General features: G+C 73.8%; 74 protein-coding genes, 2 tRNA genes and 6 pseudogenes. 50 read left to right on the forward strand and 32 right to left on the reverse strand.

Translation table 11 applies throughout. The features are described 5' to 3' along the window. Nucleotides 1–760: pseudogene (locus MCBG_RS24330) on the reverse strand (GNAT family N-acetyltransferase); the annotation flags it as partial. A 78-nt stretch (nucleotides 761–838) separates the two neighbouring features. Here MCBG_RS24330 and fdxA point away from each other — a divergent pair. The 5 genes from fdxA to MCBG_RS24355 are packed head-to-tail and all read left to right on the forward strand — an operon-like array spanning nucleotide 839 to nucleotide 4,586. Beyond that, nucleotides 839–1,165, forward strand: coding sequence for a ferredoxin (gene fdxA, locus MCBG_RS24335; RefSeq protein WP_007464872.1), 327 nt, complete (start codon nucleotides 839–841; stop codon nucleotides 1,163–1,165). Next, entirely contained in the window at nucleotides 1,162–2,271 is a 1,110-nt protein-coding gene (gene dapC / locus MCBG_RS24340) for a succinyldiaminopimelate transaminase (protein WP_043330946.1), read from the forward strand. The genes fdxA and dapC overlap by 4 nt, the downstream gene beginning before the upstream one ends. A gap of 1 nt (nucleotide 2,272) precedes the next feature. Further along, nucleotides 2,273–3,289 (forward strand): prephenate dehydrogenase, encoded by a 1,017-nt coding sequence (locus MCBG_RS24345; protein WP_043328437.1) that lies wholly within the window; start codon nucleotides 2,273–2,275, stop codon nucleotides 3,287–3,289. Between the two features lie 5 nt (nucleotides 3,290–3,294). After that, nucleotides 3,295–3,939 (forward strand): SIMPL domain-containing protein, encoded by a 645-nt coding sequence (locus tag MCBG_RS24350; RefSeq protein ID WP_043328438.1) that lies wholly within the window; start codon nucleotides 3,295–3,297, stop codon nucleotides 3,937–3,939. After that, nucleotides 3,939–4,586 carry a nucleoside/nucleotide kinase family protein gene (locus MCBG_RS24355; RefSeq protein WP_043328439.1) on the forward strand — a complete coding sequence of 216 codons (648 nt, stop codon included), beginning with the start codon at nucleotides 3,939–3,941 and terminating at the stop codon, nucleotides 4,584–4,586. The genes MCBG_RS24350 and MCBG_RS24355 overlap by 1 nt, the downstream gene beginning before the upstream one ends. 42 nt (nucleotides 4,587–4,628) lie before the next feature. Here MCBG_RS24355 and MCBG_RS24360 read toward each other — a convergent pair whose 3' ends face one another. Together MCBG_RS24360 and MCBG_RS24365 are read right to left on the reverse strand one after the other, a co-directional pair. Beyond that, a complete protein-coding gene (locus MCBG_RS24360) occupies nucleotides 4,629–7,214 on the reverse strand; it encodes a hypothetical protein (protein WP_043328440.1) in 2,586 nt (861 codons plus the stop codon). 83 nt (nucleotides 7,215–7,297) lie between these two features. Further along, nucleotides 7,298–7,864: a sugar O-acetyltransferase gene (locus tag MCBG_RS24365; protein WP_043328441.1), complete on the reverse strand. Its 567-nt coding sequence runs from the start codon at nucleotides 7,862–7,864 to the stop codon at nucleotides 7,298–7,300. 140 nt (nucleotides 7,865–8,004) lie between these two features. Between MCBG_RS24365 and MCBG_RS34955 the strand changes: the two are divergent. Continuing rightward, nucleotides 8,005–11,345 (forward strand): annotated as a pseudogene (locus MCBG_RS34955) (S8 family serine peptidase). Nucleotides 11,346–11,396: 51 nt separating this feature from the next. Here MCBG_RS34955 and dapD read toward each other — a convergent pair. Beyond that, nucleotides 11,397–12,356: a 2,3,4,5-tetrahydropyridine-2,6-dicarboxylate N-succinyltransferase gene (gene dapD, locus MCBG_RS24375; RefSeq protein WP_043330947.1), complete on the reverse strand. Its 960-nt coding sequence runs from the start codon at nucleotides 12,354–12,356 to the stop codon at nucleotides 11,397–11,399. Nucleotides 12,357–12,461: 105 nt separating this feature from the next. Between dapD and dapE the strand changes: the two genes are divergently transcribed. After that, entirely contained in the window at nucleotides 12,462–13,535 is a 1,074-nt protein-coding gene (gene dapE / locus MCBG_RS24380; protein WP_043328442.1) for a succinyl-diaminopimelate desuccinylase, read from the forward strand. Between the two features lie 46 nt (nucleotides 13,536–13,581). Here the strand turns inward: dapE and MCBG_RS33185 are convergent, their stop codons facing one another. Continuing rightward, entirely contained in the window at nucleotides 13,582–13,743 is a 162-nt protein-coding gene (locus tag MCBG_RS33185) for a hypothetical protein (RefSeq protein ID WP_166457212.1), read from the reverse strand. Nucleotides 13,744–13,897: 154 nt separating this feature from the next. Between MCBG_RS33185 and MCBG_RS24385 the strand changes: the two genes are divergently transcribed. The 7 genes and pseudogenes from MCBG_RS24385 to MCBG_RS24415 all read left to right on the forward strand — a co-directional run bounded on the left by MCBG_RS24385 (nucleotide 13,898) and on the right by MCBG_RS24415 (nucleotide 24,737). Continuing rightward, nucleotides 13,898–14,779 (forward strand): LOG family protein, encoded by an 882-nt coding sequence (locus MCBG_RS24385; protein WP_043328443.1) that lies wholly within the window; start codon nucleotides 13,898–13,900, stop codon nucleotides 14,777–14,779. Nucleotides 14,780–14,781: 2 nt separating this feature from the next. Further along, on the forward strand, nucleotides 14,782–15,327 hold the full coding sequence (locus MCBG_RS24390; RefSeq protein WP_043328444.1) for an LOG family protein: 546 nt from the start codon (nucleotides 14,782–14,784) through the stop codon (nucleotides 15,325–15,327). A 514-nt stretch (nucleotides 15,328–15,841) separates the two neighbouring features. Further along, nucleotides 15,842–19,042: pseudogene (locus tag MCBG_RS24395) on the forward strand (ATP-dependent helicase); the annotation flags it as partial. Between the two features lie 26 nt (nucleotides 19,043–19,068). Next, a complete protein-coding gene (locus MCBG_RS24400; protein ID WP_223201314.1) occupies nucleotides 19,069–22,548 on the forward strand; it encodes an ATP-dependent helicase in 3,480 nt (1,159 codons plus the stop codon). 204 nt (nucleotides 22,549–22,752) lie between these two features. After that, nucleotides 22,753–22,956: a transcription antiterminator/RNA stability regulator CspE gene (locus MCBG_RS24405; protein ID WP_013288421.1), complete on the forward strand. Its 204-nt coding sequence runs from the start codon at nucleotides 22,753–22,755 to the stop codon at nucleotides 22,954–22,956. Between the two features lie 178 nt (nucleotides 22,957–23,134). Then, a complete protein-coding gene (locus tag MCBG_RS24410) occupies nucleotides 23,135–24,388 on the forward strand; it encodes a DEAD/DEAH box helicase (protein WP_030503654.1) in 1,254 nt (417 codons plus the stop codon). A 163-nt stretch (nucleotides 24,389–24,551) separates the two neighbouring features. Next, the gene (locus MCBG_RS24415; RefSeq protein WP_043328445.1) at nucleotides 24,552–24,737 is read left to right on the forward strand and encodes a hypothetical protein; all 186 of its coding nucleotides are present in this window, start codon (nucleotides 24,552–24,554) and stop codon (nucleotides 24,735–24,737) included. Between the two features lie 150 nt (nucleotides 24,738–24,887). Here MCBG_RS24415 and MCBG_RS24420 read toward each other — a convergent pair whose 3' ends face one another. From MCBG_RS24420 to MCBG_RS24435, 4 genes are read right to left on the reverse strand one after another with little or no spacing between them, the layout of a single operon-like run. Next, complete coding sequence (locus tag MCBG_RS24420) at nucleotides 24,888–25,331, reverse strand: RrF2 family transcriptional regulator (protein ID WP_043328446.1); 444 nt, start codon at nucleotides 25,329–25,331, stop codon at nucleotides 24,888–24,890. 4 nt (nucleotides 25,332–25,335) lie between these two features. After that, on the reverse strand, nucleotides 25,336–26,220 hold the full coding sequence (locus MCBG_RS24425; protein ID WP_030503657.1) for an ABC transporter permease: 885 nt from the start codon (nucleotides 26,218–26,220) through the stop codon (nucleotides 25,336–25,338). Next, a complete protein-coding gene (locus tag MCBG_RS24430; protein ID WP_030503658.1) occupies nucleotides 26,210–26,989 on the reverse strand; it encodes an ABC transporter ATP-binding protein in 780 nt (259 codons plus the stop codon). Before MCBG_RS24430 ends, MCBG_RS24425 begins: the two co-directional genes overlap by 11 nt. After that, nucleotides 26,986–28,047, reverse strand: a complete 1,062-nt coding sequence (locus MCBG_RS24435; RefSeq protein WP_043328448.1) for an ABC transporter substrate-binding protein — start codon at nucleotides 28,045–28,047, stop codon at nucleotides 26,986–26,988. The genes MCBG_RS24430 and MCBG_RS24435 overlap by 4 nt, the downstream gene beginning before the upstream one ends. Nucleotides 28,048–28,195: 148 nt before the next feature. On the opposite strand from MCBG_RS24435, the gene MCBG_RS24440 reads away from it, so the two are divergent. The 3 genes from MCBG_RS24440 to nudC are packed head-to-tail and all read left to right on the forward strand — an operon-like array spanning nucleotide 28,196 to nucleotide 31,790. Beyond that, on the forward strand, nucleotides 28,196–29,506 hold the full coding sequence (locus MCBG_RS24440; protein WP_043328449.1) for a M16 family metallopeptidase: 1,311 nt from the start codon (nucleotides 28,196–28,198) through the stop codon (nucleotides 29,504–29,506). Continuing rightward, nucleotides 29,503–30,846, forward strand: a complete 1,344-nt coding sequence (locus MCBG_RS24445; RefSeq protein WP_043328450.1) for a M16 family metallopeptidase — start codon at nucleotides 29,503–29,505, stop codon at nucleotides 30,844–30,846. The genes MCBG_RS24440 and MCBG_RS24445 overlap by 4 nt, the downstream gene beginning before the upstream one ends. After that, nucleotides 30,843–31,790 carry an NAD(+) diphosphatase gene (nudC, locus tag MCBG_RS24450; protein ID WP_043328451.1) on the forward strand — a complete coding sequence of 316 codons (948 nt, stop codon included), beginning with the start codon at nucleotides 30,843–30,845 and terminating at the stop codon, nucleotides 31,788–31,790. Before MCBG_RS24445 ends, nudC begins: the two co-directional genes overlap by 4 nt. A gap of 184 nt (nucleotides 31,791–31,974) precedes the next feature. On the opposite strand, the gene MCBG_RS24455 is transcribed toward nudC, so the two are convergent. The 3 genes from MCBG_RS24455 to MCBG_RS24465 all read right to left on the reverse strand — a co-directional run bounded on the left by MCBG_RS24455 (nucleotide 31,975) and on the right by MCBG_RS24465 (nucleotide 33,733). After that, on the reverse strand, nucleotides 31,975–32,244 hold the full coding sequence (locus MCBG_RS24455; RefSeq protein ID WP_043328453.1) for a hypothetical protein: 270 nt from the start codon (nucleotides 32,242–32,244) through the stop codon (nucleotides 31,975–31,977). 197 nt (nucleotides 32,245–32,441) lie between these two features. Then, complete coding sequence (locus tag MCBG_RS24460; RefSeq protein ID WP_043328454.1) at nucleotides 32,442–32,681, reverse strand: DUF397 domain-containing protein; 240 nt, start codon at nucleotides 32,679–32,681, stop codon at nucleotides 32,442–32,444. Nucleotides 32,682–32,752: 71 nt separating this feature from the next. Continuing rightward, nucleotides 32,753–33,733: a helix-turn-helix domain-containing protein gene (locus tag MCBG_RS24465; RefSeq protein ID WP_030503665.1), complete on the reverse strand. Its 981-nt coding sequence runs from the start codon at nucleotides 33,731–33,733 to the stop codon at nucleotides 32,753–32,755. A gap of 205 nt (nucleotides 33,734–33,938) precedes the next feature. On the opposite strand from MCBG_RS24465, the gene MCBG_RS24470 reads away from it, so the two are divergent. Next, nucleotides 33,939–35,192, forward strand: a complete 1,254-nt coding sequence (locus MCBG_RS24470; protein WP_043328456.1) for an MFS transporter — start codon at nucleotides 33,939–33,941, stop codon at nucleotides 35,190–35,192. A gap of 57 nt (nucleotides 35,193–35,249) precedes the next feature. On the opposite strand, the gene MCBG_RS24475 is transcribed toward MCBG_RS24470, so the two are convergent. Beyond that, nucleotides 35,250–35,492, reverse strand: a complete 243-nt coding sequence (locus MCBG_RS24475) for a mycoredoxin (protein ID WP_043328458.1) — start codon at nucleotides 35,490–35,492, stop codon at nucleotides 35,250–35,252. Between the two features lie 91 nt (nucleotides 35,493–35,583). Between MCBG_RS24475 and MCBG_RS24480 the strand changes: the two genes are divergently transcribed. The 3 genes from MCBG_RS24480 (at nucleotide 35,584) to MCBG_RS24485 (ending at nucleotide 38,588) form a co-directional block, all read left to right on the forward strand. After that, the gene (locus MCBG_RS24480) at nucleotides 35,584–37,707 is read left to right on the forward strand and encodes an ATP-dependent DNA helicase UvrD2 (protein WP_043328460.1); all 2,124 of its coding nucleotides are present in this window, start codon (nucleotides 35,584–35,586) and stop codon (nucleotides 37,705–37,707) included. Nucleotides 37,708–37,836: 129 nt separating this feature from the next. Then, complete coding sequence (locus tag MCBG_RS32030) at nucleotides 37,837–38,091, forward strand: hypothetical protein (protein WP_082931090.1); 255 nt, start codon at nucleotides 37,837–37,839, stop codon at nucleotides 38,089–38,091. Between the two features lie 131 nt (nucleotides 38,092–38,222). Then, complete coding sequence (locus MCBG_RS24485; RefSeq protein WP_030503670.1) at nucleotides 38,223–38,588, forward strand: WhiB family transcriptional regulator; 366 nt, start codon at nucleotides 38,223–38,225, stop codon at nucleotides 38,586–38,588. 317 nt (nucleotides 38,589–38,905) lie between these two features. On the opposite strand, the gene MCBG_RS24490 is transcribed toward MCBG_RS24485, so the two are convergent. From MCBG_RS24490 to MCBG_RS34350, 3 genes are all read right to left on the reverse strand, one after another. Beyond that, complete coding sequence (locus MCBG_RS24490; RefSeq protein WP_030503671.1) at nucleotides 38,906–40,252, reverse strand: ABC1 kinase family protein; 1,347 nt, start codon at nucleotides 40,250–40,252, stop codon at nucleotides 38,906–38,908. Nucleotides 40,253–40,262: 10 nt separating this feature from the next. Continuing rightward, complete coding sequence (locus tag MCBG_RS24495) at nucleotides 40,263–41,375, reverse strand: TOMM precursor leader peptide-binding protein (protein WP_140946507.1); 1,113 nt, start codon at nucleotides 41,373–41,375, stop codon at nucleotides 40,263–40,265. Between the two features lie 169 nt (nucleotides 41,376–41,544). Further along, nucleotides 41,545–41,712 carry a DUF5679 domain-containing protein gene (locus MCBG_RS34350; RefSeq protein WP_007464795.1) on the reverse strand — a complete coding sequence of 56 codons (168 nt, stop codon included), beginning with the start codon at nucleotides 41,710–41,712 and terminating at the stop codon, nucleotides 41,545–41,547. Between the two features lie 471 nt (nucleotides 41,713–42,183). Between MCBG_RS34350 and MCBG_RS24500 the strand changes: the two genes are divergently transcribed. Continuing rightward, on the forward strand, nucleotides 42,184–42,705 hold the full coding sequence (locus tag MCBG_RS24500) for a M48 metallopeptidase family protein (RefSeq protein WP_043328464.1): 522 nt from the start codon (nucleotides 42,184–42,186) through the stop codon (nucleotides 42,703–42,705). A gap of 115 nt (nucleotides 42,706–42,820) precedes the next feature. Beyond that, a pseudogene (locus tag MCBG_RS24505) lies at nucleotides 42,821–43,431 on the forward strand (hypothetical protein). A 173-nt stretch (nucleotides 43,432–43,604) separates the two neighbouring features. On the opposite strand, the gene MCBG_RS24510 reads toward MCBG_RS24505, so the two are convergent. Further along, nucleotides 43,605–44,876 carry a zinc-dependent metalloprotease gene (locus MCBG_RS24510; RefSeq protein ID WP_082931089.1) on the reverse strand — a complete coding sequence of 424 codons (1,272 nt, stop codon included), beginning with the start codon at nucleotides 44,874–44,876 and terminating at the stop codon, nucleotides 43,605–43,607. Nucleotides 44,877–44,991: 115 nt separating this feature from the next. Between MCBG_RS24510 and MCBG_RS24515 the strand changes: the two genes are divergently transcribed. From MCBG_RS24515 to MCBG_RS24545, 7 genes are all read left to right on the forward strand, one after another. Beyond that, a complete protein-coding gene (locus MCBG_RS24515; protein WP_181373802.1) occupies nucleotides 44,992–46,005 on the forward strand; it encodes a YlbL family protein in 1,014 nt (337 codons plus the stop codon). A 127-nt stretch (nucleotides 46,006–46,132) separates the two neighbouring features. Then, the gene (locus MCBG_RS24520; protein ID WP_222949565.1) at nucleotides 46,133–49,129 is read left to right on the forward strand and encodes a UPF0182 family membrane protein; all 2,997 of its coding nucleotides are present in this window, start codon (nucleotides 46,133–46,135) and stop codon (nucleotides 49,127–49,129) included. Between the two features lie 148 nt (nucleotides 49,130–49,277). After that, nucleotides 49,278–49,787: an RNA polymerase sigma factor gene (locus MCBG_RS24525; protein ID WP_043328470.1), complete on the forward strand. Its 510-nt coding sequence runs from the start codon at nucleotides 49,278–49,280 to the stop codon at nucleotides 49,785–49,787. Beyond that, nucleotides 49,777–50,706, forward strand: a complete 930-nt coding sequence (locus tag MCBG_RS24530; RefSeq protein WP_043328472.1) for a hypothetical protein — start codon at nucleotides 49,777–49,779, stop codon at nucleotides 50,704–50,706. The genes MCBG_RS24525 and MCBG_RS24530 overlap by 11 nt, the downstream gene beginning before the upstream one ends. A gap of 50 nt (nucleotides 50,707–50,756) precedes the next feature. Next, nucleotides 50,757–50,830, forward strand: a tRNA-Met gene (locus tag MCBG_RS24535). Nucleotides 50,831–50,966: 136 nt separating this feature from the next. Continuing rightward, nucleotides 50,967–51,040, forward strand: a tRNA-Met gene (locus MCBG_RS24540). A 108-nt stretch (nucleotides 51,041–51,148) separates the two neighbouring features. Further along, nucleotides 51,149–51,397 (forward strand): hypothetical protein, encoded by a 249-nt coding sequence (locus MCBG_RS24545; RefSeq protein WP_043328474.1) that lies wholly within the window; start codon nucleotides 51,149–51,151, stop codon nucleotides 51,395–51,397. A gap of 115 nt (nucleotides 51,398–51,512) precedes the next feature. Here the strand turns inward: MCBG_RS24545 and MCBG_RS24550 are convergent, their stop codons facing one another. Further along, nucleotides 51,513–52,838, reverse strand: a complete 1,326-nt coding sequence (locus MCBG_RS24550; protein WP_043328476.1) for an ABC transporter substrate-binding protein — start codon at nucleotides 52,836–52,838, stop codon at nucleotides 51,513–51,515. 124 nt (nucleotides 52,839–52,962) lie between these two features. Between MCBG_RS24550 and MCBG_RS24555 the strand changes: the two genes are divergently transcribed. Continuing rightward, nucleotides 52,963–53,796: a phosphoribosylaminoimidazolesuccinocarboxamide synthase gene (locus MCBG_RS24555; protein WP_043328477.1), complete on the forward strand. Its 834-nt coding sequence runs from the start codon at nucleotides 52,963–52,965 to the stop codon at nucleotides 53,794–53,796. Between the two features lie 3 nt (nucleotides 53,797–53,799). Here MCBG_RS24555 and glpK read toward each other — a convergent pair whose 3' ends face one another. Continuing rightward, entirely contained in the window at nucleotides 53,800–55,284 is a 1,485-nt protein-coding gene (glpK, locus tag MCBG_RS24560; protein WP_198033316.1) for a glycerol kinase GlpK, read from the reverse strand. Between the two features lie 64 nt (nucleotides 55,285–55,348). Between glpK and MCBG_RS24565 the strand changes: the two genes are divergently transcribed. After that, nucleotides 55,349–56,287, forward strand: coding sequence for a ribose-phosphate diphosphokinase (locus MCBG_RS24565; RefSeq protein ID WP_043328479.1), 939 nt, complete (start codon nucleotides 55,349–55,351; stop codon nucleotides 56,285–56,287). Here the strand turns inward: MCBG_RS24565 and MCBG_RS24570 are convergent. Continuing rightward, nucleotides 56,268–56,723, reverse strand: coding sequence for an ATP-binding protein (locus MCBG_RS24570; protein WP_043328481.1), 456 nt, complete (start codon nucleotides 56,721–56,723; stop codon nucleotides 56,268–56,270). The two genes, MCBG_RS24565 and MCBG_RS24570, sit on opposite strands and share 20 nt — an antisense overlap. A 115-nt stretch (nucleotides 56,724–56,838) precedes the next feature. On the opposite strand from MCBG_RS24570, the gene MCBG_RS35330 reads away from it, so the two are divergent. Genes MCBG_RS35330 through MCBG_RS24580 form a run of 3 tightly spaced genes read left to right on the forward strand, consistent with a single transcriptional unit; the run spans nucleotide 56,839 to nucleotide 58,603 of the window. Beyond that, on the forward strand, nucleotides 56,839–57,276 hold the full coding sequence (locus tag MCBG_RS35330) for a DUF5931 domain-containing protein (protein WP_369799325.1): 438 nt from the start codon (nucleotides 56,839–56,841) through the stop codon (nucleotides 57,274–57,276). After that, a complete protein-coding gene (gene macS, locus MCBG_RS24575) occupies nucleotides 57,210–57,959 on the forward strand; it encodes a MacS family sensor histidine kinase (RefSeq protein WP_369799326.1) in 750 nt (249 codons plus the stop codon). Before MCBG_RS35330 ends, macS begins: the two co-directional genes overlap by 67 nt. 11 nt (nucleotides 57,960–57,970) lie before the next feature. Further along, nucleotides 57,971–58,603: a response regulator gene (locus MCBG_RS24580; RefSeq protein WP_176722742.1), complete on the forward strand. Its 633-nt coding sequence runs from the start codon at nucleotides 57,971–57,973 to the stop codon at nucleotides 58,601–58,603. Here MCBG_RS24580 and MCBG_RS24585 read toward each other — a convergent pair whose 3' ends face one another. From MCBG_RS24585 to MCBG_RS24595, 3 genes are all read right to left on the reverse strand, one after another. Next, a complete protein-coding gene (locus tag MCBG_RS24585; RefSeq protein WP_043328485.1) occupies nucleotides 58,604–59,176 on the reverse strand; it encodes a DUF5709 domain-containing protein in 573 nt (190 codons plus the stop codon). It lies immediately after the preceding gene. 80 nt (nucleotides 59,177–59,256) lie between these two features. Beyond that, nucleotides 59,257–59,928 carry an ATP-binding protein gene (locus tag MCBG_RS24590; RefSeq protein ID WP_051611585.1) on the reverse strand — a complete coding sequence of 224 codons (672 nt, stop codon included), beginning with the start codon at nucleotides 59,926–59,928 and terminating at the stop codon, nucleotides 59,257–59,259. A gap of 56 nt (nucleotides 59,929–59,984) precedes the next feature. Next, a complete protein-coding gene (locus tag MCBG_RS24595) occupies nucleotides 59,985–60,983 on the reverse strand; it encodes an SDR family oxidoreductase (protein ID WP_043328486.1) in 999 nt (332 codons plus the stop codon). Between the two features lie 194 nt (nucleotides 60,984–61,177). On the opposite strand from MCBG_RS24595, the gene MCBG_RS24600 reads away from it, so the two are divergent. Continuing rightward, a complete protein-coding gene (locus tag MCBG_RS24600) occupies nucleotides 61,178–62,446 on the forward strand; it encodes a glycosyltransferase (protein WP_064447891.1) in 1,269 nt (422 codons plus the stop codon). Here the strand turns inward: MCBG_RS24600 and MCBG_RS24605 are convergent. From MCBG_RS24605 to aroA, 5 genes and pseudogenes are all read right to left on the reverse strand, one after another. Continuing rightward, complete coding sequence (locus MCBG_RS24605; RefSeq protein ID WP_176722743.1) at nucleotides 62,329–63,294, reverse strand: hypothetical protein; 966 nt, start codon at nucleotides 63,292–63,294, stop codon at nucleotides 62,329–62,331. The genes MCBG_RS24600 and MCBG_RS24605 overlap by 118 nt on opposite strands. A 60-nt stretch (nucleotides 63,295–63,354) precedes the next feature. Then, nucleotides 63,355–64,173 carry a histidinol-phosphatase gene (gene hisN / locus MCBG_RS24610; RefSeq protein ID WP_043328490.1) on the reverse strand — a complete coding sequence of 273 codons (819 nt, stop codon included), beginning with the start codon at nucleotides 64,171–64,173 and terminating at the stop codon, nucleotides 63,355–63,357. Nucleotides 64,174–64,241: 68 nt separating this feature from the next. Beyond that, nucleotides 64,242–64,934 carry a DUF6348 family protein gene (locus tag MCBG_RS24615; RefSeq protein WP_043328492.1) on the reverse strand — a complete coding sequence of 231 codons (693 nt, stop codon included), beginning with the start codon at nucleotides 64,932–64,934 and terminating at the stop codon, nucleotides 64,242–64,244. A gap of 55 nt (nucleotides 64,935–64,989) precedes the next feature. Beyond that, nucleotides 64,990–66,120, reverse strand: a complete 1,131-nt coding sequence (rsgA, locus tag MCBG_RS24620; protein WP_043328494.1) for a ribosome small subunit-dependent GTPase A — start codon at nucleotides 66,118–66,120, stop codon at nucleotides 64,990–64,992. Next, nucleotides 66,090–67,390 (reverse strand): annotated as a pseudogene (gene aroA, locus MCBG_RS24625) (3-phosphoshikimate 1-carboxyvinyltransferase). The gene rsgA and the pseudogene aroA overlap by 31 nt, the downstream one beginning before the upstream one ends. Before the next feature lie 102 nt (nucleotides 67,391–67,492). On the opposite strand from aroA, the gene MCBG_RS24630 reads away from it, so the two are divergent. The 5 genes and pseudogenes from MCBG_RS24630 (at nucleotide 67,493) to rsrA (ending at nucleotide 70,892) form a co-directional block, all read left to right on the forward strand. Beyond that, nucleotides 67,493–68,200 carry an SOS response-associated peptidase gene (locus tag MCBG_RS24630; RefSeq protein ID WP_043328496.1) on the forward strand — a complete coding sequence of 236 codons (708 nt, stop codon included), beginning with the start codon at nucleotides 67,493–67,495 and terminating at the stop codon, nucleotides 68,198–68,200. Between the two features lie 212 nt (nucleotides 68,201–68,412). Beyond that, nucleotides 68,413–68,805 (forward strand): WhiB family transcriptional regulator, encoded by a 393-nt coding sequence (locus tag MCBG_RS24635; RefSeq protein ID WP_030503699.1) that lies wholly within the window; start codon nucleotides 68,413–68,415, stop codon nucleotides 68,803–68,805. A gap of 96 nt (nucleotides 68,806–68,901) precedes the next feature. Further along, a pseudogene (locus MCBG_RS32035) lies at nucleotides 68,902–69,567 on the forward strand (alpha/beta family hydrolase). Nucleotides 69,568–69,795: 228 nt separating this feature from the next. Beyond that, complete coding sequence (locus MCBG_RS24640) at nucleotides 69,796–70,602, forward strand: sigma-70 family RNA polymerase sigma factor (RefSeq protein ID WP_043328498.1); 807 nt, start codon at nucleotides 69,796–69,798, stop codon at nucleotides 70,600–70,602. 2 nt (nucleotides 70,603–70,604) lie between these two features. Then, nucleotides 70,605–70,892: a mycothiol system anti-sigma-R factor gene (rsrA, locus tag MCBG_RS24645; protein ID WP_043330951.1), complete on the forward strand. Its 288-nt coding sequence runs from the start codon at nucleotides 70,605–70,607 to the stop codon at nucleotides 70,890–70,892. A gap of 83 nt (nucleotides 70,893–70,975) precedes the next feature. On the opposite strand, the gene MCBG_RS35335 is transcribed toward rsrA, so the two are convergent. Continuing rightward, nucleotides 70,976–71,050 (reverse strand): 50S ribosomal protein bL37, encoded by a 75-nt coding sequence (locus MCBG_RS35335; protein WP_369752275.1) that lies wholly within the window; start codon nucleotides 71,048–71,050, stop codon nucleotides 70,976–70,978. 238 nt (nucleotides 71,051–71,288) lie between these two features. Here MCBG_RS35335 and MCBG_RS24650 point away from each other — a divergent pair, with 238 nt between their 5' ends. Then, the gene (locus MCBG_RS24650; protein ID WP_043328500.1) at nucleotides 71,289–71,504 is read left to right on the forward strand and encodes a biotin/lipoyl-binding carrier protein; all 216 of its coding nucleotides are present in this window, start codon (nucleotides 71,289–71,291) and stop codon (nucleotides 71,502–71,504) included. After that, nucleotides 71,501–72,013 (forward strand): GNAT family N-acetyltransferase, encoded by a 513-nt coding sequence (locus tag MCBG_RS24655; RefSeq protein ID WP_043328502.1) that lies wholly within the window; start codon nucleotides 71,501–71,503, stop codon nucleotides 72,011–72,013. Before MCBG_RS24650 ends, MCBG_RS24655 begins: the two co-directional genes overlap by 4 nt. Before the next feature lie 6 nt (nucleotides 72,014–72,019). On the opposite strand, the gene MCBG_RS24660 is transcribed toward MCBG_RS24655, so the two are convergent. Further along, nucleotides 72,020–72,595, reverse strand: coding sequence for a TetR/AcrR family transcriptional regulator (locus MCBG_RS24660; RefSeq protein ID WP_043328504.1), 576 nt, complete (start codon nucleotides 72,593–72,595; stop codon nucleotides 72,020–72,022). 119 nt (nucleotides 72,596–72,714) lie between these two features. Here MCBG_RS24660 and MCBG_RS24665 point away from each other — a divergent pair, with 119 nt between their 5' ends. Then, nucleotides 72,715–74,307 carry an MDR family MFS transporter gene (locus tag MCBG_RS24665; protein ID WP_043328506.1) on the forward strand — a complete coding sequence of 531 codons (1,593 nt, stop codon included), beginning with the start codon at nucleotides 72,715–72,717 and terminating at the stop codon, nucleotides 74,305–74,307. Nucleotides 74,308–74,531: 224 nt separating this feature from the next. On the opposite strand, the gene MCBG_RS24670 is transcribed toward MCBG_RS24665, so the two are convergent. Beyond that, nucleotides 74,532–76,130, reverse strand: a complete 1,599-nt coding sequence (locus tag MCBG_RS24670) for a tetratricopeptide repeat protein (RefSeq protein WP_043328508.1) — start codon at nucleotides 76,128–76,130, stop codon at nucleotides 74,532–74,534. A gap of 184 nt (nucleotides 76,131–76,314) precedes the next feature. On the opposite strand from MCBG_RS24670, the gene MCBG_RS24675 reads away from it, so the two are divergent. Together MCBG_RS24675 and MCBG_RS24680 are read left to right on the forward strand one after the other, a co-directional pair. Next, on the forward strand, nucleotides 76,315–77,343 hold the full coding sequence (locus MCBG_RS24675; RefSeq protein WP_043328510.1) for an SIS domain-containing protein: 1,029 nt from the start codon (nucleotides 76,315–76,317) through the stop codon (nucleotides 77,341–77,343). Between the two features lie 25 nt (nucleotides 77,344–77,368). Then, a complete protein-coding gene (locus tag MCBG_RS24680; RefSeq protein ID WP_043328512.1) occupies nucleotides 77,369–78,958 on the forward strand; it encodes a PAS domain-containing sensor histidine kinase in 1,590 nt (529 codons plus the stop codon). Here the strand turns inward: MCBG_RS24680 and MCBG_RS24685 are convergent. Next, entirely contained in the window at nucleotides 78,933–80,798 is a 1,866-nt protein-coding gene (locus MCBG_RS24685; RefSeq protein WP_043328514.1) for a glycosyltransferase family 39 protein, read from the reverse strand. The two genes, MCBG_RS24680 and MCBG_RS24685, sit on opposite strands and share 26 nt — an antisense overlap. A 591-nt stretch (nucleotides 80,799–81,389) precedes the next feature. Here MCBG_RS24685 and MCBG_RS24690 point away from each other — a divergent pair. The 4 genes from MCBG_RS24690 to MCBG_RS24700 all read left to right on the forward strand — a co-directional run. Further along, the gene (locus MCBG_RS24690; RefSeq protein WP_043330952.1) at nucleotides 81,390–83,099 is read left to right on the forward strand and encodes a nitrite/sulfite reductase; all 1,710 of its coding nucleotides are present in this window, start codon (nucleotides 81,390–81,392) and stop codon (nucleotides 83,097–83,099) included. Beyond that, nucleotides 83,096–83,254, forward strand: a complete 159-nt coding sequence (locus MCBG_RS33190) for a hypothetical protein (protein ID WP_013288361.1) — start codon at nucleotides 83,096–83,098, stop codon at nucleotides 83,252–83,254. Before MCBG_RS24690 ends, MCBG_RS33190 begins: the two co-directional genes overlap by 4 nt. After that, nucleotides 83,251–84,000: a phosphoadenylyl-sulfate reductase gene (locus MCBG_RS24695; protein WP_043328516.1), complete on the forward strand. Its 750-nt coding sequence runs from the start codon at nucleotides 83,251–83,253 to the stop codon at nucleotides 83,998–84,000. The genes MCBG_RS33190 and MCBG_RS24695 overlap by 4 nt, the downstream gene beginning before the upstream one ends. Beyond that, on the forward strand, nucleotides 83,982–84,484 hold a 503-nt coding region (locus tag MCBG_RS24700; RefSeq protein WP_198033351.1), incomplete at its 3' end, for a sirohydrochlorin chelatase. The genes MCBG_RS24695 and MCBG_RS24700, both read left to right, overlap by 19 nt.

Genomic DNA, 84,484 nt, shown 5'->3' on the forward strand with positions numbered 1-84,484 from the left:
CAGCTCCGCGAAGCGGACCCGGTCGACGGCCGTGAGCACGTGCCGCGCGGCGTCCGGCAGGCCTCCCTTGCGACCCGCGGCGATCGCCAGCCAGTCGTCGGCGGGCGCGCCGGCCAGCGTCACCGGCGGCGTGCCGTCCGGACCGGCGAGCGGCGGCGTGCCGTCCGGGCCGGCGGTCGGCGTGTCGGCATCCGGCGGCGTGTCGGCGAGCCCGGCGTCCGGCGGCGCGTCCAGGGCGCGCAGCGGCACGTTCTGCACCAGCACCGGGGGCCGGGCCGTCCAGCCGCGCGCGTCCAGTTCGGCGCCGACCGGGGCGGCCAGCGGCAGCGGGGTGTTCACCAGCGCGGTGCCGCCCCCGCTCGGCGTACCAGCGCTGCACCGCGTCCAGCGCGGCGGGCAGGGGCCGGTCCGGGTCGCCGACCGGCAGCGCGCTGTTGGCCCGGCCGGTCCAGCCGTCGGCCCAGCGCAGCCGCCAGTCGCCGAGCCGTCCGCGTACCGGTGCGGGCCACGCCTCGTCGGCGGCCAGCTCCAGCGCGACCACGGCGGCGGCGGTGGGGCGGCGGGCCGGCGGCACCCGCTTGGCCCGGTGCACCTCGGCGACCGGTACGCGCAGCGGGCCGGCGTCGGTGGCGAGGGTGATGTGGGTCTCGCTCAGCTCGACGAGTTCGCCGAGCGCGTCGGAGAACAGCGTGCGGCCCTCACGAATCCCCACAATCCGGCGGACCACGATCCGGTGTCCCACGTCCTGCTGTCGGAGCACGATCGACCCCCTCCCCGGCGAGATACTAGGCTCTTACCGTTGCGGGTGATCGCGACGAGTCTGCGGAGGAGAAGACCGGTGACCTACATCATCGCCGAGCCGTGCGTGGATGTGCTCGACAAGGCATGCATCGAGGAGTGCCCGGTCGACTGCATCTACGAGGGCAACCGGATGCTCTACATCCACCCCGACGAGTGCGTCGACTGTGGTGCCTGCGAGCCGGTCTGCCCGGTAGAAGCGATCTTCTACGAGGACGACGTCCCGGAGCAGTGGAAGGACTACACCGGGGCCAACTACGAGTTCTTCGAGGACCTGGGCTCGCCCGGTGGCGCCTCGAAGATCGGCAAGGTGGAGAAGGACGCCACCTTCGTCGCCGCGCAGCCGCCGCGCGGCGAGGGCCACTGAACCGGCGCTCGCCGGTCTCGGCACGGCTGCCCGACTTCACCTGGGACACCCTGGACGCCGCGGCCGCCACGGCCGCGGCGCATCCGGACGGTCTCATCAATCTGTCGATGGGCACGCCGGTCGACCCGGTGCCACAGCTGATCCGGCAGGCGCTGGCCGACGCGTCGAACGCGCCGGGCTACCCGCTGACCGCCGGCACCGCAGCGCTGCGGGACGCGATCGCGGCGTGGGTCGCCCGGGCCTGCGGCGCGGGCGTCGACGGGCTGGGCGTGCTGCCCACGATCGGCTCCAAGGAGCTGGTGGCGTGGCTGCCCACGCTGCTCGGGCTCGGCCCCGGTGACGTGGTGGTGGTGCCGTCGGTGGCCTACCCGACGTACGAGGACGGGGCGCGGCTGGTCGGCGCGACCACCGTACGCACCGACTCGCTGACCGCGCTCGGCCCGGATCCCCGGGTCCGGCTGGTCTGGGTCAACTCGCCGGGCAACCCGACCGGCCGGGTGCTGCCCGCCGCCCACCTGCGCAAGGTGGTCGAGTGGGCGCGCGAGCGCGGGGCCGTGGTGGCCAGCGACGAGTGCTACCTGCCGCTGGGCTGGGACGCCGAGCCCGTCTCGGTGCTCTCGCCCGAGGTGTGCGGCGGCTCGTACGACGGCGTGCTGGCGGTGCACTCGCTGTCCAAGCGCTCGAACCTGGCCGGGTACCGGGCCGGTTTCGTCGCCGGTGACCCGGCGCTGGTGGCCGAGCTGCTCAAGATCCGCAAGCACGCGGGTCTGATCGTGCCCGCCCCGGTGCAGGCCGCGATGGTGGCCGCGCTCGGCGACCAGGAGCACGCCGACGCCCAGCGGGAGCGCTACCGCGTCCGGCGGGAGAAGCTGCGTGCGGCGTTCACCGGGGCCGGCTTCACGGTCGAGCACTCGGAGGCCGGCCTCTACCTCTGGCTGACCCGCGACGAGGACTGCTGGGACACGGTGGACTGGCTGGCCCGCCGGGGCATCCTGGTCGCGGCCGGGATCTTCTACGGCCCGGCCGGCGCCCGGCACGTCCGGGTGGCGCTCACCGAGTCCGACGAGCGTGTCGACGCGGTGGCCGGGCGGCTCGCCGGGTCCTGACATGGCGGGCGAGCTGGCACGGGCGGCGGTGGTCGGCACCGGGCTGATCGGCGGTTCGCTGCTGCTCCGGTTGCGCGACGCCGGGCTCGACGTGACCGGCTGGGACCCGGACCCGGATACCCGCGGGCGGGTACGCGAGCGGGGCGTCGTGGTGGCCGACACGGTCGAGGACGCGGTGGCCGGCCGGGACGTGGTGTTCCTCTGCGGCCCCCTGCCGACGTTGCCGGCGACGTTGGCCCGGGTCGCCGCCGTCACCGACGACAGGTGCGTGCTCACCGACGTCGGCAGCGTCAAGGCCGAGGTGAGCACCGTCGCCACCGTGCAGGGGCTCGGGCACCGGTTCGTGCCGGGCCACCCGATGGCCGGGGCCGACCGGGCCGGACCGGACGCGGCCGAGCCGGGCCTGCTCGACGGCGCCGCCTGGGTGCTCTGCCCGGGGCCGACCGGGCTGGACGCCTTCCGGCGGCTGGCCTCGCTGCTCGTGGACGTCTTCCACGCCCGGGTGGTGCCGATGTCCGCCCCGGAGCACGACGGAGCGGCCGCGCTCGCCTCGCACGTGCCGCACGTGCTCGCCGGGGCGCTGGCCGGCACCGTGCACCGGTCGGCGCTGCGGGACGCGGTTCTGACGCTCGCCGCCGGGAGCTTCTCCGACGGCACCCGGGTCGCCGGCGGGCCGCCCGAACGGACCGCGAACATGCTGCTCGGGAACCGCGACCGCGTCCTCGCCGAGCTGGACGCGCTCGGCGTCTTCCTGGGCGAGCTGACCGAGGCGCTGCGCGCCGGCGACGCCGACGCGCTGGCCGAGCGCCTCGCCGAGGGGCGGCAGACCCGGTCCACGCTGCGGGCGCGCGAGTTCACCGCGCACCGGCGGGAGTTCCCGTGCGCCGCCGACCACGTCGGCGAGCTGGCGTACCTGCGGGAGCTGGGCGCCGCGGGCGGTCACCTGACCGGGGTACGCGAGGCGGGCGGCGCGGTCACCTACACGGGGCACCTGCCGGCCACGCCGCCGTTAGGCTGAGCGGCATGGCGGACGCACCGGTCGTGGCGGTACGCGGTGAGGCGTACCGGGAGGTGGCGCCCGAGCTGGCGCGGTTCACGGTGACGGCGACGGCCCGGGACCGGGATCGCGAGACCACGCTGACCCGGCTGGCCGAACGGGCCGCCGCGGTGCGGGCGCTGCTCGACGCGGCCGAGCCGGCGGTGGAGCGGCGGGAGACCGGCCAGGTGCACGTCTGGCCGGTGACGAGGCGTTCCGGCGACCGCGTGGTGGCCTACCAGGGCAGCGTGAGCACCACTGTCACGACGAGCGACTTCACCGCGCTGGGCGAGCTGATGCTCCGCCTGGCCGACCAGGAGCAGGTCGAGGTGGCCGGCCCGGTGTGGTCGCTGCGGCCGGACAGCCCGGCCTACCGGGAGGCGCGGCAGGCGGCGATCGCGGACGCGCTGGTCCGGGCCCGGGAGTACGCCGAGGCGCTCGGCGCCCGGGTGACGGCGCTGCGGGAGCTGTCCGACACCGGGCTGAGCGCGTCCCCGCCGATGATGGTCAAGGCGGCGTACGCGCGCTCCGGCGAGCAGCCGGAGCTGGAGTTGGAGCTGGACCCGGCGCCGCAGCCGGTGCAGGCGGCGGTCGAGGCGCGGTTCACCATCAGCGAGCCGGTGCTGGACTGATGCCGGCGGCGGAGGTGCTCGGGCTCGACGACCTGGTCGCCCGGGCGCGCGCGCTGGCCGAGGCCGGCCCGCGTCAGCTGCTCGGCATCGCCGGGGCACCCGGTGCGGGCAAGTCCACCCTGGCGGAAGGGATCGTGGCCGCGCTCGGCCCGGTCGCCCGGCTGGTCCCGATGGACGGCTTCCACCTGGCCGGGACGGCGTTGGAGCGGCTCGGCCGGTCGGGGCGCAAGGGCGCGCCGGACACGTTCGACGTCAACGGGTTCGCCTCGATGCTGCGCCGGTTGCGCCGGCTGGAGCCGACGTCGGTGTGGGCGCCGGAGTTCCGCCGTGACCTGGAGGAGCCGGTCGCCGGGGCGATCGAGGTCCCGCCCGAGGTGCGCCTGGTGGTCACCGAGGGCAACTACCTGCTGCTGCGGGACGACCCGTGGGAGGAGGTGCGGACGCTCCTGCACGAGGCATGGTTCCTCGACCTGGACGCGGAGGTGCGGGTGCGCCGGCTCACCGCGCGGCACGAGGCGTACGGGAAGTCGCCGGAGCAGGCCCGGGCCTGGGCGCTGGGCAGCGACGAGGAGAACGCCCGGCTGGTCGCGGGCACGGCCGTGCACGCCGACCTGGTGGTCCGCCTGGCCGACCCGCCGCCGGCGTGACGCCGGGCGCTGCCGCAGACCCGCCGCCGCACCGGCGCACGGTCAGCCGGCCCGTTGCCGGGGCGACGGCACGGTGCGGCGCAGCAACCGGGCCACCACGGCGCGCTCGCGGGTGAACTCCGCCGCCTCCGGGTAGCCGCTGTGGCTGCGGATGGGCGGGTCGGCCACCTCGCCGCCGGTCGGGTGCAGCGCCTCCGGGTCCGCCACCGGCACGTCCCGCTGCCCGGCGCTGACCTGCCAGCCGAGCGGATCCGTGTCCCGCCAGAAGTTCGTCCAGGCCACGTGGCCGCCGGGCCAGGTGAGCGCGCCGGCCAGCGTACGCAGCCGCTCCGGGCCGAAGTAGGACGGGAAGACCCGCCCGTAGAGCCGGGTGAGCTGGCAGCCGTAGGAGAAGAACCAGGTACGCAGCCGCCACCGGCGGGGCAGTTGCAGAAGCACTGCGGCGCAGATGACGGTGCCCTGGCTGTGCCCGGAGAGGATGACGCCGTCCATCCGGTCGCTGTGGTGCGGCGGTAGCGCCAGCAGGCCCGCGACCCGGGTCTGGAGTTCCGGTACGGCGCGCTCGGCGTAGCTGGGCGGGGCGAGCGGGTGCGCGGCCCGGGGCCAGAACGTGCACACGTCCCAGATCACGCCGACCGAGCGGCGTACCGAGTCGGTGCGGTAGACCAGCAGCCCGAGCGCCGCCATCACCACCGGCAGCCAGCCGAGGATGGCGTCTCCCCGTTCGGCGGTCCAGTGGATGGCGGTCTGCCAGCCGGAGGGGGACAGCGGGCTCGGCCGTTCGCCGGAGAGCGCGGCGGCGCAGCAGAGCGTGACCAGGACCGCGCAGAACGCGGCGTAGCAGCCCATCAGCCGGACCGCGTGCTCGCCGACCAGCCGGTGCAGCGCCCGGTACGTGCTGACGTCGCGGCAGCGTCGCCGGTCGTGCGCGGACAGGCCGGGGGCAGCGGTGAGCCGGGCGTACTCCACCCGGCGCAGGCGGTGCAGCAGGACCGCGACCCGGACCAGCAGCCCGATCAGCGCGAGCAGGCCGACCGCGCAGGCCAGCCCGGCCCAGAAGACGGCGAGCGGAGGTATCACCCGGCTCGGGCCGCTCGGCTCGGCCGACGCGTCCAGCCGGTCGCTGACCCAGTAGAGCAGTCCGGCGCAGTAGGCCGCCGCCATCATCCAGCCGAAACCGGCGATGACCGCCGGGGCGCAGCCCCGCCAGGCCAGATCGGTGTACGCGCCGAGCGGCTGGGTCGGCACCGCCGGGCGCAGGCGGGGCAGGAGCAGTCCGATGCCGGCCAGCACACCGGCCGGGCCGACGAGCATCCAGGTGCGCAGCGCGTCCGGCGCGTCGGGCAGGCCGGGCAGCCCGCGTTCGATCCAGGTCGCGCCCAGCGGCAGCAGCAGCGCCCCGGCGGCCGGACCGGCCAGTGCCCGCCGGCCGGAGCGGTTCGCCGCGGCGATGGCCACCAGCAGCAGCACCTGGTAGGCGACGAGCCAGGCGATGGCGGTGTCGTACCCGGGCAGTGACCGGTCGGCATGGCAGCCGGCGATCTCCGGCTGCGCCGCGCACCCGAGCGGCGGCCGGTACGCCGACAGCGGCTGGCCGGCTGGGCCCTCGGCAGCAGCAGCAGGGACGAACGTGCCGACCAGACCGAGCGCGGTGAGCGCCGCGACGGCGATGCTCCACCGGCCGAGCGGGGTGGCGCCCTGGCGCCGGCTCAACCAGGGCCGGGCCACCGCGATCACGGCGATCGTCACCACGGCGGCGAGCAGCGCGACGGTCGGCCAGGCGACAGCGGCCCGCAGGCCGCGCGGCGGATCCATGATGAGAACCGCGGTGACGGGTACGGCGGCGGCGGTGACCGCGCCCGTGCACAGGTGCAGCACGGCGGCGCGGCGCAGTTGCCCTTCCCCGTTCCAGAACGTCGGATCCTGGAGCGGGTTCTGCGGCGGCTCGCGCGGCTCCGGTGGTTCGACCGGCTCACCGTCTTCCTGGACGGGCGCATGGTGGTGCGGGTCGGCGGGCATCTGCGCCTCGTACTGGTAGGTGCGGAAGGCGACGAGTCCGATCGCGGCCAGCACGAGCAGCGGCAGCAGCAGTCCGAGCGCGAGCGCCCGGGTGCCCTGCCGCCACCAGGAGTCGCCGAGGAACTGCCACGGCCCGGGGAGCCGGCCGAGGCAGTCCGCCTCCACGCACTGCCAGCCGATCAGGTCCACGCCGACGCCGGTCACGGTCATGACGAGCGTGCAGGTCAGGCTCAGGCAGAACAGGCGGATGAGCCAGGCGGTGATGCCGGACCGGCTGGCCCAGCGCTCCTGGTCCGGGTCGGGCGGGATGCCCGCGCGGGCGTGCAGCGCGACGTTCGCCAGGGCGAAAGGGAGCAGCAGCGTCCACAGCGCCCGTTCCACGTCCCGCCGGGTCCGCGCGCCGGAGGTCAACTGCCCCCAGCTGTACGCCTCGACGGTGATCGGGTCGTCCCGGCCGGCTGTGGTGGACCGGTAGAAGCCGGTCACCTGACCGCCGGCGACGAGTGCTGGTTGCCCACCGTCACCGTTCGCGCCTGCTTTCAGGCCGAGCAGCTGATCCGGCGGGGTGTTCGACACCCCGTGCACCCGTAGTTCGAGGACCCGCTCCATAGTGCCTCCCGGTGAACGCCCTACTACTCAGAGTGCACGCCGGGGCTGGAGTCCGCATCCGCTGGAGCGGTTGTTCCCGCAGCTCAGGATGGCTGAGTCAGGCTTCTGATCGGACGAGCGGGGTTACCCACCGCCACCACATTGGCCGGCAGGTCGCGGGTCACGACAGCGCCGGCGCCGACCACCGTGTTCTCGCCGATGGTCACCCCGGCCAGGACGATCACTCCGCCGCCGAGCCAGACGTTGTCACCGATGGTGATCGGCTGTGCGGATTCCCACTTGGCCCGGCGCGCCTCCGGTTCGACCGGGTGGGTGGCGGTGAGCAACTGCACGTTCGGTCCGATCTGGACGTCCGCGCCGATGGTGATGCGGGCGACGTCGAGGAGGACCGCGTTGAAGTTGACGAACGTGCGCGGGCCGATGTGCGTCTGGTGTCCGTAGTCGCAGTGCAGTGGCGGCTGGACCCAGGCGTCCTCGCCGAGTGAGCCGAGCAGTTCGCGCAGCGCGGCGAGGCGGCCCGCCGGATCGTCGGCGGAGCTGCGGTTGAAGCGTTCGCTGAGCCGGGCCGCGCGCTCCAGGTCGGCGATGATCGCGGGATCGTCGGCGATGTACTGCTCGCCGGCCAGCATCCGGTCCTTCATGGAGGTCATCGCTCGATCGTCCCGGCCGGTTCGGGAGTGTGGTGGCGGTTCCGTCGGATCGGCGACTTCCCGATGCATACGCGGTATGCAATGCTGATACCCACATCGATGTGTCCCTCATCGATGAAACGTTCGACGAAGGAGGAAGGTTGCTCCGGAATCGCAGAAAACTGGGCGCGCTGGGCATGGCCCTGGCGCTGGCGCTCGGTCTGCCGGTGCCCGCGCGGGCTGCCGCGCCCACCGGCCCGACCGCGCCCACCGGCCCGTCCGAACAGGCCGGCAACCGCACGGCCACCGTCACCCTGATCACCGGGGACCGGGTCACCGTCACCGGCGGCCACGCCGCGGTACGCCCCGGCGCCGGGCGTACCGGCATCGAGTTCCTGGTCCGCCGCGAGCGCGACCGCCTCACCGTGCTGCCGCAGGACGCGCTCCCGCTGGTCCGCGCCGGCAAACTCGACCGGCGGCTGTTCGACGTCACCGGGCTGATCGAGGCCGGCTACGACGACGCGCGGCGCGACACCGTACCGCTGCTCGTGACGTACCGGCCGGGGGTGGCCCGGCGCGCGGCGGCTCCGCTCGCCGGCGCCCGGGTGACCCGCGACCTGCCGGCGATCACCGGCGCGGCGGTCGTCGCGTCCAAGAGCGACACCGGCGCGCTCTGGAACGCGGTCAGCGCCGACAGTTCCGGTGCCCGGCTCGACGCGGCGGGGGGTGTCGAGCGGATCTGGCTCGACGGCCGGCGGCGGGTGACGCTCGACCACAGCGTGCCGCAGATCGGCGCGCCGACCGCCTGGGCCGCCGGATACACCGGCAAGGGCGTCCGGGTCGCGGTGCTCGACACCGGCGTCGACCTCACCCACCCGGACCTGGCGGGCAAGGTCGCCGAGTCGCGCAACTTCACCGAGGAGACCAACCCGGACGACATCGTCGGGCACGGCACCCACGTGGCCTCGACCATCGCCGGCAGCGGGGCCGCCTCCGGCGGGAAGTACCGGGGCGTCGCGCCGGACGCCACGCTGCTGTCCGGGAAGGTCTGCGAGGTCTACGGCTGCACCGAGTCGGCCATCCTGGCCGGCATGCAGTGGGCCGCCGCCGAACAGCACGCCACTGTGGTCAACATGAGTCTCGGCGGCGGCGACACGCCGGAGGTGGACCCGCTGGAGGAGGCGGTGGGGACGCTCACCGAGCAGCACGGGACGCTCTTCGTGATCGCCGCCGGCAACGACGGCGCCGACGGCTCGGTCGGGTCGCCGGCCAGCGCCGACGCCGCGCTGGCGGTCGGCGCCGTGGACCGCGACGACGCGCTCGCCGACTTCTCCAGCCGTGGCCCCCGGGCCGGCGACGGAGCGATCAAGCCGGACATCACCGCTTCCGGCGTGTTTTATCGTGGCCGCCCGGGCCTTATTTTTTCTAGATCGGCGACCCGGTGGGCGACAAGTACGCCGCACTGTCCGGCACGTCGATGGCCACGCCGCACGTGGCCGGCGCGGTCGCGCTCCTCGCCCAGCAGCACCCCGGCTGGACGCCCGCCAGCTACAAGGCGACGTTGATGGCCTCGGCGAAGCCGCACCCGGAGCAGACCGCGTACCAGCAGGGCGCGGGCCGGGTCGACCTCGCCCGCGCGATCACCCAGCAGGTGACCAGCGACCCGCCGTCCGTCTCGTTCGGCGTGGCGACCTGGCCGCACACCGACGACCAGCCGATCAGCCGGACCGTCACCTACCGCAACGGCGGGACCGCCCCGGTCACGCTGGACCTGAGCACCGAGTTCACCGGGCCGGGCGGACGGTCCGCACCGGCCGGCATGCTCACCCTCAGCGCCTCCCGGCTCACCGTCCCGGCGGGCGGCAGCGCCCAGGTGACGGTGGTCGTGGACACCCGGCTCGGCGGCGCCGACGGCTACTGGACCGGCCGCCTGGTCGCCCGTGCCGGCGACGCGGTGGCGGTGACCCCGCTCGCGGTCGACCGCGAGGTGGAGAGCTACGACCTGACGGTGACGCACCGCAACCGCTCCGGCGCTCTGACCGGTGACTACTTCACCAGCCTGCTCGGGCTCGACGACGCCAGCTACCGCGACGTGTACGACGCCGACGGCGAGGCCCGGCTGCGGGTGCCAAAGGGCCGTTACGGCGTGCAGAGCCTGATCTTCGCAGCCGGCGACGAGGGCTGGTCGGAGGTCTCCTTCCTCGCCCAGCCGGAGCTGGTGGTGACCGGCAACCAGCGGCTCGTGCTGGACGCGCGGGCGGCGAAGCCGGTCCGTACCACGGTGCCGCAGCGCGGCGCGGCACCGCTGCTGATCGACCTCACCGCGGCCTGGAAGCTCGACGACTTCCAAGCCAGCTTCGGGCTCTGGGCCGACAAGTTCGACGGTCTCTACTCGGCCCAGGTCGGCCGCAACGTCTCCGCCGACCTCTTCGTCGGCGCGGTCGCCAGCCAGTGGACCGAAGCGAAGGCGCCCGAGCGCAGCCCGTACTTCTACGGCCTGAACGAGCAGTTCCCGGGCCGGTTCCCGACCGGTTTCGTCAGGCACTACCGGCCCGCCGACTTCGCCACCGTCACGAGCCGGTTCGCCGCCGGCTACACCGGGATGGACAACGAACGGGTCGTGTTCCCGGAGTCCGACTACGACATCGGCGGCTCGGCGATCGTCCTGCCGGTCCAGGTGCCCGGCAAGCGGATCGAGCACCTCTCCACCGCCAAGACCCGCTGGAGCGCCGAGCTGGACTTCGGTGAGCGGGGCGAGGACGGCTGGCTGGAGGCGCGGGCGGTGCTGCAGTCCGTGCCCACCCGCTACCGGGCCGGGCGCACCTACACCGAGGAGTGGAACAAGGGCCCCTTCGGCCCGTCGTTCCCGCAGCCGCGCTGGCCGGAGGAGAGCATCACCCGCATCGGCGACAGCATCGTGGTCGCGCTGCCGGTGCACAGCGACGCGGCCGGGCATCCGGGCGGTTCGCTGAACGACACCGAGCACACGCGGCTGTTCCGCAACGGCAAGCTGGTCGGCGAGTCGCCCTACCCGGGGTACGGCGAGTTCACGGTGCCGCCGGGCGCGGCGAACTACCGGCTGGAGACCGTGGCGAAGCGGGGCTTCACCGACCTGAGCACCGAGGTCTCGGCGAGCTGGACGTTCCGCTCCAAGCGGGTTCCGGGTGACGTGCCGGCCCGGCTGCCGGCCATGGCGGTCCGGTTCACCCCGCCGCTGGCGGTGGACAGCTCGGCACCGGCGGGCCGGACGTTCACCGTGCCGGTGGCGGTGCAGCGCCAGCCCGGCGCGCCGTCCGGCCGGGTCGTCGCGCTCACCGTCGACGTCTCCTACGACGGCGGGAAGACCTGGCGCAAGGCGACAGTGAAGAAGCAGGGCGGGGCGTGGACGGCCACCGTCCGGCACCCGGCCGGCCCGGGGTACGCGTCGCTGCGGGCCACCGCCCGTGACGACGCCGGCAACACCGTGACCCAGCGGATCATCCAGGCGTACCGCCTGCGGTGAGCCGGCCGTCCGGGTCCGCGCGGTGGGCGCGGACCCGGACGGGGGTACGGCTCAGTCGTTGGCGTGCAGCGCGGCGTTCAGTTTGATGCCCTGCCCGGTGCGGGGCTTCGCCTCCAGCGCGCCGGTCACCGAGTTGCGCCAGAACAGCAGCCCGTCGACGCCGGACAGCTCGCGGGCCTTGACCGTCCGGCCGTCCGGAAGGGTGATCTTCGAGGCGGCGGTGATGTAGCAGCCGGCCTCCACCACGCAGTCGTCGCCGAGCGTGATGCCGACACCGGCGTTCGCGCCGATCAGGCTGCGCTCACCGATGCGCACCCTCTCCGTGCCGCCGCCGGAGAGCGTGCCCATGATCGAGGCGCCGCCGCCGACGTCGGAGCCGTCGCCGACCACCACGCCCTGCACGATGCGGCCCTCGACCATCGAGGTGCCCAGCGTGCCCGCGTTGAAGTTGACGAAGCCCTCGTGCATCACGGTGGTGCCGGAGGACAGGTACGCGCCCAGCCGGACCCGGTCCGCGTCGGCGATCCGCACCCCGGACGGCACCACGTAGTCGGTCATCCGGGGGAACTTGTCGACCCCGTACACGGCCAGGTGGCGGCCCGCCGCCCGCTCGATGACACGCAGCTCGTCCACCCGCTCCGGCGGGCACGGCCCGGCCGACGTCCAGGCCACGTTCGCCAGCTTGCCGAAGATGCCGTCGAGGTTCAGCTCGTTCGGCCGCACCAGGCGGTGGGAGAGCAGGTGCAACCGAAGGTACGCGTCGGCCGCGTCCTTGATCGGGTCGTCCAGCGAACCGATCACCGTGGTCACCTCGACCGTGCGCAGACCGGGCAGCGCACGCGCGCCGATCGCGCCCGGCGGCAGGTCGAGCACGTCGGCCTGGTCCTCGCCGGGCACCAGCGGCAGCTCGCCCAGGCCCAGCTTGCCGGTCGGGTACCAGGTGTCGAGCACCTGGTCCTCGGCGGTGACGGTGGCCAGGCCGATGCCCCAGGCAGATGGTGCGGACGTCACGATGTCACCCTTCTCCTCCGGCAACGGCGTCCGCCGCTGCTCGCGGCCGCGGGCCTCGCCGAACGTGTTCCCTGGCCCGCCGAGGTTGACGGTACCGTGCGAGACATGCAGAACCCGTTGACCCCCGAGGTCCTGGCCGATCCGGTGGCGCTGACCCGCGCCCTGGTCGACATCGAGTCGGTCTCCCTCAACGAGAAGGCGATCGCCGACTGCGTCGAGGAGGTGCTGCGCCGTGTGCCGCACCTGACCACGTACCGGCACCAGAACACCGTCATGGCCCGTACCGACCTGGGCCGGGCCCAGCGCGTGGTGCTCGCCGGCCACCTGGACACCGTCCCGCTCAACGGCAACTTCCCCTCGACCATGCGCGGCGACCTGATGTACGGCTGCGGCACCTCCGACATGAAGTCCGGCGTGGCGTTCGCCCTGCACCTGGCGGTCACGCTGCCCGACCCGCGCTACGACGTCACGTACTTCTTCTACGAGGCCGAGGAGATCGAGTCGAAGTACAACGGCCTCACCCTGGTCGCGCAGACCCACCCGGAGTGGCTGGAGGCCGACTTCGCGGTGCTGCTGGAGCCGACGTACGGCATCGTCGAGGCGGGCTGCCAGGGCACCATGCGCGCGGTGATCACCACGCACGGGGAGCGGGCCCACGCGGCGCGTTCCTGGCACGGGGTGAACGCCATCCACGGCGCGAGCGAGGTGCTGCGGCGGCTGACCACGTACGAGGCGCGCCGGGTGACGATCGAGGGCTGCGACTACCGCGAGGGCCTCAACGCGGTACGGATCACCGGCGGGGTGGCCGGCAACGTCATCCCCGACCGGTGCGAGATCGAGATCAACTACCGGTACGCCCCGGACCGCGACCCGGCGGGCGCCGAGGCGCACCTGCGCGAGGTCTTCGCCGGCTTCGACCTGGCGGTCACCGACGCGGCGGCCGGCGCGCCACCCGGGCTGGACAACCCGGCGGCGCAGGAGTTCCTGGCGGCGGTGGGCGCCGCCCCGATCGGCAAGCTGGGCTGGACGGACGTGGCGCGGTTCGCGGCCATGGGCATCCCGGCGCTGAACTTCGGGCCCGGCGACCCGAACCTGGCGCACCACAAGGACGAGCACGTCGAACTGACCAAGATCCGGGACGGCGCGGCCACCCTGCACCGCTGGCTGGCCCCGGCCTGACGCGCCGCGATCCGGGGCCCGCGCCCGCCTGGCGGGCCCCGGATCGTCAGACGCTGGTCGTCAGGGGCGCGTCCGCCTCGCCGGTCTCGCCGGTGAGGTCGGTGCGGTGGGTCTCCATCATCCGGGCGCGGCGGCGCTCGGCCACCACGTCGCGGATCCGCCGCTGCATCTGACGGCGAATCCGGATCATCTCGCTGTTACTGATCAACGCTGGCTCCTCCCCCGAAGGCGCGTCGCCCGGGGTATACCGGGTATGTGAATAGTAAGACGTACGAGCCAGCGATTTAGTTGCCCGTATCCCAGATTTTCTTCGGCTCCCGGGCCAGCGCGTCCCGCCGGATCCGCTCCATTACGGTGACCACATGGGCGAGAGCAGCGGGAAGACGGCTGGGCAGGGGCAGCGGGGGGAGACGCGTCGGGCGGAACGGCACCGCGGTGCGGTGACGCTGCGCAACCGGGCGATTCCGACGAGTACCGCTGATCAGCGACTGCTCGACTCCCGGGGACGCAGCGACTGGAAGACCAAGGACGCCTGGCGGGCCCTGCGGATCCTGTCCGAGTTCGTCGAGGGCTTCGACACCCTCGCCGACCTGCCCCCGGCGGTGAGCGTCTTCGGCTCCGCCCGCAGCAAGCCGGACAGCCCGGAGTGCCGGATGGCCGAGGAAGTGGGCGCGGCACTGGCCCGGGCCGGCTACGCGGTGATCACCGGGGGCGGCCCCGGCGTGATGGAGGCCGCCAACCGTGGCGCCGGCGAAGCCGGCGGCCTCTCCGTCGGGCTCGGCATCGAGCTGCCGTTCGAGCAGGGCCTCAACGACTGGGTCGACCTGGCCATCGACTTCCGCTACTTCTTCGCCCGCAAGACCATGTTCGTCAAGTACGCCCAGGCGTTCGTGGTGCTGCCCGGCGGCTTCGGCACCCTGGACGAGCTGTTCGAGGCGCTCACCCTGGTGCAGACCGGCAAGGTGACCCGGTTCCCGGTGGTGCTGATGGGCACCGACTACTGGCGCGGACTGCTCGACTGGCTGCGTACGACGATGGCCGCCGAGGGCAAGATCGGCCCGGCCGACCTCGACCTGATCCGGCTCACCGACGACGTCAACGAAGCGGTCCGGCACATCGTGGAGGCCGAGGCGGTGCTCTCCGCCGAGCAGGAGGCGGTACGCGAGGAGGCGGTCGCCCGGGTCGCCGCCGACCAGCGCGCCGCCGCCGAGGCCGCCCCCGAGGGCCCGGCCGGACGGAGCTGAACGTGGCGAACGTCTGTGTCTTCTGCGCGTCCTCCCGTACTCTCGACGACCGCTGGCTCGCGCTGGCCACCGAGACCGGCGAGGAACTCGCCCGGCGCGGTCACACGCTGGTGAGCGGCGGCGGCTGCGTCGGCATGATGGGCGCCGTGGTGGAGGGCGCGCGGGCGGCCGGCGGCCGCACCATCGGCGTCATCCCGCAGTCCCTGGTCGACCTGGAGGTCGCCGACCTGGACTCCGACGAGCTGCTGGTGACCGACAGCCTGGCCGACCGCAAGACGCTGATGGACGAGAAGTCCGACGCGTTCGTGGCGCTGCCCGGCGGCCTGGGCACGTTGGACGAGCTGTTCGAGGTGTGGACCACAGCCACCCTGGCCCTGCACGCCAAGCCGATGGTGATCGTGGACGTGGACGGCTTCTACCGGCCGCTGCTCGACTGGATCCGCGGGCTCGGCGAGCAGCGCTTCCTCAAGCCGGCCGCGCTGGACCTGCTGATGGTCGCCGACAGCGTGCCCGCCGCGCTCGACCTGATCGACGCCCGCCTCACCTGACGCGCGCCCGGCCACCCGTGCTTGTTCACCACCGTCTCGGCGTGCTTGATCGACACCACTTCGGGGAGGTGGTGGTGTCCGGGCGCGCGTGATGCGGCCACTTCGCCGAGGTGGCGTGAACGCATGGAGCCGGGCGTGGGGCGGAGCCGGCAATGGTGCGCGCCGCGGGCAAGGTGAGCTGGTGACGGGCGGGACGACTGTCGGTTTCCGGGTGTCGTACCGGCGTGGTGGGATGTCGGTGATGCAGGCGTACCGGTTGGTGCGCCGGCCCGGCGGCGCGGGGGCGGGGGTCACCCACGACGCCGGGGCGGGGCAGGGGGTGGGTCGGTCCGGTGGGCCGGCCGAGGCGGAGCCGCGATCCGGGGGGTCGGCGGGCGATGCCGCGCACCCACAGACCGCCACGCCGCACGACAGCGCTTCGCCGCAGACCGGGACCGGGGCCGGGGCGGGCACGAACGTCTCGCGCCGGGTCGATCCGGTGCAGGCCGAGGTGGTCGCGCACACCGACGGGCCGATGCTCGTCGTCGGTGGTCCCGGCACCGGCAAGACGTCCACGCTCGTCGAGGCGGTCGCCGCCCGGGTGGCCGAGGGCGTCGACCCGGAGCGGATCCTGGTGCTCACCTTCGGCCGGCGGGGCGCCACCGAGCTGCGCCACCGGATCGAGGCGCGTATCGCCGGGGACGGACACCGCGTGGTCCGCGAGCCGCTGGTGCGCACGTTCCCGGCGTACGCCTTCGGGCTGCTGCGTCGTGCCGCGGCCGAACGCGGCGAGCCCTCACCGCGGCTGCTCACCGGCCCGGAGCAGGATCTGATCATCCGCGAGCTGCTCGACGTGGTGGGGGAGGAGCCCGGCGACGACCCGGTCGGCTGGCCGGAGGACCTGCGCCCCGCGCTGCGTACCCGGGCGTTCGCCCAGCAGCTGCGCGACCTGCTGATGCGGGCCGCGGAGCGCGGCGTCGGGCCGGTGGAGCTGGCCCGGCTCGGCGAGAAGCTGGGCCGCGCCGACTGGCCGGCCGCCGCGCGTTTCCTGCGCGAGTACGTCGCCGTGCTCGCCCTGCGCGACGTGAGCAACAGGGGCTCGGTCGCGTACGACCCGGCGGAGCTGGTGCGGGCCGCCACCGGCATGCTGCTCGACGATCCCGAGCTGCTCGCCGCCGAGCGCCGCCGCCTGGCCCACGTGTACGTGGACGAGTTGGCCGATACCGACCCGGCGCAGCTCGACCTGCTCGCCGTGGTGGCCGGAGGCGGGCGGTCCCTGGTGGCGTTCGCCGACCCGGACTCGTCCACGTACGCCTTCCGGGGCGCCGACCCGGCCGGCGTCGCCACGTTCCCGCACCGCTTCCGCACCGCCTCCGGCGCGCCGGCGGCCCAGGTCACGCTCACCACCTCGTACCGGGCCGGGCCGGAACTGCTCGCGGCCACCGCCCGGCTGGCCCGACGGCTGCGCGGCCCGGCGGCGCACCGGCGGCTGCGCCCGCTGCCCGATGCGCCGGCCGGAACGGTGGAGGTACGGACGTTCCGCTCCGCCACCAGCGAGTCGGCCTGGCTGGCGCACGCGTTGCGCGAGGCACACCTGCTCGACGGCGTGCCCTGGTCCCGGATGGCGGTGCTGGTCCGCTCCACCGGCCGGCAACTGCCGTCGCTGCGGCGCGCGCTGCACACGGCCGGGGTGCCGACCGTCGTGCACGGCGAGGACCTTCCGCTGCACCTCCAGCCGGCGGTCGCCCCGCTGCTGCTCCTGCTGCGCTGTGCGCTCGAACCGGACCGGCTGGACGAGGAGGCCGCTGTCGCGCTGCTGCACTCGCCGCTGGGCGGGGCCGACCCGCTGGCCGAGCGGCGGCTGCGTCAAGGGCTGCGGGCGCTGGCGCTGGCCGGCGGCGACCGCCGTCCCTCCGGCGACCTGCTGGTGGAGGCGCTGCGCGACCCGGCCGAACTGTCCACCATCGAGCGCCGCTGGGCGGCCCCCGCGCAGGCCGTGGCGCACCTGCTGGAGACCGCCCGGCAGGCCGCCGCCACCCCGGGCGCGACGGTCGAGGACGTGCTCTGGGCGGTGTGGCGGGAGAGCGGGCTGGCCGAACGCTGGGCCGGGGCGATCACCAGGGGGCGGGCGGCCACCGGCGAGCACGAGACCGCCCAGCGGTGGCGGGCCGAGGCCGCCGACCGGGACCTGGACGCCGTACTCGTGCTGTTCGACGCGGCGGCCCGGTTCACCGACCGGCTGCCCGGCGCGCGTACCGAGGTGTTCCTCGACCACGTTCTCGGGCAGGAACTGCCCGCCGACACGCTCGCGGCCGCCGCCGACCGGGGCGACGCGGTACGCCTGCTCACCGCGCACGCCGCGAAGGGCCTGGAATGGGACCTGGTCGCGGTGGCCGGGGTGCAGGAGGGCGTCTGGCCGGACCTGCGCCTGCGCGGCAGCCTGCTCGGCTCGGAGCGCCTGGTCGACGTGCTGGCCGGTCGCGCCGACGGGGCCGGCCTGCGGGCCAGCCTGGTCGGGCAGACGTCGGCGTTGCTGGACGAGGAGCGGCGGCTGTTCCACGTGGCGATCAGCCGGGCGCGGCGGCGGCTGCTGGTCACCGCTGTGGCGTCGGCGGCGGTCGGCGGGGACGACCACGAGGAGCAGCCGAGCCGCTTCCTGCACGAAATCGCAGCCGCCGACCCACCCGCCACCGGCGCAGGCGGCACCGCCCCGACCGGCCCGGACCCGACCGGCCCCGGCCCGGCCGGGAACGGACCGACCGGCCAGGTCACGCGCGGGCAAACCGCTGACGGGCCGGTGCCGCACGGGGACGAGCATCCGCAGGACGGGCCGCCCGCCGTACTCCCGGTCACGCTGCCGCCACGCGGTCTCACCCTGTCCGCGCTGGTGGCCGAGCTGCGTACCGCTGTCACCGACCCGGCGGCGCCGATCACCCGGCGGCACGCGGCGGCGGGTGAGCTGGCGCGGCTGGCCGCCGCCGGGGTGCCCGGCGCGCACCCGGACGACTGGTGGGGGCTGCGCGGCCTCTCCGACGACCGGCCGCTGGTCGACGAGGGCGAGCCGGTGCGGGTCACCCCGTCGGCGATGGAGAGCGCGTTGCGGTGCAGCCTGCGCTGGCTGCTGGAACGGCACGGCGGCAGCGGGCCGGCGAGCGCCGCGCAGGGCGTCGGCAACCTGGTGCACGCCGCCGCGATGCTCGCCGAGGACGCCAGCGTCGACCGGGAGGCGTTGCTGGAGTACGTGGCCGCGCGGTTCGACGCGATCGAGCTGGCCGCCCGGTGGATGGCCGGTCCGGAGCGGCAGCGCGCCGAGGCGATGGTGGACAAGCTGCTGCGCTGGCTGGCCGGCAACCCGCGCCGGCTGCTGGCGATCGAGCACGAGTTCGCGGTCCGCCTCGACGATCCGTCCCGCCCGATCGAGCTGACCGGCCGGGTCGACCGGCTGGAGGTCGACGCCGAGGGGCGGCTCGTGGTGATCGACCTGAAGACCGGCAAGTCGACGGCGGTCACCGAGCGGGAGGTGGCCGAGCATCCGCAGCTCGGCGCGTACCAGGCGGCGGTGGAGGCGGGCGGGTTCGCCGAGTTCGGCGAGGAACCGGGCGGGGCCGCGCTGGTGCAGCTCGGCACCGGAGCGCGGGACGCCAAGGAGCAGACCCAGGCCGCGGCCGGGGAGGGGCCGGAGGCCGGGTGGGCCACCGCGCTGGTGCGCCGTACCGCCGACACGATGGCCGCCTCGACGTTCGCCGCGGTGGCCAACTCCAAGTGCCGGGTCTGCCCGGTACGCACCAGCTGCCCGGTCTCCGGCCAGGGCCGCCAGGTGGTCGCCGCCCCCGGAGAACTCATGAGCGTTCAGCCGGCGCTGTTCGGCGCCTCCGCCACGCCCGCGCCGCGCGCGGCCGACGCCGGGCCCCGCTACACGCCCGTCGAGCTGGCCCGGCTGCTGCGGCTGCCCGCGCCCACCCGGGAACAGGCTTTTATCATCGCCGCGCCGGTGGAACCGCTGCTGGTGGTCGCGGGCGCCGGCTCCGGCAAGACCGAGACGATGGCCGCGCGGGGTGGTGTGGCTGGTCGCCAACTCCTTACGCCCCCGAGCACATCCTCGGCCTCACCTTCACCCGCAAGGCGGCCGGCGAGCTGGCGCACCGGGTCCGCACGCGGCTCGACCATCATCCGGCGGCTCGGCCGGCAGGGGCGGGACCCGCACGACGACCCGCTGGCGGGCGAGCCGACGTGTCCACGTACCACTCGTACGCCGGGCGGATCGTCACCGAGCACGGGCTGCGCGCCGGGTACGAGCCGACCACCCGGCTGCTCACCGAGGCGTCCCGCTGGCAGCTCGTCGACATGCTGGTGCGCAACTACGACGGGGACATGTCCGAGGTGGACCGGATGCCGTCCACCATCACCGACGCGGTCCTGGCGCTCGCCGGTGAGCTGGACGAGCACCTGGTCGACCCGGACGAGCTGGCCGGCTGGACCGGCCGGTTCTTCGCCGAGGTGCAGTCGCGTCCCGGCCGGGTCTACGCCGACGTGCGCAAGGCGCTCCAGCTCCAGCGGACCCGGCTGAAGCTGCTGCCGCTGGTGCGCGCGTACGCCCGGCGCAAGGACGACTTCGAGGCGATGGACTTCGCCGACCAGCTCGCCCGCGCGGCCCGGGTGGCCCGCGACCACCCCGGCGTCGGCGTGATCGAGCGGGACCGGTTCCGGGTGGTGCTGCTCGACGAGTACCAGGACACCAGCCACGCCCAGGTGGTGCTGCTCAACGCGCTGTTCGGCGGCGGCCACCCGGTCACCGCCGTGGGCGACCCGTGCCAGTCCATCTACGGCTGGCGCGGGGCCAGCGCCGGCACGCTGGACCGGTTCCCGGCCGAGTTCGCCCGCACCGACGGCAGCCCCGCCGACGTGCTCAGCCTGACCACGAGCTGGCGCAACCGGCCGGAGATCCTCGGTGTCGCCAACACGCTGTCGGTGCCGCTGCGGGCGGCCGGCGCGCGGGTGCCGGAGCTGCACGCCGCGCTCAGCGTCCGCGACCCGATCCCGCACCGCACCCCGGGCGGGCAGGCCGCCGGCACCGTGCACTGCGCGCTGCTGGAGACGTACGCCGACGAGGCCGACTGGATCGCGGACAGCGTGCTGGCGGCCTGGCGGGGCGCGGCCGGGATGCCCGGCGCGCTGCCCGAGCACATCCCGGCCGACCGCCGCCCGACCACCGCGGTGCTGGTGCGGCTGCGCAGCCAGATCCCGGCGATCGAGGCGGCGTTGCGCGCCCGTGGACTGCCTGTCGACGTGGTCGGCCTGGGTGGGCTGCTGGACACCCCCGAGGTACGGGACGTGGTGTGCACGCTGCGCGTGCTCGCCGATCCGACCGACGGGGCGGCGTTGCTGCGGCTGCTCACCGGCGCGCGCTGGCGGATCGGCCCGCGTGACCTGGTCGCCCTGCACCGCCGCGCCCGCGCGATCGCCCGCAGCCGCCGGGAACTGACCGGCGACGAGGGCCCGGAGATCACCGTGGACGTGCTGGACGAGGCGACGCTCGTGGAGGCGCTGGCGGACCTGGGGCCGGCGCAGGCGTACTCGGCCGAGGGCTACGCGCGGCTGCGCTCGTACGGGATGGAACTGGCGCTGCTGCGCTACCGCCTGGACCAGTCGCTGCCGGAACTGATCGCGGACATCGAGCGGACCATCGGCCTCGACGTCGAGGTGGCGGTCCGGGCCGGCCGGGACGGCGCGGGCGACGCCGGGCTGGCCCGCGCGCACCTGGACGCGCTCGGCGACGTGGCGGCCCGGTTCAGCGGCGAGACGCCCGGCGCGACGCTCGCCGGTTTCCTCGCCTACCTGGCCGCCGCCGAGGACGAGGAGCGCGGGCTGGCGCCGGGCGAGGTCGAGGTGGTGGCCGGCGCGGTGCAGGTGCTCACCTCGCACGCCGCGAAGGGCCTGGAGTGGGACGTGGTGGCGGTGGCCGGGATGACCCGGGGCGTCTGGCCGGGGCCGGTGCGCAACTCCGACCACTGGCTGGGCGGGCTGGGCGTGCTGCCGTTCCCGCTGCGCGGCGACGCGGACGGGCTGCCCGAGCTGGCCCTGCCGGAGGCGGAGGACCAGCGCGGGGTGGCCCGGGCGCTGACCGAGTTCACCGACGACTGGCGGGCGCACGACGAGCGGGAGGAGCGCCGGCTGGCGTACGTGGCGGTGACCCGCCCCCGCCGCCTGCTGCTCTGCTCCGGCTACTGGTGGGGGGAGGGGACCAAGCGGTTCCGCGGCCCGTCGGTGTTCCTGCGGGAGGTGCACGACGCCTGCCTGGCCGACCCGGACGGCCGTGTGGTCGACGCGTGGACGCCCGAGCCGGCCGGGGACGCGGTGAACCCGACCACCGAGACGGTGCTGCGGGCCGAGTGGCCGGCCGACCCGCTGGGCGCCCGCCGGCCCGCGCTGACCGAGGCGGCGGCGCTGGTTCGCCGGTACCTCGCCGACCCGGAGGTGGCCCGGCGCGAGGCGGCGCTGCTCGCCACCACCGGCGCGGCGGAGGACGCCGAGGTGGCCCGCTGGCGGCGTGAGGCCGAGCTGCTGCTCGCCGAGCGGGCGGAGCTGGCCCGGCAGGCCGAGGCGGTCGAGGTCGAACTGCCCGGCCATCTCTCGGTGACCCAGCTGGTGGCGTTGCGCCGCGACCCGGAGGCGCTGGCCCGTACGCTGCGCCGCCCGATGCCCACCGAACCGACGCCGTACGCCCGGCGCGGCACCGCGTTCCACGCCTGGCTGGAGCAGCGCTTCGGCGCGGACCGGCTGCTCGACGTGGACGAGCTGCCCGGCGCGGCGGACGAGGACGCGGCCCCGGACGAGGCCCTGGTCGAGTTGCAGGAGCGCTTCCTGGCCAGCGAGTGGGCCGACCGGGTGCCGGTGGAGGTGGAGGTGCCGTTCGCCACTGTCGTCGCCGGGGTGGTGATCCGGGGCCGGATGGACGCCGTGTTCGCCCGCCCGGGCGGGCGCTACGACGTGGTCGACTGGAAGACCGGGCGGCAGCCCACCGGCCGGGAGGCCGACGCGGCGGCGGTGCAGTTGGCGGTCTACCGGCTGGCCTGGGCGGAACTGGCCGGGGTGCCGGTGCAGCGGGTCGGCGCGGCGTTCCACTACGTCCGGGACTCGGTGACCGTCCGCCCGGCCGACCTGCTCGACGCGGACGGGCTGGCCGATCTGGTGGCCGCCGTGCCGGAAATCCCGGGGGATCTACCGCAGCGCACGAGTCCGTGATACGTTGTCCGGGTTGCAGTTTTGGTTTCCAGAGACTCTGTGTGCGCCTGGCGGATTGTGGCCCCAGGCGCTCTTTGTTGTGTCCGGAGTTCTCCGGGCGGGGCGACCAGCAGCGACAGGCACGCCGCGTATTCCACGCGCGGGGTGCTCCTCTCCGGCCCGCAACACGTGCGGGCCGACCGTTCCGTCAAGGAGACGAAACACATGGCAATTGGCACCGTCAAGTGGTTCAACGCTGACAAGGGCTTCGGCTTCATCACCCCGGACGACGGCGGCGCCGACGTCTTCGCCCACTTCTCGGCGATCCAGACCTCCGGCTACCGGAGCCTGGACGAGAACCAGCGGGTCGAGTTCGAGGTGACCCAGGGCCAGAAGGGCCCGCAGGCGGAGAACATCCGCCCGCTCTGATCTTCGGATCAACCGGCACCACCACCGCGCCCTCTCGGGCGCGGTGCACGGGCCGGCCCGCCTCTGCCGGGCCGGCCCGTCCCTTTCGGTTCGTGCTTGTGACCACCGGTGACGCCGGTGACGCGCCGCAGCCCGGCGCCCTTCCTCGACACGTGCCGCCTCGAGGAAGGCTTTCCGCATGACCACGACCCTGCCCACGTTCGCCGCCACCGGCCTGGCGCCGGCGCTCGTCTCCGAGCTGACCGCGCAGGGCATCTCCGCGCCGTTCCCGATCCAGGCGGCCACGCTGCCGGACTCGCTGGCCGGCCGCGACGTGCTCGGCCGGGGCCGCACCGGCTCCGGCAAGACGCTCGCGTTCGGGCTGCCGCTGCTGCACCGTACGGCCGGCCGCCGGGCCCGTCCGGGCCGTCCGCTCGCGCTGGTGCTCGTACCCACCCGGGAACTGGCCGCGCAGGTCACCGCCGCGCTCACCCCGTACGCTGCCACGCTCGGGCTGCGCTGCGCCACAGTGGTCGGCGGGCTCTCCCTGACCCGGCAGGCGGCCGCGCTGCGCGCCGGCGCCGAGGTGCTGGTGGCCACGCCGGGCCGGCTGCACGACCTGATCGATCGCGGGGACGCCCGGCTGGACCAGGTGACCATCACGGTGCTGGACGAGGCCGACCAGATGGCCGACATGGGCTTCCTGCCGCAGGTGACGAAGCTGCTGGAGCAGGTCGCGCCGGGCGGGCAGCGGATGCTCTTCTCGGCCACCCTGGACCGGGGCGTGGACCGGCTGGTCCGCCGATTCCTGGCCGACCCGGTGACGCATTCCGTCGACCCGGGCACCGCCACCGTCACCGCGATGACCCACCACGTGCTGCACCTCGAGGCGGACGACAAGCAGGCCGCCCTGGCGCACATCGCCGCCCGCGAGGGCCGCACCATCGTCTTCATCGCCACCAAGCACCGCGCCGACCGGGTGGCCCGGCAGTTGCTCGCCAAGGGCGTACGTGCCGCGGCGCTGCACGGCGGCAAGTCGCAGCCGCAGCGCACCCGCATCCTGGAGCAGTTCCGCACCGGCCAGGTCACCGCGCTGGTGGCCACCGACGTGGCGGCCCGGGGCATCCACGTCGACGGGCTGGACCTGGTGGTGAACGCCGACCCGCCTGCGGAGGCCAAGGACTACCTGCACCGGGGTGGCCGGACCGCGCGGGCCGGCGAGTCGGGCACCGTGGTCACGCTGGTGCTGCCGGAGCAGCGCCGCGACGTCGCCCGGCTGATGAGCACCGCGGGCATCAACCCCAAGACCACCCGGGTACGCCCCGGCGACAGCGAGCTGAGCCGGCTCACCGGCGCCCGGGAGCCGTCCGGTGTGCCGGTGACCATCGCCGCGCCCGCTGCCGCGCACCCCGCCCCGGCGACCCGTCCTCGCCGGCGTCCGCGCCGCCGCTGACCGCGCCTGACCGGCTCGGCTTCGAGCGGGCCGGCCGACCGTCCCTGAGTCGGGAATCAGTCGACGTTCGGTCGGCTGTCCGACTGTCCGGCCTCGCCGTGGCGGCGATGCTGTCGGGCGGGGGACCGGTCGGGGGGTCGGCCGGACGCGGAGGGAGCGGTTCATGGCGGGGGAAGCCGGATCGGGCGGTGCACGGGAAGTGCTGCTGGTGCTCGCGGTGGCGGGGGCCGGCCTGGCGCTCGCCGCGGTGGCCGCGTTCGGGCCCTGGCGGCCCTCCGACGGCGGCTCGCCGGATCGCGGCGCCGCCCGCAGCTTCACGCCCGGAATGAGCGCCCCGCACGCTCAGTAGCCGCGCCGGGCGGATGATGCCCGGAAAGTGATATGACTCTCAGGTATAAATATGCCCGAGAGTCATATCGGCCAGGAGTCATGCCCTCTGTGGCCGACAACCGGCCGGGTCCGCGACCCCGCGCGCCGTCGCCCTGTGACCGGACGCGCGTCAGGGTGCCGTCGCCCGGTCGCTCAGCAGGTCGGCGAGCGTGGTCCGGTCCACGACCAGGGCGATCGCGCCGTCCACCGCCAGCCACACGTCCCGCAGGCCGGTGGCCACGCCGTGGTAGCCGGCCCGGTCGGCGGGGATGCCCCGGACGCTGGTGATCGCGCCACCCACCGCGCGGAGCACGTCGCCCACGCTGATCTCGTCCGGCGGGCGGGTCAGCGCGTACCCGCCTTCGGTGCCGCGATGGCTGTGCAGCAGCCCGGCCCGCCGCAGGTCGAGCAGGATCCCCTGGAGGAAGCTGAGCGGGATGTCCTGGCTCTCGGCCAGGCTCGCCGCCTTGACCAGCTCGCCGCCGCCGGTCACCGCGTCGCCGGGGGTACCGGCGGCGTCGGCGACGGCGAGCATGGCCCGGAGCGCGTAGTCGGCGCGCGCGGAGATGTACACGACGTCAGTTGCCGGCCTGGTCCAGCACGCCCCAGCGGCGGCGGATCGCCTTGTCGGCGGCACCGAACGCGGTGTCCACGAGCAGGCCCACCACCAGGATGACGATCATGATGGCCATCAGGCGGGGCGCCTCGCTCAGTTCACGCGCGTACGTCAGCTGTGCGCCGATCGAGGTGCGGGTGGCGATGACCACCAGCAGCTCACCGGCCATCAGGCTGCGCCAGGCGAACGCCCAGCCCTGCTTGAGCCCGGCCACGATGGCCGGTAGCGCGGCCGGCGCGATCACGTACCGGTAGAGGTTGAGCCCGCGGGCGCCGAGGTTGCGGCCGGCGCGGACCAGCAGCGGCGGCACGTAGTCCACACCGTGGATGACGCCGTTGGCGACCGACGGCGCGGCGCCGAGCACCACCACGAAGAAGATCGCCTGCTCGCTGAGCTGGAACAGCAGGATGGCCAGCGGGAACCAGGCGATCGACGGCATGGTCTGCAACGCGGTGATCATCGAGCCGAGCGCGGCCCGGAGCACCTTGACCCGGGCCACGCCGAGGCCGAGCAGCAGGCCGACCGCGACCGCGGCGGCGAACCCGACCGCCGCCCGCCGGGCCGTGGTGGCGAGGCCCTCCCAGAGCGCCGAGCTGAGCAGGTACTCCCCGAGGTCGCCGAAGACCACGGCCGGGCCGGGCAGCGCCCACGGCTCCTTCCACCCGGACCAGACCACCGCCTGCCAGATCGCCACCGCGAGCGCGAGCGCGGCGAGCTTGGGCCAGGTGGCCGACCACAGGCGGCGTACCCGGGACGGGCCCTTCTCCCGGCCGGCGATCTCCAGCGCGTCGAGCCCGGAGATCTCCGCGTCGGCCCGCGCCGACGCGGACAAAGTGTCACTGGCCATGCCGGCCCACCTCCTTGCGCAGCCGGTCGGTGACCTCGGCGGCGATGGCCGAGACCTCCGGCGAGTCGATCCGCCGGGGGCGCGGCACGGCGACCTCGGTGGAGTAGATGATCCGGCCGGGCCGGCTGGAGAGCAGCACGATGCGGTCGGCGAGCCGGGCCGCCTCGCGGACGTTGTGCGTGACGAACAGGACGGTGAGCTTGCGCTCGGTCCAGATCCGCTCCAGCTCGTCGTGCAGGATGTCGCGGGTCATCGCGTCCAGCGCGCCGAACGGCTCGTCCATCAGCAGCACCGGCGTCTCCAGCGCGAGCGTGCGGGCCAGCGCGACGCGCTGCCGCATGCCGCCGGAGAGCTGGTGCGGGCGCTTGCGGCCGAACTCCGACAGGTGGACCGTGCGCAGCAGCTCGGCCACCCGCTCCTTGCGCTGGTCGCGGGGGAGACCGCGCAGCTTCAGCGGCACCTCGACGTTGCCCTCGACGGTGAGCCAGGGGAACAGCGCCGGCTCCTGGAACATGAGCCCCGGGTTGACGCCCTCGCCCAGCTCGATGGTGCCGCCGCTGGCCCGGTCCAGGCCGGCGACCAGGTTGAGCAGCGTGCTCTTGCCGCAGCCGGACGCGCCGACCATGCAGACGAACTCGCCGGGCGCGATGTCCAGCGACAGTCCGTCCAGCGCCAGGACGGCCTGGTCGCCCTGGCCGTACACCTTTGTGACGCCGCGCAGCGCGACCGAGCCGGTCGCGCTGCGCGGGGTCGTGGTCGTCGACGTCACGGCTGGCTGACCTCGGCCTTGCCCTGCGCCTTGAGGACCTCGTTGAGGTACTTGAGGTCGTACAGGCCGTTCAGGTCGACCGGCTGGGTCAGCCCGACCGCGACGGCGTGGTCCAGGCCGGTCTTCAGCGAGGCCGGGATCGGGTCGTTTGTGAACTCCAGCGTCGGCCAGGCCTGCTTGATCAGCTTGAGGTCCAGCGGCTTGCCGGTGATCTTGCCGATGTGGTCGGAGATGGCCTGCTGCGCCTCGTCCGGCTTGGTGTTGACGAACTCGTTCGCCGCGACCTGGCCCTCGACCAGCTTCTTCACCACGTCCGGGTGTGCCTTGAGGAACTTGGTGCTGACCAGCAGGTTGGTGATGACGAACTTCTTGTCCGGCCAGAGGTCACGCTCGTCGACGAGCACCTTGCCGCCGGCGTTGACCAGCCGGGAGACGAACGGCTCGGGCACCCATGCGCCGTCGATGGCGCCGCTGCCGAACGTCTCGATCGTCTGCGCGTTCTCCTGCGGCACGATCTTGACGTCGCCGCCGCCCTCCTTGGTGGTCTCCAGGCCCTTCTCCTTGAGCCAGAAGCGCAGCGCCACGTCCTGGGTGTTGCCGAGCTGCGGAGTGGCGATCTTCTTGCCGCGCAGCTGCTCCACCGAGGTGATGCCGGGCTTGACCACGAGCGCGACGCCGCCGGACGCCGCGCCGGAGATGACCCGGACCGCCTCGCCCTTGGACTTGGAGAAGGCGTTCACCGTCGGGTTCGGGCCGATGTACGTGGCGTCGAGCGCGCCGGAGAAGACCGCCTCGATGGCGGCCGGGCCGGCGTTGAAGGTCTTGGTGTCCAGCTCGACGTCGCTGCCGAGTTTCTCCTTGAAGATCCCCTTCTCCACGCCGACCACGGCCGGGGCGTGCGTGATGTTGGGAAAGTAGCCCAGGCGCAGCGTGACCGGGCCGGACCCGCTGGCGGCGTCGCTGTCCTCGCCGCAGGCGGCGGTGGTGCCGAGCGTGGCCGCGCCGACCGCGGCCAGGGTCGCCAGGGTGACCAGGCGGCGCAGGGGAAGCCCTCTCATCGAATGTCCAATCCGCAGTATTCCTATTTAGTTGGTAGGAAGAGTGGGGCAAGTGGCCGCCGGCGTCAAGACCCGTCCCGCAACAGTCCACCGTTCGGCCAGGGCACACCGGCGATAGAGCCGGTACGGAAGCGCTAATGTCGATCTCGTGTCCACGCGGAGAGCGAAGATCCCAGCGACGAAGTACCCGGCCGAACGGTTCACCCTCGACAACGGCCTGCGTGTGGTGCTCACGCCGGACCGCAGCGCCCCGGTCATCGGGGTGGCTGTGGTCTACGACGTCGGCATCCGCTCCGAGCCGGAGGGACGCACCGGCTTCGCCCACCTCTTCGAGCACCTGATGTTCCAGGGGTCGGAGAACCTGGAGAAGCTGGCCCACTTCCGGCACGTCCAGGGCGCCGGCGGGACGTTCAACGGCTCCACCCACCTGGACTACACCGACTACTTCGAGACGCTGCCCGCCAACGCCCTGGAACGCGCGCTGTTCCTGGAGGCCGACCGGATGCGCGGCCCCCGGCTGACCGAGGAGAACCTGCGCAACCAGGTCGACGTGGTCAAGGAGGAGATCCGGGTCAACGTGCTGAACCGGCCGTACGGCGGGTTCCCCTGGCTGACGCTGCCCCCGGTGATGTTCGACACCTTCCCCAACGCGCACGACGGCTACGGCTCCTTCGACGACCTGGAGTCGGCGACGGTGGCCGACGCCGCCGACTTCTTCCGCCGCTACTACGCCAGCGGCAACGCCGTACTGGCGGTCAGCGGCGACATCGACGTGGCCGAGGCGACCACGCTCATCGAACGGCACTTCGGCGACGTCCCGGCCCGTCCCGCCCCGCAGCGGCCCGACTTCACCGAGCCCGACCTGACCACCGAGCGGCGCAGCACGTACACCGACGCGCTGGCCCCGCTGCCGGCGGTGGCCGGCGCGTGGCGCGTGCCCGACCCGGTCGACGACTTCGCCGGCTACCTGCCCTACGTGGTGCTGGCCGAGGTGCTCACCGACGGCGACGCGTCCCGGCTGGTCGAGCGGCTGGTGCAGCGCGACCGGTCGGTCACCAGCCTCGGCGGCTACGTCGGTTTCATGGGCGACCCGTTCGACGTGCGCGACCCCACCGCGCTGCTGCTCCAGGCGCACCTGCCGCCCGGCGGCGACGTGGACAAGGTGCTGCGCACCATCGACGAGGAACTGGACCGGCTGGCGACCGACGGGCTGACCGACGGAGAGCTGGCGCGCACCCAGGCCCGGATGGCCACCCACCTGCTGCGCGACACCGACGCGGTGCTCGGCCGGGCGCTGCGGATGGCCGTGCTGGAACAGCAGCGCGGCGAGCCGGGCCTGCTCAACGAGCTGCCCCGGCTGGTCGGCGCGGTGACCGAGGACCAGGTCCGCGCCGCCGCCGCCACCCTGCGGCCCGAGCGCCGCGCGTCCGTCGAGGTCGTCGCCGGAGGAGCCCGATGAGCACGAGTACGACCACCGCCACCGCCGTCCGGCCGCTTCCGGCGCTGCGCCCGAACCGCCGTCTCAAGGTGCCCAAGCAGGCCGAGCGCACGCTGCGCAACGGCCTCACCGTGATCGCGGTACGCCGCTCCGCCGTACCGCTGGTCGAGCTGCGACTGTGGATGCCGTTCGGGCGCACGCACCTGGCCCGCGGCGCGATGCTGGCGCAGACCATGCTCGCCGGCACGCAGGCGCACAGCGCCACCGAGATCGCCGCCGAGCTGCAGAAGGTCGGCGGCGGACTGACCGCCGGGCTCGACCCGGACCGGTTGATGCTCTCCGGCGCGGGCCTGGTCACCGGCCTGGACCGGATGCTGGAACTGCTCGCCGAGGTGCTCACCGGCGCCAACTACCCGGCCGACTGGGTGGAGACCGAACGGGACCGGCTGGTCGACCGCATCCAGGTCGCCCAGAGCCAGCCCTCGCACCTGGCCCGAACCGCCCTGCTCAAGCGGGTGTACGGCCGCCACCCGTACGCCGTGCAGACGCCCGACCCGGACCAGGTCCGGGCGGTCCGCCCGGCCGCGTTGCGCCGGCTGCACGCCGAGCGGGTGCACCCGGCCGGGGCGGTGCTCGTGCTCGTCGGCGACGTGGCGCCGGAGCGGGCGCTGGACGCGGCCGAGCAGGCGCTCGCCGGCTGGCGCGGCGACGGCCACGTCGCCGAACTGCCGCCCGCGCCGCCGCTGGAACCCGGGCCGCTGCTGCTCGTCGACCGGCCCGGCTCGGTGCAGTCCTCGGTACGCCTCGCGCTGCCCGCGGTGCCCCGTACCCACCCGGACCACGCCGCGCTGCAACTGGCGAACCTCATCTTCGGCGGCTACTTCTCCTCCCGCTGGGTGGAGAACATCCGCGAGGACAAGGGCTACACGTACGGGCCGCACTCGCTCGTCGAGCACTCGGTGGCCGGTTCGGTGCTCATCGCCGGCGCCGAGGTGGCCACCGAGGTGACAGCGGCGGCGCTGGTGGAGACGAACTACGAGCTGGGCCGACTCGCCACGGTGCCGCCGAAGGCCGACGAGCTGGAGCAGGCCCGCCAGTACGCGCTCGGCACGCTCCAGCTCGGCATGTCGACCCAGGCCGGGCTCGCGTCGCTGACCAGCGCGTACGCCGGCAACGGGCTGCGACTGGACTTCCTCGCCGAGCACGCAGCCCGGCTCGCCGCCGCGACTGTGGACGACGTGGCCGAGGTGGCCGCCCGCTACCTGGCGCCGGCCCGCGCGGTCACCGTCGTGCTCGGCGACGCCGAACGGGTGGCCGACTCGCTCGCCGCGCTGACACCGGTGCGTACGGAATCCGCGTGAGCGGCGAGCCCGCGCCGCCGCTGGCCCGGTCCACGCTCGACCGGGCCGCCCACCGGCGTACCGACCCGGCCTGGCTGGCCGAGGCGTGGGAGCGGGCGCGGGTGCTGGTGCTCGACTCCGCCGCCGAGGGGCGTGCCCTGGTCCGGGGCGTGGCGAGCCCACCCGAACTGGTCCTGGTCGGCCCCGGCGACCTGCCCGAGGTGCCCCGGTCGGTGCCGATGTTCCTCGGCGTCGAGCCGGACGGCGTGCCGGTCTTCGCGGTCGACGGGCCGCTGCCGGCGCTGCCGGAGACCCGCCCGGCGCACCTGCGCGAGGTCGGCCACCTGATGACCGACCGGGACGCGGGCCTGTTCACCACCGCGCTGGCGCTGCTCAACTGGCACCAGCGGCACGGCTACTCGTCCACGACCGGGAAGGCGACGCAGGCCGACGAGGCCGGCTGGTCACGGATCGACCCGGGCGGCGACCGGGTCTGGCCGCGTACCGACCCGGCCATGATCGTGCTGGTGCACGACGGCATGGACGGAGCGGACGGCCGCTGCCTGCTCGGCAACAACGCGGCCTGGCCGCGCACCCCGGGACAGCGCCGCTACTCCTGCCTGGCCGGATACGTCGAGCCCGGCGAGTCGGCCGAGGCCGCCGTGCTCCGCGAGGTCCGCGAGGAGGTAGGCGTCCCGGTCGAGGAGATCGCGTACGTGGGCAGCCAGTCCTGGCCGTTCCCCGGCTCGCTGATGCTCGGCTTCCTGGCCCGCGCCGACCCCGACGCGCCGATCCGGGTCGACCTGGCCGAGATCGCGCACGCGCGCTGGTTCACCCGCCGGGAGATCGGGGCCGCGCTGGCCGGCGAGCCGGTGCCGGTGGGCGGGGGAGACCGGCTGATCCTGCCGCCGCCGTCGTCGATCGCGCTGTTCCTGGTGCACCGCTGGCTCGACGGCCACTGCTGACCCGCCCGCCCGCCCGTCGGGTTGGGGCGTTTCGGCTGGCGGGCGCAGGGCCGGGCGGGCACGGTCCCGGCCCGGACCGTCGTTGCCGCGACGGTCGCGGGCCGGGAACACGGGCCGTCGTGGCCGGGTGAGGCGATGATCGGCGGGGGAAGCCGGTCCGGCCACGACGGACGTCAGCGTCCGGTCATCCACCGTGCCAGCGGTACGGCTGCCCCGGTGCGGAGTCCTCGATGGGCAGCACCTTGACCCGGTGCCGGCCGGCGCGTACCGCCCCGACGGCGGACAGCGCTCGGGCGAGCAGGAGCGCGGCGTCCCGGTCCTCGGCGTGGACGACCTGGCGGCGGGGTTCCGGCGTGCTCGTCTCGTCCCGCAGGCGGCCCCCACCGGCCCAGGCGGCGGCGATGTCGGCGTCGGCGGCGGTACGGATCTCGGTGCGGACGATCAGGAACCGCATGGTGTCCCCCGGAGAGTGGACGGTTACCCGCTGGAACTTCCACGTCACTCCCGCGTCATGTTACGCCGATGTGTCCTCCCGACAAGTGGAACGCGCCACCTCGACCGATCGGGGGATGCCAGGTCAGCACCGTTGTCGGGGCCGGACACGCGAGGGGGCCGCCGGCGTGACGCCGACGGCCCCGAACGTTCGCCGGATCAGTCCAGATCGAACTGACCGTTCTTCGCTCCGGCGAGGAAGCCGAGCCAGCCGGCCCGGTCGAACAGCAGGACCGGCCCGCTCGGGTCCTTGCTGTCCCGCAGCGCCATGGTCGCCGGCCCGGTGCCGAGCGGCGCGACCTCCACGCAGTTGGAGGTCTGGCTGCGGGTGCTCTTGCGCCAGGCGGCGCCCACGAGCTGTCCCGAGAGGGCGGTCGTGCTGGTACAGATCTTGTTCATGGTGCTTGCTCCTGGTGAGGTGCTCCGATGGGACCGAGCGACGCCGGAGCGCGGACGGTGTCCTTACCGGATCACCGCTCCGTGGTGAGGCGCCCCGAGTCCCGGCGGCGCTGGGTCGGCGCCGTTGCCGGCCCGTACACCGCCGTGGACTCGACTGCCGTGCCGGTCAGCCGTCCTGTCGCCTCGATCAACCAGGAGAGGGTGTCCGATGCGGAGAGTGCCGACGAGCATAGCCACTCGAACACCACTTTATAGCGATTTAGGGTGTTCACCTCGGTCGACATGACGTCGGTGAACCCACCTTCGATGGCCAATGTCTCCGGATCGAGCGGATCGGCGAACCGGTAGACCGAGAACGCGGTCGGCGGAAGGTACCAGTCGCCGACCCGAGTGTCCCGCAACAGCAGCAGCAACGTCACGTTCGGGAGCAGGGCCATCTCGCACAGGTGGACGAGCTGGTCGTGCAGCACCTCCGGCGGGCCGGCCCGCCGGCCGAGGGCGGCCTCCTCCAGCACGGCCGTGTACCGGGGCACGTCGGGGGAGCGGGTCAGCAGCGACTGGCGGGCCTGCCGCGCGCGTACCTCGGTCTCCGGGTCCTCGTGCTCCTGGTCGCCGGCCTGGGCGGCGACCTGCGCGGCCGACATGATCCGGTGCCGGGCGTACCCGGGCGTCTGCAGCAGCCCCGGGACCAGCACCGGGTTGTACTCGGAGATCTCCGCGCAGCCGGCCTCCAGCTCGGCGAAGGCGCGCTGCTGCTGGGTCATCACCGGGAAGTTGCGCAGCCAGCCGCGCATGTCGCCGGCCTCGTGGGTGATGCCGGTCAGCTCCGCGCGCTGCTCCTCGTCGGCGCCGTAGAGCGTCAACAGCACGTCCACGTCGTCCGGGTCGGGCCGGCTGCGGCCGTTCTCCAGGCGGGACAACTTGGATGCGGAGGCCCAGCCGATCCGCTCGATGACCTGGTCACCGGTCAGACCGGCCTGTTCGCGGAGCCGGCGCAGCTCGATGCCGAGTCGACGGCGGCGCAGAATCGGGCCTGGTACGGCAGGAGGCACGGCGTCCTCTTTCCCGTCGACCGTCGCAGGACGCGACGGTAACTGTATGAAATTCGCCCCCCACGGTCAGTATGGACGTCGCGACCGGCGTCGGAGGTTCCGGCACGGGCGTGTCACGAGACAAAAAGAGGACTGTGGAGGGTGTCTTCACCAGCGCCCACCCCCGACGCGCCCCTGGTGGCGCACCCCTGCCGGAGGCAACCCGATGCGCACCGTCCTGCGCCGCCCCGACTTCCGTCTCCTCTTCGCCGCAGTGGTGGCGAGCATGGCGGCGGAGTCGGTGCTGCTGCTCGCCCTGGCCGTCTGGGTCAAGGATCTGACCGGGTCGGACAGCATGGCGGGGGCGACCATCTTCGCGGTCATCGCACCGATGGCCCTCGCCCCGCTCGTCGGCTGGGTGGTCGACCGCTACCGCCGGAAACCCTTCTTCATCGCCGCCAACCTGGTCGCCGCGGCGCTGCTCAGTCCGCTGCTCACGGTCCGGGACCGCTCCGACGTCTGGGTGATCTACGTGGTCGCGGCGTTCTACGGACTCTCGTACATCACCCTCGCCGCCGTGCTCAACGGACTGATCCGGCATCTGGTTCCGGCCGAGTCGCTGGCCGACGCGAACGGACTGCTGCAGACGGTCCGGCAGGGCCTGCGGCTGATCGGGCCGCTCGCCGGGGCGGGCGTCTACGCCGCCGTCGGCGGCTGGCTGCTCGCCGTCCTGGCCATGACCGGATTCCTGGTGGCCGCGGCGGTGGTCGGCCGGCTGCGGGCGCAGGAGCGGGAACCGTCCCGGTCCGGCCGCCGCGGGCCGTCCGAGCTGAGCGCCGGGCTGCGCCACCTGACCGGCGAGCCGGCGCTGCGCCGGGCGCTGCTCGGGTACGGGCTCGGCTCGCTGGTGATGGGCTTCACCGAGTCGCTGATCTTCGCGTACGTCGACCTGGGTCTGCGCCGCGAGGCCGCGTTCGTCGGCGTGCTGGTCATGGTGCAGGGCGTCGGCGGCCTGGTCGGCGGCCTGTTCTCGGCCGCCGTGGTCCGCCGGTACGGCGAAGTCGGGGCGCTGGCCGCCGGGGTGACGTTCTTCGGACCGGCCGCGCTGGCGCTCGCGTACCCCCGGTTGTGGCTCGGGGTGGTGGCGCTGCTGCTGGCCGGCCTGTCGCTACCGCTGACCATGGTGGGGTTGAACACGCTGATCCAGCGGCGGACCCCGCCGCGGCTGCTCGGCCGGGTCACCGCGGCGTCGGAGGCCCTGGTCAGCGGTCCGCAGGCGCTCTCCATCGGCACCGGCGCGCTGCTCGTCGGCGTGTTCGACTACCGGCTGCTGTTCGCAGTGGTCGGGGCGGTCACCACGGCGGCCGGCCTCTACCTGTGGCGGGGCCGCGGGCTGAGCGCGCCGGTCGCCGGGCCGGTGCGGATCCCGGGGCCCCGGAAGCCGGCCGACGACGGCGTGCTCAGTCGGGGCGGCTCCTGAACGACGGCGAGCGGCCGTACCCGGGTCGGGTACAGCCGCTCGCAGTGTCGCGGAAGATCAGCCGGGCAGCGCGGCCAGGTGCTGCTTGACCTGGTTGATCGAGGGGTTGGTCAGGGCGCTGCCGTCGGCGAAGCGCAGCGTCGGGACGGTCTGGTTGCCGCCGTTGACGCTCATCACGAAGTCCGCGGCCGCGGGGTCCTGCTCGATGTCGACCACCTCGTACGCGATGCCCTCCCGGTCGAGCTGCGACTTCAGCCGGTGGCAGTAGCCGCACCACGGGGTGGAATACATCGTCAGCATGGTCTGGTCCTCCAAGGGGTGGCTCGCGCCCGGTCCGATCAGGCCAGGCTAACCGCTGCAACGTCACACGATGCTGGGATGATTCCCTGCTGTGGGCGTTCACTCAGGTGCGGAACGGGTGCTGGCCGGGCTGGATCCGGAGCAGCGGTCCGCGGTGACCGCCCCGGCCGGGCCGGTCTGCATCCTGGCCGGCGCCGGCACCGGCAAGACGCGGGCGGTGACGTCGCGGATCGCGTACCGGGCGCTGACCGGCGACATCGCCGGCCGGCACGTGCTGGCGGTCACGTTTACCGCCCGCGCTGCGGCCGAGATGCGCAGCCGCCTCACCGTGCTCGGCGTGCAGGGGGTGCAGGCGCGCACGTTCCACGCGGCGGCGCTGCGGCAGGTCCGCTACTTCGCGCCCCGGCTGCTGGCCGGGCGGGCCATGCCGGAGCTGCTGGACAGCAAGGTGCGGGTGGTCACGCTCGCCGCCGCCAAGGTCGGGCTGCGCGCCGACCGGGCCGCCGCGCGCGACCTCGCCGCCGAGATCGAATGGGCCAAGTCGTCGCTGGTCGAGCCCGGGGAATACGTGGTCGCCGCGGCCAAGGCGCTGCGCGAGACGCCGTACGAGCCGGCCCGGGTGGCCGACGTGTTCGACGCGTACGAGCGGCTCAAGCGCGGCAACGGGGTGATCGACTTCGAGGACATGCTGCGCGCCGCGGTCTGGGGCATCGAGGAGCACCCGGACGTCGCCGAGCAGGTGCGCAACCAGTACCGGCACTTCGTGGTCGACGAGTACCAGGACGTCAACCCGCTCCAGCAGCGGCTGCTGGAGGCGTGGCTGGGTGGCCGGGACGACCTGACAGTGGTCGGCGACGCCAGCCAGACGATCTACTCGTTCACCGGCGCGACCTCGTCGTACCTGGTCGACTTCCCCCGGCTGCACCGGGGCGCGACAGTGGTCCGGCTGGTCCGCGACTACCGCTCCACCCCGCAGGTGGTCGGGCTGGCCAACGCGGTGATCTCCCAGGCGCGGGGCACCGAGGCGCGGCTGCGGCTGGAGCTGCACGGCCAGCGCCGGCCCGGTCCGGAGCCGGAACTGCGGATCTTCACCGACGAGCCGGCCGAGGCGAACGCGGTCGCTGCCCGCTGCCGGGCGCTGGTCGCGGGCGGCACCCCGGCGCGGGAGATCGCTGTGCTGTTCCGCACCAACGCGCAGTCCGAGGCGTACGAGAAGGCGCTTTCCGAGGCCGGCGTGCCGTACGTGCTCCAGGGCGCGGAGCGGTTCTTCGAACGGCCCGAGGTGCGCCAGGCGATGATCGCGCTGCGCGCCGCCACCCGGTCGGCGTCCGTCGACACGCCGCTGCCGGCCGCCGTGGTCGAAGGGCTCTCGGCGGTCGGCTGGGCGCCCGACGCGCCCCCGCCCGGCGGCGCCGCGCGCGAGCGGTGGGAGGCGCTCGCCGCGCTGGTCCAGCTCGCCGAGGAGTACGCCGCCGACGCCGAGGCGGAGCCGGGGCTGACCGGGTTCACCGAGGAACTGGCCCGGCGGGCCGCCCAGCAGCACGTGCCCACCGTCGAGGGGGTCACGCTCGCGTCGCTGCACTCGGCGAAGGGGCTGGAGTGGGACGCGGTGTTCCTGGTCGGGCTGGCCGAGGGCACGCTGCCCACCACGTACGCGAAGACCATGGAGCAGGTCGAGGAGGAACGGCGGCTGCTCTACGTCGGGATCACCCGGGCCCGGGAGTGGCTCTGGCTGTCGTACGCCACGGCGCGCTCGCCGGGTGGGCGGGCCCGGCGGCCGTCGCGGTTCCTGCCGCAGCTCGACCGCTCCGGCGGCGGCGAGCGGGCCGGCGGCGGCGGACCGGCGCGGCGGGCCGAGCGGCGCCGGCCGCAGGTGGTCTCGTGCCGGATCTGCGGCGCGACGCTGCTCGCCGGCGCGGACCGCAAACTGGGCCGCTGCCCGACCTGCCCGTCGGACATCGACGAGGAGCTGTACGAGCGGCTGCGCGATTGGCGGCAGCGGGTCGCGGGAGCGCAGAAGGTGCCGGCGTACGTGGTCTTCACCGACGCCACGCTCACCGCGCTGGCCGAACGGAAGCCCGGTCGCACCGAGGAACTGGTGGCGATCGCCGGGATCGGGCCCCGAAAAGTCGGGCTTTACGGTGATACGGTCCTCGCCCTGGTGGCGGGCGCCACGGTGGACGAGGTCTGCTCACAGAAAACTTCTGAAAACTAGCCGTAAATCGTTTGCCCTCGCCCGAGGGCGAGGAATAGCCTCATGACACACCTCGCGAGCGGCGCTGTTCTGGCTGCTCAACGGGGATGAGTCCACGGTCGGCACGAGGAGAGTAGGGAGGTGGCACCAGTGAAGATCTTCAACTATGAGCGTCTCGCGGCGATGCCGTCTGCCGTCGCTCCGCTGTCGGCTGTCCGGGTGGCCCTCGCCGCTCGACCGTCGGCTCCGCAGGTGCACCAGGTCCAGGTTCAGGCCGAGCTGAACCTGACCGTTGCGCCGATCGCCGGAGTCGAGGGGACCAGTGGCTTCGCGGGCAAGGGCATCGATGGCGCCAAGAAGCGCACGGATGTCCGCGGCGTTCCACCTCGAGGTAGACCGGTCTGATCCATCAGACGCCGGCTCACCTCGAGGCCGCGGAACCCGCATACCGGGATCCGCGGCCTCAGTTTTTTGTCCCGCCGAAGTACGTCGGAATGCGATCCACGAGATCGAAGTGAGAGAGAGGTGACCGGAGGATGAGTCTGGCGTTGGCCCCCCTCGACGTGAGCGTCGACGTGGAGGCGAACCTGCCCTGCCGGAAGTTCGACCCCGACCTGTGGTTCTCCGACTCGCCCGCCGAGCTCGAGCTGGCCAAGTCGCTCTGCGGGGACTGCCCGCTGCGCGTCGAGTGCCTGGCCGGGGCGGTCGAGCGAGCCGAGCCCTGGGGCGTCTGGGGCGGCGAGATCTTCGAGCGTGGCGCGGTCGTTCCGCGCAAGCGGCCCCGTGGCCGTCCGCGCAAGGAGGACCTCGCCCGCGACGCGCAGCTCCGGGTCGAGGCGGAGGCGCGACTGGCGGCCAGCGGGCTGTCCGAGTCGCGTAGCGCCGTCCGGCTGGCAGCCTGACACACCTACGTTCCAAGACCGACCGATGCCGGTGTCCCTCCACCGGCCGACCTGAGAGAGAAATTCTGATGCTGAACCTGCCGAACGGATTCGAGATGCAACTACTCCACGAAGCGTTGTCCAGGGCCCGAATGCGCCGGCCTCAGGCCGGTCGCACCACCACGAGCACTGAGGCAACCCGTTCCGCCCGTACCGTCGCCATGCGGAGTCGCAGCCAGTCGGCACGCGACCTGGGCGTCCTGTAGAACGATCGCGTGAGGAAGGGGCGGTGACCTGCTGGTCACCGCCCCTTCGCCTGTTCCGTGCCCAGCCGGTGCTCAGGGCACCGGCGCGAAGCCGGGCAGCCAGCGTTCCAGGATCGACCGGTAGGACGCCTTCGCCTCCAGCTGGCAGAGCACGCCGATCGAACCCAGCGTGACCCGGTGGATCATCAGATACGACGGGGGCAGGTTGAGCTGGCGGCTGAGCTGGTACGCGGGGGAGCGGGGACTGGCCAGCCGGGTCGCCTCGGCGCGCAGCCAGGCCCGGGTGAAGCGGAACTCGTCGGCCGCGATCGGCTCCAGCATCGGACGCAGGAAGTCGAGCACCGCCGGGGCGTCGATCGACTCGGTGCGGCTGACGAAGCCCTCGGCGCGCAGCCCCTCCACCACGGCGTCGGCGTCGCCGTTCAGCGCGAGCGCCGCGATCCGGCCGATCGGCTCCGGCGTGCCCTGCGGCATCCGGGCCACCGCGCCGAAGTCGATCACGCCGAGCCGCCCGTCCGGCAGCAGCCGGAAGTTGCCCGGGTGCGGGTCGGCGTGCAGCAACCCGGCCCGCTCCGGCGCGGACAGGTGCAGCTCGGCCATCAGCCGGCCGGCCTCGTCGCGCTGCTCCTCGGTGCCCTCCCGGATGATCTGGGACAGCGGGATGCCCTCCACCCACTCGGTGATCAGCACCCGGGGCGCGGCGTCGAGCACCTCCGGGATGAAGATGTCCGGGTCGTCGGCGTACGCGGCGGCGAACGCCCGCTGCGACTCCGCCTCCAGCTCGTAGTCCAGCTCCTCGGTGATGCGCTCGCGCAGCTCGGCCAGGAGCGGCTTCACGTCCAGCCCCGGCTGGATCGCCCGGAACATGCCGCCGAGCCGGGAGAGCTGCTTGAGGTCGGCGAGCAGGGCGTCACCTGCGCCCGGGTACTGGATCTTCACGGCCACGTCCCGGTGCTGCGGGCCGCCGTTCGGGCCGTACCCGGGGTCGCGCCAGAGGGCGCGGTGCACCTGGCCGATGCTGGCCGCCGCGGCCGGGGTGTCGTTGAACTCGACGAACCGGTCGCGCCAGTCCGGGCCGAGCTGCTCGGCGAGCACCTTGTGCACTGTCGCCGCCGGCAGCGGCGGGGCGGCCTCCTGGAGCTTGGTGAGCGCCTGCCGGTAGGGTGCGGCCACCTCCTCGGGCAGCGCCGCCTCGAACACCGACAGGGCCTGGCCGAACTTCATCGCCCCGCCCTTGAGCTGCCCGAGCACGCTGAACAGCTGCTCGGCGGTGCGCTGCTGGATCTCGGCGGAGATGACGTCGGACGCGAGCCCGGTCACCCGCTTGCCCATGCCGAGGACGGTTCGACCGGCGAATCCGAGCGGCAGGGCGGCGAGTTTGGCGGTGCGGGACACGGCCCGGCGCGGGATGTCGGTCACCCGGCCATTGTTACCGACTCGGGGCCCTCGCTGCTGCCGTGCGGCCGGGAGCGGCCGGGGCCGACCGGATCGGGCGACGTCGGCAGCAGCCACAGGAGGGGTGCGGCGGCCACCGTCGGTGACGCACCCGGCCCGGGGCTGCGACCTCCACCGCGCCGCCGAGCGTCTCCGGGTGGCCGCCGTCGAGCTGGGCCAGCGCCTCGGCCGTGGCGAACGCGGCGGCGGCGAGCCGGGTGGTGGCGGCGCAGGCCCGCTCGCCCCGGTCGGCGGCGAGCTGGGCGGCGAGCGCCGGCCAGTCCGGGTCCCGGTCGCCGCGGTGCAGGTCGAGGCAGCGCAGGCACGGACCGACGGGTGGGCGGACCAGCGGGCCGATCACGGGTACGCCGCCGCGCAGGTCGAGCAGCAGGTGGGGCTGGCGTCGGCGGGCGTACCCGGTGGCCAGCAGCTCGGCCGGCCGGTCCACGCCGAGCTGCACCACCAGGTCCGGCCGGGCCGCCCGGATCGGGGTCGTGGCAGTGCCCGGCGCGCACCGCTCCAGCGCCGCGCGTACCGCCGGGCCCAGCGGCCGGCCCAGCTCCGCGGCGGTCAGGCCGGTCCCGACCAGGTCGCCGACGCCGACCGGGCCGGCCAGATCGGGTACGACGTGCCCGACGCCGGCCTGGGCCAGCGCGACGGCGACCGCCGCGCCGAGTCGTCCCGTGCCGGTGACCAGCACCCGGGCGGACCGGCGGCGGCGCAGCAGCCGGGCCGGTGTGCCGGGCAGGTCGGGGCAGGTCAGCGCCAGCGCGGCGGCCTCGGCTGCCAACCGGGTCCGGACCGCGCCGGCGAGGTCACGGGGGAAAAGGGCCTGCGCGGGCACCACCAGGCCGGCGTCGCGGAGCGTGTCGAGCAGCGCGCGTGCCTCGTCGGGCGGCACCCGGGCGGCGCCGGCCTCGGCCAGCACGGCGCGTTCGCTGCGGGTGCCGTCGAGCAGGTCGAGCAGGCGGGCCGTGCCCGGCGAGGACATCTCCAGCAGCACCGCCCGGCCGGGCAGCTCACCGAGTTGGAGCGTGTGGCGGTCGCGCCAGAGCCGGGTCAGGCCGGGCAGCAGGATCGGACGGACGAGCGGTGTCGGATCGGTCACGGCACCGATAGTGACCGTCTCCAAGCGCTCCGTCGTTCGTTGTCCACAGGTGCGGCGAGCCGTGGCCAGCCTTGTCCACAGGATCTCGCCGGTTTTCCACAACTGGCGGGTAACTGTGTCGGTTACCCGACGGGGAGGGCGGCCGAGGGCCGCCCTCCCCGTGGAGCGGTCAGACCTTGGCCTTGCCCAGGATGCGGTTCACTGTTGTGCCGCACACCGGGCACTTGCCCTTGGCCATGTTCATGCCGGTCTTCGAGACCTCCACGTGCCCCTCGAAGTCCCGCTTCTCCTTGCACTTGACGCAGTAACCGTTGTAGGTCTGGGCCTGGTCGGCCACGGTAGCCTCCTCGTCTCGTCCGCCGGAGGTTGTCCCGGCGGTCTCCCTGCGGCCGAACGTGACGTCGGCGCCGGGGGGTTCTCCGCGATCAGTCACCTGACCGTGGTTGGCGGACCCTACCCAGGTCTGGGCGGTTCCATGTCAGCTGTACGCCGACTCTGTGAGCTAGTCGACGTCGAGAGTGTGCATGCCGAGTTACGTCGGATAAGTCAGTTTCGCGCGGACACGCCGGGTAAAAGCGCCCAGATCCCCTTCGTGTGCCCCTGACGCCGGTCACTCACCGTAGATCACTTAACGTTGCAGAGGGTCGGTTGGTGATGGTCATCTACCAGCGCAAAGAATTTTTTCTGGACTCCTGACAATCAACCGCCATTTTCCGGGCGCGTGTCGTCGTGTTGACTCTTGCGGAGTCCTGGTCAGTACGCATTAGCTTTCCATCGTGACAGTCAACCGAGGCTGCGCGGGCCGGTAATGGCCGTGACGCGGAAGCCCGTCGTCGAGGTACGGCGCAGTCAGCGCCGGCGGCGCACGGTGTCCGCGTACCGGGACGGGGAGCGCGTCGTCGTGCTGATCCCCGACCAGTTCTCCCGGGCCGAGGAGAGCGAGTGGGTCGACCGGATGCTGGCCCGGCTCGCCGCCCGCGAGGGCCGGCTCGCCCGCTCGGACGCCGAACTGCTCGCCCGCGCCCGCCGCCTGATCGACAGCTACCTTCCCGAGTACGGCTCGGCCGCCGTGCCCGCGAGCGTGCGCTGGGTGACCAACCAGAACGGCCGCTGGGGCTCCTGCACCCCCGCCGACCGCACCATCCGGATCTCGCACCGGATCCAGGACATGCCCGACTGGGTGATCGACTACGTCCTCCTGCACGAGCTGACGCACCTCATCGTGCCCAGTCACAACGCCGAGTTCTGGGCGCTGGTCGCCCGGTACCCGCGCTCGGAGCGGGCGCGCGGCTACCTGGAGGGCGTGGCCGCCACCGCCGCCATCCCCTGACCGCGCCCCCGCCCTCTGGCGCCCGCGCGGTCGATCATGAAGTTGACCTGGTGATCCGTCCGTTTCGTCACCGTCAACTTCATGATCGCGTGTGGGGTGGGGTTAAGGTCGGCGAATGTCGCGACGTGTGGTGGTGGCGTTGCTCGGCCCGGTGACCTGGACGCCGCCCGGAATCGAGCCGGCGCGATGGCGTACCGCCCTCGCCGAGGACGTGGTGGACCTGCTGGTCACGCTGAACGAGGTGGAGACCGCCGTCGCGGTCGCCGCGCGGGACCGCTGGCTGGCCGACGCCGTGGTCTGGCCCGGCACCCCGGTGTACGAGGTGCCGGAGCCGACGCCGAACGCGGTGTTCGCGGCGCTCGCCGCTGCGGGCTACGACCAGGGGGCAGTGGTGGCGGCGGACGCGCCGGACGTGCCGGGGCTGACGCTCGGCAAGCTGCTGCGGCCGCTGACCACCCGGCCGGTGGCGGTGGCCCCGGTCGAGGGAGGCGGAAAACCGGGCTGCTGGGAGTGGCTGCTCGACTGCCCGTACCGGCGTGGTTGCCGGCGCTGGACCTGGACACGACCGCGCCGGCCGAGGTGCGCCGGGCCGCGCCGAGCCCGGGGGACGTGGCGGTCACCGCCGGCTGGCGCCGGATGCGCGGTCCCGCCGACCTGGCCGCGCTCGACCCGGCCGTCGAGGGCTGGGAGGCCACCCGGGCCCTGCTGTCCGGCCGCCCCGTCTGACCCGTACCCCCACTACCTCGCCGCGCATCCGGCCACTCCGCCGATCTTGGAGTTGTGGTGCCTGACAAACGTCGCTACCCGGGCATCCTGGGCGCCACAACTCCAAGATCGACGGGCCGGGCCGGGCCGGGCCGGGCCGGGGCGGGGCGGGCCGGGCCCGGGGGTGTGCTGCGTCAGCGCTTGTCGTCGTCCTCGCCGGGGGACTTCTCCTCCGGGGCGCCCGGCGCGGAGAAGTCGAAGTTCGCCAGCTCGTCGTCGAGATCGGTGCTGGTCGTGGCGAACGCCTCCGGCGCGGCGAAGTCGTCGTCGGAGGGCAGCAGGTCCGGGTGGCCCCAGATCGCGTCCCGGCCGGCGATGCCGCGGTGCTCGGTCAGCGCCGCCCACAGCACAGTGGCCTCGCGCAGCCGGCGGGGCCGCAGTTCGAGACCGACGAGCGCGGCGAACGTCTGCTCGGCCGGGCCACCCGCGGCGCGGCGGCGGCGGAACGCCTCGCCGAGGCGTACGACGTTGGGGAGGCGGTCACCGGCGGCGCTGTCGACGACGTGGCAGACCCAGCCCTCGACCAGGGCGAGTACGGTCTCCAGCCGGGCCAGCGACGCCTTCTGCGCAGGAGTGTCCTCGGGCGTGAAGATGCCCTCCAGCGCGATCGCCTGCATCGACTCCGGGTCGGTCGGGTCGACCCGGCCCATCGCCTCCTCGATCGCCTCCCGGTTGACCCGGATGCCCGCGGCGTAGTTCTCCACCGCCGTCAGCACGTGCCCGCGCAGCCACGGCACGTGCTGGAACAGCCGCTGGTGGGCGGCCTCGCGCAGGGCCACGTAGAGGCGTACCTCGTCCTCGGGCAGCTCCAGGCCCTCGCCGTACGCCTTGATGTTGGCGGGGACGAGCGCGGCGGTGCCGGCGGGGCCGAGCGGCAGGCCGATGTCACCGGCGGAGAGCACCTCGGCGGCGAGCGAGCCGAGCGCCTGGCCGAGCTGGCCGCCGAAGAGCGCGCCGCCCAGCGTGGCGACCATCGACTGCATCGGGCCGAGCTGGGCGCGGGCCTCCGGCGGCACCAGGTCGCCCATCGCGCCGACCATCCGGCTGGCGACCGGGTCGCAGAGCTTGCGCCACACGTCGAGCGTCTTGAAGATCCACTCGTTGCGGTTCCAGGCGACCGAGGTGCGGATGCCGGAGGGCCACGAGGTCGCCGGCTCGAGCCAGAGGTCGGCGATGCGCAGCGCCTCCTCGACCGCGTTGCGTTCGAACGGCGACACCGCCGGGTCGCCGGCGGCGGCGAGCTGGCTGGCGGCTACCTGCCGGGCCAGGTCCCAGTTGACCGGCCCGCTGCCCGGCGCCGAGAGCAGGTGCTGCAACTGCGACATGAACTGCTGCATCGCCGCGGGATCGTTGGGGTCCGGTGGTTGACCACCCGGGAGCGCGAAACCGAACGGAATATCAGGCACGACGTCTACGGTACGCGGGCCCCGCCGCAGGTCGTGCCACTCGGCGTTGCGCTGAGGGCGAAGTCCTCGGGTCACCGCGCCGGGCGGCGGGGCGCGGATCGGTACGCTCTGGCGCATGAGACGTCGCGGCGTGACCGTCCTGCTCGGTGCCCTGCTCACCGCACTGCTCAGCGTCGGTGTGCTGAGCGTGCCGCTGCCGTACGTGGTGCTCGGCCCGGGTCCGACGGTGAACACGCTGGGCACCGAGGACGGCAAGGAGGTCATCCAGGTGACCGGCCGCTCGACGTCGACGTCCGCCGGTCAGCTCCGGCTCACCACGGTCGGCGTGCAGCCGACGGTGCGGCTCCGGTCGGCGCTGGCCGGATGGTTCTCCTCGGACGAGGCGGTGGTGCCGCGCGAGCTGGTCTACCCGCCGGGGCAGTCGCAGGAGGAGGTCGAGAAGCGCAACGCGGAGGACTTCCAGAACTCGCAGACCAGCGCCGAGACGGCGGCCCTGCGTGAGCTGGGCTACCCGATCAAGGTGCTGGTCAAGGCGGTCACGGCGGGCGGGCCGTCGGCCGACGTGCTGCGCCCCGACGACGTGCTCACCTCGGTCGACGGGGTGCCGGTGACGAGCGCGGCCAAGCTGACCGAGCTGATCCGGTCGAAGCCGGCCGGCACCGCGCTGCGGATCGGCTACACCCGTGGCGACACCCCGGGCACGGCCACGGTGACCAGCCAGGAGCAGGACGGCCGGCCGCGGATCGGCGTGGAGATCGACCAGCAGCAGCCGCACCCGTTCACCCTCAAGATCGACCTGGGGGACATCGGCGGGCCGAGCGCCGGGCTGATGTTCTCGCTCGGCATCATCGACAAGCTGGAGCCGGCCGACCTGACCGGCGGCAAGATCATCGCCGGTACCGGCACCATCGACGACGAGGGCCGCGTCGGCCCGATCGGCGGTATCGCGCAGAAGCTCGTCGGCGCCAAGGAGGCCGGCGCGAACGCGTTCCTGGTGCCCGCCGACAACTGCGCCGAGGCCGTCCGCAACCCGCAGCCGGGCCTGCCGATGCTGAAGGTCGCCACGCTGGACGAGGCATTGAAGGCACTCGAGGCGCTGCGTACCGGGGGGCAGCCGACGCGCTGCTGAACCGGCCGGGACCACGACTGCTGTGCCGATCGTGACGTGACCTTGACCCGACGTGCTCAGGATGACCCCGTACTCTTGGTGCCTGGTCGGAGCCGATCACATCGAGCGTGCGGAGCCAACAGTGGTCATGCGTAGCAGTCCCTTGCCGAGGATGAGCCGACGCGGACGCGTCACCATCGGTGTCCTGATCGGGGTGTTCGTCTTGTTCACCCTGCTCGGCTGGGGCGTCAACGCATGGACGGACTGGCTCTGGTTCAACGAGGTCCGCTACACCCAGGTCTTCACCGGCGTGCTCGCCACCCGGCTGCTGCTGTTCCTGGTGGTCGGCGTCGGCATGGCGCTGATCGTGGCCGGCAACCTCTGGCTCGCCTACCGGCTGCGACCCCGGATGCGCCCGCACTCGGCCGAGCAGGCCACGCTGGAGCGCTACCGGATGCTCCTGAGCCCTCGCCTCGGCACCTGGATCGCGCTCGCCGCCGCCGTCGTCGGGCTGTTCGCCGGCCTGTCCGCGCAGAGCCGGTGGAGCCAGTGGCTGCTGTTCCGCAACGGCGGCGACTTCGGCGTGAAGGACCCCGAGTTCGGCATCGACGTCGGCTTCTACGTCTTCCAGCTCCCGTTCTGGCGCTACCTGCTCGGCGTCGGCTTCACCGCCGTCGTGCTGTCCCTGCTCGGCGCGCTCGCCGTGCACTACATCTTCGGCGGGGTGCGGCTGCAGGGCGTCGGCGACCGGATGACGAACGCCGCCCGCGCCCACCTCAGCTCGCTGGTCGCGTTCTTCGTGCTGCTCAAGGCCGTCGCGTACGTGCTGGACCGGCGGGCCATGCTGCTGGAGTACAACGACAGCGCCAAGCTCTACGGCGCCGGCTACGCCGACGTCAACGCGCTGCTGCCGGCGAAGGAGATCCTCGCCTGGATCTCCGTCCTGGTGGCGCTGGCGATCATCGTGTTCTCCAACGCGGTCATGCGGAACCTGGTCTGGCCGGGCATCTCGCTCGCCCTGCTCGGCGTCTCCGCGGTCGCGATCGGCGGCATCTACCCGTGGGCCGTGCAGACGTTCGAGGTCAAGCCGAGCGCCCGGGACAAGGAAGCGCCGTACATCGAACGCAGCATCAAGGCCACCCGCACCGCGTTCGGCCTCGAAGGCACGAAGACCACACCGTACGCGGCGAGCAACCTCGTTCCACCCGCCAGCCTGGCCACCGACACCTCGGTGGTGCAGAACATCCGGCTGCTCGACCCGCAGCTGGTCTCCGAGACGTACACCCAGCTCCAGCAGGTACGTGGCTTCTACGACTTCGGCTCGAAGCTGGACATCGACAGGTACTCGGTCAAGGACAAGACCTCCGACTACGTGGTCGGCGTCCGTGAGATCAACTACGGCGAGCTGACCGACCAGCAGAGCAACTGGATCAACCGCCACACCGTCTACACCCACGGGTACGGCCTGGTGGCCGCCCCGGCGAACCAGGTGGTCTGCGGCGGTCAGCCGTACTTCGTCTCCGGCTTCCTGGGTGAGAAGGCGCAGGAGGCGTGTTCCTCGCCGGCCGAGGAGATCCCGGCCCAGCAGCCGCGGATCTACTACGGCGAGCGGATGGAGCCCGGGGACTACGCGATCGTCGGCCAGAACGGCGACCGCAACGTCGAGTTCGACCGGCCCACCTCCACCGGTGGCGAGCAGTACTACACCTACAGCGGCGAGGGTGGCGTCAAGATCGGTTCGTTCCCCCGCCGCCTGCTCTACTCGATCAAGGAGCAGGAGCCGAACTTCCTGCTCTCCGAGGCGGTCAACGAGAACTCGAAGCTGCTCTACGTGCGCAACCCGCGTGACCGGGTGGAGAAGGTCGCCCCGTTCCTCACGCTCGACGGCGACCCGTACCCGGCGGTCGTGAACGGCCGGGTCCTGTGGATCATCGACGGCTACACCACGGCGGCGACCTACCCGTACGCCGAGCGGGTCAACCTCCAGGCGGAGACCGCCGACGAGCTGACCGGCCGGGGCACGTTCCAGCTCGCCCGGGAGAACGTCAACTACATCCGCAACTCGGTGAAGGCGACTGTCGACGCCTACGACGGCACGGTCAAGCTCTACTCGTACGACGACACCGACCCGGTCCTCAAGGCGTGGAACAAGGCGTTCGGCGGTGACCTGGTGCTGCCCAAGGGCGACATCCCGGCCGAGCTGGCCGAGCACTTCCGCTACCCGGCGGACATGTTCAAGGTGCAGCGCAACCTGCTCACCAAGTTCCACGTCACCGACCCCGGCGACTTCTACTCCGGCCAGGACTTCTGGCAGGTGCCGAACGTGCCGGACGCGCCGGACAGCGGGCAGAAGCAGCCGCCGTACTACCTCTTCACCCAGTTCCCCGGGCAGGAGGGGCCACGCTTCCAGCTGACCTCCGCGGTCACCCCGAACGGGCGGCAGAACCTCGCCGCGCTGGTCTCCGGCTCGTACGTCGACGGCAAGCCACAACTGGAGGTGCTGGAGCTGCCGGACCAGACCCGGATCTCCGGGCCGACGCAGGTGCACCAGCAGATGACGAACAACGGCGACATCCGGCAGCAGCTCAACCTGCTCTCCTCGAACCAGGCCCAGGTGCAGTACGGCAACCTGCTCTCGCTGCCGTTCGCCGACGGCATGCTCTACGTCGAGCCGGTCTACGTGAAGAGCAGCAACCAGGACGCGTACCCGCTGCTGCAGAAGGTGCTGCTCTCCTACGGTGACGGCGGCTCGTACGTGGTGCTCGCCAACAACCTCAACGACGGCATCAAGCAGCTCGTCGAACAGGGCAAGCGGGCGCCGAACAACAACCCGCCGCCGAGCACCGACGACAACGAGACGCCGACGCCGACGCCGACGCCGACCGGGGGTGACAACAACACCCCGCCGGCGACCGGCGAACTGGCCCAGGCGGCGGCCCGGGTGCAGACCGCGATCAGCGAGGTCAAGGCCGCGCAGGCGTCCGGTGACTTCGAGCGGTACGGGCGCGCGCTGAAGGCGCTGGACGAGGCGATGAGCGCGTTCCAGCAGGCACAGTCCGCGGCCGGCGGCTCGGGCAACCCGGCGCCGTCGGGCAGCGCCTCACCGCCGGCGCCCACGTCGCCCGCGCCCACGCCGAGCGGCTGACGCCGAGCCGACACCACGAGCCCGTGGTCCGGGACCGCAACGGTCACCCGGACCCGGGCTCGTGTCGTCTTCCGGACTCCCCGCCCGCAACCCCGGACCGCACTGCGCCGTCAACAGTGCAGGTGGACGTGTGGGGGCGGGAGGGCACATGCGGGACGCGAACAGCTTCGACGACTTCTACCGCAGCACGTCGGGGCGGGCCATCCGGTACGGCTACGCGGTGGCCGGCGACCCGGCCGAGGCCCAGGACCTCGTGCAGGAGGCGTACGCGCGGGCCTGGCGGCAGTGGGCGAAGCTCGCCGCCCATCCCGCTCCGGAGGCGTGGCTGCGGCTGGTGATCAGCCGGCTGGCGGCCGACCGGTTCCGGCGGCTGCGCGGGTGGCGCCTCGCGGCCAGCCGCACCGGGCCGCCGCCCGACGTCGGGCCGCCGGGCGAGGACACCGTGCTGCTGGTCGGGGCGCTGCGGCAGCTTCCGCCCCGGCACCGGCAGGCGCTCGCCCTGCACTACCTGTTCGACCTGCCGGTGGAGGAGATCGCCCGGGAGGCCGGGGTTCCCGCCGGCACTGTGAAGTCCTGGCTGTCCCGGGGACGGGCCCGGCTGGCCGAGCTGTTGCCCGGCGTCGCCGCCGAGGAGCTGGAGGTCAACGATGTCGCCTGAACTGCACCGCTACTACCGGTCCCTCGCCGCCGACACGGACGAGCGGGTGCTGCCGGCGCCGGACCGGCTGCGCCGCAGCGCCGACCGCTGGGCCCGCCGCCGGGCCGCGCTGACCGTCCTGGCCGCCGCCGGGCTGGTCGCGGGCACGGTGGCCGGCAGCCAGCTGGTGCTCGCCGCCGGGCCGGGCCCCGACCCGGCTCCACCGCCCGCGGGTACGCCCACCCCGCGGCCGTCGTCCGTCGCGCCTTCGGTCGTGCCGTCGTCGCCGCCCCCGCCGTCGCCGTCCGTCGGCCGTACCCCCGGCTCGCGGAGCCCGGCCGTGACCACCACGCCTCCGGCCGCGGCGACCCCGACCACGATCCCGGACCGGGCGTTCTTCGTGCTACCCGCCGCGAACGACGCCGGTACCGGCAACTACTTCGGCCCGGGGCCGGTGCTGCCGGTGCTCTGCGGCGCGAGCCCCGGCGACGAGCGGGTGGTGGCGCAGCGGGCCCGGTCGCTGCCGTACCGGCGGGCCGGGGCCTCGGCCGACGAGGTGCCGTCGGGCAACTACCGGCACAGCATCACGATCTACCGGTCCGGCGGCGCCGGCGCCGCGTTGGCCGAGCTGCGCGCGGCGGTACGGGCCTGCCCCGAGCAGCCCGCCCGGGGTACGCCGCCGGCGACGGTGCGGCAGCATCTGCTGCCCGACAGCGGGTACGGCGACGAGTCGGTGCTGTTCGAGACGCGGACGCCGTACCGGGACGCGAACGGCGATCCGAGCGGCGGCGACGAGGTGCACCTGATCCGGGCGGTCCGCGTCGGTGACGTGGTGTCGCTGCTGTGGGAGCAGGGCTGGGAGAGCACCTCGACCGAGCGCGCCCAGTTCGACGCGGACAGCCGCCGGGCGGTCGAGGCGGTCCGGCGGTGGCTGGACTGAGTACCCGTTTTGCGCCTCCCCGGGTCGGTGCGCTACGGTTGTCGAGCCGACGCGGGGTGGAGCAGCTCGGTAGCTCGCTGGGCTCATAACCCAGAGGTCGCAGGTTCAAATCCTGTCCCCGCTACTCGTGACGAAGGGCCCCGGAGTTCTCTCCGGGGCCCTTCGCCGTTTCCGCCTGCCGCCGGTCCGCGCGGGCCGGCGGCAGGATCGGGGACCCGGCTGATCTCCGGGATCGGAGTGCGATAAGCTTTACGAGCCGACGCGGGGTGGAGCAGCTCGGTAGCTCGCTGGGCTCATAACCCAGAGGTCGCAGGTTCAAATCCTGTCCCCGCTACTCGTGACGAAGGGCCCCGGAATTCTTTCCGGGGCCCTTCGCCGTGTCCGGCGACATCCGCCCTCATCCGCCGTGCCCCGGTTGCGGGTCTCGGCGAGGATGGGGGGCATGTCTGCATGGAACAAGTGGTGGGGCCGCCTGGGCGCGGTCCTCGGTACGGTCGTGCTCTCGGTGTTCGTGCCGGTCGCGGCCTGGGCGTCGTCGGGCACCGGCGAGATCGTGGTGGAGGCGGCGCGCCGGCGCGGCCGCGGCGGGTTCGGCTTCCTCGGCCTGCTCTGCTGCCTCGTGGTGGTCGGCGGCATCGTCCTGCTGGTGCTGCTGCTCACGCGCGGACGCCGCAACCGCCCTCCGCGCTGACCCCCGGGCCCGCACGCCCCGGCTGATCATGAAGTTGGCGGTGCGCCGCGTCCGATTTGTCGCCGCCAACCTCATGATCGCCGGGCAGGGCGGTCGGTCGGGCGCGGCGGGCGGGTCAGCTCGCCAGGGCGGCGTTGGCCTGGGCCATGAAGCGCGAGGTGGCGGTGCGGGCGCCGGAGCGCTTGCCGCGGATGCTTTCGGCCGCGTCGATCAGCAGGGTGCGGACCTTGGCGTGTCCCTTGGGCGGCGGCGCGGGTGACGGACCGGCCAGCCCGTCCAGTTCGGCGCCGAGCGCGGCCATGCGCTTCTCGGACCGGTCGGTCAGCTCGCCGGCGACGAACGAGCGCACCTGCTTGCTGGCGTTGAGGCCGCGCTCCACGCCGAGGAGCCGGCCGGCCGCCACGTTCGTGGTCAGGAAGTCGATCACGTTCGCCACCACCTCCGGGTGGCGGGTGCCCTGGAAGCCGGCCCAGTACATCGACGCCCGGGGCCACTGGGCGGCGGGCGTGCCCGGAAAGGCCACCGCCGCCAGCTCGTCGTCGGTCAGGCGTTGCAGCTCCGGCAACTGGTGCGACCAGGCGAACGAGGCCGCGGTGTGCCCGGTGACCACGAGCTGGCGGGCCAGCTCGCCGCTGTCCGCCTGCTCGACCAGCGCGGCGCTCGGGGTGGCCCGGCCGAAGCGGGCCACCTCCCAGAACTCGAACCAGTCGAGCAGTTCGGCCGAGCTGAAACCGAGCTGCCGCCCCCGGTACATCTCGCTGCCCTGGCCGCGCAGCCACAGCCAGAGCGCCCGGTAGTCGCCGGAGGCGTCCATGGTGCCGGCCACCCGGTTGCCGGAGGCGCGGGTCACGCGGGCGGCCCAGGCGACGTATTCCTTCCAGGGCATCCCGGTGCGCGGCTCGGGCTGGCCCAGCCGGCGCAGCAGCGCGCGGTTGAACACCAGCGCCGCGCTGGTCTGCGCGGCCGCCACGCCCACGGTCCGCTCGTCCACCTGGCCGTAGCGGGCCAGCTGCGCCGGCACCTCGCGCAGGTCGATCCGCCCGTCGGTGGCGTACGGGCTGAGGTCGAGCAGGATGTCCCGGCCGGCGTACTCGGCGAGCAGCGTGTCGTCGATCTGGAACAGGTCCGGCGGGTTGCCGCCGGTGGCCTGGGTGGCCAGCCGGTCGTAGTAGCCGCTCAACCCCTGCCAGGTGACCCGGAAGCTGACCCGGGGGTTCTGCTGCGAGTACAGGCGCAGCGCCTGTTCGGTGGCCGCCGCCCGCCGGTCGCCGCCCCACCAGAACACCGACAGCTCGACCGGGCCGTCGTCGACGGCCGCCTCCTCCGGGCTGCACCCGGCCAGTGCCGGCAGCCCGCCGCCGAGCAGCGGCAGCCCGGCGAGCGCGCCGAGAAGCCGTCGCCGGTCCAGGCCGGGACGGGGTACGGACTGCGCAGCGGGCACGGATCTCTCTCCGAACGTCGGTGGACGGATCATTTCACCGGCCCCTACGGCGGGGTGTCAACGCCGGGCGGGACCTCCGGTGGGCGCGCCGGGCGGCCCTCGCCGGTCATGGTGTACTAGCGCCGTGGAACTTCTGCATTCGGGCAAGGTCCGGGACGTCTACGCCGACGGCGAGGACCTGATCCTGGTCGCCACCGACCGCGTCTCCATCTACGACGTGGTGCTGCCGACCCCGATCCCGGACAAGGGCCGCCTGCTCACCGCGCTGTCGCTGTGGTGGTTCGAGCAGCTGTCCGACCTGGTGCCGAACCACGTGATCTCGGCGACGGACGTGCCGGCGGAGTTCGCCGGCCGGGCGATCCGCTGCCGCCGGCTGGACATGGTGCCGGTCGAGTGCGTGGCCCGGGGCTACCTGACCGGCGGCGGCTTCGCGGAATACCAGCGCACCGGCTCGGTCTCCGGGGTGCCGCTGCCGCGCGGCCTGGTCGAGGCGTCGATCCTGCCCGAGCCGATCTTCACGCCGTCGACGAAGGCGCCGAAGGGCGAGCACGACGAGCCGATCACGTACGAGCAGGTGGTCGACAAGGTCGGCCCGGAGGTCGCGGAGCGGCTGCGGCAGATCACCATCGACGTCTACCGGCGCGGCGCGGAGATCGCCGCCGAGCGGGGCATCCTGATCGCGGACACGAAACTGGAGCTGGGCTGGGCGGCGGACGGCACGCTGGTTCTCGGCGACGAGGTGCTCACCTCCGACTCGTCCCGGTTCTGGCCGGCCGAGTCGTACCAGCCGGGCCGCGCCCAGTTCTCCTACGACAAGCAGTACGTGCGGGACTGGGCCACGTCCAGCGGCTGGGACAAGCAGCCGCCCGCGCCGGAGGTGCCGGCCGAGGTGATCGAGGCGACCCGGGCCCGCTACGTCGAGGTGTACGAGAAGCTCACCGGCAACCGCTGGGACTGACGCTCACTCGGCCCAGTCGAGCGTGCGCTGGACCGCCTTGTGCCACTGACGCAGCTCACGCTCCCGGTGCGCCGGGTCCATCGTCGACTCCCACTGCGCGTCCGAGCGCCACTTCTCGCGCAGCGTGGCCAGGTCGGGCCAGAACCCGACGGCCAGACCGGCGGCGTACGCGGCGCCGAGGCACGTCGTCTCGGTGATCCGGGACCGGACGACCGGCACGGCCAGCACGTCGGCGAGGAACTGCATGAGCAGCTCGTTGCCGGTCATCCCGCCGTCGACCCGCAGCCGGCGCAGCGCCACGTCGGAGTCGGCGTTCATCGCGTCGACCACCTCGCGGGTCTGGAACGCGGACGCCTCCAGCACCGCGCGGGCCAGGTGTCCCTTGGTGATGTAGCCGGTCAGCCCGGCGATCACGCCCCGGGCGTCGCTGCGCCAGTGCGGGGCGAACAGGCCGGAGAAGGCCGGCACCACGTAGCAGCCGCCGTTGTCGTCGACGGTGCGGGCCAGCTCCTCGACCTGCGGGGCGGTGGAGATCAGGCCGAGGTTGTCGCGCAGCCACTGCACCAGCGAGCCGGTGACCGCGATGGCGCCCTCCAGCGCGTACACGGCGGGCTGGCCCTCGATCCGGTACGCCACGGTGGTGAGCAGGCCGTGCCGCGACGGCACCGGGCTGGCCCCGGTGTTGAGCAGCAGGAAGCTGCCGGTGCCGTAGGTGCACTTGGCCTCGCCGGGCTGGAAGCAGGTCTGCCCGAACAACGCGGCCTGCTGGTCGCCGAGCGCGCTCGCCACCGGCACCCCGGCCAGCACCCCCTGGGCGGTGCCGTACACCTCGGCCGAGCTGCGGATCTCGGGCAGCACGGCGGCCGGGACGCGCAGCGCGTCGAGCAGCTCCGGGTCCCAGTCGAGCGTCTCCAGGTCCATCAGCATGGTGCGGCTGGCGTTCGTCACGTCGGTGACGTGCCGGCCGGTCAGCTTCCAGATCAGCCAGCTGTCCATGGTGCCGAACAGCACCTCGCCGCGCTCGGCCCGCTCGCGCAGCCCGTCGACGTGGTCGAGCAGCCAGCGCAGCTTCGGCCCGGCGAAGTAGGTGGCCGGGGTCAGGCCGGTGCGGGCCCGCAGCCGCTCCTGGTCGTACGTCTCGGTCAGCTCCCGCAGCAGCGGGCCGGTGCGGGTGTCCTGCCAGACGATCGCGTTCGCCACCGGGCGGCCGGTTTCCCGGTCCCACACCACAGTGGTCTCCCGCTGGTTGGTGATGCCCACCGCGGCCAGCATCTCGGTGCCGATGTCGGCGCTGGCCAGCGCCTCGCGGACCACGTGTTCGACGTTCGTCCAGATCTCCTCGGCGTCGTGTTCCACCCAGCCGGGCCGGGGGAAGATCTGCCGGTGCTCGCGCTGGGCCACGGCGACGATCTCGCCGGCCCGGTCGAAGACGATGCAGCGCGACGACGTGGTGCCCTGGTCGATGGCGGCGACGAACTCTGCGGTCACGGCAGCACCGTACCCGCCGCGAGTGTCCACCGTCTCCTCCCGGCGGCCCGTACGATCATCAGACGTGCGTGACATTGCCGTGTTCAGCGGGTCGGCCCATCCGGTCCTCGCCGCCGAGATCTGCGCCCACCTCCACGTCCCGTTGCATCCGGTCCGGGTGTCCCGGTTCGCCAACGACTGCCTGGAGGTGCAGTTGCAGGCGAACTGCCGGGAGCGCGACGTCTTCCTCATCCAGCCGCTGGTGCCGCCGGTGCAGGAGCACCTGGTCGAGCTGCTGCTCATGATCGACGCGGCCCGGGGCGCGTCGGCCGCCCGGATCACAGTGGTGCTGCCGCACTACGCGTACGCCCGGTCGGACAAGAAGGACGCGCCGCGCATCTCCATCGGCGGCCGGCTCGTCGCCGACCTGCTCACCTCCGCCGGCGCGCACCGGGTGCTGGCCATGACGCTGCACTCGCCGCAGGTGCACGGCTTCTTCAGCGTCCCGGTGGACCACCTGCACGCGCTGCGGGAACTGGCCGCCCACTTCAAGGGGCGCGACCTGGGCAACGCGGTGGTGGTCTCGCCGGACCTGGGCAACGCCAAGGAGGCCGCCGCGTTCGCCCGGATGCTGGGTACGCCGGTGGCGGCCGGCGCGAAGCAGCGCTTCAGCGACGACCGGGTGCAGATCAGCACGATCATCGGCGACGTGACGGACCGGGACGTGATCGTGCTGGACGACGAGATCGCCAAGGGCAGCACCGTGATCGAGCTGATCTCGCACCTGCGCGAGCGGCGGGTCCGCTCGATCCGGCTGGCCTGTACGCACGGCCTGTTCTCCAGCGGGGCGCTGGAGCGGCTCAGCGCGCAGGAGGGCGTACTGGAGATCGTCTGCACCAACACCGTGCCGATCCCGGCGGAGAAGCGGGTGCCGAAGCTGGAGGTGCTGTCGGTGGCGCCGGCTCTGGCCGAGGCGATGCGGCGGATCCACAACGGGGAGTCGGTCAGCGCCCTGTTCGCCTGACGGTGGCGAGCGCGGCGGTGATCCGGACGACGGTGCCGGCGTCGCCGGTCTCCACCTCCATCGTGTCGCTCAGCTCCCGGGCCAGCCAGAGGCCCCAGCCGCCGGCGGTGTCCGGCGCCGGCCGGTCACGGTCGCGCAGCCGCCGCTCGCTGATCCCGGGCCCGTGGTCGGCGACCTGGCAGACCAGCTCGCCGTCGCGCTGCCAGAGTCGCAACCAGCCCTGCCCGCCGCCGTGCCGCACCGCGTTGGTGATCAGCTCGTTGACCGCCAGCACGAAGTCGTCCAGCCGTTGACCGGACAGGCCAGAGTCCTGCGCGCAGGAGGTCACCGAGTGCCGCAGCTCGGTCACCTGCGCCTGACCGAAGGCCGTGGCGAGAAGGAGGGAAGGTTCGATGGGCACAACCGTACGCGGTGCGGGGAGTTCTGCGTCTGTCATGACCCCGTCCCGACGATGGCTCTCGACGACTTTCGCGGCATTTCAACCGTACGTCAGGGTTTCTCAGGCCGCACCGGCCGGGGTCCCCTCGACCGGCTGTGACAGGGTGACGCACATGCCGTCGTCCTCCGGCCTCGAGGGCCCGTTCTGGCGCTCCATCGCGGTGTTCCGGTTCGCCGCGCTCGCGTACGTCGGGCTGGTCGTGCTGCGCGACGCGGACCGCTACGCGCACCCGGTCGCCGCGGGCGGCGTCCTGCTGGCGATGCTGGCCTGGAGCGGCGTGACGGCGGCCGGCTACGGCCGCCCGGCCGGGCGGCGCTGGCCGCTGCTGCTGGCCGACCTCGGCGTGGTGCTGGCGATCATCCTGGTCACGCCCTGGGTGGTCGGGCGCGCGGCGCTCGCCGCCGGCGTGCCGATGCTGACCGCCGCCTGGCTGGCCGGGCCGGTGCTCGCCTGGGCGGTCTCCGGCGGGCGCGGCGCGGCGCGGTGGCCGCGCTGGTGCTCGGCGGCGCCGACCTCGCCACCCGGGACCGGATCAGCCCGTCCGCGCTGACCGGGGCGATCCTGATGTTGCTCGCCGGTGTGGTGGTCGGGCACGTGGCGCGGCTGGCGGTGCAGGCGGAGGAGCGGTTGCAGCGGGCGGTGGAACTGGAGGCGGCGACCCGGGAACGGGAGCGGCTGGCCCGCGACATCCACGACTCCGTGCTCCAGGTGCTCGCGCTGGTCCGGCGGCGCGGCGCGGACCTGGACGGCGAGGCGGCCGAGCTGGCCCGGCTGGCCGGCGAGCAGGAGGCCGCGCTGCGGGCGCTCATCGGCCGGGCGGGCGCGCCGCCGGACCCGGCCGGGGCCGAGCAGGACCTGCGCGACCTGATCGACAGGTACGCCTCGGCCACCGTCGTGGTGTCCGCGCCCGCCACCCCGGTGCCGTTGCCCGCGCGGACCGCCGGTGAGCTGGGCGCGGCGGTCGGCGCGGCGCTGGACAACGTGGCCCGGCACGCCGGTGGGCGGGCCTGGGTGCTGATCGAGGACGAGGAGGAGACGGTGACCGTCTCGGTACGCGACGAGGGGCCGGGCATCCCGGACGGGCGGCTGGCGGAGGCCGCCGCGCAGGGGCGGCTCGGGGTGGCGCAGTCCATCCGGGGCCGGGTGGCCGACCTGGGCGGCGAGGTGCGGATCGCGTCCGCGCCGGGCGCCGGCACCGAGATCGAGCTGATCGTGCCGAGGAGCCGCGGGTGAGCATCCGGGTGATGGTGGTCGACGACCACCCGATGTGGCGCGAGGGCGTGGCCCGCGACCTCACCGAGGCGGGTCACCAGGTGGTGGCGACCAGCGGCGAGGGGCGGCAGGCGGTACGGGTGGCCGCGGCGGCCCGCCCCGACCTGGTCGTGCTCGACCTCCAGCTGCCGGACATCTCCGGCGTCGAGGTGATCCGGGGGCTGCGCGCGGCGTTGCCCGAGGTGCGGGTGCTCATGCTCTCGGCCAGCGGCGAGCCGCAGGGCGTGCTGGACGCGGTCAAGGCCGGCGCCACCGGCTACCTGGTCAAGTCGGCCGCCCCGGCGGAGTTCCTGGACGCGGTGCGCCGTACGGCGGCCGGCGAGCCGGTGTTCACGCCGGGCCTGGCCGGCCTGGTGCTGGGGGAGTACCGGCGGCTGGCCGCGGCGCCGCCCGCCCCGGACGACGACGCACCCCGGCTCACCGAGCGGGAGACCGAGGTGCTGCGCCTGGTCGCCAAGGGGCTGTCCTACAAGCAGATCGCCGACCGGCTGGGCCTGTCCCACCGGACCGTGCAGAACCACGTGCAGAACACCCTGGGCAAGCTCCAGTTGCACAACCGGGTCGAGCTGACCCGGTACGCCATCGAGCGGGGCCTGGACGGCTAGCTAGCGGGCGTCCGGCGGGCGGGTCTCGTGCACCGCCAGCTCCTCCGCGCTGGCCCCGCCACCGGCCGCGCCCGCGTCGTAGGCGACGTTGTCGGTCTCCTGGTCGGTGTGCGCGCCCTCGTCCGGCTCGACCAGCCGGCCCACCTGGTGGTCGGCGACGGTGCCGAGCTGACCGTGGTCGTACACGGAGACGGGGGAGTCCGGGTCGGATACCGGGCCCGGGTCGATCACGTCGGCGTCGAGCTGGGCCTGCGCGGCGGCCTCCTCGCTGTCCGCCTCGGCGGCGATGTCCGGGTCGACCGGGCCGGCCAGCGGGTCGTCGGCGGGACGCTCGTACTGCTCGCGCTGGAGCTTGTAGTCCAGCGACTCGCCGTCGAGCTGCTCCTCCGCCGTGGTGCCGAACTCGTCCACCGCGACCGGCGTGCGGTCGCCGGGGAGCTGGGCCGGCTCGGGGCCGTCCGCCTCGCGCCCGGTCAGCACGTCGTCGTTGGCGGTGGAGTCGTCGTCGGCGGTGTCGGGCAGGCCCGCCGCCTCGGGATCGGACACGGGGGTGGGGTACTCGTCGTCGCGCATGCTCGGGAACTACCCACTGCGCTCCCCGCCCTAACCGCAACCGGCCGGGTGGATCGGGAGCAACAGGGCGAAAGGGCGCCTCAGTTGCGGACCGCCGCCTCGTCCTCGACGTACAGCACGCACCACACCACCTTGCCGTCGGGCAGCGGAGTACTGCCCCAGCGCCGGGCCACCGTGTCGATGAGCAGCAGCCCGCGCCCGCCCAGCGCGTCCGCCGCCGCCGGACCCGCGTACGCGGGCTGCCCGGCCGAGTGGTCGCGGACGGCCACGTGCAGCGCGTTGCCGCGCGGCGCCAGCCGGAGCGTCATCGGGGTCAGCGCGTGCGCCACCACGTTGTTGACCATCTCGGTGACCGCGATGCAGGCCGGTTCGACCAGCTCCGGCAGGCCCCACCGGAGGCACCCGGCGGAGACCAGCGACCGTGCCTCGCGCGCGGCCTCGACCACCGGGGGCAGTTCGACGCCGAGCGGGTCCGGCGGCGGGTCCGGCGGCGTGGCGTCCGGGTCGAGCAGCATCTCGCTGGCCGGCCAGTCGGACACCGCCCGGCAGACCTCGTCCAGCGCGTCGCGGGCCAGCGGGTCGGCGATACGCACCCCGGACAGGTCCACGAGCAGCAGGCCGGGGCGCTGCCACAGCCGGGCCAGCAGCGCGTCCCGCACGGCCTCCACCTCGGCCCGGTCGAGCACGCCGGTCAGCCGGACTCTCGCGGAGGAATCGTCGGTCTCCACCAGGCAACGCGCATCCGTCGGCATGATCGCCCCATTGTGCACCTCGGCCGCCGCCCGCGCACCGGTCCGGTCGGCGGGACTCACGGCCGGCCCGTCCGGGACCGGCGGCTGATCGCCGCCGCCGTGCCGACAGCGGTGCCGGCCGCCAGACCGACGGCCGCGGTGAGCCGCAGCAACTGACCCCGCCGCCCGGACCAGCCGTCGGTCCGCTCCGCCGCCGCGCCGGGGGTGAAGACGGCGCCGGTGGAGTCGGCGCGTACGCCGGGCCCGAACTGGGTGCGCGCGGTGTACCAGCCCATCACCCGCTCGGCCAGCGCCGGGGCGAGCCGCCACTGGAGCCCGATCAGCCGGGCCGCGCCGCCCGCGTACGCCTCCCGCCGGGGCCGGCGCAGCAGCTTCACGATCGTCTCGGCGACCATCTCCGGCGGGTACACCGGCGGTGGCGGGGTCAGTTCCCGGCCGGTGTGGTTGGCCGCGTGCCGGAAGAACGGCGTGTCGATGGTGGCCGGCAGCACCGTGCAGATCGAGATGTTGCCCCGCCCGGTCACCCGCAGCTCCTGCCGGACCGTGTCGGCCAGCCCGCGGATCGCGTGCTTCGTGGCGTTGTACGCCGACTGGTACGGCATCGCCACCTCGGCCAGCACCGAGGCGTTGTTGACCAGCACCCCGCCACCGGCGGCGGTCAGCCAGGGCAGCGCCGCGCGTGTCCCGTACACGGCCCCCAGCAGGTTCACGTCCACCACCCGGCGGAACTCGGCCACCGGGATCTCGTCGAACAGTCCCACGGTGCCGACCGCGGCGTTGTTGACCCAGGCGTCGATCCGGCCGAACTCGGCCACCGCCCGCGCCGCGAGCTGCTCCACCGCCTCCGGGTCGGTCACGTCGGTGGGCACCACCAGGGCCCGTCCGCCCAGTTCCCGGCAGCTCGCCGCCACCCGGCGCAGCGCCGACCCGGTCCGGGCGGCGAGCACCACGTCGGCGCCCCGCTGGGCCAGCGCGTACGCGGTCGCCGCGCCGATCCCGCTGGAGGCGCCGGTGATGACGACCGTGGCGTCGGAGAGGCTGCGGGTTAGCGGCATCCTTTGGCGGTACCCCCGGGCCGCCCGGTCATGCCGACCGATTTCGACGGTGATCGGGTTCGGTCGGCCGTCCCGCTCGCGGGACAGCGGTGGCCCGGTGACCCCGATCTGCCAGGTTTGGGCGCGCCGGACCTGGGTTAATGGGACGCTCTGACCGGAGACCCCGCTACGCGAGAAACGCATGGAGGTGCACCATGCGCGTCGGCCTTGTATGCGCGCACGCCGGCTCGTCCACCGACGGTCCCACCGTCGGGACGCAGGAGCACATTGCGCGCGTGGCGGCGGAGCTCGCCGCCCGGGGCCATGACGTCCGCGTGTACGAGCGCCGTGCCGCCGCCGCCCAGCCCGCCCTGACCGAACTCGACGGCTACCGGGTGGAACGTGTGCCGGTCGGCCCGCCCGACGTGCTCTCCACCGCCGAGCTGGTGCCCTTCGTCGCCGAGTACGGCCGCTGGCTGGCCGGGCAGTGGGCCGGTGACTGGACCCCCGACGTGGTGCACGGCCACTACTGGGTCGGCGGGCTGGCCGCCGCCCACGCGGTACGCGCCACGGACATCCCGGTGGTGCAGACGTTCCACTCGCTCGGCGTCGAGCAGCTGCGGCACCTCGGGCCCCGGTACGGCGGGCCGGGCGAGCGCATCCCGCTGGAACGGGCGCTGACCCGGGCGGTGGACGTGGCGGTGGCCCAGTGCAACGACGAGGTGGACGAGCTGACCCGGATGGGCCTGCAGCGCACGTCGGTGGCGATGGTGCCGACCGGGGTGGACACCGGCCAGTTCCATCCGGACGGCGAGGCGGCGCCCCGCGACCAGCGGGCCCGGATCCTCTCCGTCGGCGGGCTCGCCCCCGGACACGGGCAGGACGACCTGATCCGGGCGATGCGGCTGGTCGGCGACGCGGAGCTGGTGATCGCCGGCGGCCCGCCGGCCGAGCGGCTGGACGGGCACGCCGAGGCGCGCCGGCTGCGGGAGCTGGCCGAGCGGGCCGGGGTGGCGGAGCAGGTGAAGCTGGTCGGCGCGGTGCCGCACGACCAGATGGCGACCTGGTACCGCTCCGCCGACGTGGTGGCCTGCACGCCGCACTACGCGTCGGCCGGGCGGGTGTCGCTGGAGGCGATGGCCTGCGGCGTGCCGGTGGTCGGTTACGCCATGGGCGGCATCGCCGACGCGGTGGTGGACGAGGTGACCGGCAAGCTGGTGCCGCCCGGTGACGTACGCACGCTCGGGGTCACGCTGCGCCGGCTGTTGTCGGACAACGCCGGGCGGTTCGCGTACGGGCACGCCGCGGTGGACCGGGTCCGGTGCAGCTACACGTGGGAACGTACCGCTGCCGCGCTGGAACGTCTCTACGAGCGGGTGATCGGGCGTCGCCGCCCGGCCACGCCGATCGAGCCGACGCCGGTCGAGGTGACGCCGCCGGTCGAGGTGGCCGTCTCGGAACGGGGACCGGTCGAGGCGGCCTGAACCGGCACCATCCCGGCGCCCACGATCGCCTTCTGGCGGGCGCTGGCGTGGTGGTGCTGCGGTTCGGCGTACCGGGTCAGGCCGACCACCGCCGCGAGCGTGACCAGGAAGCCCAGACCGGCCAGCCACTCCCGGCCGGGCCAGATCTTGTCGTTGAGCAGCAGCAGGCCGACGATCGCCGCGGGCACCGCCCCGGCGGCGTCCATCGCGGCCACCGCCGCCGTGGTCGACCCGCGCTGCATGGCCAGGCCGAGCAGCAGCTGGCCGATGACCGAGTGCACGATCAGCAGGTAGAGCAGCGGGTCGCGCACGAACGCCTCCACCGATCCGGCCGAGGCGAGCGGGCGCGCCGCCACCGCGGCGGCGGAGAACGCCATCCCGGCCAGTGAGCCGAGCACCACCGACCCGAGCGCGCCGTGCAGCCGGGCGGCGAAGAACCCGGACCCGGCGATCGCGAACACCGCCACCGCCAGGCCGACCAGTCCGGCGGTGCCGAGCTGCCGCGACGGCGCCGGCTGGGCCGACAGCACCAGCGCGGTGATGCCGGCGAACAGCAGCACCAGCAGCACCACCTCGGCGGCCGGCAACCGCCACTTGAGCACCAGCACGCCGAGCACGGCGGTCACCCCGAGCCCGGCCGCCACGCTCGCCTGCACCAGGAACAGCGGCAGGTCGCGGCGGGCCAGGAACGCCAGCACGAAGCCGACCACCTGGCAGGTCAGGCCGATCAGGTACGTCCGGTGCCCGGCCAGGCGCAGCAGCAGCCCCGGGTCGAACGTGTGGTGCACGGTTGTCCGCGCCGCGGCGACCGACTGGAGAAGGTTGGCGAAGCCGTACGCGACGATCATCGCTGCCAGGAAGCACCAACCGGAGGAAACCACCTGGCGAGGATAGAGGCTCTTCCCGGTTCAGCGCTCGGCTGGACGGCCGAGCCGGGCCAGGATGTCGTCGTGCAGCGCGCCGTTGCTGGCCACGGCGCTGATGTCGGCGGAGTCCGCGCCCCCCGGGGCCGGCCGGCCGGCCAGATCCGTGATCACGCCACCCGCCTCGGTGACGATCGGCACCAGCGCGGCGATGTCCCACAGCGACAGCTCCGGCTCCACCATCACGTCCAGCGCGCCCTCGGCCAGCAGCATGTAACCGTAGAAGTCGCCGTACGCGCGGCTGCGCCAGGTGTCCCGCATGAGCTGGAGGATCGCGTCCAGCCGGCCGGCCTGCTCCCACCCGGTCAGCGACGAGTAGCAGATGCTCGCGTCGCCGAGCGCGGTGACGCCGGAGACCCGGATCGGCGTGCCGTCCGCCGGTCCGGCGCCGGCGAACGCGCCCGCGCCGAGCGCGCCCCACCAGCGGCGGCCCAGCGCCGGGGCGGAGACCAGGCCGAGCACCGGCCGGTCGTGCTCCAGCAGCGCGATCAGGGTGGCCCAGACCGGTACGCCCCGGACGAAGTTCTTCGTGCCGTCGATCGGGTCGATCACCCAGCGCCGCCCGTCCGGCCCGGCCGGCGGCTGCTCGCCGTACTCCTCGCCGAGCAGGCCGTCGCCGGGACGGTGGGTGGCCAGCAGCGCGCGGATCTCCCGCTCCACGGCGGTGTCCGCGTCGGAGACCGGGGTCAGGTCCGGCTTCGACTCGACGCGCAGGTCCAGCGCGCGGAACCGGGCCGAGGAGACCGCGTCCGCGGCGTCGGCGAGCAGGTGGGCGAGGGCGAGATCGTCGGCGTACCCGGTCATGACGGACACGCTAGTGGCGTGACCACGACCGTCGGTCGTCGGGGCGTCACCCGAGCGCTGTCACCGCCTCAGTCGGGGCCGACCAGGAGGACGAAGGTGCGTGCCAGGCCGAAACGGTCGGTGCGCGGCCAGTCCAGAGCGGCGAGCGCGGCGGCGGACGGCTCGTGCCGCCGGCCGTTGATCCGCACCTCGCACTCGGTGACGTCGCCACCCTGGCCGACCAGCATGCGAACGCCGTTGAGATGTGGACGGTCCAGCCCGGCCGCGATCACCGGCGCCAGGGTCGACCACGGCATCGCCTCGGCGAACCACTCCTGCTTGTGCTGCGATCCGTCGGCGGACCATCCGGTCACGCCGCCGACGATCGCATGCCAGCCGGCGAACCCGCCCTTGTCGCCCGACCTGAAGTGGCTCGCCAGCCGCCCTCGCTGCTCGATCATCTCCAGGACCGTCACCAGGCAGGTCTCGATCCACGCCCCGATCGCCTGACGGGCCGCCTCGACCGGGTCGGCCGCCAGGCCGAGCGTGCAGTCGACGATCGTCGGCACGTCCGGCCGGTCCGCGTTCAGCAGGAGCTCCAGGTCCAGGTGGCGGTAGTCGTCGCTGTCCGGTGGAAGGACCCGGACGCCCAGCGATCCCGACCGCAGCATCGGCCCGTCGGTCATCCGCCACTCGCCACCCACCTCGGCGAGCATCGGCGCGGCCAGCTCCAGCACCCGCTCGGCGGGCAGAGGCCGTGGGGTCGGCCGGGGATCGATCATGGTGGGTCAGCGTACCGGTGAGGCCCGGCGCCGTGGGCCCGGCCGGCGACGCCGGTCAGGACCCGGCGAGCGGATCGCCGGGGTTGCGCTCCGGCTCGCGCGGGTCGCCCTCGCCGCTGCGGGAGGCCAGCAACCGGCGGTACGAGGCGAGCCGGCGCGCGTCCGCCTTCCCGGCGGCCACCCAGGCGTCCAGCGCGCAGTCCGCCTCGTCGGCGGTGTGCGGGCAGTTGGCCGGGCAGTCCACCGTCGCCTCGACGAGGTCCGGGAAGCCGTGCAGCAGGCTCTCGGCGGACACGTGGGCCAGCCCGAAGCTGCGTACCCCCGGGGTGTCGACGATCCAGCCGGTGTCGCCGTCGGCGCCGGGCTCGGCGGGCAGCCGCAACGCCACCGCGCTGGTCGAGGTGTGCCGGCCCCGGCCGATCGCGCTGACCGTGCCCACCGCGCGTTCGGCGTCCGGGACCAGGCGGTTGACCAGCGTCGACTTGCCCACGCCGGAGTGACCCACCATCACCGACACCCGGCCGGCGAGCAGCGCGCGCAGCGCGGCCAGGTCGGAGTCCGGGCGGATCAGCACGTACGGCAGCTCCAGCTCGGTGTAGTAGCCGAGCACCGCCTCCGGGCCACCCAGGTCGGCCTTGGTGAGGCAGAGCAGCGGCTCGATGTCGGCGTCGTACGCGGCCACCAGGCAGCGGTCGATGAACCCGGTACGCGGCGGCGGGTCGGCGAGCGCGCTGACGATCACCAACTGGTCGGCGTTCGCCACCACCACCCGTTCCAGCCGCCCCTCGGCGGTGGTCTCGTCGTCGTCCGCGGTACGCCGCAGCACCGAGGTCCGTTCGGAGATGCGCACGATCCGGGCCAGCGCGCCCGGCGCGCCGGAGGTGTCCCCGACCAGACCCACCCGGTCACCCACCACCACCGACTTGCGTCCCAGCTCGCGGGCGCGCATGGCGGTGACGAGCGGGGCATCCGGCCCGGCCCCGGGCAGCACGCAGGTGTAGCGGCCCCGGTCGACGGCGATGACGAACCCGTCGACGGCGTCGGCGTGCCGGGGGCGGGTGCGCGTACGCGGCCGCGACGACCGGCCCGGTCGGACCCGGACGTCGTCCTCGTCGTACTCGCGCCGCTTCGTCGCCAGGACGTCCCCCCCCGCTGTCAGTTCTTGCCGGTCACCATCCCCGACCATAGTGCCGGGAACTCCGGCATGGTCTTGGAGGTGCACGCCACGTCGTCGACCTCGATGCCGGGGACGGCCAGCCCGGCCACCGCCGCGGCGTGCGCCATCCGGTGGTCGGCGTACGTGCGGAACGTCCCGCCGCGCAGCGGGCGGGGCCGGATGTCCAGCCCGTCGGGGGTCTCGGTGATGTCCGCGCCGAGCGCGGTGAACTCCTTGGCGAGTGCGGTGACCCGGTCGGTCTCGTGGCCCCGGATGTGGCCGATGCCGGTGAGCCGGGACGGGCCGTCGGCCAGCAGCGTGAGCGCGGTCAGTACCGGGGTCAGCTCGCCGACGTCGGAGAGGTCGGCGTCCAGCCCGCGTACCGTGCCGGTGCCCCGCACGGTCAGGCCGTCGGTGCCGAGCGTCACCTCGCCGCCCATCCGGTGCAGCAGCTCCCGCAGCCGCTCGACCGGCTGGAGGCTGCTGCGCGCCAGTCCTGCAACGTCACCTCGCCGCCGGTGACCAGCGCGGCGGCGAAGAACGGCGCGGCGCCGGAGAGGTCGGGTTCGATCTCCCAGCCCCGCCCGGACAGCGGGCCCGGCTCGACGGCCCAGACGTCCGGCGTGGTGTCGTCCACCGCGGCGCCGGCGGCGCGCAGCATCTGCACCGTCATCCGCAGGTGCGGCGCGGACGGGACCGGGGGACCCTGGTGCCGGACCACCACGCCCCGGTCGAACCGGGGCGCGGCCAGCAGCAGCCCGGAGACGAGCTGGCTGGACGCGGAGGCGTCGATGACCACGTCGCCGCCGGTCACCTGCCCGGCGCCGAGCACGACGAGCGGCAGGCTGCCCGTCGGCGGGGCGTCGATGCGGACGCCGAGCGCCCGCAGCGCGCCGATCAGCGGGCCGAGCGGGCGCGTGCGGGCGTGCGGGTCGCCGTCGAACGTGACCCGGCCGGCGGCCAGCCCCGCCACCGGCGGCAGGAAGCGCATCACCGTGCCGGCCAGGCCGACGTCGACGTGCGCCGGCCCGGCGAGCGGATGCGGGCGGACCAGCCAGCGGTCGTCGTCGGAGATGGACATGTGCGCGCCCAGCTCGCGCAGGCCGCCGGCCATCAGCTCGGTGTCCCGGGCGCGCAGCGGCCGGGCCAGTGTCGACGGCCCGCTGGCCAGCGCGCCGAGCACCAGGGCCCGGGCGGTCATCGACTTGGAGCCGGGCAGGCGCAGTGTCGCGGCGACCGGGTCGCTGGCGGTCGGCGCGGTCCACGGTTGCGGCTGACGGGTAGCGATCGGATTCCCCACGGTCACATTCTGCCAAGTTCCCGGCCCGGTGGAACCGTCCGTGGCCGCTGCTCCCGTTGGGCGGGACAGCCGAAACGTCCGGATGGGGCTAGCGTGGGCGCCATGTGCGGGAGGTACGCCACGACCCGGAGCGCCGGTGACCTGAGCGCGCTGTTCTCCTCGGCTGACGAGACCGGCGGGGTGGCGCCGGACTTCAACGTCGCCCCGACCGATCCGGTGCCGCTGGTCCGGCTCGCTCCGGAGGGGCACCGGCTGCTCTCCCTGGGCCGCTGGGGGCTGTTGCCGGGGTGGTCCCGCAGCGCCGCCGGCGCCGCCCGCATGATCAACGCGCGGGCCGAGACGGTTGCGACCAGCCGGGCGTACGCGCCGTCGTTCGCCCGGCGCCGGTGCCTGGTGCCGGCCGACGGGTGGTACGAGTGGGTCCGGCTCGCCGGTGGCGGGCGGCAGCCCTACTTCATGACGCCCCGGGACGGCTCGGTGCTCGCCTTCGCCGGCATCTGGTCGGCGTGGGAGTCGGCCGGGGTGGCCCGGCTCACGTTCAGCGTGCTCACCACCGCTGCGGTCGGCGAGCTGGCCGAGGTGCACGACCGGATGCCGCTGCTGCTGGCGCCGGATCGCTGGGCGGATTGGCTCGGCCCCGCCGACGACCCGGCCGGATTGCTCGCGCCGCCCGACGCCGGCCTGCTCGCCGGGCTGGAGATCCGCCCGGTCTCCCGGGCGGTCGGCGACGTCCGCAACGACGGTCCCGAGCTGATCGCGCGGGTGTCTCCGGAGGGCGAGGAGGCGGTCTCCGGGCCGACCCTTTTCTGATCACGCTCCGCCACATCGACGCGCCCCTTTTGCCGGGGTTGCGCCGGAAAAGTCGCCCGGACGTTCAGTCAGTTTCATTGAAGACTCTTGTCCTTACGTATGCGAATGCGATAGAACACAGCGCCGGTGATGGGCGTTGGTTCGCACGGGGCGACGACACCCATCGATCTTGCTGAAAGATCTCTGCCGGTCCCACGGGGGAGGTGGGTGTATTGACACGGGCACGCATGCCCCGCCCGCACGAGGTCGCCGCGGCACGGCGCGACCCACGACTGCTGCGGGCTCTGCACGAACGACGCCAGGACGAGGCGTGGCGCACCAGAGGCACCTGTCAGAACGTCGATCCGGAGACGTTCTTCCCGGCGCCGAACGAGCCGGCCGACGCGGCGGTGGCGCTCTGCCGCACGTGCGACGTCCAGGGCTCCTGCCTGGCCTGGGCGCTGGAGGTGGGCGACTGCCACGGCGTCTGGGGCGGCACGACGCCGCGCGAGCGCCGAGCCATGCTCGTGGCCTGGCGCAGCGAGGTGCAACCCGATCCGGACGCGATCGACGACGCCGGCCCGCCGGTGCGTGACCGCCTGCTCACCCTGGTGCCGCTGAGCTGATCCCTCGTCGCCCGTGGCCCGTCCGCGGGCCACGGGCGACGACCGGTTCGGCCCGTCCCGGCGCCGCCGGCCGACCGGCACGCGCAGAATGGGCCGGTGCGGCACGACGACGAGATCGACACACCCCGGGGACGGGCGCGGTTCCGCTTCCACCCGCCCGCAGACGGCGCGACAGTGCTGGTGCTGGGCCACGGGGCAGGCGGCGACGTGGACGCGCCGGACCTCACGGCGGTCCGGGACGCGGTGCGCGACGCCGGGGCCGGGGTGGCCCTGGTGACCCAGCCGTACCGGGTCGCCGGGCGGCGCGCGCCCGCTCCCGCCGGGCACCTCGACGAGGCGTGGACGGCGGTGCTGGCCGAGCTTCGCCGGCGCGCCCCGCAGGTGCGCGACTGGGTGGTCGGCGGCCGGTCCTTGACAACCGATCTATCCGTCACAGTCCGATCTCGCCGGGATGGGGCATATAAAAGTCACGTTCACGCTCAAAGGGATGTTCTTGTGGGGGCGGCCGGAGTCGTCGCGCTGGCGTTCCCGCTGCAACCCGCCGGGCGGCCCGGAACGCTCCCGGGCCGCGGAACTGCTCACCGGGCTGCCCACGCTCGTGGTCAACGGCGACCCGGGAACCCGTTTCGGCGTGCCCGAACCCGGCCCGGGGATCGAGGTGGGTGGTCCGGGCCGGGACAGCGGCACGACCTGCGGGGCGACCCGGCCGGCACGGCCGCCGTGGTCCGGGACTGGCTGCGCGTACACGGATGGTTGTCCTGAGCGACGGCGCGCGCCGTGACCGTCGCCCGCGGCGGGTCGTTGCACCGGTTGGTGCCGGCCGCCCGGTTCGGGTGCGCCGGGGCCACCCTCCCAGGCCCTTCCTGGTCCCAGCGGCGGTCGCGGCCGCCGCCGGGGCCAGGATCGGGTGGGACCGGTGGAATGCCGCACCCCGTACCTCGCGTTACCTCCCTGTGGACGACGACAGTGCCAGCGCGAGGGGGGTGACCGGTGCCGATACAGACACGGAGCCGGGAACGGGACGAACGGGACGAGCGGCAGCTCAGGCGGCTGCTCGACGCGCCGGAGTGGCCCGCGGCGTCGGTCGTGAGCACCGGCACAGACTCCGGAAGTGAATCTGCCGGAAAGTGGGTACGCGTATCCTCAGCGGGAAAGCATCCGACGCGAGGGGATGTGCGGTTGACCACCGAGAAGACGGACGAGCGCAGGGCCCGCTTCGAGCGGGACGCTATGCCCTTCGTCGACCAGCTCTACGCCGCCGGTCTGCGGATGACCCGCAACCCGGCCGACGCGGAGGACCTGGTTCAGGAGACGTACCTGAAGGCGTACGCCGCCTTCCACCAGTTCGAGCAGGGCACGAACCTGAAGGCCTGGCTCTACCGGATCCTGACCAACACCTACATCAACACCTACCGTAAGCGGCAGCGGCAGCCCATTCAGGCGCCGACCGAGGAGATCACCGACTGGCAGCTCGCCGAGGCCGAGTCGCACACCTCCAGCGGCCTGCGCTCGGCCGAGACGGAGGCGCTCGACCGGCTCCCGGACAGCGACGTCAAGGAGGCCCTCCAGCAGTTGCCGGAGGAGTTCCGCCTGGCCGTCTACCTGACCGACGTCGAGGGCTTCTCCTACAAGGAGGTCGCCGACATCATGGGCACGCCGATCGGCACCGTGATGTCCCGTCTGCACCGTGGCCGACGTAATCTGCGGAAGCTGCTCGAGCAGTACGCGGCGGAGCGCGGTTTCAGCGCCGCCTCGTCGAAGAAGGGTTCGACCGCCGCCGCCAGCCGGGAGGTGTGACCGTGAGCTGTGGACAACCGCACGAGACGGACTGCCGCGAGGTGCTCGCCGAGGTCTACCTCTACCTCGACCTGGAGTGCGGCGAGGAGCGCCGGCTGCTGATCCGGCACCACCTGGACGAGTGCGGGCCGTGCCTGCGCGAGTACGGCATCGAGCAGGAGGTCAAGGCGCTCGTGGCCCGGTGCTGCGGCAACGACTCGGCGCCGGAGAAGCTGCGTGAGCGGCTGCGTCTGCGGCTGACCGAGCTGGTGGTCTTCGAGACCACCGAGTCCCGCGAACTGGCCGACTGAACAAGCGACGGAACGGCCCGGGTCCGAATGATCGGACCCGGGCCGTCACGCGTTTCCGGCAGGTGCCGCGCTGTTCCCGATGATCAGGAGTTGGGGCGCTTGCCGTGGTTGGCGCTGCTCTTCTTCCGGGCCTTCTTCTTGCGGGCCTTCTTCGCCATGCTCTGCCTCCTTGTGCTGGTCACGGTTCCGTCCGCGGCTGGCCGCGGCGGAGGTCGCGGTGTGGCTCCCCGGCTCGCCGGTGGCCGACCCGCACGATGCTAGTGCCGACGCAGCCCGCCGGAGCGCGCTGGGGCGCATCGCGTGCCCGGTGGTGCGCGGCCCGGCGTGACCGGCGTCATGATTGGATACCGTTCGCAGGACTGTCGGGGAGTCGTCGGGGAGAGGGAGGGCCGGAAGATGGCCGAGGAGATCCGCGCCGAGATGGTGGCGAACGTCTGGAAGGTCGTGGTGTCGGCCGGCGACACCGTGTCCGAGGGCGACACGCTCGTCATCCTGGAGTCGATGAAGATGGAGATCCCGGTGGTCGCCGAGTCCGACGGCGTGGTGCAGCGCCTCGCCGTCAACGAGGGAGACGTGGTGCAGGACGGCGACCTGATCGCGGAGATCGGTTGACCGCCCTGCTGGTGCGCCGCGCCGAGCCGGCGGACTTCCCGGCCGTGGCGCGGCTGACTGTGGCCGCGTACGAGGCGGACGGCCAGCTCAGGGACGAGAGCGGGTACGCGCCGGTGCTCGCCGACGTGGCCACCCGCGCCCAGACCGGCGAGGTGCTGGTGGCCGTCGACGACACCACCGGCCAGGTGCTCGGCGCGGTGACGTTCGTGCTGCCCGGCACCCCGTACGCCGAACTCGCCGGCCCGGGCGAGGCGGAGTTCCGGATGCTCGCGGTGGATCCGGCCGCGCAGGGCCGGGGCGCCGGCGCCGCGCTCGCGGCCGCGTGCGTGACGCGCGCGACGGAGCTGGGCTGCACGGCGGTGGTGATCTGCGTACGCGCCGGGATGGCGGCGAACGCGCACCGCCTCTACGAGCGGCTCGGGTTCGTCCGGCTGCCGGAGAAGGACTGGTCGCCGCTGCCCGGCATCGACCTGCTCGGTCTGCGGCTGGACCTGACCGCGGCGGGCTGAACCGGCTCAGCCCTGGCCGGTCTCGCCGATCTTGGCGAGCAGCTCGTCGGCCACCTCGAGCGCGATCCGCTTCCGCTCGTCGTCGGTGATGCCGGGCGCGCGGACCGCGAACCAGCTGGTGTGCACCGCGAACAGCGTCAGCGCGGCCCGCAGCTGGGCGGCCGGCGAGTCGTCACCCCGGCACAGCTCGTGGGCCAGCCGCATCATCCGGTCCCGCATCTGCTGGCCGGCGACCAGGCTCTTGAGCACCGTCTGGTTCTGCTCGAAGAAGCGCATCACCTGGGGCAGGTCGCCGGCGAACATGCTGTCGGCGTACCGCCCGAGCAGGGCGCGCCGGGTCGCCAGGGTGGGTGGCTGGTCGGCGGCCCAGGCGATCAGCTCGTCCATCCGGCGCAGCCGGTCGTCGACGAAGCTGGTGACGATCTCGTCCTTGCTCTTGAAGTGGTAGTAGAGCGCCGCCTTCGTGACGCCGAGCCGCTCGGCGATCTCCCGCAGTGACGTCTTCTCGTAGCCCTGCTCGGTGAAGAGTTCCAAGGCGACGGCCTGGATGCGCTGCCGTGTGCCTCCTGTGCTCTCCCTCACCAGCCGACTTCCTTCCAATCCGCTTGACGTCCGACCGCCATCAGCTTACCGTCCGGCTAGTAAGCAAACTAGCCGGGCGGCAAGTAAGTTGATCACATGATCTGCGGGGGAGCCTACCGATGAGTCAACAAGCCCCGGTCGTCGCGAGACCGAACATCCGCGTCGTCCTGTTCGGCCTGATGATCGCGATGATGCTCGCGATGCTCGACAACATGATCGTCAGCACCGCGCTGCCGCGGATCGTCTTCGAGTTCGGGGGCGCCGACCACTTCACCTGGGTGGTCACCGCGTACGTGCTGGGCACGACGGTCTCCACGCCGATCTGGGGCAAACTCGGCGACCTCTACGGACGCAAGGCCGTCTTCCTCACCGCCGTCGTCGTGTTCCTGGTCGGCTCGGCGCTGTGCGGCATGTCCGGCTCCGGCGTCTTCGGCGGCGCCGACAGCGGCATGATCGAGCTGATCGCGTTCCGCGCCGTGCAGGGCCTCGGCGCCGGTGGCCTGATGGTCGGCGTCATGGCGATCATCGGTGACCTGGTGCCGCCCCGCGAGCGGGGCCGCTACCAGGGCATGATCGCCGGCATCATGGCCATCGCCATGGTCGCGGGGCCGCTGGTCGGCGGCTTCATCACCGACAACCTCTCCTGGCGCTGGGCGTTCTACGTCAACCTGCCGCTGGGCGGAGTGGCGCTGCTGGTCCTGGCCACCACCATGCACCTGCCGAAGTACCGTACCGAGCACAAGATCGACTGGCTGGGCGCGGCGCTGCTGTCCGTGGGCATCACCGCGATCGTGCTGGTCACCACCTGGGGCGGCAACCAGTACGACTGGGCCTCGCCGCAGATCCTCGGCCTCGCCGTGCTGGCGGTGGCCGCGCTCGGCGTGTTCGCTCTCGTCGAGCGGCGCGCGCCCGAACCGATCCTGCCGCTGAGCCTGTTCGCCAACCGCAACTTCGCGCTGATCTCGGTGATCGGGTTCCTGCTCGGCTTCGCCATGTTCGGCGCGATGAACTTCCTGCCGCTCTACCAGCAGACCGTCCAGGGCGCCTCGGCCACCAACAGCGGCCTGCTGCTGCTCCCGCTCATGTTCGGCATGCTCGTGGTCTCGCTCGTGGTCGGCCGGACGATCACCAAGACCGGCCGCTACCGGGCCTTCCCAATCGTCGGCGGCGTCGTGATGGCCGCCGGGATGGGCCTGCTCAGCCTGCTCGACGTGGACACCAGCAAGGCGCAGTCCTCGCTCTACATGGTCGTGCTCGGCGTCGGCATGGGCTTCCTGATGCAGACCTCGATGCTGATCGCGCAGAACAGCGTCGAGCAGAAGGACCTCGGCGCCGCCAGCGGCGCCGCCACGTTCTTCCGGTCCATCGGCGGCTCGTTCGGCGTCTCCCTCTTCGGCGCGATCTTCGCCAACCGTCTCGCCGACTCGGCGGCCGGCCCCGCGTTCGCGGGCTCGGGTGGCGGCGAGGGCGGCGCGATGAACCTGGAAGCCCTCAAGAAGCTCACCGGCCCGATGCGCGAGGCGGTGCTCGGCGGCCTCGCCGACGCCATCTCGCACGTCTTCTTCTGGGCGGTCCTCTTCACCATCGCCGTGCCGGTGCTCGCCTGGTTCATCAAGGAGGTGCCGCTGCGCGCGACAAACGACGTGCGGCTGGCTGGCCCCACGCCGGAGGACGAGGCCGAGGCCGCGCTCGGCAAGGCTCCCGTCGCCTGACTCACCCGCCGCGGCCCCGCGCCCCCACCCCGGGGGTACGCGGGGCCGCCGCGTCTCCACTCCAGCGAGGCACCCGGTGCCTTCCGCCCGCTGCCCGCCACATCGGGGGAGTGGTGGGGTCGGAGGGGAGTTGATCGCGCCACCTCGGCGAAGTGGCGGCGCTCGGCTGGGTGGTGGGGGCCGGGGAGCCGGCCGTAAATGGGGCCCCGGAACGGTCCCGGCGCTCAGCCTCTGCGGAACAGGGCGGTGAGGCGTCGCCAGAGGCGGCGCAGCGGGCCTCCGCCGGCGCCGGCGATGAGCGAGTCGGCGGTGGCGCGGGCGGCCGGGTCGAGGGCGGGGGTCGCCCGCGCCAGGTAGGCGAGCGACACCGCCACCGGGGTACGCCGGGCGGCGCCGGATGCCACCTCGGTGAGCCGCCCGGCCACCACGGCGGCCACGTCGGCGCGGGTGGCCGGGTCCACCCAGGCGGCGGTGACCAGGGCGAACAGCGCCGCCTCGGCGGCCGGGCCGGGATCGGTGGCCAGTTCGTGCAGCACCCGCCGCCGGGTCGACGACTCCCACGGCTCGTCGGTGCGGTGGTGCAGCAGGCCGAGGCAGGCCCAGACCTGCGCGCAGCGTCTCCACAGTGCCGGGTCCTGCCCGCCGAGCACGCGGCCCAGCGCGGTGGCGGGTGCCTCCGGCGGGTGCGCCAGCAGTGCGAGCAGGTCGGCGAGGTCCAGTGTGGCCAGCCCGACGGCGGCGTCGTACGCGGCCGGGGGGTGCGCCCACGCCGGGTGCGCCAGGTGCTGGAGGCGGCGTACCGCGGCTGCCGAGGGGGCGGGCCCGTCGGGGGACGGGAAATCGTCGTCTGCCGGTGTGACCTGACCCAGCCAGGGCCGCCCCCGGCAGCATTCGGCGAGGTCGCCGTGCTCGTGCGTGTCGTCCGGATGTTCCCGGACGAAATCGGCGAGCGCCACCAGGTGGTCCACGTCGCCGTCGCGCAGGTAGCGCAGCCGGTGCGCGGTGTGCACGGCGCAGTCGAAGGTGGGGTCCTTCGCCAGCGCCCGGTCGATCCAGCCCAGCGCCGCGTCGAGCCGGCCGTTGTCGGCGAGCGTGCCGGCAATGTCCGCGTAGACGGCGAGGTCGTCGGGGTCGAGCGCGACAGCCCGTTCCAGCGCCGCCAGCGCCTCGCCGGTGCGGCCGGCGCTGCGGTACGCGTACCCGAGCCACACCTCGCCGAGTTTGGTGGGCTGTGCGCGTACCCCCCGGGTGGCCCAGGTGACGGCGAGGGTGACCTCGCCGAGGCGCCGGGCCAGCGCGGACGCCGCGCCCAGCAGCAGCGGGTGGGCCGGATGCACGGTGATCGCGTTGCGGGCCAGCGTGAGGTACGGCGCCAGCGGCTCGCGCAGCCGGCGTGGCGCGGGGTCGGGCGCCGCCGCGCAGACCTGCATGAGGATCCGGGCGGTGCGTTCGGGGTCGAGGCGTTCCGGCAGGTCGGTGGCGGTCACCCAGGGCACGGCGGCCCACGGCGCGGCGGGCGCGTAGCCGGTGGCGGCGGCCAGCAGGTCGAGCCCTTCGGCGGGCCGGCCGGCGGCGGCGAGCAGGTGCGCGCGGGCCACCACGGCGCCGACGAACGCCTGCTGACCGAGCGGGAAGAGGTCCAGGTCGCCGCCGCTGGCCGCGTCCAGCCGGGCGAGCGCTTCGTGCGCCTCGGGCAGCGTGGGGGAGCGGACCAGCGCGGCGGCGATGTGGTCGGCGGCGTGCCGCAGGTCGCCCTCGCCCAGCGCCAGCCGGGCCAGCGCGAGTTCCTCCTCCGCCGAGAGCGCGGCGTCGTCCTCAGGCACGTCGTCCTTCCGCCGGTCGGGGTCGGTCAGCCGGGCAAGCCTAGGGGATCTTCCGTCAATTAGTGATCCACTGCGCACTCCTGCTCGTTGCGTTGATTGAGGCTGCTGAAACGTGCAAGACTGAGCATCGAACGCGCGAGAAACGCGCAGAAGGAGGTCTGGAGTGACGCGAGCAGGGGCCGGTATGGCCGCCGACATCGACGAGCAGCCGGCCGGTTACGAGCGTCTGCTCTCCGCCGAGCACGCCGCGGCGATCGCCGAGGTCGCGGCCGTCGTCGCGCAGCGGCGCCCCCGGCACGTGGTGTTCACCGCGCGGGGCACCTCCGACCACGCCGCGCTCTACGCGGCCTACCTGACCGAGATCCGCCTCGGACTGCCCGCCGGACTGGCCTCGCCCAGCGCGATCACCGTCTTCGGCGCCCGGCCCGACCTCTCCGACGCGCTCGTCGTCGGCGTCAGCCAGAGCGGCGGCTCGCCCGACCTCGCCGAAGTGCTGCGGGTCGCCCGCGCCTCCGGCGCGCTCACCCTGGCCGTCACCAACAACCCCGGCTCGCCGCTGGTCGAGACCGCCGAGCTGAGCGTGGACATCGCCGCCGGCCACGAGCGGGCGGTCGCCGCCACCAAGACCTACACCGCCGAACTGCTCGCGCTGCTCATGCTGATCGAGGGCGTACGCGCCGGCGACGGCGTGCTGCCCGCCGAGGAGCGCGCCGCGCTGAGCCGGCTGCCCGAGCTGGCCGCGCAGACGCTCGCCGACGACACCCCGGCCCGGCTCGCGCCGCGCTACCGGTTCGCCGCCCAGCTCGTCACCACCGGCCGGGGGTACGCGTACCCGACCGCGCGCGAGGCGGCGCTGAAGCTGATGGAGACCTCGTACCTGCCGGCGCTCGCCTTCTCCGGCGCCGACCTGCTGCACGGCCCGCTCGCCATGACCGACCCGGACGTGCCGGTGCTCGCCGTCGTCGGCTCCGGCCCCGGCGGCACGTCGATGCGCGAGGTGCTGCCCCGCCTCGGCGAGCGCCGCGCCGACGTGGTCGTGGTCGGCTCCGCCGACGTCGGCGAGACCCGGATGGCGGTGCCCGAGGTCGACGAGCGGTACGCGCCGCTGCTCGACATCCTGCCGCTGCAACGGCTCGCGCTGGCCCTGGCGCTGGCCCGGGGCGAGGACCCGGACGCGCCGCGCGGCTTGAAGAAGGTCACGGCGACGATGTGAGGCCCGGCGTGGCACGCTGTGTGGCGTGTCCACCCTCCGTGACCTCGCCGAGGAGCACACCGCGCTCCGCCCGGCCGACATCGACCACCTGCACCGGATCGCCGGCGACTGGCAGCTGCTGTCCGACCTGTCCTTCGCCGACCTGCTGCTCTGGGTGCCGGTGGACGGCGACGGCACGTTCCTCTGCGTGGCCCAGGTCCGTCCCACCACCGCCCCGACCGCCTACCTGGACGACCAGGTCGGGCGGATCGTCGGCGGGGCCGAGGTGGCCCACCTGGAGGTGGCCTACCGGCAGGGACGGATCTGGCGCGAGGGCGACCCGGTCTGGTACGGCGACGTCCCGGCCCGCCACGAGGCGATCCCGGTCCGGCTGCGCACCGGCGACGGTGAAGCCGGCGAGGTGATCGCCGTGGTGGGCCGGGACACCAACCTGTCCACCGCGCGCACCCCGAGCCAGCTCGAACTGAACTACCTCACCACCGCCGACGACCTGGCCCAGATGATCGCCGACGGCACGTTCCCGCCGCCCCGGCACCCCGGCGAGACCACCTCGGCGCCCCGGGTCGGCGACGGCCTGGTGCGGCTCGACGCCAACGGCAAGGTCACCTACGCCAGCCCGAACGCGCAGTCCGCGTACCGCCGCCTCGGCTATGCCTCCCACCTGGTCGGCGAGGACCTGGCCAAGCTGCACCGCCGGCTCGCCGGCGACCCCCTCGAAGGCACCGACGCGGGCAACGCCGTGCTCGCCGCGCTGCGCGGCGAGGCGCCGCCCCGGCGGGAGATCGACGCCCGCGGCGCGACCATGCTCACCCGGGCGCTGCCGCTGATGCCCGCCGGAGTGCCGATCGGCGCGCTGGTGCTGGTCCGCGACATCACCGAGGTACGCCGCCGCGACCGCGCCCTGATCACCAAGGACGCCACCATCCGGGAGATCCACCACCGGGTGAAGAACAACCTCCAGACCGTCGCCGCGCTGCTGCGCCTGCAGGCCCGGCGGGTCTCCATGCCCGAGGCCCGGGTCGCGCTGGAGGAATCGGTACGCCGGGTCGCCTCGATCGCGCTGGTGCACGAGACGCTCTCCATGTCCAGCGACGAGGCGGTCGAGTTCGACGGCATCGTGGACCGGGTGGCCAGCGCCGCCACCGAGGTCGCCGCCACCGAGGTGAGTGTCGGCATGCGCCGCCGCGGCAGCTTCGGCGTCCTGCCCGCCGAGATCGCCACCTCGCTGGTGATGGTGCTCAACGAGCTGCTGCTCAACGCCGTCGAGCACGGTTTCCCGTCGGCCGAGGAGGAGGCGGCCGCTCCTCCTGTGGACGTGCCCCGGCCGGAGGCGGGGGTTTCCGCGCCCCGGCCCGAGGTTGTGGTCTCCGCGCACCGGGCGCGCAAGCAACTGCACGTCACGGTGACCGACAACGGCCGGGGGCTGCCCGAGCAGTTCGACGCCGAGCGCGGCGGCAACCTGGGCCTGCAGATCGTCCGGGCGCTGGTCACCGGCGAGCTGCGCGGCACCATCGAGCTGCGTAACGGCGCCGACGGCGGCACCGAGGCGGCCATCGTCGTACCGCTGGCCCGCGGCACCACCGACCGCCTCACCGGACGAGCAGGGCCACTGTGATCCCCGGACGCGGCCACACCTGCCGCACCGTGTAGCCCGCGCGCAACGCGTCGCCCTTCGCACCCGGCACCGCCGCCAACGGGTCCGCGCGCCGGCCGGTGACCACCAGCCACACCCGGTCCACCCCGGCCAGGCACCGCGCCGGGTCGTCGCACTCCACGGCCCAGAGGCTCGCGTCCTGACGCTGGTTGCGGACCACCAGCACGTCGCGTGGCAGCCTCGACCCCAGGTGGTACGCCATGCCGAGATCCGGGAACAGCCAGCCGTCCCGGGGCGAGTAGACGATCGCGTCGCCCGGCCGCTGCCCGGCGCGGATGATCCCGGCCGCGCCCGCGTAGTCGACGGGTGCGCTGCGCGGCCACTCGTGGGTGCGGCGCAGCGCCACCTGATCGGGCAGCCCGAGCAGTCCGGCCAGGACCACCACCGCGATTCCCGCCGCGACCCGTCCGCGCGGCGACGTCGGCCCTTGCTCTGCTTCCGTGGGCGCGGCAGTGCGGCCGGCTGCGGCGGGTGTCGCCGTGCGCGCTGGTCCAGCGGGCGTTGCTTCAGCGGGCGTTGCTGTTGCCGGCGTTCGGGCCGGTGCGGGAGTGACCCGCGCGGCAGCCAGCGCGGCGCCGGCCAGTACGCAGGCGAACGGCACGGTGAAGACCAGGTAGCGGGTCACCCAGAGCGGCACCATCGTTCCGGCGGCGAACATCAGCAGCACCGGCAGCAGCACGGCGGCGGCCGGCAGCAGCGCCCGGCGACCCAGCCGGGCCACGCCGAGCGCCGCGAGCGCGAGCACGAAACCGCCGACGACGCCGCTCTGCGCCAGCGCACCTGGTAGCGCCGCCAGGTCGGGCAGGCGCGCCGGGTCGACCCAGTCGAGCTGTCGACCGCGCTGCCCCCGGGCGACGAGTGCCAGTGGGGTGACGAGCACGACGGCCGGCACCAGCGCCAGCAGCCACCCGGCCAGCGTCTCCCGAGCCTCGCCGGTCACGTTCTGCGGTTCCGCTTCCGGCGCGTCCCTGCCATGCTCCCTGCTCCCGGGATGCGGTGACACCCGTGGCGTTCCACCGGCGTTCGATCTCGTGGCTGGGTGGAACGCCGTGGGTGTCTGCGGGGCGTCGTGACACCCGTGGTGTTCCACTCGCGCTCGATCTCGTGGCTGGGTGGAACGCCACAGGTGTCTGCGGCGTGGCCGGCTCGCGTCGGGTATCTGGGCTCGGGACTGGCGGGGCGGATCGACGACCCCCGCAGGGCCATGTGCGGCGGTCAGCAGCACCACCACGGCGTGCGCGGCGAGCAGGGTGAGCGCGACCAGGTGGAGCAGGCCGAGCGCGGCGACCGCAGCGGCGTACCCGGCCCAGCGTCGCCAGGTCGGCCGGCGCAGCGCCTCGACCAGCAGCAGCGTGGCCAGCACGGCGAGCAGCGTGGCTAGGGCGTACGGGCGGGCCTCCTGCCCGTACCTCGAGGTGACCGGCAGGACCGCGAACAGCAGTCCGGCCAGCAGCCCGGCGCGACGGCCGACCAGCACCGCGCCGAGGCGGGCGGTGAGCGCGGCGGCCACGGCCATGGCGAGCGCGGAGGGCAGTCGCAGCGCCGTCGGCGACGTGCCGGCAATCGCCGTCCAGCCGTGCATGAGCAGGTAGTACGGCCCGGTGGCGGCGTCGATGGTGCGGGTCATCCGGGCCAGGTCGGATAGCGGGCGGGTGGCCGCGCTCCAGGTGGCCAGCTCGTCCCGCCACGGCTGGGCGTGCCCGATCCCGGCCAGCGTCACCACGAGCGTGAGCAGCCCCGGCGTCACCCACACCGCCCAGCCGGGAAGGGCGCGAACAGACGCGGGCCCGAACCTCCTCACCCCCGCAGCGTCACACGCCCGCTCCCGCTCACCCCCCAGCTCCCCCATTTCCCACCCACCCGGCCCACCCCACCCCGCCCGGCCCCGGCCCCGTCGATCATGAGGTTGACGGCACTCACCGTCCCTTTTGTCCCCGCCAACTTCATGATCAACGGTGCGGTGGCGGGGGTGGACGGGGACCGGCGGTGTCGACCAAGGAGATTGCGGCCTGATGTGGCGGGTTGGGGGACGTCAACTCCTTGATCAACGGGAGAGGGCGGGGAGGGAGGGCGGGGGACAGGGATGGGAGTCGATCCCGATTGGGGCCCGTGATGTGGGATCACAGTGCGGAGCTGTGGTCCGGCCGGGCGTGGTGTGGCAGCATGAGGCACATGACCGCCGCTGTCGTCCGCCGCTTCGTGGCTCGCCGCCACGTCGATTACGGCCGCGTGCGCAGCGCGATCTGTCCGGCCCACTGACGACGCCCGACCCTTCCGTCTCGGGCGCGCACTCGCGCCGGCCGTCATCGACATCGCCGTCCACGGCCCACTCCCGGGCCGGCCGCCGCGTCCGCGCTCGCAGGCACCGCAGCAAGCAATGGAGGACGCCGCGATGGCGGTCAGCAGCACCCCGACCCGTCCCGACTCCCCGGCGCCCGCCGCCCGTGCGCCCCGCCGGCCACGCGGCGAGGGCCAGTGGGCGCTCGGGCACAAAGAGCCGCTCAACCCCAACGAGCGGATCAAGAAGGACGACGACCCGCTGAACGTGCGGGACCGGATCGAGAACATCTACGCCCATCGCGGTTTCGCCTCGATCGACCCGCAGGACCTGCGCGGCCGGTTCCGCTGGTGGGGCCTCTACACCCAGCGCAAGGCCGGCATCGACGGCGGGCGTACCGCAGTCCTGGAGCCGCACGAGCTGGAGGACGAGTTCTTCATGCTCCGCGTCCGGGTGGACGGCGGCCAGCTCAACCTGGCCCAGCTCCGCGTGATCGCGGACATTTCCCGCGAGTTCGCCCGGGACACCGCCGACATCACCGACCGGCAGAACATTCAGTACCACTGGATCCGGGTCGAGGACATGCCGGAGATCTGGCGCCGGCTGGAGGCGGTCGGCCTGCAGACCACCGAGGCGTGCGGCGACTGCCCCCGGATCGTGCTGGGCAGCCCGGTCGCCGGGGTGGCCCGGGACGAGGTGCTCGACCCGACTCCGGCGATCGACGAGATCGTCCGCCGGTACGTCGGCGACAAGGCGTACTCCAACCTGCCCCGCAAGTTCAAGACCTCGATCTCCTGGCTGGTCGACACCCCGTACGAGGCGAACGACATCGCGTTCCTCGGCGTGGAGCACCCGGAGCACGGTCCCGGCTTCGACGTGTGGGTGGGCGGCGGGCTTTCCACCAACCCGATGCTCGCCAAGCGGCTCGGCGTCTGGGTGCCGCTGAACGAGGTGCCGGACGTGTGGGCCGGTGTGGTCGGCATCTTCCGCGACTACGGCTACCGCCGGCTGCGTAACCGGGCCCGGCTGAAGTTCCTGGTCGCCGACTGGGGCGTGGAGCGGTTCCGGGAGGTGCTGGAGAAGGAGTACCTGGGCCGCACGCTGCTGGACGGCCCGGCCGCGGAACTGCCGGCGAAGCCGGTCGACCACATCGGTGTGCACGCCCAGCGTGACGGCGCGAACTACGTCGGCGCGGCCCCGGTGGTGGGCCGGGTCTCCGGCACCCAGCTGGCGCAGCTCGCCGACGTGGTCGAGGCGCACGGCAGCGGCCGGGTGCGGCTCACCCCGTACCAGAAGCTGCTGGTGCTGGACGTGGCGCCGGAGCGGACCGAGGAGCTGGTCACGGCGCTGCGCGGGATCGGCCTGGAGGCCCGGCCGTCGGCGTGGCGGCGCGGCACGATGGCCTGCACCGGCATCGAGTTCTGCAAGCTCGCCATCGTCGAGACCAAGCGGCGCGGCGAGGAACTGGTCGCGCGCCTGGAGGAGCGGCTGCGCGACTTCGACGCGGACATCTCCATCCACCTCAACGGCTGCCCGAACGCCTGCGCCCGCACCCAGGTCGCGGACATCGGGCTCAAGGGCCAGCTCGTGGTCGGCCCGGACGGCCGGCAGGTCGAGGGTTTCCAGGTGCACCTCGGCGGCGGCCTCGGCATGGCCCAGGGCCAGACCGCCGGTTTCGGCCGCAAGCTGCGCGGCCTGAAGACCACCGCCGAGGAGCTTCCGGAGTACGTGGAACGGCTCGCCCGCCGCTACCTGGCCGGCCGGACCGAGGGTGAGACGTTCGCCAACTGGGTGATCAGAGCCGACGAGGAGGAGCTCCGATGAGCGATGCCCGATCTGCGCCTCTCTACTGCCCGTACTGCGGGGAGGAGGACCTGCGACCGCACGAGGCCGGACACGGCGCCTGGGAGTGCCACGCCTGCGCACGGGTCTTCGCGGTCAAGTTCACCGGTCTGCTGAGCCGGGCGGTGACCCGGTGAGCGGCCTCGTCTCCGCCGCCGGCCTCGGCCTGATCGGCGAGGCCGGGCCGGCCCGCCGGGACCCGGAGGAGTTGCGCGCGCTGGCCGAGGAGGCCGGCCGGGAGCTGGCGGACGCGCCGGCGATCGAGATCGCCCGGTGGGCGGCCGAGACGTTCGGCGAGCGGTTCTGCGTGACCAGCTCGATGGCCGACGGGGTGGTGGCGCACCTGGTCTCCCGGGTCGCGCCCGGCGTCGACGTGGTGTTCCTGGACACCGGGCTGCACTTCCCGGAGACGCTGCGGGTGCGTGACGAGGTGGCCCGCCGGATGCCGGTGCGGGTGCGCTCGATCCGGCCTCGGATGACCGTGGGCCAGCAGGACGGCCAGTACGGTCCGCGGCTGTTCAACAGGTCCCCGGACGACTGCTGCCAGCTGCGCAAGGTCGAGCCGCTGGAGCGGGCGCTGTCCGGGTACGACGCGTGGGCCGCCGGGCTGCGCCGGGACGAGTCGCCGACCCGGGCGAACACGCCGGTGGTGGGCTTCGACGCGCGGCGCGGCAAGGTCAAGGTGAACCCGATCGCGGCGTGGACGCAGCGGGAGGTGGACGCGTACGTGGCCCGGTACGACATCCCGGTCAACGAGCTGTTCGCCCGTGGCTACGGCTCGATCGGCTGCTGGCCGTGCACCCGGCGGACGAAGGCGGGGGAGGACCCGCGGTCCGGTCGCTGGGCGATGTTCGAGAAGACCGAGTGCGGCCTGCACACCTGAGGGCCGGGCCACCCGTGGTGCTGGTGGCGCACGGGAGCCGTGACCCTCGGGCGGCGGAGGCGACCCGGGCGCTGGCCCGGGCCGTGGCGGACACCTGGCCCGGTCGTGCGGTGCTGCCGAGCTGGCTGGACCACACCGATCCCGGCCCGGCCGAGGTGCTGCGCGGGCTTGCCGCCGCCGGCCACTCCCGGGCGGTTCTGGTGCCGCTGCTGCTGACCGCCGCGTACCACCGGAAGGTCGACATCCCGGCGGCGGTCGCGGCGGCCGGCGCCGAGATCGAGGTACGGGTGACCGACGTGCTGGGCCCGGCCGGCTCCGGCGTGGACGGCGGGTTGCTGGACGGGCTGCGCCGCCGCCTGGCGGAGGCGACCGGCGACGGGCCGGGCGGGCTGGACGCGGTGGTGCTGGCGGCGGCCGGTACCCGGGATCCGGCCGCTCGTGCTTCGGTGGGCCGGGTCGCGGCGGCGTTCGGCGCCGGGCTGGG

The organism is Micromonospora sp. M42 (genome assembly GCF_000568915.1).
Classification (GTDB): domain Bacteria; phylum Actinomycetota; class Actinomycetes; order Mycobacteriales; family Micromonosporaceae; genus Micromonospora; species Micromonospora chalcea.

Coding starts and splice junctions, on each gene's coding strand:
- MCBG_RS24345 (WP_043328437.1), top strand. CDS start 2,273: ATGGCGGGCGAGCTGGCACGGGCGGCGGTGGTCGGCACCGGGCTGATC.
- MCBG_RS24485 (WP_030503670.1), top strand. CDS start 38,223: ATGAGTCTGGCGTTGGCCCCCCTCGACGTGAGCGTCGACGTGGAGGCG.
- MCBG_RS24500 (WP_043328464.1), top strand. CDS start 42,184: ATGGCCGTGACGCGGAAGCCCGTCGTCGAGGTACGGCGCAGTCAGCGC.
- hisN (WP_043328490.1), bottom strand. CDS start 64,173: ATGACCGGGTACGCCGACGATCTCGCCCTCGCCCACCTGCTCGCCGAC.
- MCBG_RS24415 (WP_043328445.1), top strand. CDS start 24,552: ATGGCGGGGGAAGCCGGATCGGGCGGTGCACGGGAAGTGCTGCTGGTG.
- MCBG_RS24675 (WP_043328510.1), top strand. CDS start 76,315: ATGGCCGCCGACATCGACGAGCAGCCGGCCGGTTACGAGCGTCTGCTC.
- MCBG_RS24525 (WP_043328470.1), top strand. CDS start 49,278: ATGCGGGACGCGAACAGCTTCGACGACTTCTACCGCAGCACGTCGGGG.
- MCBG_RS24350 (WP_043328438.1), top strand. CDS start 3,295: ATGGCGGACGCACCGGTCGTGGCGGTACGCGGTGAGGCGTACCGGGAG.
- MCBG_RS24595 (WP_043328486.1), bottom strand. CDS start 60,983: ATGCCGCTAACCCGCAGCCTCTCCGACGCCACGGTCGTCATCACCGGC.
- MCBG_RS24545 (WP_043328474.1), top strand. CDS start 51,149: ATGTCTGCATGGAACAAGTGGTGGGGCCGCCTGGGCGCGGTCCTCGGT.
- MCBG_RS24570 (WP_043328481.1), bottom strand. CDS start 56,723: ATGACAGACGCAGAACTCCCCGCACCGCGTACGGTTGTGCCCATCGAA.
- MCBG_RS35330 (WP_369799325.1), top strand. CDS start 56,839: ATGCCGTCGTCCTCCGGCCTCGAGGGCCCGTTCTGGCGCTCCATCGCG.
- MCBG_RS33190 (WP_013288361.1), top strand. CDS start 83,096: ATGAGCGATGCCCGATCTGCGCCTCTCTACTGCCCGTACTGCGGGGAG.
- MCBG_RS24600 (WP_064447891.1), top strand. CDS start 61,178: ATGCGCGTCGGCCTTGTATGCGCGCACGCCGGCTCGTCCACCGACGGT.
- MCBG_RS24360 (WP_043328440.1), bottom strand. CDS start 7,214: ATGGAGCGGGTCCTCGAACTACGGGTGCACGGGGTGTCGAACACCCCG.
- MCBG_RS24475 (WP_043328458.1), bottom strand. CDS start 35,492: ATGCTGACGATGTATTCCACCCCGTGGTGCGGCTACTGCCACCGGCTG.
- MCBG_RS24650 (WP_043328500.1), top strand. CDS start 71,289: ATGGCCGAGGAGATCCGCGCCGAGATGGTGGCGAACGTCTGGAAGGTC.
- MCBG_RS24445 (WP_043328450.1), top strand. CDS start 29,503: ATGAGCACGAGTACGACCACCGCCACCGCCGTCCGGCCGCTTCCGGCG.
- dapE (WP_043328442.1), top strand. CDS start 12,462: ATGCAGAACCCGTTGACCCCCGAGGTCCTGGCCGATCCGGTGGCGCTG.
- MCBG_RS24515 (WP_181373802.1), top strand. CDS start 44,992: ATGAGACGTCGCGGCGTGACCGTCCTGCTCGGTGCCCTGCTCACCGCA.
- MCBG_RS24365 (WP_043328441.1), bottom strand. CDS start 7,864: ATGACCTCCATGAAGGACCGGATGCTGGCCGGCGAGCAGTACATCGCC.
- MCBG_RS24460 (WP_043328454.1), bottom strand. CDS start 32,681: ATGAACAAGATCTGTACCAGCACGACCGCCCTCTCGGGACAGCTCGTG.
- MCBG_RS24590 (WP_051611585.1), bottom strand. CDS start 59,928: ATGCCGACGGATGCGCGTTGCCTGGTGGAGACCGACGATTCCTCCGCG.
- MCBG_RS24385 (WP_043328443.1), top strand. CDS start 13,898: ATGGGCGAGAGCAGCGGGAAGACGGCTGGGCAGGGGCAGCGGGGGGAG.
- MCBG_RS24520 (WP_222949565.1), top strand. CDS start 46,133: ATGCGTAGCAGTCCCTTGCCGAGGATGAGCCGACGCGGACGCGTCACC.
- MCBG_RS24410 (WP_030503654.1), top strand. CDS start 23,135: ATGACCACGACCCTGCCCACGTTCGCCGCCACCGGCCTGGCGCCGGCG.
- MCBG_RS24605 (WP_176722743.1), bottom strand. CDS start 63,294: ATGATCGTCGCGTACGGCTTCGCCAACCTTCTCCAGTCGGTCGCCGCG.
- rsgA (WP_043328494.1), bottom strand. CDS start 66,120: ATGGTCGGGGATGGTGACCGGCAAGAACTGACAGCGGGGGGGGACGTC.
- MCBG_RS24585 (WP_043328485.1), bottom strand. CDS start 59,176: ATGCGCGACGACGAGTACCCCACCCCCGTGTCCGATCCCGAGGCGGCG.
- MCBG_RS24470 (WP_043328456.1), top strand. CDS start 33,939: ATGCGCACCGTCCTGCGCCGCCCCGACTTCCGTCTCCTCTTCGCCGCA.
- MCBG_RS24435 (WP_043328448.1), bottom strand. CDS start 28,047: ATGAGAGGGCTTCCCCTGCGCCGCCTGGTCACCCTGGCGACCCTGGCC.
- MCBG_RS24355 (WP_043328439.1), top strand. CDS start 3,939: ATGCCGGCGGCGGAGGTGCTCGGGCTCGACGACCTGGTCGCCCGGGCG.
- MCBG_RS24580 (WP_176722742.1), top strand. CDS start 57,971: ATGGTGGTCGACGACCACCCGATGTGGCGCGAGGGCGTGGCCCGCGAC.
- MCBG_RS24425 (WP_030503657.1), bottom strand. CDS start 26,220: ATGGCCAGTGACACTTTGTCCGCGTCGGCGCGGGCCGACGCGGAGATC.
- MCBG_RS24630 (WP_043328496.1), top strand. CDS start 67,493: ATGTGCGGGAGGTACGCCACGACCCGGAGCGCCGGTGACCTGAGCGCG.
- MCBG_RS24615 (WP_043328492.1), bottom strand. CDS start 64,934: ATGATCGATCCCCGGCCGACCCCACGGCCTCTGCCCGCCGAGCGGGTG.
- MCBG_RS24455 (WP_043328453.1), bottom strand. CDS start 32,244: ATGCGGTTCCTGATCGTCCGCACCGAGATCCGTACCGCCGCCGACGCC.
- MCBG_RS24405 (WP_013288421.1), top strand. CDS start 22,753: ATGGCAATTGGCACCGTCAAGTGGTTCAACGCTGACAAGGGCTTCGGC.
- MCBG_RS24665 (WP_043328506.1), top strand. CDS start 72,715: ATGAGTCAACAAGCCCCGGTCGTCGCGAGACCGAACATCCGCGTCGTC.
- MCBG_RS24530 (WP_043328472.1), top strand. CDS start 49,777: ATGTCGCCTGAACTGCACCGCTACTACCGGTCCCTCGCCGCCGACACG.
- MCBG_RS24690 (WP_043330952.1), top strand. CDS start 81,390: ATGGCGGTCAGCAGCACCCCGACCCGTCCCGACTCCCCGGCGCCCGCC.